At 72.3% G+C, this 113,540-nt stretch carries 104 protein-coding genes, 1 tRNA gene and 2 pseudogenes (2 of these 107 only partly in view); 31 read left to right on the top strand and 76 right to left on the bottom strand.

What is annotated here, in order from left to right:
• The 7 genes from KK483_RS13845 to rsmI all read right to left on the bottom strand — a co-directional run.
• Positions 1-346 carry the 5' end (the start) of an acyltransferase gene (locus tag KK483_RS13845; protein ID WP_262005532.1) on the bottom strand. Its footprint begins 1,052 nt before the window's first position, so the window shows 346 of its 1,398 coding nt (coding positions 1-346); its start codon is at positions 344-346; the stop codon falls past the left edge of the window.
• 183 nt (positions 347-529) lie between these two features.
• Positions 530-1,423 carry a 4-(cytidine 5'-diphospho)-2-C-methyl-D-erythritol kinase gene (locus KK483_RS13850; protein ID WP_262005533.1) on the bottom strand — a complete coding sequence of 298 codons (894 nt, stop codon included), beginning with the start codon at positions 1,421-1,423 and terminating at the stop codon, positions 530-532.
• The gene (gene rsmA / locus KK483_RS13855) at positions 1,420-2,334 is read right to left on the bottom strand and encodes a 16S rRNA (adenine(1518)-N(6)/adenine(1519)-N(6))-dimethyltransferase RsmA (RefSeq protein ID WP_399014049.1); all 915 of its coding nucleotides are present in this window, start codon (positions 2,332-2,334) and stop codon (positions 1,420-1,422) included. The genes KK483_RS13850 and rsmA overlap by 4 nt, the downstream gene beginning before the upstream one ends.
• Complete coding sequence (locus KK483_RS13860) at positions 2,331-3,722, bottom strand: resuscitation-promoting factor (protein ID WP_262009477.1); 1,392 nt, start codon at positions 3,720-3,722, stop codon at positions 2,331-2,333. Before KK483_RS13860 ends, rsmA begins: the two co-directional genes overlap by 4 nt.
• 173 nt (positions 3,723-3,895) lie before the next feature.
• A complete protein-coding gene (locus KK483_RS13865; RefSeq protein WP_262005534.1) occupies positions 3,896-4,774 on the bottom strand; it encodes a TatD family hydrolase in 879 nt (292 codons plus the stop codon).
• 123 nt (positions 4,775-4,897) lie between these two features.
• Positions 4,898-5,395, bottom strand: coding sequence for a hypothetical protein (locus KK483_RS13870; protein ID WP_262005535.1), 498 nt, complete (start codon positions 5,393-5,395; stop codon positions 4,898-4,900).
• 139 nt (positions 5,396-5,534) lie between these two features.
• Positions 5,535-6,413, bottom strand: coding sequence for a 16S rRNA (cytidine(1402)-2'-O)-methyltransferase (gene rsmI / locus KK483_RS13875; RefSeq protein WP_262005536.1), 879 nt, complete (start codon positions 6,411-6,413; stop codon positions 5,535-5,537).
• 74 nt (positions 6,414-6,487) lie between these two features.
• Here rsmI and KK483_RS13880 point away from each other — a divergent pair, with 74 nt between their 5' ends.
• Positions 6,488-8,209, top strand: coding sequence for a dolichyl-phosphate-mannose--protein mannosyltransferase (locus KK483_RS13880; RefSeq protein WP_262005537.1), 1,722 nt, complete (start codon positions 6,488-6,490; stop codon positions 8,207-8,209).
• Positions 8,210-8,757: 548 nt separating this feature from the next.
• Positions 8,758-9,279, top strand: a complete 522-nt coding sequence (locus tag KK483_RS13885; protein WP_262005538.1) for a calcium-binding protein — start codon at positions 8,758-8,760, stop codon at positions 9,277-9,279.
• 17 nt (positions 9,280-9,296) lie between these two features.
• Here the strand turns inward: KK483_RS13885 and KK483_RS13890 are convergent, their stop codons facing one another.
• Entirely contained in the window at positions 9,297-9,809 is a 513-nt protein-coding gene (locus tag KK483_RS13890; protein ID WP_262005539.1) for a DUF6790 family protein, read from the bottom strand.
• 217 nt (positions 9,810-10,026) lie between these two features.
• On the opposite strand from KK483_RS13890, the gene KK483_RS13895 reads away from it, so the two are divergent.
• The 7 genes from KK483_RS13895 (at position 10,027) to KK483_RS13925 (ending at position 17,150) form a co-directional block, all read left to right on the top strand.
• A complete protein-coding gene (locus tag KK483_RS13895) occupies positions 10,027-10,635 on the top strand; it encodes a GPP34 family phosphoprotein (protein ID WP_262005540.1) in 609 nt (202 codons plus the stop codon).
• Between the two features lie 222 nt (positions 10,636-10,857).
• Positions 10,858-12,003 carry an inorganic phosphate transporter gene (locus KK483_RS13900; RefSeq protein ID WP_313879024.1) on the top strand — a complete coding sequence of 382 codons (1,146 nt, stop codon included), beginning with the start codon at positions 10,858-10,860 and terminating at the stop codon, positions 12,001-12,003.
• 41 nt (positions 12,004-12,044) lie between these two features.
• Positions 12,045-12,260 carry a hypothetical protein gene (locus KK483_RS13905; RefSeq protein WP_262005541.1) on the top strand — a complete coding sequence of 72 codons (216 nt, stop codon included), beginning with the start codon at positions 12,045-12,047 and terminating at the stop codon, positions 12,258-12,260.
• Between the two features lie 155 nt (positions 12,261-12,415).
• Positions 12,416-14,026, top strand: a complete 1,611-nt coding sequence (locus KK483_RS13910; protein WP_262005542.1) for a serine/threonine-protein kinase — start codon at positions 12,416-12,418, stop codon at positions 14,024-14,026.
• Positions 14,027-14,127: 101 nt separating this feature from the next.
• Entirely contained in the window at positions 14,128-15,750 is a 1,623-nt protein-coding gene (locus KK483_RS13915; RefSeq protein ID WP_262005543.1) for a penicillin-binding transpeptidase domain-containing protein, read from the top strand.
• A gap of 66 nt (positions 15,751-15,816) precedes the next feature.
• Entirely contained in the window at positions 15,817-16,305 is a 489-nt protein-coding gene (locus KK483_RS13920; RefSeq protein ID WP_262005544.1) for a YbaK/EbsC family protein, read from the top strand.
• Positions 16,302-17,150 (top strand): EamA family transporter, encoded by an 849-nt coding sequence (locus KK483_RS13925; protein ID WP_262005545.1) that lies wholly within the window; start codon positions 16,302-16,304, stop codon positions 17,148-17,150. The genes KK483_RS13920 and KK483_RS13925 overlap by 4 nt, the downstream gene beginning before the upstream one ends.
• Before the next feature lies 1 nt (position 17,151).
• Here KK483_RS13925 and KK483_RS13930 read toward each other — a convergent pair whose 3' ends face one another.
• The 5 genes from KK483_RS13930 to KK483_RS13950 all read right to left on the bottom strand — a co-directional run bounded on the left by KK483_RS13930 (position 17,152) and on the right by KK483_RS13950 (position 21,873).
• Positions 17,152-17,919, bottom strand: coding sequence for an SDR family NAD(P)-dependent oxidoreductase (locus KK483_RS13930; protein ID WP_262009479.1), 768 nt, complete (start codon positions 17,917-17,919; stop codon positions 17,152-17,154).
• A gap of 11 nt (positions 17,920-17,930) precedes the next feature.
• Positions 17,931-19,127 (bottom strand): serine hydrolase domain-containing protein, encoded by a 1,197-nt coding sequence (locus KK483_RS13935; protein WP_262005546.1) that lies wholly within the window; start codon positions 19,125-19,127, stop codon positions 17,931-17,933.
• Positions 19,128-19,255: 128 nt separating this feature from the next.
• The gene (locus KK483_RS13940; protein WP_262005547.1) at positions 19,256-20,023 is read right to left on the bottom strand and encodes an energy-coupling factor ABC transporter ATP-binding protein; all 768 of its coding nucleotides are present in this window, start codon (positions 20,021-20,023) and stop codon (positions 19,256-19,258) included.
• The gene (cbiQ, locus tag KK483_RS13945; protein WP_262005548.1) at positions 20,020-20,781 is read right to left on the bottom strand and encodes a cobalt ECF transporter T component CbiQ; all 762 of its coding nucleotides are present in this window, start codon (positions 20,779-20,781) and stop codon (positions 20,020-20,022) included. Before cbiQ ends, KK483_RS13940 begins: the two co-directional genes overlap by 4 nt.
• A 3-nt stretch (positions 20,782-20,784) precedes the next feature.
• On the bottom strand, positions 20,785-21,873 hold the full coding sequence (locus KK483_RS13950; RefSeq protein WP_262005549.1) for an energy-coupling factor ABC transporter permease: 1,089 nt from the start codon (positions 21,871-21,873) through the stop codon (positions 20,785-20,787).
• Positions 21,874-22,054: 181 nt separating this feature from the next.
• Here KK483_RS13950 and KK483_RS13955 point away from each other — a divergent pair, with 181 nt between their 5' ends.
• Positions 22,055-22,474, top strand: coding sequence for an SsgA family sporulation/cell division regulator (locus KK483_RS13955; protein WP_262005550.1), 420 nt, complete (start codon positions 22,055-22,057; stop codon positions 22,472-22,474).
• Positions 22,475-22,478: 4 nt separating this feature from the next.
• On the opposite strand, the gene KK483_RS13960 is transcribed toward KK483_RS13955, so the two are convergent.
• Both KK483_RS13960 and KK483_RS13965 read right to left on the bottom strand, forming a co-directional pair.
• Positions 22,479-24,659, bottom strand: coding sequence for an MMPL family transporter (locus tag KK483_RS13960; RefSeq protein WP_262005551.1), 2,181 nt, complete (start codon positions 24,657-24,659; stop codon positions 22,479-22,481).
• 300 nt (positions 24,660-24,959) lie between these two features.
• A complete protein-coding gene (locus KK483_RS13965) occupies positions 24,960-25,535 on the bottom strand; it encodes a TetR/AcrR family transcriptional regulator (RefSeq protein WP_262005552.1) in 576 nt (191 codons plus the stop codon).
• 166 nt (positions 25,536-25,701) lie between these two features.
• Between KK483_RS13965 and KK483_RS13970 the strand changes: the two genes are divergently transcribed.
• On the top strand, positions 25,702-28,995 hold the full coding sequence (locus KK483_RS13970; RefSeq protein WP_262005553.1) for a S41 family peptidase: 3,294 nt from the start codon (positions 25,702-25,704) through the stop codon (positions 28,993-28,995).
• 216 nt (positions 28,996-29,211) lie between these two features.
• Here the strand turns inward: KK483_RS13970 and KK483_RS13975 are convergent, their stop codons facing one another.
• The 4 genes from KK483_RS13975 to KK483_RS13990 all read right to left on the bottom strand — a co-directional run bounded on the left by KK483_RS13975 (position 29,212) and on the right by KK483_RS13990 (position 32,904).
• Positions 29,212-29,466, bottom strand: coding sequence for a hypothetical protein (locus KK483_RS13975; protein ID WP_262005554.1), 255 nt, complete (start codon positions 29,464-29,466; stop codon positions 29,212-29,214).
• A gap of 98 nt (positions 29,467-29,564) precedes the next feature.
• The gene (locus tag KK483_RS13980; protein ID WP_262005555.1) at positions 29,565-30,455 is read right to left on the bottom strand and encodes an SDR family oxidoreductase; all 891 of its coding nucleotides are present in this window, start codon (positions 30,453-30,455) and stop codon (positions 29,565-29,567) included.
• Positions 30,452-31,378 (bottom strand): alpha/beta fold hydrolase, encoded by a 927-nt coding sequence (locus KK483_RS13985; RefSeq protein ID WP_262005556.1) that lies wholly within the window; start codon positions 31,376-31,378, stop codon positions 30,452-30,454. The genes KK483_RS13980 and KK483_RS13985 overlap by 4 nt, the downstream gene beginning before the upstream one ends.
• The gene (locus tag KK483_RS13990; RefSeq protein WP_262005557.1) at positions 31,375-32,904 is read right to left on the bottom strand and encodes an NAD(P)/FAD-dependent oxidoreductase; all 1,530 of its coding nucleotides are present in this window, start codon (positions 32,902-32,904) and stop codon (positions 31,375-31,377) included. Before KK483_RS13990 ends, KK483_RS13985 begins: the two co-directional genes overlap by 4 nt.
• A gap of 155 nt (positions 32,905-33,059) precedes the next feature.
• Between KK483_RS13990 and KK483_RS13995 the strand changes: the two genes are divergently transcribed.
• Positions 33,060-33,680, top strand: a complete 621-nt coding sequence (locus KK483_RS13995) for a MerR family transcriptional regulator (protein WP_262009480.1) — start codon at positions 33,060-33,062, stop codon at positions 33,678-33,680.
• 277 nt (positions 33,681-33,957) lie between these two features.
• On the opposite strand, the gene KK483_RS14000 is transcribed toward KK483_RS13995, so the two are convergent.
• Complete coding sequence (locus tag KK483_RS14000; protein WP_262005558.1) at positions 33,958-34,938, bottom strand: DUF6528 family protein; 981 nt, start codon at positions 34,936-34,938, stop codon at positions 33,958-33,960.
• A 7-nt stretch (positions 34,939-34,945) separates the two neighbouring features.
• A complete protein-coding gene (locus tag KK483_RS14005; protein WP_262005559.1) occupies positions 34,946-35,755 on the bottom strand; it encodes an exodeoxyribonuclease III in 810 nt (269 codons plus the stop codon).
• A gap of 51 nt (positions 35,756-35,806) precedes the next feature.
• Here KK483_RS14005 and KK483_RS14010 point away from each other — a divergent pair, with 51 nt between their 5' ends.
• The 4 genes from KK483_RS14010 to KK483_RS14025 all read left to right on the top strand — a co-directional run bounded on the left by KK483_RS14010 (position 35,807) and on the right by KK483_RS14025 (position 39,743).
• Entirely contained in the window at positions 35,807-36,286 is a 480-nt protein-coding gene (locus tag KK483_RS14010) for a GNAT family N-acetyltransferase (protein ID WP_262005560.1), read from the top strand.
• A 108-nt stretch (positions 36,287-36,394) separates the two neighbouring features.
• On the top strand, positions 36,395-37,399 hold the full coding sequence (locus KK483_RS14015) for a serine protease (RefSeq protein ID WP_262005561.1): 1,005 nt from the start codon (positions 36,395-36,397) through the stop codon (positions 37,397-37,399).
• 197 nt (positions 37,400-37,596) lie between these two features.
• Complete coding sequence (locus KK483_RS14020; RefSeq protein WP_262005562.1) at positions 37,597-38,772, top strand: lactate 2-monooxygenase; 1,176 nt, start codon at positions 37,597-37,599, stop codon at positions 38,770-38,772.
• Positions 38,769-39,743, top strand: a complete 975-nt coding sequence (locus KK483_RS14025; protein ID WP_262005563.1) for a 2-hydroxyacid dehydrogenase — start codon at positions 38,769-38,771, stop codon at positions 39,741-39,743. Before KK483_RS14020 ends, KK483_RS14025 begins: the two co-directional genes overlap by 4 nt.
• Positions 39,744-39,842: 99 nt before the next feature.
• Here KK483_RS14025 and KK483_RS14030 read toward each other — a convergent pair.
• The 7 genes from KK483_RS14030 to galU all read right to left on the bottom strand — a co-directional run bounded on the left by KK483_RS14030 (position 39,843) and on the right by galU (position 45,271).
• A tRNA-Ala gene (locus KK483_RS14030) sits at positions 39,843-39,916 on the bottom strand.
• A 110-nt stretch (positions 39,917-40,026) separates the two neighbouring features.
• Positions 40,027-41,058 (bottom strand): hypothetical protein, encoded by a 1,032-nt coding sequence (locus KK483_RS14035; RefSeq protein ID WP_262005564.1) that lies wholly within the window; start codon positions 41,056-41,058, stop codon positions 40,027-40,029.
• Positions 41,059-41,200: 142 nt separating this feature from the next.
• Positions 41,201-41,806, bottom strand: a complete 606-nt coding sequence (locus KK483_RS14040) for a GNAT family N-acetyltransferase (RefSeq protein ID WP_262005565.1) — start codon at positions 41,804-41,806, stop codon at positions 41,201-41,203.
• A 17-nt stretch (positions 41,807-41,823) separates the two neighbouring features.
• Positions 41,824-42,486, bottom strand: a complete 663-nt coding sequence (locus KK483_RS14045) for a molybdenum cofactor biosynthesis protein B (RefSeq protein ID WP_262005566.1) — start codon at positions 42,484-42,486, stop codon at positions 41,824-41,826.
• Positions 42,483-42,974 carry a cyclic pyranopterin monophosphate synthase MoaC gene (moaC, locus tag KK483_RS14050; protein ID WP_262005567.1) on the bottom strand — a complete coding sequence of 164 codons (492 nt, stop codon included), beginning with the start codon at positions 42,972-42,974 and terminating at the stop codon, positions 42,483-42,485. Before moaC ends, KK483_RS14045 begins: the two co-directional genes overlap by 4 nt.
• Positions 42,975-43,029: 55 nt before the next feature.
• Positions 43,030-44,364: a gephyrin-like molybdotransferase Glp gene (gene glp / locus KK483_RS14055; RefSeq protein WP_262005568.1), complete on the bottom strand. Its 1,335-nt coding sequence runs from the start codon at positions 44,362-44,364 to the stop codon at positions 43,030-43,032.
• Positions 44,365-44,368: 4 nt separating this feature from the next.
• On the bottom strand, positions 44,369-45,271 hold the full coding sequence (gene galU / locus KK483_RS14060; protein WP_262005569.1) for a UTP--glucose-1-phosphate uridylyltransferase GalU: 903 nt from the start codon (positions 45,269-45,271) through the stop codon (positions 44,369-44,371).
• A 117-nt stretch (positions 45,272-45,388) separates the two neighbouring features.
• Between galU and KK483_RS14065 the strand changes: the two genes are divergently transcribed.
• Complete coding sequence (locus KK483_RS14065) at positions 45,389-45,970, top strand: 5-formyltetrahydrofolate cyclo-ligase (RefSeq protein WP_262005570.1); 582 nt, start codon at positions 45,389-45,391, stop codon at positions 45,968-45,970.
• A 91-nt stretch (positions 45,971-46,061) separates the two neighbouring features.
• Here the strand turns inward: KK483_RS14065 and KK483_RS14070 are convergent, their stop codons facing one another.
• A complete protein-coding gene (locus tag KK483_RS14070; protein WP_262005571.1) occupies positions 46,062-48,950 on the bottom strand; it encodes a penicillin acylase family protein in 2,889 nt (962 codons plus the stop codon).
• Positions 48,951-49,204: 254 nt separating this feature from the next.
• Between KK483_RS14070 and KK483_RS14075 the strand changes: the two genes are divergently transcribed.
• From KK483_RS14075 to KK483_RS35510, 6 genes are all read left to right on the top strand, one after another.
• Positions 49,205-50,716 (top strand): potassium/proton antiporter, encoded by a 1,512-nt coding sequence (locus KK483_RS14075; protein WP_262009481.1) that lies wholly within the window; start codon positions 49,205-49,207, stop codon positions 50,714-50,716.
• A 410-nt stretch (positions 50,717-51,126) separates the two neighbouring features.
• Positions 51,127-52,437: an MFS transporter gene (locus KK483_RS14080; RefSeq protein ID WP_399014064.1), complete on the top strand. Its 1,311-nt coding sequence runs from the start codon at positions 51,127-51,129 to the stop codon at positions 52,435-52,437.
• Between the two features lie 68 nt (positions 52,438-52,505).
• Positions 52,506-52,847, top strand: a complete 342-nt coding sequence (locus tag KK483_RS14085; RefSeq protein WP_262005572.1) for an FmdB family zinc ribbon protein — start codon at positions 52,506-52,508, stop codon at positions 52,845-52,847.
• 126 nt (positions 52,848-52,973) lie between these two features.
• Positions 52,974-53,840 (top strand): S-methyl-5'-thioadenosine phosphorylase, encoded by an 867-nt coding sequence (locus KK483_RS14090; RefSeq protein ID WP_262005573.1) that lies wholly within the window; start codon positions 52,974-52,976, stop codon positions 53,838-53,840.
• A 434-nt stretch (positions 53,841-54,274) separates the two neighbouring features.
• Positions 54,275-54,568, top strand: coding sequence for a hypothetical protein (locus tag KK483_RS35505; protein WP_399014067.1), 294 nt, complete (start codon positions 54,275-54,277; stop codon positions 54,566-54,568).
• Entirely contained in the window at positions 54,565-54,768 is a 204-nt protein-coding gene (locus KK483_RS35510) for a hypothetical protein (RefSeq protein ID WP_399014068.1), read from the top strand. The genes KK483_RS35505 and KK483_RS35510 overlap by 4 nt, the downstream gene beginning before the upstream one ends.
• 14 nt (positions 54,769-54,782) lie before the next feature.
• Here the strand turns inward: KK483_RS35510 and KK483_RS14100 are convergent, their stop codons facing one another.
• Genes KK483_RS14100 through KK483_RS14125 form a run of 6 tightly spaced genes read right to left on the bottom strand, consistent with a single transcriptional unit; the run spans position 54,783 to position 60,100 of the window.
• Positions 54,783-54,989, bottom strand: a complete 207-nt coding sequence (locus tag KK483_RS14100) for a hypothetical protein (protein ID WP_242337628.1) — start codon at positions 54,987-54,989, stop codon at positions 54,783-54,785.
• A 30-nt stretch (positions 54,990-55,019) separates the two neighbouring features.
• Positions 55,020-55,514: a hypothetical protein gene (locus tag KK483_RS14105; protein ID WP_262005574.1), complete on the bottom strand. Its 495-nt coding sequence runs from the start codon at positions 55,512-55,514 to the stop codon at positions 55,020-55,022.
• A complete protein-coding gene (locus tag KK483_RS14110; protein WP_262005575.1) occupies positions 55,511-56,167 on the bottom strand; it encodes a ubiquinol-cytochrome c reductase iron-sulfur subunit in 657 nt (218 codons plus the stop codon). The genes KK483_RS14105 and KK483_RS14110 overlap by 4 nt, the downstream gene beginning before the upstream one ends.
• Positions 56,164-56,778: a 4Fe-4S dicluster domain-containing protein gene (locus tag KK483_RS14115; protein WP_262005576.1), complete on the bottom strand. Its 615-nt coding sequence runs from the start codon at positions 56,776-56,778 to the stop codon at positions 56,164-56,166. The genes KK483_RS14110 and KK483_RS14115 overlap by 4 nt, the downstream gene beginning before the upstream one ends.
• 8 nt (positions 56,779-56,786) lie before the next feature.
• Complete coding sequence (locus KK483_RS14120) at positions 56,787-59,087, bottom strand: molybdopterin oxidoreductase family protein (RefSeq protein ID WP_262005577.1); 2,301 nt, start codon at positions 59,085-59,087, stop codon at positions 56,787-56,789.
• Entirely contained in the window at positions 59,084-60,100 is a 1,017-nt protein-coding gene (locus KK483_RS14125) for an MFS transporter (protein ID WP_262009485.1), read from the bottom strand. The genes KK483_RS14120 and KK483_RS14125 overlap by 4 nt, the downstream gene beginning before the upstream one ends.
• Positions 60,101-60,377: 277 nt before the next feature.
• Between KK483_RS14125 and KK483_RS14130 the strand changes: the two genes are divergently transcribed.
• The 3 genes from KK483_RS14130 to KK483_RS14140 all read left to right on the top strand — a co-directional run bounded on the left by KK483_RS14130 (position 60,378) and on the right by KK483_RS14140 (position 63,677).
• Positions 60,378-61,589 (top strand): low temperature requirement protein A, encoded by a 1,212-nt coding sequence (locus KK483_RS14130; RefSeq protein WP_262005578.1) that lies wholly within the window; start codon positions 60,378-60,380, stop codon positions 61,587-61,589.
• A 12-nt stretch (positions 61,590-61,601) separates the two neighbouring features.
• On the top strand, positions 61,602-62,672 hold the full coding sequence (locus tag KK483_RS14135; RefSeq protein WP_262005579.1) for a P1 family peptidase: 1,071 nt from the start codon (positions 61,602-61,604) through the stop codon (positions 62,670-62,672).
• Positions 62,673-62,867: 195 nt separating this feature from the next.
• Complete coding sequence (locus tag KK483_RS14140) at positions 62,868-63,677, top strand: DUF6227 family protein (RefSeq protein WP_262005580.1); 810 nt, start codon at positions 62,868-62,870, stop codon at positions 63,675-63,677.
• A 28-nt stretch (positions 63,678-63,705) separates the two neighbouring features.
• On the opposite strand, the gene KK483_RS14145 is transcribed toward KK483_RS14140, so the two are convergent.
• The 4 genes from KK483_RS14145 to KK483_RS14160 all read right to left on the bottom strand — a co-directional run bounded on the left by KK483_RS14145 (position 63,706) and on the right by KK483_RS14160 (position 69,340).
• Positions 63,706-65,784, bottom strand: coding sequence for a fructose-specific PTS transporter subunit EIIC (locus KK483_RS14145; protein ID WP_262005581.1), 2,079 nt, complete (start codon positions 65,782-65,784; stop codon positions 63,706-63,708).
• Entirely contained in the window at positions 65,781-66,740 is a 960-nt protein-coding gene (pfkB, locus tag KK483_RS14150; protein WP_262005582.1) for a 1-phosphofructokinase, read from the bottom strand. Before pfkB ends, KK483_RS14145 begins: the two co-directional genes overlap by 4 nt.
• A complete protein-coding gene (locus KK483_RS14155) occupies positions 66,737-67,498 on the bottom strand; it encodes a DeoR/GlpR family DNA-binding transcription regulator (protein WP_262005583.1) in 762 nt (253 codons plus the stop codon). The genes pfkB and KK483_RS14155 overlap by 4 nt, the downstream gene beginning before the upstream one ends.
• Before the next feature lie 288 nt (positions 67,499-67,786).
• Entirely contained in the window at positions 67,787-69,340 is a 1,554-nt protein-coding gene (locus KK483_RS14160) for an MFS transporter (protein ID WP_262005584.1), read from the bottom strand.
• 63 nt (positions 69,341-69,403) lie between these two features.
• Between KK483_RS14160 and KK483_RS14165 the strand changes: the two genes are divergently transcribed.
• The gene (locus KK483_RS14165) at positions 69,404-70,366 is read left to right on the top strand and encodes a YafY family protein (protein WP_262005585.1); all 963 of its coding nucleotides are present in this window, start codon (positions 69,404-69,406) and stop codon (positions 70,364-70,366) included.
• A gap of 185 nt (positions 70,367-70,551) precedes the next feature.
• On the opposite strand, the gene KK483_RS14170 is transcribed toward KK483_RS14165, so the two are convergent.
• Together KK483_RS14170 and KK483_RS14175 are read right to left on the bottom strand one after the other, a co-directional pair.
• Positions 70,552-71,577 (bottom strand): RNA polymerase sigma factor RpoD/SigA, encoded by a 1,026-nt coding sequence (locus KK483_RS14170; protein WP_262005586.1) that lies wholly within the window; start codon positions 71,575-71,577, stop codon positions 70,552-70,554.
• Positions 71,578-71,888: 311 nt separating this feature from the next.
• Positions 71,889-72,650 (bottom strand): class III extradiol ring-cleavage dioxygenase, encoded by a 762-nt coding sequence (locus KK483_RS14175; RefSeq protein WP_262009486.1) that lies wholly within the window; start codon positions 72,648-72,650, stop codon positions 71,889-71,891.
• 216 nt (positions 72,651-72,866) lie between these two features.
• Between KK483_RS14175 and KK483_RS14180 the strand changes: the two genes are divergently transcribed.
• Entirely contained in the window at positions 72,867-73,394 is a 528-nt protein-coding gene (locus KK483_RS14180) for a MarR family winged helix-turn-helix transcriptional regulator (RefSeq protein WP_262005587.1), read from the top strand.
• Positions 73,395-73,485: 91 nt separating this feature from the next.
• Here the strand turns inward: KK483_RS14180 and KK483_RS14185 are convergent, their stop codons facing one another.
• Together KK483_RS14185 and KK483_RS14190 are read right to left on the bottom strand one after the other, a co-directional pair.
• Positions 73,486-75,045 (bottom strand): MFS transporter, encoded by a 1,560-nt coding sequence (locus KK483_RS14185; RefSeq protein ID WP_262005589.1) that lies wholly within the window; start codon positions 75,043-75,045, stop codon positions 73,486-73,488.
• Between the two features lie 89 nt (positions 75,046-75,134).
• On the bottom strand, positions 75,135-75,791 hold the full coding sequence (locus KK483_RS14190) for a TetR/AcrR family transcriptional regulator (RefSeq protein ID WP_262005590.1): 657 nt from the start codon (positions 75,789-75,791) through the stop codon (positions 75,135-75,137).
• 277 nt (positions 75,792-76,068) lie between these two features.
• On the opposite strand from KK483_RS14190, the gene KK483_RS14195 reads away from it, so the two are divergent.
• Complete coding sequence (locus tag KK483_RS14195) at positions 76,069-77,340, top strand: M6 family metalloprotease domain-containing protein (protein ID WP_262005591.1); 1,272 nt, start codon at positions 76,069-76,071, stop codon at positions 77,338-77,340.
• Here the strand turns inward: KK483_RS14195 and KK483_RS14200 are convergent.
• From KK483_RS14200 to KK483_RS14285, 18 genes and pseudogenes are all read right to left on the bottom strand, one after another.
• Positions 77,327-79,138 (bottom strand): class I adenylate-forming enzyme family protein, encoded by a 1,812-nt coding sequence (locus tag KK483_RS14200; protein ID WP_399014074.1) that lies wholly within the window; start codon positions 79,136-79,138, stop codon positions 77,327-77,329. The two genes, KK483_RS14195 and KK483_RS14200, sit on opposite strands and share 14 nt — an antisense overlap.
• 172 nt (positions 79,139-79,310) lie before the next feature.
• A complete protein-coding gene (locus KK483_RS14205) occupies positions 79,311-80,816 on the bottom strand; it encodes a peptide MFS transporter (RefSeq protein WP_262005593.1) in 1,506 nt (501 codons plus the stop codon).
• On the bottom strand, positions 80,813-81,619 hold the full coding sequence (locus tag KK483_RS14210; RefSeq protein WP_262005594.1) for an SAM-dependent methyltransferase: 807 nt from the start codon (positions 81,617-81,619) through the stop codon (positions 80,813-80,815). Before KK483_RS14210 ends, KK483_RS14205 begins: the two co-directional genes overlap by 4 nt.
• A 65-nt stretch (positions 81,620-81,684) precedes the next feature.
• Positions 81,685-82,938: a cytochrome P450 gene (locus KK483_RS14215; RefSeq protein WP_262005595.1), complete on the bottom strand. Its 1,254-nt coding sequence runs from the start codon at positions 82,936-82,938 to the stop codon at positions 81,685-81,687.
• Between the two features lie 2 nt (positions 82,939-82,940).
• The gene (locus KK483_RS14220; RefSeq protein WP_262005596.1) at positions 82,941-83,372 is read right to left on the bottom strand and encodes an antibiotic biosynthesis monooxygenase; all 432 of its coding nucleotides are present in this window, start codon (positions 83,370-83,372) and stop codon (positions 82,941-82,943) included.
• Positions 83,369-83,710 carry an antibiotic biosynthesis monooxygenase gene (locus tag KK483_RS14225; protein ID WP_262005597.1) on the bottom strand — a complete coding sequence of 114 codons (342 nt, stop codon included), beginning with the start codon at positions 83,708-83,710 and terminating at the stop codon, positions 83,369-83,371. Before KK483_RS14225 ends, KK483_RS14220 begins: the two co-directional genes overlap by 4 nt.
• Position 83,711: 1 nt before the next feature.
• Complete coding sequence (locus tag KK483_RS14230) at positions 83,712-84,461, bottom strand: SDR family NAD(P)-dependent oxidoreductase (RefSeq protein ID WP_262005598.1); 750 nt, start codon at positions 84,459-84,461, stop codon at positions 83,712-83,714.
• A gap of 31 nt (positions 84,462-84,492) precedes the next feature.
• Positions 84,493-85,260 carry an SDR family NAD(P)-dependent oxidoreductase gene (locus KK483_RS14235; RefSeq protein WP_262009487.1) on the bottom strand — a complete coding sequence of 256 codons (768 nt, stop codon included), beginning with the start codon at positions 85,258-85,260 and terminating at the stop codon, positions 84,493-84,495.
• A pseudogene (locus tag KK483_RS14240) lies at positions 85,240-85,689 on the bottom strand (SRPBCC family protein); the annotation flags it as partial. The gene KK483_RS14235 and the pseudogene KK483_RS14240, both read right to left, overlap by 21 nt.
• Positions 85,689-85,949, bottom strand: a complete 261-nt coding sequence (locus KK483_RS14245) for an acyl carrier protein (protein ID WP_262005599.1) — start codon at positions 85,947-85,949, stop codon at positions 85,689-85,691. The pseudogene KK483_RS14240 and the gene KK483_RS14245, both read right to left, overlap by 1 nt.
• A 36-nt stretch (positions 85,950-85,985) precedes the next feature.
• Entirely contained in the window at positions 85,986-87,284 is a 1,299-nt protein-coding gene (locus KK483_RS14250) for a ketosynthase chain-length factor (RefSeq protein WP_262005600.1), read from the bottom strand.
• Positions 87,281-88,555 (bottom strand): beta-ketoacyl synthase, encoded by a 1,275-nt coding sequence (locus KK483_RS14255; RefSeq protein ID WP_262005601.1) that lies wholly within the window; start codon positions 88,553-88,555, stop codon positions 87,281-87,283. Before KK483_RS14255 ends, KK483_RS14250 begins: the two co-directional genes overlap by 4 nt.
• Complete coding sequence (locus KK483_RS14260) at positions 88,552-88,980, bottom strand: cupin domain-containing protein (protein ID WP_262005602.1); 429 nt, start codon at positions 88,978-88,980, stop codon at positions 88,552-88,554. The genes KK483_RS14255 and KK483_RS14260 overlap by 4 nt, the downstream gene beginning before the upstream one ends.
• Positions 88,977-89,351, bottom strand: coding sequence for a TcmI family type II polyketide cyclase (locus KK483_RS14265; protein ID WP_262005603.1), 375 nt, complete (start codon positions 89,349-89,351; stop codon positions 88,977-88,979). The genes KK483_RS14260 and KK483_RS14265 overlap by 4 nt, the downstream gene beginning before the upstream one ends.
• A gap of 213 nt (positions 89,352-89,564) precedes the next feature.
• On the bottom strand, positions 89,565-91,580 hold the full coding sequence (locus KK483_RS14270; protein ID WP_313879513.1) for a BTAD domain-containing putative transcriptional regulator: 2,016 nt from the start codon (positions 91,578-91,580) through the stop codon (positions 89,565-89,567).
• Positions 91,581-92,126: 546 nt separating this feature from the next.
• Positions 92,127-93,998 carry an asparagine synthase (glutamine-hydrolyzing) gene (asnB, locus tag KK483_RS14275; RefSeq protein WP_262005604.1) on the bottom strand — a complete coding sequence of 624 codons (1,872 nt, stop codon included), beginning with the start codon at positions 93,996-93,998 and terminating at the stop codon, positions 92,127-92,129.
• Positions 93,995-94,531: a hypothetical protein gene (locus KK483_RS14280; RefSeq protein WP_262005605.1), complete on the bottom strand. Its 537-nt coding sequence runs from the start codon at positions 94,529-94,531 to the stop codon at positions 93,995-93,997. Before KK483_RS14280 ends, asnB begins: the two co-directional genes overlap by 4 nt.
• On the bottom strand, positions 94,528-94,977 hold the full coding sequence (locus tag KK483_RS14285) for a DUF1772 domain-containing protein (protein ID WP_262005606.1): 450 nt from the start codon (positions 94,975-94,977) through the stop codon (positions 94,528-94,530). Before KK483_RS14285 ends, KK483_RS14280 begins: the two co-directional genes overlap by 4 nt.
• Before the next feature lie 190 nt (positions 94,978-95,167).
• Here KK483_RS14285 and KK483_RS14290 point away from each other — a divergent pair, with 190 nt between their 5' ends.
• Positions 95,168-96,760 (top strand): FAD-dependent monooxygenase, encoded by a 1,593-nt coding sequence (locus KK483_RS14290; RefSeq protein WP_262005607.1) that lies wholly within the window; start codon positions 95,168-95,170, stop codon positions 96,758-96,760.
• A 78-nt stretch (positions 96,761-96,838) separates the two neighbouring features.
• Here KK483_RS14290 and KK483_RS14295 read toward each other — a convergent pair whose 3' ends face one another.
• From KK483_RS14295 to KK483_RS14315, 5 genes are all read right to left on the bottom strand, one after another.
• A complete protein-coding gene (locus KK483_RS14295) occupies positions 96,839-98,446 on the bottom strand; it encodes an FAD-dependent oxidoreductase (protein WP_262005609.1) in 1,608 nt (535 codons plus the stop codon).
• An 11-nt stretch (positions 98,447-98,457) separates the two neighbouring features.
• Entirely contained in the window at positions 98,458-99,489 is a 1,032-nt protein-coding gene (locus KK483_RS14300; RefSeq protein WP_262005610.1) for an acetylserotonin O-methyltransferase, read from the bottom strand.
• A gap of 194 nt (positions 99,490-99,683) precedes the next feature.
• Positions 99,684-101,309 carry an MDR family MFS transporter gene (locus KK483_RS14305; RefSeq protein ID WP_262005611.1) on the bottom strand — a complete coding sequence of 542 codons (1,626 nt, stop codon included), beginning with the start codon at positions 101,307-101,309 and terminating at the stop codon, positions 99,684-99,686.
• A gap of 261 nt (positions 101,310-101,570) precedes the next feature.
• Positions 101,571-102,548 carry an NADPH:quinone oxidoreductase family protein gene (locus KK483_RS14310; protein ID WP_262005612.1) on the bottom strand — a complete coding sequence of 326 codons (978 nt, stop codon included), beginning with the start codon at positions 102,546-102,548 and terminating at the stop codon, positions 101,571-101,573.
• Positions 102,549-102,757: 209 nt separating this feature from the next.
• Entirely contained in the window at positions 102,758-104,302 is a 1,545-nt protein-coding gene (locus tag KK483_RS14315; RefSeq protein ID WP_262005613.1) for an FAD-dependent monooxygenase, read from the bottom strand.
• 124 nt (positions 104,303-104,426) lie between these two features.
• Here KK483_RS14315 and KK483_RS14320 point away from each other — a divergent pair, with 124 nt between their 5' ends.
• Positions 104,427-104,915, top strand: coding sequence for a MarR family winged helix-turn-helix transcriptional regulator (locus KK483_RS14320; protein WP_262005614.1), 489 nt, complete (start codon positions 104,427-104,429; stop codon positions 104,913-104,915).
• A 322-nt stretch (positions 104,916-105,237) separates the two neighbouring features.
• Here the strand turns inward: KK483_RS14320 and KK483_RS14325 are convergent, their stop codons facing one another.
• From KK483_RS14325 to KK483_RS14370, 10 genes and pseudogenes are all read right to left on the bottom strand, one after another.
• Positions 105,238-106,932 carry an FAD-dependent monooxygenase gene (locus KK483_RS14325; RefSeq protein ID WP_262005615.1) on the bottom strand — a complete coding sequence of 565 codons (1,695 nt, stop codon included), beginning with the start codon at positions 106,930-106,932 and terminating at the stop codon, positions 105,238-105,240.
• Between the two features lie 37 nt (positions 106,933-106,969).
• Positions 106,970-107,842: an ester cyclase family protein gene (locus tag KK483_RS14330; RefSeq protein WP_262005616.1), complete on the bottom strand. Its 873-nt coding sequence runs from the start codon at positions 107,840-107,842 to the stop codon at positions 106,970-106,972.
• Positions 107,843-107,945: 103 nt separating this feature from the next.
• Entirely contained in the window at positions 107,946-108,908 is a 963-nt protein-coding gene (locus KK483_RS14335) for a GNAT family N-acetyltransferase (RefSeq protein ID WP_262005617.1), read from the bottom strand.
• Positions 108,909-108,995: 87 nt separating this feature from the next.
• The gene (locus KK483_RS14340; protein ID WP_262005618.1) at positions 108,996-109,769 is read right to left on the bottom strand and encodes an SDR family NAD(P)-dependent oxidoreductase; all 774 of its coding nucleotides are present in this window, start codon (positions 109,767-109,769) and stop codon (positions 108,996-108,998) included.
• Positions 109,766-111,235: an FAD-binding oxidoreductase gene (locus tag KK483_RS14345; protein WP_262005619.1), complete on the bottom strand. Its 1,470-nt coding sequence runs from the start codon at positions 111,233-111,235 to the stop codon at positions 109,766-109,768. Before KK483_RS14345 ends, KK483_RS14340 begins: the two co-directional genes overlap by 4 nt.
• Complete coding sequence (locus KK483_RS14350; protein ID WP_262005620.1) at positions 111,235-111,603, bottom strand: hypothetical protein; 369 nt, start codon at positions 111,601-111,603, stop codon at positions 111,235-111,237. The genes KK483_RS14345 and KK483_RS14350 overlap by 1 nt, the downstream gene beginning before the upstream one ends.
• On the bottom strand, positions 111,600-111,833 hold the full coding sequence (locus KK483_RS14355) for a hypothetical protein (RefSeq protein ID WP_262005621.1): 234 nt from the start codon (positions 111,831-111,833) through the stop codon (positions 111,600-111,602). The genes KK483_RS14350 and KK483_RS14355 overlap by 4 nt, the downstream gene beginning before the upstream one ends.
• 112 nt (positions 111,834-111,945) lie before the next feature.
• A complete protein-coding gene (locus tag KK483_RS14360; protein ID WP_262005622.1) occupies positions 111,946-113,016 on the bottom strand; it encodes a PfkB family carbohydrate kinase in 1,071 nt (356 codons plus the stop codon).
• 43 nt (positions 113,017-113,059) lie between these two features.
• Positions 113,060-113,416, bottom strand: a pseudogene (locus KK483_RS14365) (S-adenosylmethionine synthetase N-terminal domain-containing protein); the annotation flags it as partial.
• Between the two features lie 65 nt (positions 113,417-113,481).
• A protein-coding gene (locus KK483_RS14370) for a hypothetical protein (protein ID WP_262005623.1) crosses the window boundary here: on the bottom strand, positions 113,482-113,540 show its end. Its footprint extends 385 nt past the window's final position; only the last 59 of its 444 coding nucleotides appear in the window; the start codon falls outside the window, past its right edge; its stop codon occupies positions 113,482-113,484.

Consider the following 113,540-nt stretch of genomic DNA (forward strand, 5'->3'; position numbering starts at 1 on the left):
ATACGAGGACGAACGCCATGGTCGGACGCAGCAGCCTGCGCAGCCGCCCCCGCAGGAACGCCGCGTAGACCGGGCCCTCGGGATGCCCGCGCCGCAGCGAGCGGTACGAGAGCGCGTGCGAGAAGCCGCCGACAAAGAAGAACACCGGCATGATCTGCAGGGCCCAGGTGAGGAGTTGGAGCTCCGGTACCACGGCGAGGAGATTGCCGACGCCGTCGGCGGTGACGGCGGCCATGAGCCAGTGACCGAGCACGACGGTGCCGAGCGAGGCGACCCGGAGCAGGTCGACGTACCGGTCCCGGGTGTCGGGCGTGGCTTCGGCGAGGGCGCGGACGCGTGTGGACATGGGGGTACGGTCGCGCGGCCCGGGCCGCGGACGTCAGCGCTCAGGTACTCAACCCGGCGTGAGTACGCGGGCGCGGAGGGGCCGGCCCTGTCCGCGGGGGCGCCCGGCTCCCGGCTCCCGGTTCCCGGCTCCCGGCTCCCGGCTCCCGGCTCCCGGCTCCCGGCTCCCGGCTCCCGGCTCCCGCTACAGGATCGTCGCGCCCTGCGCCGGGGCCGCGGCGACCCGGGCCGAGCGGCAGGTGCCCGAGGCCAGCAGCGCCTCGGCGATACCCGCCGCCGCGTCCGCGTCCTTCGCGAGGAAGGCCGTCGTCGGGCCGGACCCGGAGACGAGGGCGGCGAGAGCGCCCGCTTCCGTACCCGCGGTGAGCGTGTCGGCGAGGGACGGCCGCAGGGACAGCGCGGCGGGCTGGAGGTCGTTCACGAGCGCGTACGCCAGGGCCGTCGCGTCACCCGTGCCCAGGGCGTCGAGCAGCACCGGGGACGCCACCGGCGCGGGAACGTCCACCGCCTCGTTCAGGCGGTCGAACTCGCGGTACACGGCGGGGGTCGACAGACCTCCGTCGGCCACCGCGAAGACCCAGTGGAACATGCCGCCGACCGGCAGGACCGTGAGCCGTTCCCCGCGCCCGGTACCGAGCGCCGCACCGCCGACCAGACTGAACGGCACGTCGCTGCCGAGTTCGGCGCAGATGTCGAGGAGTTCGTCCCGCGACGCCCCTGTGGACCACAGCGCGTCGCAGGCCAGCAGCGCGCCCGCGCCGTCGGCGCTGCCGCCCGCCATGCCGCCGGCGACGGGGATGTCCTTGGCGATGTGGATGTGGACGGCCGGGTCGATGCCGTGGCGGGCGGCGAGCAGTTCCGCGGCGCGGGCGGCGAGGTTCGTACGGTCGAGGGGGACCTGGTCCGCGCCGGGGCCCGAGCAGGTGACGGTCAGCGTCTCGGCCGGCGCCACCGTGACCTCGTCGTACAGGCCGACGGCGAGGAAGACGTTGGCGAGGTCGTGGTATCCGTCCTCGCGGACGCCGCCCACGGCCAGCTGGACGTTGACCTTGGCCGGTACCCGTACGGTGACGCTCACTTGCCTGCCTCCCGGTTCTCCGCGATACGCGCGAATTCTTCCACCGTCAGGGCCTCGCCCCGTGCCTGCGGCGACACCCCGGCCGCGACGAGCGCCGCCTCGGCGGCCGCCGGGGAGCCCGCCCAGCCGGCGAGCGCGGCGCGCAGGGTCTTGCGGCGCTGGGCGAAGGCGGCGTCGACGACGGCGAAGACCTCCTCCTTGGACGCCGTGGTCTTCAGCGGCTCGGCACGCCGGACGAGGGAGACGAGCCCGGAGTCGACGTTCGGCGCGGGCCAGAAGACGTTGCGGCCGATCGCTCCGGCGCGCTTGACCTCCGCGTACCAGTTGGCCTTGACGGACGGGACGCCGTAGACCTTGTTGCCGGGCCGGGCGGCGAGCCGGTCGGCGACCTCGGACTGGACCATGACCAGCGTCCGCTCGATGGTCGGGAAGCGTTCGAGCATGTGCAGCAGGACGGGCACCGCGACGTTGTACGGCAGGTTGGCGACGAGCGCGGTGGGCGGCGGGCCCGGCAGCTCCCGGACCTTCATCGCGTCGGAGTGGACGAGGGCGAAACGGTCCTTCCGCTCCGGCATCCGCGCGGCGATCGTGGTGGGCAGCGCGGTCGCGAGGACGTCGTCGATCTCGACGGCGGTCACCCGGTCCGCGGCCTCCAGCAGCGCGAGGGTGAGCGAGCCGAGCCCGGGTCCGACCTCCACCACGACGTCGTCGGGGCGCACCTCGGCGGTGCGGACGATCCGGCGGACCGTGTTGGCGTCGATGACGAAGTTCTGGCCGCGCTGCTTGGTCGGGCGTACGCCGAGCGCTGCGGCCAGTTCGCGGATGTCGGCGGGGCCGAGCAGGGCGTCGGGTCCGCCGGTGCCGTCAGGGCCGTCGGTGCCGTCAGGGCCGTCGGGATCAGTGGTGCTCACCGGTACAGCCTACGGCCGCAGTGCGGCCACGGACTCGCCCCCCGCTGCACGTAGAGCTTCTTCGCGCGGTACGTCTGCTCGGCGGCGGGCGCGTCCTGCGGGCGGCCCTTGCCGCCCAGCGCGTGCCAGGTGCTGGTGTCGAACTGGTACAGCCCGCCGTACGTCCCCGAGGGGTCGACCGCGTCCGGCCGTCCGCCCGACTCGCACTGGGCGAGCGCCTTCCAGTTGAGCCCGTCGGCGCCCGCGACGGAGTCCGGCAGCGGCTTCGTGCCGACGAGGACCCGCTGGGTGACCGGCTCACGGACGGTCTCCTGGGAGACCCTCGACGGCTTCTGGCGGACGCCGTTGACGGTGCGGAGGGAGTAGGTGACGCGGCGGGAGCCGGACCGCCCCTGCCGTTCGACGACCTCGGTGCCGGAGTGCAGGGACGGGTCCTGGATCCGGACGGTGCCGTACGGGACGGGCTCTTCGCGGACCTGCCGGGTGCGGGTGATCCGCATGACGGTGACGGTCTGGCCGTCGCGCGGGAAGCTGCCGGGCGGCACGGAGGTGGTGTCCTGGCCCTGCAGGGTGATCCCGGCCTGCTCGACGGCTTCCCGCACGGTCGCCGCGTTCGTACGGATCGTGCGCTCCCGGCCGTCGGCCATGACGGTGACCGTCCGCTCGGTGCGGACGTCGAGGGTGAGGCCCTTGCGGCCGATCGGCAGGGAGCGGGAGGCGGACAGGAACGCGCCCTCCGCCCGCACCCCGAGCTGGCGCAGCGCGTCGTCGACGGTGCGGGCGGTGGTCCACACCTGGCGGCGGTGGCCGTCGATGGTGAGCGTGACGGGACGGCCGTAGCGGACGACGACCTCGTCGCCGCTGACGAGGGGTGCGCCGGGCGCCGGGGCGACGATGTCGTGCTCGCCGACGGCCAGGCCCTCGTCGGCGAGCAGCTCGCCCACGTCGTCGGCGAAGGTGTGCAGGCTGCGGGGCACCCCGTCGACGCTGAGGCGGACGGCCTTGTCGGCGGCGACGAAGGCGGTGGTGCCGCCGGCGAGGAAGGCGACGACGAGGGCCTGCGGGACGATCCGGCGCAGGTTGTCGACGGCGCCGCCGCCCAGCCCCGTTCTGCGGCGGCGGGCGGCCCGGCGGGCTTCGGCGCGGCCACCGGTGCCTGCTGCGGCGGGGGCGGCGGGGCCGGAGCCGGGGCCGGGGGCGGCGCCGTACGGGGGCGCCGTGAGCGCCGTGACGGTCGGCGCGAACGGGGAGACCGCGGGGGGCACCGTGACGGCCCTGCGGCCCGGGGCCGCCACGGGGGCCGGCGGCGGGGGCGGCGGCGGGGGCGCCGTGAGCCCGGCGGTGCGGCGCCCGGCGCGTACGACGACGCGACGGCCGGACTGCGGCATCCGCTGCGTCGTCCCTTGGGGAGTGTCCTGCCGGCCGGCCTGCGGAGTGCCCTGCCGACTGCCTTGCTGACTGCCCTGCGAAGTACTCACGAGGCCGGGACCCTAGCCGAGCCGCGATCACTCTCCAAAGCGACTCGACTACCCACCGTCGTGGGACATTTGGACGTTATCGGTCAGTAACCAAACGCGCGTGCGGTGTTCGAGGCGATCGCCTCGGCCATCGCGTCCTCGTCGATCCCGCGCACCCCGGCCATCGCCCGGACCGTGACCGGAACGAGATAGGGCGCGTTGGGACGTCCGCGGTACGGCGCGGGTGTCAGAAAAGGCGCGTCGGTCTCCACGAGGACGAGTTCCAGCGGGGCGGCGGCGAGCGCGTCGCGCAGCGGCTGGGCGTTCTTGAAGGTCACGTTGCCGGCAAAGGACATGAAGTAGCCGGCGCCGGCGCAGATCCGGGCCATGTCGGCGTCGCCGGAATAGCAGTGGAACACGGTCCGCTCGGGTGCGCCTTCTTCTTCGAGAATGCGCAGGACGTCCGCGTGCGCGTCCCGGTCGTGAATGACGAGGGCCTTTCCGTGCCGTTTCGCGATCTCGATATGGGCGCGGAAAGAGGTCTCCTGGGCGGCGATGCCCTCGGGGCCCGTACGGAAGAAGTCGAGACCCGTCTCGCCGACGGCCAGCACCTGCTCCAGGGCCGCGAGCCGGTCGATCTCGGCGAGCGCGTCGTCGAGCGCGTCGGCGCCCCCGGCCTCCCTGGCCCCCTGCCGCGACCAGCCGTCGGGGTCCCCGTGGACGATGCGCGGGGCCTCGTTCGGATGCAGCGCGACCGCCGCGTGCACGCTCTCGTGCGCGGCGGCCGTCTCCGCGGCCCAGCGGGAGCCCTTGATGTCGCAGCCCACCTGGACCACCGTCGTGACGCCGACGGACGCGGCCTTCGCGAGAGCTTCCTCGACGGTGCCGCTCTGCATGTCCAGGTGGGTGTGCGAATCGGCGACCGGCACGCTCAGCGGTGCGGGCAGCGGCGGAGGGGTGGCGTCGTCGGACTTGGGGCTCATGCACGCGATCCTACGAGCCCCTTCCACGGGGCTGTTGCTCGCCGGCCTCCGCTGCCGCCGGTGCTGCGCCGGCGCTGTCGTTGCTGCGTCTTCACTGCCGGTGCTGCCGGTGCTGCCGCCGGTCTACGGCTGTCGTCGGCGGGAGGAGCGGAACAGGTCGGACAGGCGCCTGCGGCGCACCGGCCCGGTGCCCGCGCCCGCGGGCGCGGCGGGCTGCCCGGCGGCCGGCTCGGCCGCTTCCCCCGGCGCCACCGGGGCGGCCGGAACGACAGGAGCCTTCTTGGAAGCAGAGGACTTCCTGGAAGGTGAGTACGTCGCCGGGACGGGTCCCGCGATTCCGGGCGCGACGGGATAGTGGTAAAGCGCGTCCAGCGTGTTCGTCACCGACGAGACCTGGCCCGCCCGCATGATGCGCACCTTGTGCTCACCGCAGTTCAGGCACGTGGGCTGGGTGAGCGGCGAGGGCACGCGCGTCCCATCGGCCTTGTAGATGACGAAGTCGTGGCCCTGTGCGTCCGTGTGGTGCTCTATCTCGTACGCCTGCTCCCAGCCGTATCCGCAGCGCATGCACGCGAAGGCATAGGCCTCGTGCTCGATGCGGATACCTGCGATCTCGCTCATGTGAGCTCCTCTCCACTGGTCCAGTGGACGCCTTTTCCGGCGGGAGCGCATCAGTGGCTGCCGATTGATGGACGGGAATTTGGCCGTACCATGCCTTCCCATGCCCGAAAGGCCCGTCACACGGTCTGTGCTTTGCCTTTCAGGTTAGTCCTTTACCGTTCTCGGGCCCTTGTCTGTCCGCATTCTTTGCCGCCACCACGGCATCGAACACCTCGCGCTTGGGAACGCCCGCCTCCGCGGCGACGGCGGCGATCGCCTCCTTGCGCCGCTCGCCCGCCTCCTCGCGCACGCGCACCCTGTGCACCAGCTCGTCCGCGTCCAGCTCGGCGGGCCCGGCGGCCGGGGCGCCCTCGACCACGACCGTGATCTCGCCGCGTACGCCCTCGGCCGCCCACTGCGCCAGCTCGCCGAGCCCGCCGCGCTTGACCTCCTCGTACGTCTTCGTCAGCTCGCGGCAGACGGCGGCCCTGCGGTCCTTGCCGAACACCTCGGCCATGGCGGCCAGGGTGTCGTCGAGCCGGTGCGGCGCCTCGAAGTAGACGAGCGTGCGGCGCTCGGCCGCGACCTCGCGCAGCCGGCCGAGCCGCTCGCCCGCCTTGCGCGGCAGGAAGCCCTCGAAGCAGAAGCGGTCCACGGGCAGCCCGGAGAGCGCGAGCGCGGTGAGCACGGCGGACGGGCCGGGCACGGCGGTGACCCTGATGTCCTTCTCGACGGCCGCGGCGACCAGGCGGTAGCCGGGGTCGGAGACGGAAGGCATACCCGCGTCGGTGACGAGCAGCACCCGGGACCCGCCTTCCAGCGCCTCGACCAGCTCGGGCGTACGGGCCGACTCGTTCCCCTCGAAGTACGACACGACCCGGCCGCGGGTCTGCACCCCGAGCGCCTGGGTGAGCCGGCGCAGCCGCCGGGTGTCCTCCGCCGCGACCACGTCGGCGGTCTCCAGCTCCGCCGCCAGCCGCGGCGGCGCGTCCGCCACATCACCGATGGGCGTGCCTGCCAGTACGAGGGTTCCAGTCACCGATCCAGTCACATCAGCCATCCTCGCAGGGCCGGACGCACCCCATGCACAGACGCGTTCCCTACGATGGCGCGGTGACCAGTACTGCCCCGCGGGCCCTGCACGGGACGGAAGCCGCGGAACAGCCCCCCTCCTGGCAGCAGCGCCTGCGCAGATTCAGCCATGTGCCGCGACCCGTGCCGGGGCTGCGAGAACGGCTCGTACCGCCGTACACGCGCCCCTCCCCGCGCACCTGGTCGGTGCTCGGCGTGGGCCCGTCGGCGACGCGGACCGCCGAGCGCGCGCTGGCGTGGGGCGGGCCGCTGCTCGTGGCGCTGGTGGCCGGAGTCCTGCGGTTCTGGCAGCTCGGCAGCCCCAAGGCGGTGATATTCGACGAGACGTACTACGCGAAGGACGCCTGGGCACTGATCAACCAGGGGTACGAGGGGTCCTGGCCTAAGGACGTCGACAAATCGATCCTGGCGAACCCGGACGCCGTCCCCGTGCCCACGGACCCCGGCTATGTCGTCCACCCGCCGGTCGGGAAGTGGATCATCGGGCTCGGCGAGCAGCTGTTCGGCTTCACCCCCTTCGGCTGGCGCTTCATGGTGGCCTTGCTCGGCACGCTGTCCGTGCTGATGCTGTGCCGCATCGGGCGGCGGCTGTTCCGCTCGACGTTCCTCGGCTGCCTGGCGGGCGCGCTGCTCGCCGTCGACGGCCTGCACTTCGTGATGAGCCGCACGGCCCTGCTCGACCTGGTGCTGATGTTCTTCGTGCTGGCCGCCTTCGGCTGTCTGCTCGTCCACCGGGACCGGGCGCGCGAACGGCTCGCCGGCGCACTGCCGGTGGACGCGGAGGGCGTACTGCGCCCCGACACACGGATCGCCGAGGAGCTGCGCCTCGGCCTGCGCCCATGGCGCATCGCGGCCGGCCTGATGCTCGGCCTGGCCTTCGCGACCAAGTGGAACGGGCTCTACATCCTGGCCGCCTTCGGCCTGCTGACGGTCCTCTGGGACGTCGGGGCCCGGCGCACGGCGGGCGCGGTCCAGCCGTACCTGGCAGTCCTGCGGCGTGACCTCGTGCCGGCGTTCCTCGCGACGGTGCCGGTCGCGATCGTCACGTACGTCGCTTCGTGGACGGGCTGGATCGTCACGGACAAGGGCTACTTCCGCGACTGGGCCGAGAAGGACGGCAGCGGCGGTGTCTGGAGCTGGCTGCCCGACTGGCTGCGGAGCCTCTGGCACTACGAGACCGAGGTCTTCGAGTTCCACGTCAACCTGACCTCGGGCCACACCTACCAGTCCAACCCCTGGAGCTGGATCGTCCTCGGCCGCCCCGTCTCCTACTTCTACGAGGACCCGGCCGCCGGCGAGGACGGCTGCCCGGCGTCGACGGCGGGCAAGTGCGCCCGCGAGGTCCTTGCGCTCGGCACCCCGCTGCTGTGGTGGGCGGCGTGCTTCGCCCTCGCGTACGTCCTGTGGCGCTGGCTCTTCCGCCGCGACTGGCGCGCGGGCGCGATCGCCTGCGGGGTGGCCGCGGGCTGGGTCCCCTGGTTCCTCTACCAGGAGCGCACGATCTTCCTCTTCTACGCGGTCGTCTTCGTGCCGTTCCTCTGCCTCGCGGTCACGATGATGATCGGCGCGATCATCGGCCCGCCAGGCTCGGACGAACGGCGCAGGACGATCGGCGCGGTGGGCGCGGGCGTGCTCGTGCTCCTGATCATCTGGAACTTCATCTACTTCTGGCCGATCTACACGGGTACCCCGATCCCCCTGGACGACTGGCGGGGCAGGATGTGGGTCGACACCTGGGTCTAGCCGGGCGACGGTTTTCTCCGGCGGGGTCCGTGCGGGTGGCGGCCGAAGGAGTGCTTGGGTGGCGCGGCCTGTCGGCCGTGACCTGCGGAAACGTCCTGAGGGCGCATATGGCCCCGCTGGGCGCCGAAGCGGACCGGTCGAGAGTGTGACTTTCTGTGAGGGACAGCTGCGCGCCTCACCCGGGAGACAGCCGAGCCATGTTCGAGTTCCGCCGCCTTGACGACAACCGGCCGAAGACGGCTCCGACTGGGTGCTGGGGCCGGCGCCGGGCCAGTGCCCGGTCGCTGCCCGCGCTCATCGTTCTCGTCGTCGGAGGGCTGTTCGTCTTTTCCACCTCCACAACGGCCGCCGCTCCCGGAACGCCGAGGCGCGCCGTGGAATCGACCACGTCCGCAGCCACCTCGAGCACCGGCTCGCCCACCGCCTCGACCCGCTCGGCCGGCTCGCACGACCCAGACGACTCACACGGCTCGCACGATTCGCGTCGCGGCTCGCACGATTCGCACGACTCACACGACTCGTTGTGCAAGGACGCCACCCCCACCAGAGTGGGTACCGAGAAGAACGACGTCATCGTCGGCACCCCCGGCAACGACGTGATCTTCGCGCTCGGCGGCAATGACACGGTCTACGCCCTCGCGGGGAACGACCTCGTCTGCGGCGGCAAGGGCAACGACACGCTCAACGGCGACAGGGACAACGACCAGCTCTCCGGCGGCCCGGGCGACGACCAGCTCTTCGGCGGCTTCGGCAACGACGACCTTCGCGGTGATTCGGGCAACGACGAGCTCCGCGGTGAGCTCGGCAGCGACGAGCTTGCCGGTGGCCCGGGCAACGACCGGCTCTCCGGTTTCCTGGGCAGCGACATCCTCTTCGGCGGAAAGGGCAACGACCGCCTCCGCGGTGGAAGGGACAACGACCAGCTCTTCGGCAACGCGGGCAACGACCAGCTCTTCGGGGACGCCGACGACGACGCCCTGGACGGCGGATCGGGCACGAACTCCAACGACGGCGGACGCGGCATCAACACCTGCGTCGACCCGAGCGACGGCCCCGGCTGCAACGACTGACGCCTCGTGCCGCGAAGTCAGCTGCCGGCGGGCCGCTCGGGGGCCGGGCTGCGGCCGCCGCCGTGGCGCCGGTAGGCGATGAGCAGGAGCACGGCGATCAGGGGTTGAAGGATGTCGGTGTAGATCGGCTGGACGTTGTTCGGGGCGGTGTTTTCGTGGGCGACGAGCTGCATGATGTGGCCCGCGGCGTCGCCCCAGTAGAGGATGGCCAGCGCGATGACCGCGGCCGTCATGAACGAGTCCCGGCGCCAGATGGACATGAAGCCGATGGTGCCGACCGCGATGTCGGCCCAGCCGACTTCCCACTGGAACGGGCTGTGGGCGAATCCGATGCCGTCGGCGATGGTGGGCGCGTCGGGGCCGATGTGCCCGAGGCCGGTCAGCACGGACAGTGCACCGCTGGCGCCGACGAACCAGAGCAGCCAGATCTCGATGGTGCGAAGGCGCGTCCGGCGATTGGGTCTGCGGTCGACGAACGTGTGGATGAGGGGAAAGACCACGAGCACCACAAAGTAGGCAATAAGGAACATGGGCGGAGCATAGGCTCGCCGCGCACATCGACCCCCCTCCAGCGGGTGCAACGGTGTGCCGCACGGGGAACCCGGGGTTCCTCGGGGCACACAAGGCACACAAGGCGAAGCGGCCGCGACGCCCGCGGGGATGCGAGGGATACTGGGCGGGTCGGGCGGGTCCGCCCGATGCCGCCCGATACCGGACCGCCTGATGCCGGCCGACGTGGAGTCGTCGATGACCACACCGCGGGACCTGTTGATCGTCGCCATGGACACGGACACCGGTCGGTCCCCGGAGCGCGGCGATCTGGCGCTCGCGCTCGCGGGGGGCGAGCTGATCGACCTCCTCAGCGCCCAGGCCGTCACCCTGGACGGTGATCGCCTCGTACCCAGCCCCCCGCCGGCCGTGACGGACCACCTGCTGGAGACGGCCGCGTCGACGGTTGCCGCGGAGGCGCCGTACGAGTCAGTCGGCGACTGGCTGTGGCGGCGGGGCCGGGGGCTGACCGAGACCTACCTCGCCGCCTTCGATGCGGAGGGGCTGCTCACCCGGCAGCGGCGCCACCGCTGGATGCCGTTCTCGGCCGGCCAGACGGTGCTGGCCGACTCCCCCGCCCGCCGCTCGGCGGCGGACCGCTACTCCTCGCGGGAGCCCGTACTCACCGCCCTGGCGGCAGCCGTCGGGCTCGACGACGAGCCGGGGCAGGACGCCCCGGACGTGGAGGACGACGCGGTGGCCACGGTCCTCGCAGCGGTCCACGACGCCCTGCGGGAACTGGACGCCGAACGGCAGCGGCGGGCCGTGGAGGAAGCGGCCGCGGACAACATCCGACGAGGCCAATGACGTTCTCGGCGACTGGGCACACCCCCGGGCGGCGTCTGCGGCAGACCGCACGAACAAAGCGGACAAACTTCTCTTCTGTAGCGTGTGCCACAGTTTGTTCACAAGAGACACAAATGCCTTCATAGTGGTCTCACGGCGCCGGAATCCCGATCGATCCTCCGGTCATGGAGAGTCCTCGGTGCGCCACGCCCCCGTCCCTCCCCCACATCAGAGACCTGAGGCATGGAACACATCCCGCTCCTGATCGGAATCGTCGTCGTCACGGCCCTCGTGTTCGACTTCACCAACGGATTCCACGACACGGCCAACGCCATGGCCACCACCATCTCCACCGGGGCCATGAAGCCCAGGGCCGCCGTGGCGATGTCCGCGGTGCTCAACCTCGCCGGTGCCTTCCTCTCCGTGGAGGTGGCCAAGACCATCTCCGGCGGCATCATCGACGAGGCGTCCGGCATCCGGCCCGAGGTGATCTTCGCCGGGCTCGTCGGTGCCATCGTCTGGAACCTGGTCACCTGGCTGAAGGGGCTGCCGTCCAGCTCCTCGCACGCGCTCTTCGGCGGTCTGATCGGCGCCACGATCGTCTCCGTCGGCCCGGACGCCGTGAACGGCTCCGCCGTCGCGATGAAGGTCCTCATCCCCGCCGTCGCCGCCCCGATCGTGGCCGGTCTGGCCTCGATGGCCGCGACCCGTCTGACCTACCGCATCGCCCGCAACTCCGACGAGGCCGCCACCACCAAGGGCTACCGCGCCGGCCAGATCGGCTCCGCCGCCCTGGTCTCCCTCGCGCACGGCACCAACGACGCCCAGAAGACCATGGGCGTGATCACCCTCGCGCTGATCGCCGGCGGCGTCCTCGCCCCCGGCGCCAACCCGCCCACCTGGGTCATCGTCTCGGCCGGCCTGGCCATCGCGCTCGGCACCTACCTGGGCGGCTGGCGCATCATCCGCACCATGGGCAAGGGCCTGACCGACATCCGGCCCGCCCAGGGCTTCTCCGCCCAGACCGGTGCCGCCGCGGTCATCCTGTCCGCGTCCAACCTCGGCTTCGCCCTGTCCACCACGCAGGTCTGCTCCGGTTCGGTCATGGGCTCCGGCCTGGGCCGCAAGGGCGGCACCGTGCGCTGGTCCACCGCCGGCCGGATGGCCGTCGCCTGGGTGCTGACCCTGCCGGCCGCCGCTCTGGTCGCCGCCGCCGCCGCTCTCCTCGCCGTCCAGGGCACGTGGGGCATCGCCGTGGTCGCGGTCCTCGGCATCGCCGCCGCCACCGCCATCCGGATCGCCTCGCGCCGCAAGCCCGTGGACCACAGCAACGTCAACGACTTCGAGCACGTCCCCGCCGTCAAGACCGCCATGACCACCGCCGCCTGACCGGACCGGCAAGGCAGAGAAGAGAGAAGAGAAGAAGCACGATGAACATCGACTGGGCAGCACTCGGCCAGGTCTTCGGCGTCAGCCTCGCGGTGACGGTCGCGATCGTGGGCCTGTTCACCCTCGGCATCGTCGGCACCTCCCGGCCGGGCCGCGGCGCGGGTTCCGTGGCCGTCGCCCGCACCGCCGGCGGGTACGTCTGCTACGCGCTCTGCGCGGCGGCCGTGGCCTTCGGCATCCACCTGATCGCCTTCTGACTGCGACGGGAAACCGCACACCCTGACGGGGTGCGGGGCGCACCGGCGCCCCGCACCCCGTCTTCCTGCCGTCCGGCGACGCGTGTCAGGATGAGCCGGCCCGAACAGCCCTGGGGGACGCAGTGCAGCCCTTGTCACCACACGATCCACGCGAGGTGGGCGCCTACCGTCTGCTGTGCCGGCTCGGCGAGGGCGGCATGGGGCGCGTCTTTCTCGCCAGGTCCTCCGGCGGGCGGGCGGTGGCGCTCAAGACGGTGCACGCGGGCATGTCGGACACCCCGGGCTTCCGCGCGCGCTTCGCCCGCGAGGTGAGGGCCTGCCAGGCGGTGTCCGGCCCGGGCACGGCACCGGTGGTGGCGGCCGACCCGCACGCGGCGGTGCCCTGGCTGGCCACCGCGTACGTACCGGGCCCCTCGCTGTCCGAAGCGGTCCACGAGTACGGGCCGCTGGAGGAGCCCGCGCTCTGGCGGCTGCTCGGCGGTCTCGGCGAGGCGCTCACCACCGTGCACGAGGCGGGCCTGGTGCACCGCGACCTCAAGCCGTCCAATGTGCTGCTCGCGCTCGACGGCCCCCGCCTCATCGACTTCGGCATCGCCCGTGCCGCCGACGACGCCGCACTGACCGGCACCGGCCTGGTCGTCGGCTCGCCCGGCTTCATGTCCCCGGAGCAGATCACCGGGCAGGAGGTGGACGAGCGCGGTGACATCTTCGCGCTGGGCGTGCTCCTCGCGTACGCGGGCACGGGCCGCGGCCCCTTCGGCTCCGGCTCGGGCCCCGAGCTGGGCTACCGCGTGGTGCACCACGAGCCGGATCTCTCCCGTCTGCCCGAGGACTTCGCGGTGGCGATCCGGGGCTGCCTGGCCAAGGACCCGGCGCAGCGGCCGTCGCTCGCCGACCTCGTCGCGCAGGCGCGGGAGCGCGCCTGCGCGGACGGCGACTGGCTGCCGGCACCGCTGACCTCCGCGATCGCGCGCCGCGCCGCGTGGGCGCTGGACCTGGAGAGCCGCCAGGAGTTCGGGCCCCCGCCGGTGCCGTTCGGAACGCCGCCGACGCTGATCGGGCCGCCACCGCTGCCGGGTGGACCCTCGTCCACCCCGTCCGGGCCGCGGGCTCCCTTCCCACCGCACGTTCCGGCCGGGCCCGTGCCCAGCCCCACCCCCACGCAGTCCGGGCCCGCGCCCGTGCCGTGGCGACCGCCCGGCCGCGCGCGCCTCGTCGGGGCCGCTTGGGCGACCCGGGGGCTGCTCGGCCGGCCGCTGCTCGGGCTCTTCGCACTGATACCCCTGCTCGTCGCGGCGGGCGGCAGGGAGACGATCGAGGCCCAGCTCCACCGCCCCGACGCCCAGTTGACGCCGGCGAGTCCCGGCTGGGAGTCGTACCAGTGGGCGCTCGACACGACCTGGCACTTCGCTCTCATCGGACCGCTGCTCGTCTCCGCCGTCGTGCTGAGCGTGCTGCGCCGCGGGCTGCCGTACCGGTCGGCGACCGCGGTGCGCGGCTGGGCCGTCGCGTCGCTGGTCCACTGGCTGGTGCTGGCCGTCACCGTGCTGGTGTCGGCCCACTGGCTCCGCTCCGCCCTATGGGCCGTGGACCCCGGCCGCACGTCGCCGGAGCTCGGACTGGCCCTGGGTGTCGGCCTGCTGCCGATGGTCGTGCTCGTGCCCGGCGCCCTGGTGGTCCTCGTCCTGGCGGCCGTGCGGGCCTTCCGCGTCCGGAGCCGGATCCCTATCCCGCCTGCCGCACCGGTCTACACCACAGTCCTATAACGACGGTCACTCCTGTCACTCGGAACCCGTAGAGTGCGGAGGTGTCGAATCCTTGAACGTGTTCAAGGATGCTGGTGGTCACTGGGGAGGGGACTGCAGCGATGCGTAGTGGAGCCAAGGTCGCCGTCATCGGCGGCGTATTCATCGTCTTCGCCGGAGGGGCCGCCTACGGCGCGTACAACGTCCTGCTCGGCGGGGGCTCGGGCGGTACGTCCCAGGCCGCGCCCAAGAGGACCGGGCCGCCGAGCGCCGAGGAGATCCGGACCACCGCGAAGGACTTCCTCGCGGCGTGGGCGGGCGGGGACGCGGGGACGGCGGCGCAGCTGACCAACAACGCGGTCGAGGCGGAGCCGGTGCTGGCCGGGTACGCCGAGGACGCGCACATCAGCGAGGCGAAGCTGACGCCGGGACAGCCGGTCGGCGCGAAGGTGCCGTTCACGGTCAGCGCCGTGGTCTCGTACGAGGGGCAGCGCAAGCCCCTCTCGTACCGCTCCGAGCTGACCGTGGTGCGCGGGCTGACGACCGGACGGCCGCTGGTCGACTGGCAGCCGACGGTGATCCACCCCGAGCTCGGCAAGGGCGAGACCCTGAAGACCGCCCAGGCCGCCGTTCCGCCCATCGAGGCGGTCGACCGCAACGGCAAGAAGCTGACGGAGGAGAAGTACCCGTCGCTCGGGCCCGTCCTCGACGAGCTGCGCAAGCGGTACGGCGACAAGGCGGGCGGCAAGGCGGGCGTCGAGCTCGTCATCGACAGCGGCCTCGCCGAAGGGACGGACCGGACGCTGCTCACGCTGACCGAGGGCGAGCCGGGCGAGCTTCGCACCACGCTGGACGCGAAGGTGCAGGCCGCCGCCGAGAAGACGGTGATGACGTACGACGAGTCGTCGGTCGTCGCGATCCAGCCGAGCACGGGCGAGGTCAGGGCGGTCGCCAACAACCGCAAGGGGCGGTGGAACGCGGCGTTCCTGGGCAAGCAGGCGCCCGGCTCGACGATGAAGATCGTGACGGCGGCGCTGCTGCTGGAGAAGGGTCTGGTGGCGGCGGACCGTACGGCCGAGTGCCCCAAGGACGTCATGTACCAGGGCGCCACCTTCCACAATCTCGACAACTTCTCGATCGAGGGCGCGCCCTTCTCGACCAGCTTCGCCCGCTCGTGCAACACCGCCTTCATCAAGCTGATCGACGACACGAAGGACGAAGCCGCGCTGTCCAAGGAGGCCCAGGACGTCTTCGGCATCGGCCTCGACTGGCAGACCGGCATCCCGTCCGTGGACGGAAGCGTGCCCCAGGAGACGGGCGGCGAGGCGGCCGCGCAGTACATCGGCCAGGGCACCATCCAGATGAACGCGCTCAACATGGCGTCCATCACCGCCACCGCGAAGAGCGGCACGTTCAAGCAGCCGGTCATCGTGCCGCTGTCGCTGGACGACCGTCAGCCGGCCACGGCGTCACGGAGCCTGCCGGGCTCCGTGGCGAAGCAGCTGCGGAACCTGATGCGCCTCACGGCGACGGCGGCCTACGGGACCGGTACGCAGGCGATGGCCACGGTCGGCGGGGACAAGGGTGCGAAGACCGGCTCCGCGGAGGTCGACGGGAACGCCACGTCCAACAGCTGGTTCACCGGCTTCTCCGACGATCTGGCGGCCGCCGCGGTCGTGGACTCGGGCGGGCACGGCAGCGATGCGGCGGGACCGCTCGTGGCCGCAGTGCTCAACGCGGGCTGATCGCCGGGGACCTGATGGGCGTGACGATGTCGCATGGCCCGTACAACCACCGCTAGCGTGCGGGCCATGAGTTCATCCGACACCCACGCCCACCCCCGCTTCGCCGAAGCCCTGCGCGAGCTGGGCCTCCACGTCGAAGTGCGCCGCTTCCCCGACGCCACCCGGACCGCCGCCGAGGCGGCGGCCGCCATCGGCTGCGATGTCGGCGAGATCGTCAAGTCGCTGGTCTTCGAGGCGGACGGGGTGCCGGTGCTGGTCCTGATGGACGGCGCCTCGCGGGTCGACGTGGAGCTGGTGCGGCGGGAGCTGGACGCCTCGGCGGTCCGGCGGGCCGACGCGGACCTGGTCCGGGAAACCACCGGGTACGCGATCGGCGGCGTGCCGCCCTTCGGCCACCGTACGAGGACCCGGGTGCTGGCCGACCGGGGACTGCTGGACCACGCCGTGGTGTGGGCGGCGGCGGGCACCCCGCACACGGTCTTCCCGCTCGACCCCAAGTCCGTGATCGCCCATGCCGGTGCGGCCCTGGTGGACGTGCGCGAGCGCACCGCGTGAGCGTCCTCGTCGCGGCCGCGGTCCTCATGGCCGCGGTCACGCACGCGAGCTGGAACGCGATCGCGCACCACATCAAGGACCAGCTCATCGGCTTCACGCTGATTCTGGGCGGCGCGGCGTCGATCGGCGCGGTGATGGCCTGCTTCGCGCCGCTGCCCGCCGCCGCCGCGTGGCCCTATCTGATCGCGTCGGCGGCGCTGCACATCGGCTACCACTTCCTGCTGATGCGGTCGTTCGCACTCGGCGACTTCGGCCAGATGTACCCGATCGCCCGCGGCACGGCGCCGCTCGTCGTGACCGTGCTGGCCACCGTCCTCGTCGGCGAGAGCCTGAGCCCCTGGCAGCTGGCCGGGGTGGCGGTCGCCTGCGCGGGCCTGGTCGGCCTCGCGCTGTGGGGCATCAGGGACGCGGGCACCCGCCCGCAGTGGGCGGCGCTGCTGGCCGCGCTCGCGACGGGCCTGTCGATCGCCGCGTACACGGTCGTGGACGGCATCGGCGTCCGCGCGTCCGGCACGGCGATCGGCTACATCGCCTGGCTGATGGTGCTCGAAGGCGTCCTCGTCCCCCTCTACGCCTACCGGGTCCACCGCGGCCGGCTCCTCGCCGAACTCCGCCCCCACGCCGCCCGTGGGCTTCTCGGCGCGGTGCTCGCGCTCCTCGCCTACGGCCTGGTCCTGTGGGCCCAGACCCGCGCGCCGCTCGCCCCGATCGCGGCCCTGCGCGAATCGAGCATCATCGTGGGCGCGGCGATAGGCGCCCTTTTCTTCAAGGAACGCTTCGGCGCTCCGCGCGTCGCGGCGGCGGGCCTGATGGTGGTGGGCATCGGGATGATGCTGGCGTCCTAGCTCATCGGGGGAGCACCTGCTGGAAGCTCGTGTTCACCGCCAGCAGGCCGCCGTCCACCCGGAGCGTGGTGCCCGTGATCCAGGCGGCGTCCGAGGAGGCGAGGAAGGCGACCGCCGCCGCGATGTCTTCGGCGGTGCCGACACGGCCCAGGGGGTAGACGGGAGCCAGGGCGGCGAGGTGGTGTTCGCGGTCGGACCAGGCGGGGGTGCGGATCGTGCCGGGGTTGATCTGGTTGACGCGCACGCCGCGCTGGGCCGCGTCGCCCGCGAGGGTGCGGGTGAGGGAGGCGAGGCCCGCCTTGGCCGCGCTGTAGGCGTGGTTGCCGAAGTCCTGTTCGGCGTTGACGGAGCCGATGTTGACGATCGCGCCGCGGCCGCCCGCCTTCGCCAGGTGCGGGAGGGCGGCACGGGAGCAGCGGAAGGCGCCGGTGAGGACGGTGTCGAGGTCCCGCTGCCAGGTGTCGTCGGGCTGGTCCTCGAAGAGCGGGGTGTCGAAGGAGCAGGAGTAGGCGTTGTTGACGAGGACGTCGAGCGCGCCGAACTCGTCGACGGCGCGGGCGACCGCCGCCTCGACCGCGGCGCGGTCGGTCACGTCGCACGGGCACGAGGCGGCGCCCGGGATCGTCTCCGCGGTGGCCGCGGCGAGCTCGCCGTCGATGTCCGTGACCAGGACCCTGGCCCCTTCGGAGGCGAGTCTGCGGGCGGTGGCCTCGCCGACGCCCCGCCCGGCTCCGGTGATCAGTACTCCGTATCCCTCGAATCGCTGCATCATGCGACCGATCATGTCGCCGAGCGGACCGCCCTGACCAGAGCCTGGGCGCGCGGATCGGCCGTGACGCCCTTGCGCATACCGTTGGTGACGTATCCGAGCGCGATGCCCGCATCGGGGTCGGCGAGGCCGAGCGAGCCGCCGCGGCCCGGGTGGCCGAAGGACCCGGGGCCCAGCAGCGGGGACGCGGGGCCGTGGAGCATGTAGCCGAGGCCGAAGCGGGTGCCGACGACGAGGACGCGGTCCGGGCCCGCCGACTCCTCGGTGCGGGCGAGGGTGACGGTGGCGGGCGCGAAGAGCCGGTGCCCGTCGACCCGGCCGATGGTGGCGGCGTAGAAACGGGCCAGCGCGCGGGCCGTGGAGATGCCGTTGGACGCTGGGAGCTCCGCGGCGCGGTACAGCGGGTCGTTCTCGTCCGGCAGCGGGTCGATCGCGCCGAAGGCGCGGCGGGTCAGCGACTCCGGGTCGCGGTACGCCTCGGCCACCGACCGCTTGGGCCGCACCTTCAGCCCGCCGCCCGCGGCGGCCGGCGGCTCGTCGACCTTGCCGATCCGGCCCACCCGGTACGCCTCTTCGGCGGGGAGCCCGATCCAGAGGTCCAGGCCCAGCGGGCGGGTGATCTCCTCGGCGACCCAGCGGCCGATGGTGCGCCCGGTGACCCGCCGGACGAGTTCGGACAGCAGCCAGCTGTAGGTCTGCGCGTGGTAGCCGTGGTCGGTGCCCGGCTCCCAGGCCGGCGTCTGCGCGGCGACCGCGCGTGCCCCGGACGAGCCGTCGGCGGCCTCCGCCACGGTGAGGGGCCGGTCGAGGGCGGGCACCCCGGCCCGGTGCGACAGCAGATGCCGTACGAGCACCCGCTCCTTGCCGGCCGCCTTGAACTCCGGCCAGTACGTCCCGACCGGCGCGTCCAGGTCGAGCTGCCCGCGCTGGTGCAGCAGCAGCGGTACGGCGGCGGCGACGCCCTTGGTCGCCGAGCGGACGATCTGCGCGGTGTCCACGGCCCACGGAGCGGCACCACCGGAGCCGGAGTCCGCCTGGGTGCCGGCGTCGGATTCGGCGTCCCGGACGCCGGCCCACAGGTCGACGACCTTCACGCCGTCCCGGTAGACGGCGACGGCCGCACCGCGCTCCCCGCGCTGCTCGAAGTTGCGTATGAACGCGTCCCGGACGGGCTCGAAGCCCTCCGCCACCGTCCCCTGGACGTCCACGTCCTCACGCTCCCTGCTGTTCCCCGCTGTACCGGTCCGTTCGCTCACCCCATGGTGCAACGTGCCGGGACAAGCCCCGATTCCGGGTGGGTCACGGACTCGGCTCAGGACGGTGGAAGCGTGCGCGCTCAGGCGCCCGTCGTCACAGCCCGCGGGTCGAAGCCGAACGGCAGCTCCAGCCGGTGCGCCCGCATCAGATCGGCGTCTCCGAGCAGCTCCTGGGTGGGGCCGTCGGCCACGATCACGCCCTCGCTGAGGATCACCGAGCGCGGGCACAGCTCCAGCGCGTACGGCAGGTCGTGCGTGACCATGAGGACCGTGACGTCCAACGACCGCAGGATGTCGGCGAGTTCGCGGCGGGAGGCCGGGTCGAGATTGGACGAGGGCTCGTCGAGGACCAGGATCTCCGGCTCCATGGCGAGGACGGTCGCGACGGCGACCCGGCGGCGCTGGCCGAAGGAGAGGTGGTGCGGAGGACGTTCGAGGTACTCCCCCATGCCGACCCGGTCGAGCGCGGTGCGTACGCGCTCCTCCAGCTCCGCGCCGCGCAGCCCGGCGGCGGCAGGACCGAAGGCGACGTCCTCCCGGACGGTCGGCATGAAGAGCTGGTCGTCGGGGTCCTGGAAGACGATGCCGACCTTGCGGCGGATCTCGGCCATGTGCTGCTTGCCGACCGGCAGTCCTGCGACGGTGACCGTGCCCGCACCGGCGGTGAGGATGCCGTTGAGATGGAGGACGAGGGTGGTCTTGCCGGCCCCGTTCGGGCCGAGCAGGGCGACCCGCTCGCCGCGCCCGATGGACAGATCGACGCCGAAGAGGGCCTGGTGGCCGTCGGGGTAGGCATACGCGAGCCCGCGTACGTCGAGGGAGTGGGGCGGGGACGGGGACGGGGTCATAGGGTCCAGCCAAGCAGACAGACGGCGAGTGCCGAGAACGGGAGCGCGGCGGCGTACGCCCACTGGGCACGGCCGGCGGTCACCTCGTCGATGACCGGCATGGTGCCCGCGTACCCCCGGCTGACCATGGCCAGGTGCACCCGCTCACCGCGCTCGTAGGAGCGGATGAACAGCGCGCCCGCGGACTTGGCGAGCACGCCCCAGTGGCGTACGCCGCGCGCCTCGAAGCCGCGCGAGCGACGGGCGATGGACATCCGCCGCATCTCGTCGGTGACGACATCGCCGTAGCGGATCATGAACGACGCGATCTGCACCATCAGCGGCGGCAGTCTGAGCCGCTGGAGTCCGAGCAGCAGCGCGCGCAGTTCGGTGGTCGATGCGAGCAGGACGGAGGTGGCGACGCCCAGGGTCCCCTTGGCGAGGATGTTCCAGGCACCCCACAGTCCGGGGACGGAGAGGGAGATCCCGAGCAGCTCGGTCCGCTGGCCCGGCACGACGAAGGGCATGAGCAGCGCGAAGGCGACGAACGGGAGCTCGATCAGCAGCCGGCGCAGCAGAAGGCCCGCGGGGATGCGGGCCACGGCGGCGACCGCGCCGAGCAGCACGGCGTACAGGCCGAAGGCCCACACCGCCTCGCGCGGCGTGGCGACCACGATCAGCACGAAGCACAGCGCCGCGGCGATCTTGCAGTGCGGGGGCAGCGCGTGGATGGGCGAGTGCCCGTGCCGGTAGAGCTTGTGTGTGTGGCCCGCGCCCATGGCTCAGACGGTTTCCGTCGGGACGCGGGTGGCGGCGGGGTCCTTGCTCGCGCCCTGACGGCGTCGCACCACGACGAAGAGCCCGGTGCCCGCCGCGACCGTGGCGCCGACCCCGATCACCCCGGCCAGACCGCCGGAGACCCGGACGTTGTCGACGTCCTTGACGCCGTAGTCGGCGAGGGGCGAGTCGGCGGCCGCGTGGTCCTCGACCTTCTTGTCGATGCCCTTGTCGGCCGCGACCTTCTCCAGGCCGTCGGGGTTGGCTGAGGCGTAGAAGGAGACGAATCCGGCCAGCACGAGGGAGGTCACGATGCCCGCGATCCACACCGGGCGGGCGGAGGCGCCGGGCGCGGGCACGGTGGACGACGGCGCGGCGTCCACCAGCTCGCCGCCGACACGCAGCTTGAGCGGTGCGGACAGCCCGCGCGCCCCGTACACGAGGTCGGGGCGCACGGCGACGACGGCGCCGACGGTCAGCATCGTGATGACGGCCTCGCCGATGCCGATCAGGACGTGGACGCCGACCATGGCGCTGAGCACGGTGCCGATCGGGACGTCGGTGGTGCCGCCGATCGCGTAGATCAGCGTGAAGGCAGCGGCGGCCGCGGGGACCGAGACGAGCGCGGCGGCGAACGAGGCCACCGTGATGGAGCTGCGCTTCCTCGGCAGCACGTGCACCAGACCGCGGAAGAGCGCGTAGGCGACGACGACCGTGACGACGCCCATCACCGTGATGTTGACGCCCAGCGCCGTGAGGCCGCCGTCCGCGAAGAGGATGCCCTGGAGCAGCAGGACGACGGCGATACAGAGGACGCCCGTGTACGGCCCGACGAGGATCGCCGCCAGGGCTCCGCCCAGCAGATGTCCGCTCGTGCCGGCCGCGACCGGGAAGTTCAGCATCTGCACGGCGAAGATGAAGGCGGCGACGAGACCGGCCAGCGGCGCGGTCCTCTCTCCCCCGTAGCCTCCGGCATGGGAGGTGCCCCCGAGCTCCCGGCGGGCGCCGCGCAGGCTGACCGCGAGGGCACCGGCGGCGACGGCAGCGGCCGCACCGGAGACGGGCAGATCGATGAATCCGTCTGGGACATGCATGAGGGGCTCCGCTTCCGGGACAGGCCGACGGGCCTGGCTGGGCACCCCTCCGATGATGGGGCCTGTTGCGAACGTCTTGCAAGAGCGTCTCACATACGAATTGCAAGTAACCCGCCTGGGGCATTCGACGGAAATATGCGACATTAGAGGGCAAACAGCACCAAAGGTGAGGAGCCGGCCGATGTCCCCCGCTGTCGAGCGCCCCTCCGTGGAAGAGCATGCCGGCACTGTCGCCGTGGAAGTGCATGCCAAGGCCCGGATCGTCAACGACGCCCCTCACTACCGGTCGGTGCCGGTGGCCCTGCGCTACGCGCCGGGGGACGATCCCGGCATCGTCCGCTTCGCCTTCCCCACCGGCATCGTCTGGACCTTCCCGCGCGAGCTGCTGGAGACGGGGCTGCGCGCGCCCGCCCGCCGCGGCGACGTCGCGATCTGGCCCTGCGGCCGCGCCCAGGTGGTGGTGGAGTTCCACTCGCCGGAGGGGGTGGCGGTGGTCCAGTTCGACTCCCGCCCCCTGCTGCGCTTCCTGCGCCGCACACACGCGGAGGCGGCCGCGGCCGCCACGGAGGTCGTGACGGACGCGGCCACCCCGGCCGGCTGAACGGTCAGACGCGTACGAGCTCGCGCTCCGCGTCCGGGTCCGGGTCGGCGGCCGGACCGCCGGCCGCGTCGTCATCGGTCCGCAGCCCGTCGCCCTCCACGTCCACCTTCGGCAGCGCCCGGTCCAGCCATCGCGGCAGCCACCAGGCCCGGTGGCCGAGGAGCGCCAGCACCGCGGGCACGATCGCCATCCGCACGACGAAGGCGTCGAAGAAGACCGCGATGGCGAGGCCGAAGCCGATCATCTTCACCATCTGCTCGCTCGACCCGATGAAGCCGGCGAACACCGCGATCATGATCACGGCCGCGGCGGTGACCACGCGGGCCCCGTGCCGGAAGCCGGTCACGATGGCCTGCCCCGGCCGCTCCCCGTGGACGTACGCCTCACGCATCCGCGTGACCAGGAAGACCTCGTAGTCCATGGCGAGCCCGAAGACGACACCCACCATGAAGATCGGCATCATCGACATGATGGGGCCGGTCTGCTCGACCCCGAAGAGGGAGCCGAGCCAGCCCCACTGGAAGACCGCGACGACCGCGCCGAGCGCCGCGACCACCGAGAGCAGGAAGCCGAGCGCCGCCTTCAGCGGGACCAGAACGGACCGGAAGACCACCGTCAGGAGCAGGAAGGCGAGGCCGACGACGAGCCCGAGATACGGGAGCAGCGCGTCGTTCATCCGCTGCGAGAAGTCGATGTTCATCGCGGTGCTGCCGGTGACGTAGACGTCGTCACCGCTGGTGTCCCGGATGGAGTGGACGAGCTGCTCGGTCTGCGTGGAGCTGGGCCGGTCCTTCGGGATGACGGTGATCATCGCCGCGTCGCCGGCCTTGTTGTACGTGGCCGGGGTGACGGCCGCGACGCCGTCGAGGCCGGAGATCTCCTCGGCGGTGCTGTCGGCCGCGGCCTTGTCGCCGTCGACGACCACGAGCAGCGGCCCGTTGAAGCCGGGGCCGAAACCGTCCGAGAGCAGGTCGTACGCCCGCCGCTGAGTGGTGCTGGTGGGCTGGGAGCCGTCGTCGGGCAGCCCCATCTCCAGCGACGCGGCGGGTACGGCGATGGCGCCGAGGCCGACGACGCCCGCGAGCAGGACGGCGACCGGGTGGCGCAGCACGAGGCGGGCCCAGCGCGTGCCCATGTTGGGCTTGTCGCTCGCCGGGGCCTGCCGGCGGGCCTTGCGGCCCAGCACCCGGTTACCCGCGAAGCCGAGCAGCGCCGGGATCAGGGTGAGCGCGATGAGGACGGCGATCGCGACCGTACCGGCGGCGGCGAAGCCCATCTTGCTGAGCATCGGGATGTTGACGACGGCGAGGCCGACCAGCGCGATGACGACGGTCAGTCCGGCGAAGACGACGGCGGAGCCGGCGGTGCCGACGGCCCGTCCGGCGGCCTCTTCGCGCTCGCGGCCCTCGGCCAGCTCGGCGCGGTAGCGGGAGACGATGAAGAGCGCGTAGTCGATGCCGACGGCGAGGCCGATCATGGTGGCGAGGGTGGCGGTGGTGGACCCCAGGTCCAGAACGCCGGCCAGCGCGGTGATGCCGGATACGCCGATGCCGACGCCGATGATCGCGGTGAGCAGCGGCAGTCCGGCGGCGACCAGCGAGCCGAAGGTGATCAGGAGCACGACCGCGGCGACGGCGACGCCGATGATCTCGGAGGCGCCGGTCTCGGGCGCGGCCTGGAGGGCGTCACCGCCGATCTCGACGGTCAGCCCGGACTCCCTCGCCTGCTCGCCCGCCTCGGTGAGGGCTTCCCGGTCCTTGTCTGCCAGCTCCATGCCGCTGACCTTGTACGAGACCTGGGTGTAGGCGACCGTGCCGTCCTTGCTGACGGCCTTGGCCCGGTACGGGTCGACGACCGAGGCGACCTGGTCCGAGCCGGACCTGAGCTCGGCGACGGTCTTCTGGACCTCGGCCTTGTTGGCCGGGTCGGTCATCTTCTCGCCCGCGGGCGCCTTGAAGACGACGCGCGCGGTGGCACCGTCGGCGCTGGCGCCGGGAAAGCGCTCCTCCAGGAGGTCGAAGGCGCGCTGGGCCTCGGTCCCCGGGATCGAGAAGGAGCTGGACGTGGCGGCGGGCGCGGAGGCGGCGCCGATGCCGGCGAGCGCGAGCAGGGCGACCCAGATCAGTGCGACGAGGCGTCGTCGCCGGAAGGCGGACCTGCCGAGCTTGTAGAGGAACGTGGCCACGGGTGCGTACTCCCTGGTGTGAGTGGGACAGAGCATGGGGAGCCGGCCCGACGGCGCGAGCGGTACGCGTCAGGTGCGGTGAGAGGGTTGGGCGGGGGTCAGAGGCCGGGGGCGGGGAGACCCACGGCGTCGAGGCCCACGGCGTCGAGACTGTGCCGACCCGAGGGACACCCCCCGGACCCCCGGCCGGAGAGCCTCGCCGAGGTCACCGCACACCCAGTGCGGGAAGGACCACGGCGTCGAGACTGTGCCGACCCGAGGGACACCCCCCGGACCCCCGGCCGGAGAGCCTCGCCGAGGTCACCGCACACCCAGTGCGGGAAGGACCACGGCGTCGAGGTAGTCCGACAGGAACGCCTGGTCGACGTTTCTGTCCTCGATGAGCTGCCGGGCGACGAAGGCGCCGACCAGCATGTGCGAGACGTAGGTCAGCGCGGGGTTGTCCGCACTGACCTCGCCCCGGTCGACGGCCCGCCGGAGCACCGTGTCGAGACCGATGACCTCGGGCTCGATCAGCAGCTCGCGCAGGGCCGCGTGGAGTTCGGGATTCTCGTGGACGGCATGGGCGAGGGCCCGCATCAGCGCGGAGTCCTTCTCCATCTGGCAGTCGTCGGTGCGCTCGACGATCGCGTGGAAGTCGCCGCGCAGCGACCCCGTGTCGATGGCCGAGATGTCCACGGGCTTGTCGTGCCGCAGGGCCCTGGCGACCAGCTCGGGCTTGCTCCCCCACTGGCGGTAGAGGGTGGCCTTGCTGGAGCGGGTCCTGGCGGCGACGGCGTCCATGGTGAGGGCGTCGTAACCGACTTCGCGCAACAGGTCGAGCACGGCCTCGTACAGCTCGGCCTCGCGCTCGGGCGTGATCCTGCTGCGTGCCATGTCCGACCCTCCCACGGGAACGAAACGGTTTCGTACAGTACGAAGATACCCCGGAGCCCTGCGAAACGAAACCGTTTCGTACGTGTCCTGGGCCACAGCGCCCGGAGGGGGAAGAAGTCGCGTCCCACAAGTTGCCGGGCCCCCCTCACGCGGAAAGCATTGTGGAGTGAGTGAAGACGTCGCGTATCTCCGCTTCCCCCATCTGCACGACGACTTGCTGTGCTTCGCGGCCGAGGACGACCTCTGGATCGCCCCCCTCGTCCCCGAAGGCAGCACCCCGGGCCGCGCCTGGCGGGTCACCGTCGACCGGACCCGGATCGGTCACCCCCGCTTCTCCCCGGACGGGCGCCACATCGCGTACACGACCTGGCGCAGCCTGGACCCGGAGATCCATCTGGCGCCGGTCGACGGCGGACCGGCGCGGCGGCTCGGCTACTGGGGCTCGACCGACACCCGGGTGTGCGGCTGGGACCCGGACGGCAACATCCTCGCCGTCTCCTCTCACGGCCAGCCGTTCTCGTACTTCTCCTGGGCCTACAAGGTGTCCGCGGACGGCGGCCCCGGCAAGCGCCTCCCCTGGGGCCCGGTCTCCGACATCGCGGTCGCCGACATCGACGGCTGCCATCGCACGCTGCTGCTCACCGGAAAGCCCCCGCACGAGCCCGCCGCCTGGAAGCGTTACCGGGGCGGGGCGATGGGGCGGCTCTATCTGCACGGGGAGCGGCTGCTGGCGGACATCGGCGGACATCTGGACTGCCCGATGTTCGTGGACGGGAGGATCGCGTTCCTCTCCGACCACGAGGGCGTCGGCAACCTCTACTCCTGCCTGCCCGACGGCACCGGTCTGCGCCGGCACACCGACCACGACGCCTTCTACGCCCGGCACGCCTCCAGCGACGGCAGCAGGGTCGTCTACCAGTGCGCGGGCGATCTGTGGATCGTCGAGGACCTGGGGCCCGCGGCCGAGCCGCGCAAGCTCGACGTACGGCTCGGGGGCCAGCGCGCCGGGCGGCGGATGTACCAGGTCCCGGCCGCCAGCCACGTCGACGGCCTGTCGGTCGACACGACGGGCCGGGCCAGCGCCGTCTCCGTGCGCGGCAGCCTCTACTGGCTGACCCACCGCGACGGCCCGGCCAGGACCATCGCCGACACTCCGGGCGCCCGGGTGCGCCTGCCCGAGATGCTGGGCAGCAGCAACCAGGTCGCGTACATCACCGACGCCGAGGGCGAGGACGCGATCGAGATCGCGTATCTGCCGAGGGCGAGCGGCGAGCCCCGGCCGCGGCGGCTGGCCGCGGGAGAGCTCGGGCGGGTGCTGGAGATGGAGTCGGACCCGGCGGGCGAGCGGCTCGCGATCGCCTCGCACGACGGACGGCTGCTGCTGATCACGGTCGCCGACGAGGAGGCGGTGCCCGAGGGGGCCGAGCCGCCCGAGGAACCCAGCGGCAAGGTCACCGAGCTGGTCCGCTCCGACAACGGTCCGGTCCGCGATCTCGCCTTCTCACCCGACGGTGCCTGGCTGACCTGGTCGCACCCGGGGATCGGGCGCTCGCTGCGGCTGATCAAGATGGCGCGGATCTCCGGGCCGGGGCCCCGCACGGTCGTCGACGTCACCAACGGCCGCTTCGAGGACGAGAACCCGGTCTTCACCCGCGACGGCCGCTATCTGGCCTTCCTGTCCTGGCGCGGCTTCGACCCGGTGTACGACGTGCACACCGGGGACCTGTCGTTCCCGCTGGGCTGCCGCCCCTATCTCGTACCGCTCTCGTCCGCGACCCCGTCGCCGTTCGCGCTGCTGCCCGACGGGCGGCCGGCGGCCGGGGGGCTCGATCCGGCGGAGGTCCGCACCGGCGAGGGCGCGGCGGCGGTCGAGGTGGAGGGGCTGGAGAGCCGGGTCACGCCGTTCCCGGTCTCCGCGTCCAAGTACTCGGCGCTGTATCCCGTCAGCGGCGGCGGGCTCGTCTGGCTGCGCTGGCCGATCTCGGGCGCGCTGGGCGAGACGTTCGCCAACCCCGCGGATCCCTCGCCCCGGCCGACGCTCGAGTACTTCGACATCACCAAGGCCCGCAAGACCGAACTCGTCGGCCACCTCGACTCGTTCGCGGTGAGCGGCGACGGCAGCCGGCTGGTGGTCGTGGACGACGGCGATCTGCGGGCGGTCCCGGCGACCGAGACGGGGGACGGCGACTCGACCGTCTACATCGATCTGCGCCGGATCCTGCACGAGGTGGACCCGCCGGCGGAGTGGCGGCAGGCGTACGAGGAGGCGGGGCGGCTCATCCGCGCCTACTTCTGGGACCCGGGGATGTCGGGCATCGACTGGGACGGGGTGCTGGAGCAGTACCGTCCGCTGGTCGAACGGGTCGCGTCGCCCGACGAGTTCGCCGATCTGCTCCGCGAAGTCCTGGGCGAGCTGGGCACCTCGCACGCGTACGTCACACCGGCCCGGCGCAACGAGGGCCCGCCGCACTACCAGCGGGCGATGGGCCTCCTCGGCGCCAACCTCGCGCGCCGGGAAGAGGGCTGGGTGGTCAGGCGGATCCTGCCCGGCGACTCGTCCGACTCCAAGGCCCGCTCCCCGCTGGCCGGCACGGGCATCCGCGAGGGGGCCGTCGTCACCCATGTCGACGGGCGGCCGGTGGACCCGGTGGCCGGCCCCTATCCGCTGCTGTCGGCGGCGGGCGGCACGACCGTCGAGCTGACCTTCCGCCCGCCGGACGCCGAAGGTCCGGCCCGGCGGGTCGCGATCGTGCCGCTGATCGACGAGCGGCCGCTGCGCTACCAGGACTGGGTGGCCAAGCGCCGTGACGTCGTACGGGAGATCAGCGGCGGCACGTGCGGGTACCTGCACATCCCGGACATGGGCGGCTCCGGCTGGGCGCAGTTCAACCGCGATCTGCGGGCGGAGATGTCCCTTCCCGCGCTGATCGTGGACGTACGCGGCAACGCGGGCGGGCACATCAGCGAGCTGGTCGTCGAGAAGCTGACCCGTACGATCCTCGGCTGGGACCTGACGCGCAACGCCCAGCCCGTCTCCTACGCCTCGAACGCGCCGCGCGGCCCGATCGTCGCGCTCGCCGACGAGGCGACGTCGTCGGACGGGGACATGATCACGGCGGCTTTCCGGCTGCTGGGGCTCGGGCCGGTGGTGGGCCAGCGCACCTGGGGCGGCGTCGTCGGGATGACGGGGCGGCACCGGCTCGGGGACGGCACGGTGATCACCGTGCCGATGAACGCGGCGTGGTTCGACGTGTACGGCTGGTCGGTCGAGAACCACGGCGTGGACCCGGACATCTTCGCGGAGCGCCCCCCGCTCGACTGGGCCGAGGGCAAGCGCACCGACCTCGAAACGGCGGTCCAGGTCGCCCTCGACCGCCTCGCCCAGCACCCCGCGGCGACACCTCCGGGCTACGACAAGGTCCCGGACCGCCGCCGCCCGAAGCTCCCGCCGCGGACGTAGCCGCGGGTCCCGCCGCCGACGCAGCCGCCGGCGTGGCCGAGCACCGCGCGCCCCCGGCACCCACACCCCCGCACCCACGGGGGTTCGGGCCCACGAGAGTTCGGGGCGGCGGCCCCGCAGACGAGAGCGGCCCCGCAGACGAGAGCGGCCCCGCAGACGAGAGGGGCGCACCCCGTGCACAGGGTGCGCCCCTTCGTCAGCCGGGAGCTTCGGACGTCAGGCGTCGTGGTCCCGGTCGAAGCGGTCCTCGGACTCCTGCTTCAGCCGCGACGTGTCGTCGTTCATCTCCCGCTGCGACCGGCCGCGCTCCTGCTGGGAGCGCTGCTGCTGCGGACGCTGCTGGTGCTGCTGACCCTGCTGGCGCTGCTGCTGGGAGCGCTGCGAGGCTTCTTCCTTCGCCCTGCCCGCCTTCTGCTTGCCCTGCTCCTCGAGCTGCTGCGCCTTGTTCTTGAACTGGTCCTGGATACCCATCTGGTTCACTCCTAGAAGGGTGTGAGAGGTGGGGGGCCTTTTGCCGGCCCCCCGGGCCTCGACCAGCCTGGCACGCACCGACATACCTCGCATTTCGATCAATGACGCTGCGTATGCCCGGTGCGTTCCCGCTGGTCAGCCGCGCCGCCCGCGCCCACAAGACCTGTGGCGACACCGCTGAGCCGAGGCCCGAACCGGCGCATCTCACGCTGCCCGACGGCCGCGATGGCCCCCGGCAGGGCGCCCCGCACCGACTGCATCCCGCCCAGCCACCACTGCGCGTACACATGGGCCTTGCGCCGCTCGATCCCGGCGACGATCCGGTCCACGGCGGGACCCAGCGGATATGTGCGGTTCGCCGGCCACGGCAGCCGCTGCCGCAGCTCGCGCATCACCTCGTCCTCGTCGGCTCCGCGGACCATGTCCGTGTCCGTCCAGGAGAGATAGCCGACGCCCACCTTGACGCCCTTGTACGCCACCTCCGCCCGCAGCGCGTGGGCGAACGCCTCCACACCCGACTTGGACGCGCAGTACGCCGTCATCATCGGCGCCGGGGTGATCGCGGCGAGCGAGGCGATCTGCAGGAAGTAGCCGCGGCTCGCCGTCAGCGCCGGCAGGAAGGCCCGGCAGGTGACCGCGCTGCCCACGAGGTTGACCTCGATGACCCGCCGCCACGCCCCCGGGTCGGAGTCGGCGAACGGCCCGCCGGACGCGACGCCCGCGTTGGCGACCACGATGTCGACCTTGCCGAACCGCTCCTTCACCTCCTGCGCGACCCGCGCCATCGCCTCGTGGTCGGTCACGTCCGCGTGCCAGTGGTCGCAGTCGGTGTGCAGCCGGCCCGCGACGGCCTTCAGCTCCTCGGGCTCCAGACCGACGAGCGCGATCTTCGCGCCGCGCGCGGACAGCTTGCGGGCGAGCAGCTCCCCGACCCCGCGGGCCGCTCCCGTGACGACGGCGACCTGCCCCTCCAGACTCACCTTGCTCATAGGGCCCTCTCCTCCTGCGTCAGATAGGCGTTCACGAGCGCCCGGATCCGGCCGCTGACCGCCTCGGGCGCCTCCACCGGCGTCATGTGCCCCATGCCGGTGAGCTCGTCGAGGCCCACGCACTCGGGCAGCGCCTCGGCCAGCGCGCGGGCGTGTGCGATCGGGGTGAGCCGGTCGGCGGTGCCCGCGACGACGGCGGTGGGCACCCGCAACTCCCGTACGCCCGCGTCGAGATCGAGCTCGGCGAGCACCCGCGCCCAGGCCACCCGGGCGGGCCGCGGGCAGGCGTGCACGATCCGGGCGCACTCGGCGACCTTCTCCGGCGCCGAGCCCGGCCCCATCGTCCCGTACCGCAGGATCCGCTTGGAGAGCGGAGTGACCGGGCCGAGCGGGGCAGGCGAGCCGAGGATCGAGCGGGTGATCCGGGTCCGTAGCGGCCCCGGGCGCATCGGCACCACCAGCGACTCGGCGACGAGCCGTGAACTGCCCGTGCTGCACAGCAGCGCGGCCGCGGCGTGCTCCGCGAACCCAGGCCGCGCCGCGGCCGCCATGAGCGTCATCCCGCCCATGGAGTGCCCGGCCAGCACGGCCTTCGTGCCGGGTTCGAGCGCGGTGGCGAGCACCGCCTCCAGATCGTCGGCGAGCGTCTCGGTGCTGTGCCCCGTCTTCGCGGCGGCGGGCGTACGGCCGTGGCCGCGCTGGTCGTACGCGATCACACGGTGATCGGCGGCCAGGTCCCGTATCTGGGCGGCCCAGAAGTGGGTGGAGCAGGTCCAGCCGTGGGCGAGCACGACGGCGGGCGCACCGTCGGGGCCGTGCAGCTCCACGTGGATGCGCGAGCCGTCGGCCGACACGGCGGTCAGTTCGCGGGCGGCGACGGGCGGGGCGGCCGCGCCGGCGGACCGCTTCATGAGCCGGCTCACTTGGCCTCCTCCGCGACGAGCTGCGAGGCGTCCTTGCCGGTACGGGAGGACCGGGGCGGGCGGACCACCTCGTACTCGGCGAGGTCCACATGCCGGGTCTCGCGCCGGAACTCCCCCGTCGTACCTGGCCAGATGGTGGTGTTGCGGCCGCTCGCGTCCAGGTACCAGCTGGTGCAGCCGCCCGTGTTCCACACGGTCCGCTTCATCCGCTCCTGGACCCGCCGGTTCCAGGCGCCGACGGCCGAGGGGCGGGCGCCGAGCGCGACCCGGCCTCCGAGGACGTCCAGCTGGCGCAGGTAGTCGGCCATGTAGTTCAGCTGGGACTCGATCATCAGGATCATCGAGCTGTTCCCGAGGCCCGTGTTGGGGCCGATGATCGTCATCCAGTTGGGGAATCCGGCGGCGGTCGCGCCGCGCAGCGACTCCATGCCGTCCTTCCACGCCTCGGCGAGCGTGTGCCCGTCCGCGCCCACGACCCGCTCGGCGATGGGCATGTCGGTGACGTGGAAGCCGGTGCCGAAGACGATCGCGTCCACCTCGGCCTCGGTCCCGTCGGCGGCGACGAGCGTCGAGCCCCGTATCTCCGCCAGCCCCGAGGCGACGACGTCCACATTGGGCCGCGCGAGCGCCGGGTAGTAGTCGCTGGACAGCAGGATGCGCTTGCAGCCGATGCGGTACGAGGGCGTCAGCTTCGCCCGAAGCGCAGGGTCCTTGATCGCCTTGTTCATATTGGCCCTGGCGAGCGACTCGACGAGCCCGAGCTCCTTCGGCCGCTTGGTGAAAGCACTGACCTGCAACTCCCTGATGCCCCAGAGCAGTCCGCGGCGCGCGGCCCCGGTGAACGGCAGCTGCCGGTGCAGCCAGCGCTCGGCTCCGCTGATCCGCCGGTCCATCCGCGGCATCACCCACGGCGGGGTCCGCTGGAACAGCGTCAGCCGCTCCGCCTCGGGCTGGACGGCGGGCACGATCTGGATCGCGGACGCACCGGTCCCGACCATCGCGACGCGCTTTCCGCGCAGGTCGTAGTCGTGGTCCCAGCGGGAGGAGTGGAAGACCTTGCCGGGGAAGCCGGCGAGCCCGGGGATCTCGGGGATCTTCGGGTCGGAGAGCGGCCCGGTGGCCGAGACGACGACATCGGCGGTGAGCCGGCCCTGTGAGGTCTCGATCTCCCAGCGCAGCTCGTCCGCGTCCCAGCGCATCATCGTCACTTCATGGTCGAAGCGGATGTGCGGGTGGAGCCGGAAGGTGTCGGCGACGTGCTCCAGATACGCGCGGATGTGCTCCTGGCCGGAGAAGGTGCGCGGCCAGTCGGGGTTGGGCGCGAACGAGAACGAGTAGAGGTGGGAGGGCACGTCGCAGGCGCACCCCGGATAGCTGTTGTCGCGCCACGTCCCGCCGACCGATCCGGCCCGCTCCAGGACGACGAAGTCGGTGATCCCCTCGCGGCGCAGCCGGACGGCGGCCCCGAGGCCGCCGAATCCGGATCCGATCACCGCCACTCGTACGTGCTCGTGCTGCCGGCCCATGCCGCCGCCTCCCGCCGAACGACCAATCACGCCAGCATTCACTGGCACGGTTGGCAGAGTAGGGCCTCGGCTTTGCGGGCGGTAGAGGTCGGACCCAACAAGTTACCCGCGGTACAACATAGGCTTCAGCTGTGGCAGAAGGACGCGAGTACCGCATGGAGGAGCTGGCCGAGGAGGCCGGCATCACGGTGCGCACCCTGCGCTTCTACCGCGAGCGCGGCCTGATCCCGCCACCGCGCAGGGAGGGCCGTATCGCCTGGTACGACGCCCACCACCTGGCCCGGCTGCGCACCATCGCCGCACTCCTTGAGCGCGGCCACACACTGAGTGGCATCGCCGACCTCGCCGCCGCGTTCGACAGCGGGCGGGACGTCGGCGAGGTGCTCGGCCTCGGCGAACCCACCGAGGAGACCCCGGTCCGCCTCACCCCCGAGGAACTCGCCGACTACTTCGAGGGCGAGGTCACCCCCGAGAACCTCGCCGCCGCGCTCGACCTCGGCTACCTCGCCACCGACGGCGACGAGATCGTCCACATCAGCCGCCGCCTGCTCGACGTCTCCTCCGCCCTCGTCAAGGAGGGCGTCCCCCTCGCCGCCGTCCTCGCCGCGGGCCGCGAGGTCCGCACCCACGCGGACGCCCTCGCACGGCTCTTCACCGACCTCCTCCGCGAACACGCCTCCGACGAGGAGGACATCGCCCGGCTGCGCCCGCTGGCGAAGAGTGTGGTGGACGCGGAACTGTCGATGGCGCTGGACCGCCGCCTCCGCGAACGCTAGGGAGGGTCTTCACCGTGGCGTCGTCCGCCCGCAGGGCGGGCCCGGCGACGTCTGGCGCGTGCGATCGCAAGGCGGAAGAGGGAGTCCATGCGGTGGGGGCACCTCCCGTGCCCGAAGGGCTACGGGGGCGGGAACACCTCCCAGGCGCGAGCTCAGGGGAAGGAGCGTGCCAGACGCCGCCGGGCCGACGGGACGAAGACACGGCCCAGGGCGGTTCGCCCTCGATGCGGCCCGGCGGCCCGGTGAGCGGTTCGCCCGCGGGGCGGCCGGTGAGGCGTCACCAGCCGGCCGGCAGCCACCACCGGGCCTTGTACAGGCCCCCGTTCACCAACCGGTACGCCCCGGCCGGCCGGTGCACCGTCACCTCCCGCGTCCACCATGTCTCCCCCAAGCCGCCCTCCGGCACCGTCGACGCCACCCGCCCGCCCACCGGCTCGTCACCGACCGACTTCACCCGCGCCCGGCTGATCCCCTCCGCGCCCGCGAAGTCCCGCAGGAACGCGTTGCGGCCCGGCGCGTACTGGTACACCGCCGACCCCGTGGTCACCCACAGCCGGTCCGCCCGCCCCGCGACCCGCGCCAGATCGTGCCCGTGCGGGCTCGGCAGCGGCGTCTCGAAGACCGCGGACAGAGTCGGCCGGGCCCTCGTACTGCCCGCTCTCAGCGCCACCAGCCGGTCCCCGCCGAGCGCCCACAGCACCCCGCGCCGCTCGTCCCACTGGAGCCCGTGCGCGTCGTCCAGCCGGTACGAGGCGAAGGGCCCGCCCACCGGTCCCTGCTCGGCGGCGTAGAGCCTGACCACGTCGCCGGTGCTGCCGGCCACGGCCACACGGCCGTCGGGCAGCAGCTCGATGCTGTGCGGATTGACCTCGATGCCGCCGGGCGCGAGCGCGTCGCCCCAATGGCGTCTGCCGGACGGGTACTCGACGACCGCCGCGAAGCCGAACGACGCCGTCACGAGCACATACACCCGCCCCCGGTACACGCGCACCTTCGCCTCGTCGGGGTACACCCAGCTCCTGGCCGGCTCCAGATCGGCGTAGCGCGCGTCCCCGACCGGTGAGAACGCCCACTTCACGACCGCCGGATCGGCCTCCGGGTCCCAGACCCCCCGCGCCCCGTCGAGCAGCAGGACCCGCCTGGACGCCTGGTCGGTGACGAGCAGGTCGGGCCCGCCGGGGGCAGGGGGGCCGGCGGGCGGCGGCGCCGCGCCCACGGCCAGCAGGCAGAGCGCCAGCGCCCCGACGAGCGTCCGCATGCGCGCGCTACTGCTCGAAGACCGCCGTCACCGGCGCGTGGTCGCTCCACCGCTCACCATGGCTCGCCGCCCGCTCCACGAACGCCTTCACGCACTTGCCTGCGAGCCGGGGCGTCGCCACGAGCAGGTCGATGCGCCAGCCGGTGTCGTTGTCGAAGGCGCGCCCCCGGTACGACCACCACGAGTACGGCCCCTCCTGCTCGGGATGCATCGCCCGGACGACGTCCACGTAGCCGGCGCCGGCCTCGCCGTCCTGGTACACGCGGCCGAGCCAGGCGCGCTCCTCCGGCAGGAAGCCGGAGTTCTTCCTGTTGCCCTTCCAGTTCCTGAGGTCGGACTCCTGGTGGGCGATGTTCCAGTCACCGCAGACGAGGACGTCGCGCCCGTCGGCCGCCGCCCGCGCCCTGCGGTCCTTGAGGTACGGCAGGAACGCGTCCATGAAGCGGTACTTCTCGTCCTGCCGCTCCGTCCCGACCTCGCCCGAGGGGAGGTAGAGGCTGCCCACCGTGACACCGGGCAGGTCGATCTCGACGTACCGGCCGCTCCCGTCGAACTCCGCGCTGCCGAATCCGGTCCGCACCGCGTCCGGCTCGCGCCGCGAGTAGACGGAGACGCCCGCGCGCCCCTTGGCCGCCGCGGGGACGTGGACCACGTGCCAGCCCTCGGGGTCGCGCACCTCCTCGGGCAGCTGGTGCGCCTCGGCCCGCACTTCCTGCAGGCAGACGACGTCGGCGGAGGTCTGCGCCAGCCACTCGACGAAGCCCTTCCTGGCGGCGGCACGCAGACCGTTGACATTCACGGAGGTCACAGTGAGCATCCCGGCAGAGTATCCGAGGGGCTGCCCCCGCACGCATATACGATGGTTCGCATGGATTTCCGCCCCATGCCCTTCGACCATCCCGACGCCGTCAAGCTCAACGACGAGGTGCAGCTCGAATACGCCGAGCGCTACGGCGACGAGGGTGACGCCACCCCGCTCGACCCGTCCATGTTCGTCCCGCCGCTCGGGCTCTATCTGCTCGCGTACGACCCGCTGGGCCGCCCCGTCGCCACCGGCGGCTGGCGCACCCAGGACGAGAACGACGAGGGGTACGCGAACGGCGACGCCGAGCTCAAGCGGATGTACGTCGTACCGGAGGCGCGCGGCCTCGGCCTGGCCCGGCGGATCCTGGCGGCCCTGGAGGAGGACGCCCGCGCGGCCGGCCGCACCCGGATGGTGCTGGAGACGGGCACGGCACAGCCCGAGGCGATCGCGCTGTACGCGTCGAGCGGCTACGAGCCGTGCGTGAAGTTCGGCTACTACCGGCACTACGAGACCAGCCGCTGCTTCGCGAAGCCGCTGACGTGACCGTGAAGCGCTCCTGACAAACCCCGTCGCCCGTGGCACGCTGCCTCACGCAAGCCGATCCGCACCGTTCTCGTCCCCCCACCCCTGCCCCGGCAGAAGGAGACATGCGTGAGACGCCATCGCACAGCCACAGCCGTTCTGTTAGCCGTCGGAGCTCTGCTCACCGGCGGCCTGAGCACCGCCGCCGCGGCCGTTCCCGCGCCGGTTCCGACCCACAGCGTCCCGGCCGCCGGACAGCACAAGGCGGCCGCCTTCTGGACCGCGGAGCGGATGCGCGGCGCCGTTCCGCTCGATCTGCACCTCGGCGCCGGTGAGTTGACGACCCTGAAGGCCCCGGAGCGCGGCCCGGCGACGACCACCGTCGCCCCGACCGCCCTCGCCCCGGCAGCCTCCCCGGCCACACTCTCCCCGGCCACCGTCACCCCCGCCGCCTTCCCGCAGGCGGGCGGGCCCTGGACCGGCGGCGGAGCGGTCGTGAAGACCTCGGGCCGGGTGTTCTTCACCTTCCAGGGCCGCACGGCATCCTGCTCCGGAAACGCTGTGACCAGCCAGAACGCCAGCACGGTCATCACCGCCGGGCACTGCGTCAAGTACCAGGGCAGCTGGCACACCGACTGGGTCTTCGTGCCCGCTTACGACAACGGCCAGGCCCCGTACGGCCAGTGGACCGCCTCCAAGACCCTCACCACCCCGCAGTGGGAGGCGAGCGAGGACATCAACTACGACGTCGGCGCGGCGGTCGTCGCCCCGCTGAACGGCCAGAAGCTGACGTCGGTCACCGGCGCGCAGGGCATCCAGTTCAACGGCGGCTACAACAAGCAGATGTACGCCTTCGGCTTCCCCGCCGCGTCGCCGTACGACGGCACGAAGCTGATCCACTGCAGCGGGAACAGCTCGCGGGACTTCCTGCTCTCGAACGACCACAGCCTGGGCTGCAACATGACGGGCGGCTCCAGCGGCGGACCCTGGTTCACCGGCTTCAGCGAGTCGGCCGGCACCGGTCTGCAGGTCTCGGTGAACAGCTTCGGCTACACCTTCCTGCCGAACCGGATGTTCGGCCCGTACTTCGGCGATGAGGCGAAGGCCCTGTACGACACGGCTCAGGTGTCCTGACAGCGTCCGGCGCCGTGGGCGTACGCCCCACGGCGCCGGCGCGGCACCGACAGGCCGGCGGCGCGACCGCCGGCCCGGGCGCCGACCACCGGGCAGACCCATGGGCGGTCCGGCCGATGCGCGGGCCGGTCCATGCGCGGTCCGGCGGTGGCGCACGCCCATGGACGCCGCGCGTCCGGCTCCGTGAAGATGCTCGGATGGCGACGACGCAGCACTGGGCGGACTTCCAGTACGAGATCTACCTCAACGGCATGACGGGCGCCGTGCCCCGGCTGCCCACCGATCTGACCAGGCTGGAGGAGTTGGCCGAACACCGGCTCGGGCCCGGCCCGTTCGGCTATGTCGCGGGCAGCGCGGGCAGCGGCAGCACCGCGCGCGCCAACCGCGCCGCCCTCGACCGCTGGCGGATCGTGCCGCGCATGCTGCGCGATGTGCACGAGCGCGATCTGTCGGTGGAGGTACTGGGGCGGACGATCCCCGCGCCGCTCGCCCTCGCGCCCGTCGGCGTGCTGTCGATCATGCATCCGGACGCCGAACCGGCCGCAGCGCGGGCCGCCGCGGCGCGCGGAGTGCCGTACATCCTCTCCTCGGCGTCGAGCACCCCGATGGAGCAGGTCGCCGAGGCGATGGGCGAAGGCGAGCGGTGGTTCCAGCTGTACTGGGCAAAGGACCGCGACGTCACCGAGTCCTTCCTGAACCGGGCCGAGGCGGCCGGCTACACGGCGCTGTTCGTCACCCTGGACACCCCGCTGCTGGCCTGGCGGCCCCGCGATCTCGACCAGGCGTACCTGCCCTTCCTGCACGGGGTCGGCACGGCCAACTACTTCTCCGACCCGGCCTTCCGGGCGGGCCTCGCCAAGCCCGTCCACGAGGATCCGAACGCGGCCGTGATGCACTTCGTCGGCATGTTCTCCGACCCGGCCAAGACCTGGCCGGACCTGGACTTCCTGCGCGAGCGCTGGGACGGACCGATCGTGCTCAAGGGCGTCCTGCACCCGGACGACGCCCGCCGCGCCGCCGACGCGGGCATGGACGGCGTCGTGGTCTCCAACCACGGCGGCCGCCAGGTGGCCGGTTCCGTGGCCGCGGCCGACGCGCTGCCACAGGTCGTCGAGGCCGTCGGCGACCGGCTGACCGTGCTCTTCGACAGCGGGGTGCGCACCGGCGACGACATCGTCAAGGCCCTCGCGCTCGGCGCCCGCGCGGTGCTCCTGGGCCGCCCGTACGCCTACGGCCTCGGCCTCGACGGCCAGGCGGGCGTGGACCACGTCCTACGCTGTCTGCTCGCCGAACTCGACCTGACGCTGGCGCTCTCGGGCCACGCGGGCCCGGGCTCGCTGACCGCCGACGACCTGCTGAGGAGCCCCGCATGAGCAGCCCCACCCGGAACGTCCTGGCGGTCATCTCCCCCCACGTCGGCGGCCGTTCCGCCGGAGCCGCGCTGGCGGGCCTGATCCCCGGCGCCCGGGTGACCGTCGTCGAGACGACGGACGAGGACCCGGCGGCCCTGCGCGACGCGCACGTCGTCATCACCGGCCTCGGCCCGGTGACCGCGGACCACATCGCGGCCGCCCCGGCCCTGGAGCTGATCCAGTGCGCGAGCCACGGCTACGACTACATCGACCTGGACGCGGCCCGCGCCCGCTCCGTCCCCGTCTGCACCATCGGCTCCAGCGGCGCGGAGAAGCAGAACGTCGCCGAGCAGACCTTCGCCCTCATGCTCGCCCTCGCCAAACAGCTCGTCCCGGCCCATACCGCCCTCATCGACGCCGACTGGGCGCTGCCGCGCCTCCAGCGGTCGATCACCGAACTCTCCGGCAAGACCCTCGGCGTCGTCGGCCTCGGCCACATCGGCGGGGAAGTCGCCCGCCGCGCCGTCGCGTTCGACATGACCGTCCTCTACGCGGCCCCGCGCCGCGCCCCGGAGGAGACCGAGTCCCGCCTCGGCGCCCGCCACGTCCCCCTCGACGAACTCCTGCGCACCTCCGACTACATCACCCTCCACGCCCCGCTCACCGCCTCGACCCGCCACCTCGTCGACGCCGACCGCCTCGCCCTCCTCAAGCCCACGGCCTTCCTCGTCAACACCGCCCGCGGCGCCCTCGTCGACCAGGAAGCCCTCGCCGACGCCCTCACCGCCGGCACCCTGGCCGGCGCCGGCATCGACGTCTTCGACCCCGAGCCCCCGCCCCCCACCCTGCGCCTGCTCACCGCCCCGAACGTGGTCCTGTCCCCCCACGTCGCGGGCGTCACCCGCGAGACCCTGGTCCGCATCGCACTCGCGGCGGTCCAGAACGTCACCGAGTACCTGGAGGGCAAGCCGCTGCGGGACGTCGTTCCGTAGGAACGCCCCGAGACACCCCTGGACGCGGGCAGTTCATCCAGCACCCACGGCACGACAAAGCCCCTGCCGGATTTCCCCGGCAGGGGCTTTGACCTGTTGTGGACCTGAGGGGATTTGAACCCCTGACCCCCTCGATGCGAACGAGGTGCGCTACCAGTCTGCGCCACAGGCCCTTGCAACGAGTGAAACCTTAGCATCCCGATCGGGGTGCTTGGAAATCCGTTCTCCGCTGGTCAGCGGAGGCGGGGTTTCGCAGGTCGCACCCGTCGGACCGCCCGTCGTCTCACTCGTTGGCCGCCCGGGGGCGGTCGTCGTCCGCGTACTGGTCGAAGAGCGGGGTGCGGCCGTGGTCCCGGGTGGTGCGGCGGGGCGGGGTGGTGCGCTGGCGCGGGGGTGCGGCGGGCGGGGTGGGTTCGGCCGGGGAGGAGCGGGCCGAGCTCCAGGTCTCCGGGTCCGTGACGTCGATGCCGCTGGTGGCGCGCGGGGCGACCGGGGCCGTGACGTACGTGGGGAGCGGGACCGGGACCGGGTCCCAGCTGTCGCCGCGGGCCGGGCCCGGGTCGCGCTGCTGGTCGACCCACTCCGCGTGGTCCGTCTGCTCGACCAGGGCGCGGCGGCCCGCCTCCTGCGGGGAGACCGAGGGGGCGGGCTCGGGCTCGGGGCGGGACGGCTCCGGCTCCTCGTCCTGCTTCGCGGCGGGCGCGGGCGGCCGGCGGCGCTCGCGGAGGCGCTTCGCCGCTGCCTCCGCGCGGCGCCGGTCCATGACGTACACGAAGCGGCGGCGCTCCTGCGCGCGTAGATGCGCGATGTAGACGGTCAGCAGGACCGCCGGGGCCGCGGGCGCCCAGAGCAAGCCGAGCCCGCCGACTGCGGCGACGATCGCGCCGAGTGTGAAGGCGAGGAAGAGGATCACCGTGGTGCGCCGGCGGCGCGCGAGGACCTTCGAGCGCTGGGCCCGCGCGGCGGCGGAGCCCGCCGGGCCGCTCGGGCGCGGGGCTCGCGCCGCGGGCCGGATACGGGCTTCCGTACGGGCCGGAGGCGCGGCGAAGGCCCGGACGTCGACGGAACTCAATCGGTCCGTCTCGGCATCCGGCTCGGCGTCGGCGGGCTGTTCCTCCTCGGCGGCGCGCTCCCGCAGCTCCTTGGCGTACCGGCGCTCCATTCCCGCCCGTCCGGACAGCAGCCGGATGGCGGTGCTGAAGCGTTCCGTCGGACGGGCTTCGTTGAGCTCGTCCTGCCTGCGGAGCCACATCGGCACCAAGTAGGCGGCCCAGGCCCCGACGATGACTGCATAGATGAGGCCGCTGCTGCTCACGCTTCACACCGTAGAGGGGTTCGCGCGAGGGCATCGGCCAATTGGCCCGGTGTGTCGCACGATCTGGCTGATATCACTGACTTTTTTTGTGATTCTTCGGATCGCCGGGCGATCGAGTCCCGATCAAATTCGAACAGTTATTTTATTTCTCATGTCGCGCGGGTCGTGCCTGGTGCCAGCGGCGGAGCAACCCGTCCGGGACCTCCTCGGCGGTCAGCGCGAAGACCAGATGGTCCCGCCACGCACCGTCGATGTGGAGATAGCGGGGGCGGAGTCCCTCTTCCCGGAATCCGAGTTTCTCGACGACCCTGCGGCTCGGCCCGTTCTCCGGGCGAATACAGACCTCGATGCGGTGCAGTCCGACCGTGCGGAAGCAGTGGTCGACGGCGAGGGCGACCGCCGTCGGCATCACACCGCGGCCCGCGACATCGCGGTCGACCCAGTAGCCGACATGGCCCGAGCACATCGACCCCCAGGTGATCCCGGCGACGGTGAGCTGGCCGACGAGCTCGCCCTTGAACTCGATCACGAACGGCAGCATCCGGCCGGCGTTGGCCTCGGCCCGCAGATGGCGGACCATCTGGCGGTACGTGGGGCGCTGGGCGAGCGGGCCGCCGGGCGGGGGCGGCGGGATGGTCGCCTCCCAGGGGCGCAGCCAGTCCCGGTTGCGCCGGTTCACCTCGCGCCAGATCCGCTGGTCGCGCAGCCTTATCGGGCGGAGGGTGACCTCACCGTCCGTCAGCACCACGGGCCAGGAGGGGGCGTTCAGCGCCGGCTCCCCGAGTGCCCATCCGCGCCGGCTGCACCGGCCGGTCCGTCCGAGCCGTCCGGTGCGCCCGCGCCGTCCGGTGCGCCCGCGCTTGCCGGTCCTGCCGGTCTGGGGTGGTCGCTGCCGTGGATCTGGTCGACCGCGTGCGGCAGGATCCGGCCGAGGACGACGAGCCCGTCCCGTACCCCGCCCGTGGAGCCCGGCAGGTTGACGATCAGGGTGCGGCCGCCGGCGACGCCTGCCAGCCCCCGGGAGAGCGCGGCTGTCGGGACCTTCGCCAGTCCGTGCGCCCGGATCGCCTCCGGGATGCCCGCGATCTCGTAGTCGAGGACCCGCCGGGTGGCGTCGGGGGTGCGGTCGGTGGGCGAGATGCCGGTGCCGCCGGTGGTGAGGATGACGTCGTACGCCGCGGCGACGCCCTCGCGCAGCGCCGCCTCGACCGGGTCGCCGTCGGGGACGACGCGGGGGCCGTCGACCTCGAAGCCCATGGCCGCGAGACCCTCGGCGAGCAGCGGCCCGCCCTTGTCCTCGTAGACCCCGGCCGAGGCGCGGTTGGAGGCGGTCACGACCAGAGCGCGGCGCGCCGGCCGGGCGGCGTCCGGGGCGCGGGACGCGTCGGCGTGCGCGTGGCTGTGGACCTCGCCGCCGCGCGGGGTCATCGTGCGGCTCCCTCGCGCGTCCAGTCGCCCGATTTGCCGCCCGTCTTCTCCTCGACCCGTACGTCCGTGATGACCGCGGCCTTGTCGACCGCCTTGATCATGTCGACGACGGTCAGCGCGGCCACGGAGACCGCGGTCAGGGCCTCCATCTCGACGCCGGTACGGTCCGTCGTCCTCACCGTCGCGGTGATCTCGACGGCGTCGTCGGCGAGGGACAGGTCCAGCTTCACGCCCGAGACGGAGAGGGGGTGGCAGAGGGGGATCAGGTCGGGGGTCCGCTTGGCGCCCATGATCCCGGCGATCCGGGCGGTGGCGAGGGCGTCTCCCTTGGGGACCCCTTCGCCCCGCAGCAGCTCGACGACGCGCGGCGAGACGAGGACCCGGCCGCTCGCGCGGGCGGTGCGCGCGGTGACGCTCTTCTCCGAGACGTCGACCATACGGGCCGCGCCCGCCTCGTCGATGTGGGTGAGTCCTTGCTGCGCGCTCATTGCTGTGGCTCCCGGTCACTGTGTGGTCAGACACCGTACCGCCACGGCCGGGGGGTCAGCCGAGCAGGACCACCTCCGTCCGGGTGCCCGGCTCCAGCGACGTGACGTCCTCGGGGACCACGATCAGCGAGTCGGCCCGGGCGAGGGCCGCGATCAGGTGGGACCCGCTGCCGCCGACGGGGGTGACGGTGCCCTCCTCCGCATCGTAGGCACCACGCAGGAACTGGCGCTTCCCGGCGGGCGAGGGCAGCGCCTTGTCGGTGCGCAGCTCGGCGCTCACACGCGACCGGTGCACGTCCTTCAGCCCCATCAGGGCGCGGATGGCGGGGCGCACGAACAGCTCGAAGGAGACGTACGACGACACGGGGTTGCCGGGGAGGGCGAGCAGCGGGGTGCGGTCGGGGCCGATCGAGCCGAAGCCCTGCGGCTTGCCCGGCTGCATGGCGAGCGTGCGGAAGTCGATCCCGCTGCCGGGCTCGTCCTCGTCGCCGGCCGAGGACAGCGCCTCCTTGACGACGTCGTACGCCCCGACGCTGACACCGCCCGTGGTGACAAGCAGGTCGGCGCGGATGAGCTGGTCCTCGATGGTCGCGCGCAGCTCGTCGGCGTCGTCGGTGACGGCGCCGACCCGATAGGCGATGGCCCCGGCGTCCCGGGCGGCGGCGGTGAGCGCGTAGCTGTTCGAGTCGTAGATCTTGCCCTCGCTCAGCTCCTCGCCCGGCTGGACCAGTTCGCTGCCGGTGGAGAGGACGACGACGCGCGGGCGGGGGCGCACGCGCACGCTGCCGCGGCCGATCGCGGCGAGCAGGCCGATCTGCGGCGGGCCGAGGACCGTGCCCTCGGCCAGGGCGAGATCGCCGGCCTGGACGTCGCTGCCGCGGGCACGGACGTGGGCCCGCAGCTCCGCGGGCCGGTGGACGCGGACCTCGCCGGTCGCGCCCTCGGGCGCGGCACCGGCCGGGCGCATGGCCGTCGCCGCTCCGGAGCCCGTGCCGCCGTCGGTCCACTCGACGGGGACGACGGCCTCGGCGCCGGGTGGCAGCGGGGCGCCGGTCATGATGCGGACGGCCTGTCCGGGGCCGACGGCGGGCGGCTCGCCGCTGCCCGCCGCGACATCGCCGACGACGGTGAGGACCGCGGGGAACTCCTCGCTCGCGCCCGCGACATCGGCGACCCGGACCGCGTATCCGTCCATCGAGCTGTTGTCGAAGGGCGGCAGGGCGACCGGGACGGTGATGTCCTCGACGAGGACACAGCCCTGGGCGTCGGAGAGCTGCATCTCGATGGGGTCGAGGGGGCGGACCGCGCCGAGGATGTCCTCCAGGTGCTCGTCCACGGACCACAGGGAGGACGGGCCTGAGCCCGTCCCCGGTGTTGCGGTACTGCTCAAAGTGCTACATCTCCTCGGTGACGTAACGGCGAAGCCAGGTCCGGAAGTCCGGGCCCAGGTCTTCACGTTCGCACGCGAGTCTGACAATGGCACGCAGATAGTCGCCTCGGTCGCCGGTGTCGTAGCGGCGGCCCTTGAACACGACGCCGTGGACCGGGCCGCCGAGCTTCTCGTCGGCGGCGAGCTTCTGCAGGGCGTCGGTGAGCTGGATCTCGCCGCCGCGGCCCGGCTCGGTCTCGCGGAGTATGTCGAAGACGGCGGGGTCGAGGACGTAGCGCCCGATGATCGCGTAGTTGCTCGGCGCCTCGGCCGGATCGGGCTTCTCGACCAGGGCGGTCACCCTGACGACGTCGTCCTCGCCGGTGGCCTCGACGGCGGCGCAGCCGTAGAGGTGGATCTGGGAGGGCTCGACCTCCATGAGGGCGATGACGCTGCCGCCCTCGCGCTCCTGGATCTCGACCATGCGGGAGAGCAGCGGGTCGCGCGGGTCGATCAGGTCGTCGCCGAGGAGGACGGCGAAGGGCTGGTCGCCCACGTGCGGGGCAGCGCAGAGGACGGCGTGACCGAGGCCCTTGGGGTCGCCCTGGCGCACGTAGTGCATAGTGGCGAGGTCACTGGACTCCTGGACCTTGGCGAGACGGGCGGCGTCGCCCTTGCGTGTCAGGGCGGATTCCAGCTCGTAGTTGCGGTCGAAGTGGTCCTCCAGGGGCCGCTTGTTCCGGCCGGTGACCATGAGAACATCCGAGAGACCGGCGCCCACCGCTTCCTCGACGACGTACTGGATGGCGGGCTTGTCGACGACAGGCAGCATCTCCTTCGGAGTGGCTTTCGTTGCGGGCAGGAACCGGGTTCCAAGTCCCGCGGCGGGGATGACAGCCTTGCTGATCCTGGGGTGCGACTCAGTCATGCGGAGCACCATATCCGCTGGAAATGGGCTGGAAGATTAGCTTCCGGTTAACTTTCTCCCCATAAAAGCCTATTAGCCGTGGAATGTGAGTTTGCTATGGGTGCCAACTTGTTTGGAATGTCCGGAAAGAGCGCTGTACGGCGTGAACTGCTGGACGCACGGCGCCTGCTGTCACCCGAAGACGTCCGCGAGGCCTCCCTGGTTCTCGCGCGGCATGCGCTCGACCTGCCGGAAATCGCCTCCGTCCGTACGGTAGCCGCCTATGTGTCCGTGGGGCGCGAGCCGGGTACCCGTGCGCTGCTCGACGCGCTGCGCGAGCGGGGCGTGCGCGTACTCCTCCCGGTGCTCCTGGACGACAACGATCTCGACTGGGCCGCGTACGCCGGCGCGGACCACCTCGTGCAGGCGCGGCGCGGTCTGATGGAGCCCGACGGGCCGCGGCTCGGGCACAAGGCGGTGCTGGAGGCCGAGACGGTGCTGCTGCCGGGGCTCGCGGTGGACGAGCGCGGGATGCGGCTCGGCCGCGGCGGCGGTTCGTACGACCGCGTGCTCGCCCGCCTCGGAGCGGCGTCGGCGCGACCGGCCCTCGTCGTACTCCTGTACGCGAACGAGGTGGTCCCGCGGATCCCGGAGGAACCGCACGACCACCCCGTGCACGCCGTGGTGACGCCCGAGGGCGTCCGCAGATTCGCCGGCTGAGGCGGCGCTCTCCGGCCCTGGACTCAGCGGTCGGCCCCTGACAACGGTCCGGCTCAGCAGGCGGTCCCGGACTCCGCGGCCGGCCCCTGCCTCAGCTCTGCGGCGGCTTCAGCACCAGCGTGTCCTCCGTCGCCGCCTGCACCGCCTGCTCTTCGTAAGCCCAGTCCAGCAGTTCGCCCTTGGCCCACTTGTCGGTCTGGTCCGTGTAGTGCTCGCTGTACGCGTGCCCGGAGGCGCCGGTCAGGTTGATCCAGCGGGACTTGTCCCAGTCGCCGACGTTGACGACCATGCGCATCGACGGCACCCAGATCACGTCGTAACCGGCCGCCGCGTTCCAGCCGGTGGCGTTCACCGCGGCCTCACCGCCGCCCAGGTTCCACGGGCCGCGGTTGAGCACCCACTGGAGGGCGCCGGGCCCCTCGGTGCCGAGCGTCTGGTTCTTCAGCGTCAGCTGGTGCAGCCGGCCCCAGCTCCACGTGGAGACGTCCTTGCCGAGCTTGGCCGTGAGCTCCCAGCGGGCGTCCACCATGGCGCGCTTGAGCAGCTCGTCACGGGTGGTAGTGCCCTCCTCGTTGCGGCTGGGCGGGGACTGCCACCACTCGTTGCTCTCGTCCTTCAGCAGCCGGCGGATCACCTCGTACCAGCGGTCACCGCCGTCCGGCTGGGCGGTCTCGGAGTCCCGCAGCCCGCACTCACGTACGAGCTGGTGCAGATCGTCGACCGGCCCCGTGCTGTCGGCGGGACGGACGTTGAGGCACTCGCCCTTGACGCGCAGTTCCTTGGGCAGCTTGTCGCCGAAGGAGAGCTTGAGGACGTTGCGCCAGACCGCGTTGAAGTAGGCGGCGGCACCGGAGTCCGGCTCCTGCGTGTAGTCCCAGCTCTCCAGGAGCTTCTGCGCCTCACGGACGTACGGGTCCGAGATGTCGATCTTCAGCAGAAGCGGCGTCAGCAGCGTGGCGACCTCACTGCGGTTGTCCATCTGCATGGTCCGCATGTCGTCCGTGGAGACCTTCCCGCCGTCCTTGATCTTCGACTCGACGAGGTCGTTGATCCGCTGGCTGCGGGAGCCGTAGCCGTAGTCCTTCGTGATCAGGTGCGGGTACTCCCCGGCGTCCACGACGGCCTGGTTGGCGGTCACGATGTAGCCGCGCTTCGGGTTGTACTCGTACGGCAGTTCGTCGAAGGGGATCGGGTCCTTCTTCCAGTCCGACGTCGGGTCCCAGCCGGGCGTCGGCAGCGAGCCGTCGTAGCCCTTGGCGCGGACCGGGATCTTCCCGGGGGCCTGGTAGCCGATGTTGCCCTTGACGTCGGCGTAGATGAGGTTCTGGGACGGGACCTCGAAGTCCTTCGCCGCGGTGCGGAAGGTCTGGAAGTCCTTGGCCCGGTTGAGCTTGAAGACGGCGTCCATGGACTTGCCCGGGTCGAGCGCGGTCCACTTCAGGGCCACCCCGTAGCCCTCGCCGCGGTCCGGGGCCTTGGTCTCGACGGGTGCGCGCTTGCCGACGGCCGTCAGCTCGTCGCTGCGGTCGGAGAGCAGCGGGCCGTGCTCGGTCTCCCGGACGAGGATGGTGCGGCTGCCGCCGCCCGCGATCTTGATCGTCTCCTCGCGGGTCGTGAACGGCTTGGTCCTGCTGCCGGAGAGGTAGCCGGCGTCGGAGATCTTCTCCAGGTAGAGGTCGGTGACGTCGGCACCGAGGTTGGTGAAGCCCCAGGCGATGTTCCGGTTGTGGCCGATGATCACGCCGGGCATGCCGGAGAAGGTGTATCCGGCGACGTCGAACGAGCACGCGGCGGAGATCTCGCGGCAGTGGAGACCCATCTGGGACCAGAGGGACGGCAGCTGCGGGGCGAGGTGCGGGTCGTTGGCGAGGAGCGGCTTCCCGGTGGTCGTGTACTTGCCCGAGACGACCCAGGAGTTGGAGCCGATGCCGTCACCGTTGGGGCCGAGCAGCGCCGGGATCCCGTCGAGGGAGTCGGAGAGCGCGGAGAGCTCACCGAGCTGGGACTCGAAGCCCTGGCCCGTCGCGTCCTGGCCCGTCGCGTCCTGGCCCGTCGCGTCCTGGCCCGTCGCGTCCTGGCCCGTCGTGTCCTGCCCCGCTGCGCCCAGGCCGTCGGCGTCGGAGGCGCTGCCCGCCGCCCCGGTGGACGCGTCGGAGCCGGTGTCGGAGGAGGACTCGGAGGACGAGTCGGACGGCTCGGCGTCCGGGTCCCACTTCTCGCTGACGGGGTCGACGGCACCGTCCCGCACGACCGGCTGGTGCAGCTCGTACGGGTAGTCCGGGTACAGGTCCTTGATCTGCTGCGCGCTCAGCCTGCTGGTCATGAGCGAACGGTCGATCTCGTCCTGCATGTTGCCGCGCAGATCCCAGGCCATGGCCTTGAGCCAGGCCACCGAGTCGACCGGCGTCCACTTCTCGGGCTTGTAGTCGGTGGTGAGGCCGAGGGCGGCGTACTCGACGGAGATGTCCTTGTTGCCCCGGCCCGCCAGATAGGCGTTGACGCCGTCCGCGTAAGCCTGGAGGAACTTCTTCGTCTCGGCGGAGAGCACCGTGTCGTACTCCTGCTGCGCCACCTTGCGCCAGCCGAGCGTGCGCAGGAAGGCGTCCGTCTCGACCGACCCCGCGCCGAACATCTCGGAGAGCCGGCCCGCGGTCACGTGGCGCCGTATGTCCATCTCCCAGAAGCGGTCCTGGGCGTGGACGAACCCCTGGGCCTTGAACAGGTCCTCGTCGGTGTCCGCGTAGATCTGCGGAATGCCGTTGGCGTCACGCTTGACGTCGACCGGCTTCGCCAGCCCCTTGAACTCGATCGTTCCGGTGGTCTGCGGGAAGGAGGCACGTACCGTGCTCACGCTCCAGTACGAACCGAAGCCGACGCCCCCGACCAGCGCCAGCACCAGGGCGATCACGATCAGACGGGCACGTCGCCCCTTCCTCTTGGCGGGCTTGTCGGCCACGGGGGCAGTGGTGTTGGCGGGCATCGCTGTCCTTCGAGGGGCCAAGTGGTCCAGGGGTGGTCCAGGGGAGTGCTGGAGCAACCATAGGCGCAGCGCGAAACGCGCCCGGACGCGGTATCAGTAACGCCATATCCATATCGCCATCAGACCGATATCGATCGAACTGGCGATCGAGCAACCAGTCGGCGCGTCAAGAAAGCGTTAAAGATTAGGTAAGGTAACGAAGTGTTGCCCGGAGGAACGATCCGGCATGCAAGCGCGAGGGGAAGGATCGGCCGCTGACTGTCCACGACCTCAATGAACTCCTGCTCATCTGCTCGCTCGTCCTGCTGATCGCCGTCGCGGCGGTGCGGGTCTCGTCCCGGAGCGGGCTGCCCAGCCTGCTCCTGTACATGGGCATCGGGATCGCCATCGGGCAGGACGGCATTTTCGACGTCAAGTTCGACAACGCCGAGCTGACGCAGGTGATCGGCTATGCCGCACTTGTGGTGATCCTTGCCGAGGGCGGCCTGAGCACCACGTGGAAGGAAGTCAAACCGGCGCTGCCCGCAGCGGTCGTCATGTCGACCGTCGGCGTCGCCGTGAGCGTGGGCGTGACGGCTGCGGGTGCGCACTATCTGGTCGGACTGGAGTGGCGCCAGGCGCTCATCATCGGTGCGGTCGTCTCCTCGACCGACGCCGCCGCGGTCTTCTCGGTCCTCCGCAAGGTGCCGCTGCCCTCCCGTGTCACCGGCATCCTGGAGGCGGAGTCGGGCTTCAACGACGCCCCCGTCGTCATCCTCGTCATCGCCTTCTCGACCGCCGGCCCCGTGGACGACTGGTACGTGCTCATCGGGAAGATCGCCCTCGAACTGGCGATCGGCGCGGCCATCGGTCTCGCGGTGGGCTTCGTCGGCGCCTACGGGCTGCGCCATGTGGCCCTGCCCGCCTCGGGCCTGTACCCGATCGCCGTCATGGCGATCGCGGTGACGGCGTACGCGGAGGGCGCCATCGCCCACGGCAGCGGCTTCCTCGCCGTCTACCTCGCCGCCATGGTCCTCGGGAACTCCAGACTGCCGCACTGGCCTGCGACCCGGGGCTTCGCGGACGGCCTCGGCTGGATCGCCCAGATCGGCATGTTCGTCCTGCTCGGTCTGCTGGTGACCCCGCACGAGCTGCTGCAGGACTTCTGGAAGGCGGTCGTCATCGGGCTGGTGCTGACGATGGTCGCCCGGCCGCTGTCGGTCGTCGTCGGGCTGCTGCCGTTCCGCATGGGCTGGCAGGAGAAGGCGCTCATGTCGTGGGCGGGCCTGCGCGGCGCCGTCCCCATCATCCTGGCGACCATCCCCATGGTGTACGACGTCGAGGGCAGCAAGCGGGTCTTCAACATCGTCTTCGTCCTCGTGGTCGTCTACACGCTCGTCCAGGGGCCGACGCTCCCCTGGCTGGCGAAGGCGCTGCGGCTGGGAGACTCCGCCGAGGCGGCCGACCTCGGCATCGAGTCGGCGCCGCTCGAACGCCTGCGCGGGCATCTGCTGTCGGTGGCCATCCCCGCGGGATCCCGGATGCACGGTGTCGAGGTGGCGGAGCTGCGGCTGCCGGGCGGGTCCGCGGTCACCCTCGTCGTCCGGGAGGGCAAGAGCTTCGTACCACTGCCGACGACCGTGCTGCGGCGCGGGGACGAGCTGCTGGTGGTGGCGACGGACCCGGTGCGGGACGCGGCGGAGGCGCGACTCCGGGCGGTCGGGCAGGGCGGCAAGCTGGCGGGCTGGCTCGGGACGACGGGGAGAGGAGCGCCCGGACGACGGTGACCGGAGGCGGGACCGCCCGGAGACGGGATCGGCCGGAGACGGGATCGGCCGCCCGGGGACGGGCGAACCGGAGGAGGGCCGACCGGAAGGGGGCCGACCGGGAGAGGGCGGCCCCCGAAGCCGAACGGATCGGAAGCCGGGCGGACCGGAAGAGGAACGTCCGGTTAAACCCAGGCGAGGGTCGCGGAAGGTCGGCAATTTCACAGGCCACGACACGTGTTGCCCTGTATGATGAAGGCACATTGATCGACCAACTCTGCCTGACGCAGAGCTGGCGCGACCGTATGGCGGCCGAGTCTCCCCCCGCAGTGGGCACCGGTATCTACCGCAGTTCCGCGCAAGAGGACAGCTCTCGGCGGCTCCCGGCATCCCCGGGAGAGCGGCCACCAGGCGGCAGAAAGGCAAGGGCCGTGGCATCCACGGTCGCTTCTGACACGTCCGACCCGACTTCCGCGTCCGCCGCGTCCGGCCGGCGTCCCGGCTACGGACAGCTGCTCCGCACCCCTGGGGCCCTGACGTTCCTGCTCCCCGGCTTCGCCGCCCGGCAGCCCTTCGCGATGCTCACCATCGGTATCGTCCTGCTCGTCCAGCACACCACCGGCTCGTACGGCAGTGCCGGTGCCGTCGCCGCCGTCACCGGTGTCTCCATGGCGCTCTTCGCGCCCCAGAGCGGCAAATTCGCCGACCGCTTCGGCCAGCGCGCGGTCCTGGTACCCGGCGTGGTCGTGCACTCCGTGTCCGTCGCCGTGCTGACCGCGCTCGCGCTCGCGGACGCCCCTCTGTGGGCCCTCTTCGCCGCCGCCGTGCCGACCGGTGCCTCCATCCCGCAGGTCGGGCCGATGGTGCGGGCCCGCTGGGCGGCCGCCGTGGGCGGTACCCCCTTGATGCCGACAGCCGCGGCGTTCGAATCGGTGACCGACGAGTTCACGTTCGTCGTCGGGCCGGTCCTGGCCACCGCCCTGTGCACCGGTGTCCACCCGGCCGCCGGCCTGATCGCCGAGGCCGCCCTCACGCTGGCCGGCGGTCTGCTGTTCGCCGCGCAGCGCCGTACGCAGCCGGCCTTCGGCCGTCCCGGCGGGGCGCACGCGGGCACGAAACGCACGTCCGCGCTGTCCGTGCCGGGCGTACGCGTCCTGGCCGTGGCCTTCCTCGGCATCGGTTCGGTCTTCGGCGGTATGCAGGTCTCGCTGACCGCGTTCACCGAGGAGATCGGCGAGCCGGGCATGAACGGCCTGCTGTACGGGCTCTTCGCGGCCGGAAACATGCTGGCGGGCATCGCCGTCGGCGCCATCGCCTGGAAGACCGGGCCGCGGCGCCGCATGGTGCTCGGCTACGTGGGCCTGACCGTCGCCGCGTCCCTGCTGTGGACGGCGCACTCGGTCGTGCTGCTCGGCGCGCTCGGCCTGGTCGTCGGCCTGTGCATCGCCCCCGCGCTGATCACCGGCTACACGCTGGTCGAGCCCCTGGTGGCGGCGTCGTCCCGGACGGAGGCGTTCACCTGGCTGACCGGCGCGGTCGCGCTGGGCCAGGCGGGAGCCGTCACGGTCGCGGGCCGGCTGGCGGACGCACACGGTGCGAGCGCCGGATTCCTGGTCCCGCTGGCGGGCACGGCGCTGGCCCTGATCACTCTCCTGGCACTGCGGTCGCGGCTCGTACCGCAGGCGCACAGCCGTACGGTCGCACGTGGGATCGGTCACCGAGTGCCGGTGACGGTGGACTGATCCGGCGGAATACGTCACTATGGACCGTCGTTAGCACTCATCGAGTGAGAGTGCCAGGAGGAAGACCAGTGCCGACCTACCAGTACCAGTGCACCGCTTGCGGCGAGGGCCTCGAGGCGGTGCAGAAGTTCACCGACGACGCTCTGACCGAGTGCCCCAGCTGCCAGGGACGTCTCAAGAAGGTGTTCTCGGCCGTCGGCATTGTCTTCAAGGGCTCCGGCTTCTACCGGAACGACAGCCGTGGTTCGTCGTCGAGCAGCTCTGCGGCGTCCTCGTCCGCCTCGTCGTCGTCCTCGCCCGCGCCGGGCGCGAAGTCCTCGTCGGACTCGAAGCCGGCGGCGTCGAGCTCTTCCAGCGGCTCCAGCGGCTCCGGCAGCTCGAGCTCGTCGAGCAGCACGACGGCTGCGTAGGGCACCGACAGGCACACACGGGCATAAACGGCCTGAGCAGGACTTTTCACCAAGGGCCCCACCGTTCTCGAATCTTCTCGAACGGTGGGGCCCTTGGTGTATCGGGGCGCGGCTACTGTGATCGCCATGGCCAACGCAGAGAGCGCACAGCAGGCGGTTACGGAGCACGCTGAGATCGGAGTGATCGGCGGCTCGGGTTTCTACTCGTTCCTGGAGAACGTCACCGAGGTCGAGGTGGTCACCCCGTACGGCGACCCCAGCGATTCCCTGTTCTTCGGAGAGATCGCCGGCCGCCGCGTCGCGTTCCTCCCCCGGCACGGCCGCAGCCACCACCTGCCGCCCCACCGCATCAACTACCGCGCCAATCTGTGGGCCCTGCGGTCCGTGGGGGTGCGCCAGGTGCTGGCACCGTGCGCGGTGGGCGGGCTGCGGCCGGAGTACGGGCCCGGGACGCTGGTCGTCCCGGACCAGTTGGTGGACCGCACGAAGTCGCGTGCGGACACGTACTACGACGGTGAGCCGCTGCCCGGAGGAGCGGTGCCGAACGTGGTTCATGTGTCGCTCGCCGACCCGTACTGCCCGTCCGGACGTTCCGCCGCGCTGGCCGCGGCGCGCGGACGCGACTGGGAGCCGGTCGACGGCGGGACGCTCGTCGTGATCGAGGGGCCGCGGTTCGGGACCCGCGCCGAATCGCGCTGGCATGCCGCGATGGGCTGGTCGGTGGTGGGGATGACCGGGCACCCGGAGGCGGCGCTCGCCCGCGAACTGGAGCTCTGCTACACGTCGATGACCCTCGTGACGGACCTCGACGCCGGGGCCGCGGCGGGCGAGGGCGTCTCCCACGAGGAGGTACTGAAGGTCTTCGCCGCGAACGTGGACCGGCTGCGGGGCGTGCTCTTCGACGCGGTGGCCGGGCTGCGGGCGAACGAGGACCGCGACTGCCTGTGCACGAAGGCGCTGGCAGGGCTGGAGACGGGGATCGAACTGCCGTAACCACCCGTCGGGGTGAGCGAGTTGTCCACAGTCCGGCGCCTGTCCACAGGCTCCGGCGGGGCGGCGGGAAAGCGTGGATCGTGGAGTCCGTGCCGATCGGACGGAACGGCACTGCATCTCGATGCACATGACCACGACCGACGACCCACGACTGCTCAGCACTCATGACCCCACGACCCATGGCCCATGAACCGTGAACCGTGCTTGATGGCTCATGGCTCAGGGCTCAGGGCTGCTGGCTCATGGCTCACCTCTCACGAACGGCGGTTACGGCGATGTCGCTGCTCTCTCCCCGCGGACAGGAAACTTCCTGCGCACATGGTTCTGCGTACGGGCGCGGTGCTCCTTCCGAGCTCGGTTCCGCGTACGGGCCCCCGGGCCGGAATGGGGCGGCCGGGGCCCTGCCGCCCAGCCCCGCGCCGGAGCCGCTCGGCGTGCCGGCTTTCGCGCCGCTGCGGGTGCGGGGCGGATGGCCGTGGCTGAGGCTGCGGCGGGCGATGCGGCGCAGGCGGCGCGCGCTGGCCGCCGGGCTGGCGGTGACGGCCGCAGCGCTGGCGGCGTGGGTGCCGCGTGCGCCGGGCGCCGAGCCGCCCGGAGAGCCGGTGGCGCTGCGGCAGGGAGCGCGCGGCGAGCATCGGCCGCCGCCTGTGGACATGGTCTCCGCGCCGGTGCGGATCGCGGACGCCGAGACGGTCCGGCTGTACGGCCCGGGGACGAGGTCGATGTGATCGCTGCGGCCGACTCCCCGGCCGGCGGGGCGTCCGACGCCCGTGTGGTCGCGACGGGCGCCCGGGTGGCCGGAGTGCCCCGGACTCATGACGGCTTCCCGGATGGCGGGGCGCTGGTCGTCCTGACCGTCCCTCGTCCCGTTGCGGCGCAGCTGGCGGGCGCAAGCACGACGTCCCGGCTGGCGGTGACGCTGTGCTGACGGCGGAGTCAGGGTCAGAGGTGGTGCGGGGGCTTCTCGTCGAGGAAGCGCGCGAGATCGGCGGCGCTGTCGCCGCTCGTCGGAGGCCGCTCGCCCCACCCACGGTCCGTGTCGTCCGAGGACTGCTGATCCAGCGGATCGTCGAAGACGAGCCTCGGCTTCGGGGACTGCTGCCGCGGCTGCTTCGCATCGCGCGGTCCGGGGGCGGGGGCGGTGCTCATGCAGCAAGGGTACGCCGCGGGGCCGAACGGTCAGCGGTCCTCCGGGTCCAGCAGCCACAGCCCGAGGACCACGAGGAAGGACAGCACCAGGAAGCCGGCGCCCCACCACGCGGTGGCCGTGTCTCCCTTCATCCACTCGTCGACGATGACGGTCAGGCCCCAGAGCTGGCCGACGAGAACGGTGAGCGCGACGGCCAGGCGGGCGGTGAGCTTGGAGGAGCGCTCGGGCTCCTGCTCGCTGCCGGCGCCCGGGCCGGGGCCGGTGTGCCGGATCCTGGGGTCGCCGTAGCCGCTGGTGGGGCGGAGCTGCGGATAGCGCTCGCGGACGGGCCGGTTGAGCCGGGGCTGGGCACTGCCCGGCCGATACGTCGGCCGCGGTGGCAACGCGGCCCCGCCTCCGTCACCGACGCTGCCGGCACCGGCACCGGACCCGGCGTCGTCGCCGGGAGGCGGCGGAGATGCCGGAGGGGGTCCGTCGCCGGGAGGCGGCGGGGAGTTACCGGGCGGCGGGTCGGATGCGCTCATGAGCCCATTCCTCTCTCCACCGTCCAGGGTGTGTCGCCGGGGCAGCCGAGCCTGGCGGCGAGTTCGGGCCGGTCGTCGCCGAGCTGCCGGCAGAGCGCTTCCTGGACGCCCTCGCCGGAGCGGGTCGCGCCGATGGCCCAGACGCTGCCGTCCATCTCCTCGATGAGGAGCACCTTGGGCAGTGGCCGGGGCGGTGGCCCGGCGGTCACCTCACCGGTGCGCGGGTCGAAGACCCCTTCGTGGCACGGGCAGTACAGCTCTCCCTCGCTGCCCCGGTCCTCACGCCAGAGGACCGCGCAGGCGAGATGGGTGCAGACCGCCGAGTATCCGACGAGGGTGCCGTCCGCGAGGCGCACGGCCACGGCCCGGTCCTGCTCGCCCGGGTAGCGGAAGGCGATCGACTCTCCCGGGACCAGCAGGTCGGCGATCTTCTTCGGCTTGGGGGTGCCCTCGCTGTCGCCGTGTCGGTGGAGCACGCCTGCGGCGACGCCGATGCCGCCGGCGGCGAGCCCGCCGGAGACGGTGGCGACGATGCGGAGGTAGTCGCGGCGGGTGGTGAGCGAGTCCGCGGCGATCCGGTCGTGGAGCGCTTCCTGGGCGGCGTCCGGGTGCCCGTGACCGCCGACGGGCGGCTGCTGTTCGGTGACGCTCATCGCACGTCCGCTCCGTTCACCTCGACCAGCGGCAGCTGGGATCCGGGAAGCCCGCCCGGGACCGGCCACTGGACCTTGTCCGCGGGGACGACCATGGCGACCCCGGTGGTCACGGTCGAGGTGCCGAAGGTGAACGAGTCGGCGACCTGCACGCCGGGGCGTTCGGCCTGGAGCTCCTCGACGGTGCCGTAGAAGAGGGCGCCGGTGGGGCAGACCGTGGCGCACATGGGGGCGAGTCCGTAGGCGGTGCGGTCGTAGCAGAGGTTGCACTTCATCTGCAGCTTCGCCTGGAGGTCGATCTTCGGGACGCCGAAGGGGCAGGCGTTGACGCAGTTGGCGCAGCCGATGCAGCGGGTGGTGTCGGCCTGCTGCACCACACCGTCGGCGGTGACCAGGATCGCGTCGGCGGGGCAGACCTCGGCGCAGGGGGCGACCGGGTCCTCGCAGTGCATGCAGACGGTGGGAAGGGAGGCGACGGAGTGCCCCTCGTCGGGGTAGTCGAGATGGATCATGGACTTGCCGCGGTGCGAGTCGCACTCGCGGCAGGCGGAGACACAGGCCTGACAGCCGATGCAGCGCCCCGGGTCGATGAAGATCGTTCTGCCCATCATGGCTCTCGTCAGCTCCTCTCCGCGGTGCCGCGGCCCTGCGGGGCCGTGGGTGGCAGGGGGTCGGTGCGGGAGACCTGGGTCTCCGGGTACGCCTGCCGGCCGGGGGCGGTCGGGGGTTCGGGGACCTCGTCGATGTGTTCGGCGCGCTCGATACGGCAGGCGCAGACCTTGTACTCGGGGATCTTGGAACGGGGGTCGAGGGCGTCGATGGTGAGGGCGTTGGCCGCGGTGGGGATCGGCCAGTGGTACGGGACGAAGACGGTGTCGGGGCGGATGGCCTCGGTGACCAGGGCGGGGAAGACCTCGCTGCCGCGGCGGGTGACGACGCGGACCGGTTCTCCGGAGCGGAAGCCGTGGGAGGGGTGGACCTCGACCCAGGGGCGCGGGGTCTGTTCGACGAGGGCGCCGAGCCTGCGGGTCTGGTTGCCGGAGAGGAAGTGGGCGACGGTGCGTCCGGTGGTGAGCGTCATGGGGTGCTCGTCGTCGTACGGGTCCATCGGCGGGTGCCAGTCGACGACCTGCATATGGATCTTCCCGTCGGGGTGGTAGGTCCTGCCGTCCTCGAAGAGCCGGGGCGTGCCGGGGTGGTCCGTGGAGGGGCACGGCCAGGCGATGCCGCCCGTCTCCTCCAGGCGTTCGTAGGTGATGCCGTAGTAGTCGTTGACCGCTCCGGCGGAGGCGACGCGCAGCTCCTCGAAGATCTCGCGGGACCCGGCGAAGGCGAACTTGTCGCCGGCGCCGAGGCGCTCGGCGAGCCGGCAGATGACCCAGGTGTCGGTCCGTACGCCGGGAGGCGCTTCCTGGGCCTTGTTGTGCTTGACGACGCGGGCCTCGGCGTTGGCCATGACGCCCTCGTCCTCGGCCCAGGTGGTGACGGGGAAGACGACGTGCGCGTTGGCGGCGGTCTCGGAAAGGAAGAAGTCGAATTGGGCGTGGAAATCCAGAGTGTCGTACCCCTCCTTGACCACCCGGTAGTTGGGGAGGGAGACGAAGGGGTTGTTGCAGATGCCGATCAGTCCGCGGATCTCGCGGCGCTGCATCTGCCAGATCATCTCCATCATCGAAGTGCCGGCGGGCGGGAGTTCGGACTCGTCGATGCCCCAGATCTCGCAGATCTGGCGCCGGTGCTCGTCGTTCATGATCGAGCGGCCGCCGGGGAGGAGGTCGGACTTCTGGCCGTGTTCACGGCCTCCCTGGCCGTTGCCCTGTCCGGTGATGGTGCCGTATCCGGCGCCGGGCTTGCCGATGTTGCCGGTGGCGACGCAGAGGTTGATGACCGCGAGGCAGTTCTCGACGCCCTGGGAGTGGTGCTCGATGCCTCGGGCGTGCCACGCCATGGCCTTGGGAGCGCCGGCGAAGGCGCGGGCGACCTGCACGATCTGCTGTGCCGGGATGCCGCAGATCTCGGCCGCCCGTTCGGGGGGATACTCGGCGGCCTTCTCCCGCACCTCCTGCCAGCCGGTGGCGTGGCCGGTGATGAAGCCCTCGTCGTCGAGTTCCTCACGGATGACGACATGGAGTACGGAGTTGAAGAAGGCCGCGTCGGTACCGGGCTTGAGGGCGACGTGGATGTCGGCGGTGCGGGCGATCGCGGTCTCGCGCGGGTCGATGACGATCAGCGTGGCGCCGCGGTCCCGGGCCCCCCACATGTACTGGGTCATGACGGGGAAGCATTCGCCGACGTTGGAGCCCGCGATGAGGAGGCAGTCCGTCTGGAGGATGTCCGCGAAGGGGTTGCCGGCCCGGTCGATCCCGAAGGCGAGCTTGTTGGCTCCGGCGGCGCTGACCATGCACAGCCGGCCGTTGTAGTCGAGATGCCGGGTCTTGAGCGCGACCCGGGCGAACTTGCCGACGAGATAGGTCTTCTCGGTGAAGAGGCTGGCGCCGCCGAGCACCCCGAAGGCGTCCTTGCCGTACGCGGCCTGGATGCGCTGGATCTCGGAGACGGTGAAGTCCAGGGCCTCCTCCCAGGAGGCCTCCCTGAAGGGCTCGTCACGGGAGCGGCGCAGCAGCGGGGCGGTGAGCCGGTCCGGGTGGTTGACCTGCTGATAGGCGTTGATGCCCTTGGGACAGAGCCGCATCCGGTTGATGTCGTGGTTGCGGGGCTCGACGCCGAAGACCTTGCCCCCCTTGTCGACCCGGAGGTACATGCCGCACTGGACGCCGCAGAAGCAGCAGTGGGTCGGGACGAGCGTCTCGCCCTCCTGGTCGGCGTGCCACTGGTCGGCGGGGATGCCGCCCGCGTCGCGGAACTGGCGGGTGCCCGGCGGCGCGAGGGAGGGGTCCAGCGGGATGGGCTGCTGCGTCACTTGAAGCCCTTCTTGACGTGGGTGAGGTAGGCGCTGCCCCGCAGCACCCGCTTGCAGCGCGGGCAGTACTCGGCCCACTCGTCGAAGTCGAGCTTCAGATCCCGCATGGTGCCCTTGAGGTTCTCGACGTAGGGGGCGGTGTCGATGGGCTCGCCGCAGCGACGGCAGGTGAAGACCTGGTCGGACTGTCGCGCCGTGTACTTGAACAGCTGCATGCCGACGGCGGCCGGGCGCTGGACGATGTGGAAGAACTTCCCGAACGGCAGATAGATGAGCGTGAAGACCACGGACACCATGTGCAGGATCGCCAGGAACTCGTAGCCGCCGCCGTGCAGGAAGACGGCCGAGAAGGTGAGGAGAAGTCCGGTCACCGAGATGACGACCAGGGCGATCAGCGGGACCAGGTCGTAGCCGAACCGCTGGCCGGTGATCGCCCCGCGGTCCTTCATCCGCCGCCAGAGGAAGTACGAGACCCCGGCGATGACGAGCACGGCGGCGAGGTCGAGGGCGTGGAACAAGGCCCAGCCGAAGAAGCTGAGCGAGTCGAAGCCGAGGACCTTGAAACCCCAGATCCGCATCTCGTAGCCGGGCCCTGAGCCGGTGGAGGAGGTGAAGGTGAACCAGCCCCAGGTGAGCGGGAAGGTGATCAGCGCGGCGAGGACACAGCCCCAGAAGATCAGCTGGTGGGCGGCCCAGCGGGAACGGGAGCGGGCGCCGAGGAACTTCTGGAAGCCGAGATAGGTGGCGATCATCCGCGGCAGGGCGGTGGGGGCCTTGCGGAAGTTCTCGGCCGAGAAGAAGCTGCGCCATCCCTGCCGGAAGAGCCGGCGGGCGCCGGGCGAGGAGATCCAGACCATGTAGCGGTAGGTCACGCCGAAGGCGAGGAACACGGTGGCGACGGCGTAGGGAAGGAGGGCGGAGTCGAAGTCCCGGAGGAGCCGGCTGCCGAGGACGATGGCGATGATCAGCAGCGCGGAGACGACGGCCGCCCCCAGCGAGGCACGGCGGCGCACGGCGCCGGGGGTCGTCCGCCGGTCGGGCGGGCCCGGCGGCGCACCCGGCGCCGCTGGGGGCAGGGGCGGCACGGTACCGGGCGGGATGGGCTGTCCTTCCGGACGCCGGGGCGGTTCGGTCACGTCGCCACGCTAGGCGCTTTGTACCACTTGGGCGCGTTTTGAGGATGGATGGAGTGAGAGGGGGTCGCCCGTATGGCGTTCGGATCACACGGAAGGGGAGCCGGGAAGCGCCCCTCCTGCTGCCCGGCCGTGGCCGCTCTGCTGTGCTGGAGCCATGACGTCTCCCTCCGCCTCGCCGTCCGCGTCCACCGGGAGCAGCCGCTCCGGGCCGGTGCGCCCCATGCACGCCCGCCGCCCCGACGAGGCCCACCGCGCCGCCACACCCCTCGAACTCTTCTTCGACCTCTGCTTCGTCGTCGCCGTCTCACAGGCGGGGGTGCAGCTGGTCCATGCCGTGGCCGAGGGTCATGCCGCCGAGGGCGTGCTCAACTACGCGATGGTGTTCTTCGCGATCTGGTGGGCGTGGATGAACTTCACCTGGTTCGCCTCCGCGTACGACACGGACGACGTCCCGTACCGGGTGGTGACGCTCATCCAGATCGCGGGTGTGCTGATCCTCGCCGCCGGGGTGTCCCGGGCCTTCGTCCAGCAGGACTACATCTTCGTCTACATCGGCTATGTGGTGATGCGGCTGGCGCTCCTCACGCAGTGGCTGAGGGCCGCGGCATCGTCACAGGGCGCGGAGCGGCGGACGGCGCTGCGCTACGTGATCGGGATCGCCCTCTGTCAGGTCGGCTGGGCGGCACTGGTCTTCGCGCCGCAGGGACTGCGGCCCTGGGTGTTCCTGGTGATGGCGATCGCCGAGATGGCCGTTCCGCCGATCGCCGAGCGCACCATGGCGACGAGCTGGCACGCGCACCACATCGCGGAGCGCTACGGCCTGTTCACGATCATCGTGCTCGGCGAGACGATCCTCGCCGCGATGGTGGGGGTGCGTTCGGCGCTCGACGTGAGCCCCGAGCTGCGGGATCTGCTGCCGATCGCCTTGGGCGGGCTGCTGATCGTGTTCGCGGCCTGGTGGATCTACTTCGCGGTGCCCGCCCACTCCCGGCTGACCTCCAACAGGGAGGCGTTCCTCTGGGGCTACGGCCACTACGTGATCTTCGCGTCCGCCGCGGCCATCGGCGCGGGGCTGGAGGTGGCGATCGAGACGGCGATCCACAAGTCCCATATCTCGACGACCGCGGCGGCGGCCTCGGTGACCCTGCCCACGGCGGCGTTCCTGCTGACGGTGTGGCTCCTGCACGCCCGGCACTTCAAGCGCGGCGCGCTGCAGCAGCTGACCCTGCCCGTCTCGGCGCTGGCGATCCTGGCCTGTACCTTCGCGGGCGAGTGGGCGGTGCTCGCCGCGGGTCTGGTGGCGACGGCGACGGTGGCCGTGGGCGAGACGCTGAGCCATCACCGCCCGGCGCACCGCACGGCGTGATACGCAAGGTCCATGACAAACATGTCATCCCCTCAGGTGTCGGGCGACGCACGCAAGGACGCGCTGACCGACGTGGCCGGTCTGCGGGTCGGGCATGCGCGCCTGGCCCGACCCGGCGCGCTCAGCGGCACCACGGTCGTCCTCGCCCCCGAGGGCGGGGTGATCGCCGCGGTGGACGTCCGCGGCGGAGGGCCCGGCACCCGCGAGACCGACGCTCTCGACCCGCGCAATCTGGTGCAGCGCGTGGAGGCGATCGTCCTGACCGGCGGCAGCGCCTTCGGGCTCGACTCGGCGTCCGGCGTGATGGCCTGGCTGGAGGAGCAGGGCCGGGGCGTCCCCGCGGGACGCGAGCCGGGCCAGGTCGTGCCCGTCGTGCCGGCAGCCTGCGTCTTCGACCTCGGCCGCGGCGGCGACTGGGGAGCCCGCCCGGACTCCGCGACCGGACGCGCGGCCGTCGAGGCGGCGGCGCGCACGGAGCCGGGGGCGCCGGTGGAGGAGGGATGCGTCGGCGCGGGCACGGGCGCGGTGGTCGGGCGTGTCAAGGGCGGGGTCGGCACGGCGAGCACCGTTCTGCCCGGCGGTGCGACGGTCGCGGCCCTGGTCGTGGCGAACGCCGCGGGCTCGGCGGTCGATCCGGACACGGGCGTGCTCTACGGGCAGTACTTCACCGGCGGGCGCCCCGTGTTCCCCTCCCCCGAGGTGCACGCCGCGGCCCTGCACCGCCTCGCCGAGGCGTCCGACAGGAACGGCGCGCCCCCGCTGAACACAACGCTCGCCGTGGTCGCCACCGACGCCGAACTGACCCGCGCCCAGGCACAGAAGCTCGCCGGCACGGCGCACGACGGCATCGCGCGCGCCGTGCGCCCCGTCCATCTCCTCAACGACGGCGACACGGTCTTCGCCCTCGCGACCGGCGTGCGCCCGCTCGGGGACCACCCGCTCGCCCTCAACGCCGTTCTCGCGGCGGGCGCGGACGTCGTGACGCGGGCGATCGTGCGCGCCGTGCTGGCGGCCCGCAGTGTGACGGGTCCCGGCGGGGACTTCCCCTCGTACCAGGAGCTGTACGGCTGGGTCGAGGGCTGACCCGACCCAGTCCCCGCAGGGCCCGACGGCCTTGTCCTGCAAAGGAGTTGAGGGGGGCGCGCGAAGGTGCGCGGAAACTTTGCGCGCGCCCCGTTCGTTTTTCCGAACCCGGGACGAGATGTCAGACCCAGGGGCTACGTTAAGCAGTCATCGAGTGACGTGTGGCAACAGGGCCTGGAGATCCGGAGATCGACCGTGAACGATCCGTACGAGACAACCGAGAGCCACCTCGACCGGCTCCTGGGCCGGGCACTCAACTCCTTCGACCTTCCCGACACGACGGTCGACCGGCTCGGGACCGCGCTCACGCACGCCAGTTCGCTGCACTCCTCGCACCACAGTGCGGCTCTGCACCGGACCACCTACCGGCACACGTATCTGCTGGCCGACGGTTCCTCCGTCACGCTCTGGGAGCTCGTGCACGACAGCGGCCGGGACGGCGCCGAGTGCCACGAGCTGTACGCGGAGGAGGCCGAGGCGCGGCTCGCCGCGTCCCGGCTGCGGGGCAGCCGCCCCGAGCGGCTCGGCACCGTTCTCGCTCCCGGTCTCGCTGCCGGCACCGGCCCCGACACCGGCTTCGACGCCGGCTTCGACGCCGACCTGGACGACGAGCTCGACGCCGGGCTGGAGCTGGCCGGCAGGCTGCTGGCCACTCCCCCGGTCGCCCCCGCGCGGGCATACGTCCCCGACGACTCCGCGGACCACGCCCGCAGACTGCTGCGCCGCGCCGAGAACCCCGACCGTCCGGGCGAGGAGACGGCGCGCCGGCTGCGCTCGGCGTTCGCCCACCACATCAGCCAGGCGCTCGGCCGCCCGTGCCCCGGCGATGGCCGGGATGCGGGCTTCACTCTCTACGAGCACGCGTTCCTGCTCCTGGACGGCACCGAGCTGAGCCTCTGGGAGGTGGAGCACACGGCGACACCCGACGGCCGGCACATGTGCGAGGTGTACGCGGACGAGCGCACCGCGCGCGGAGCCATGGAGCTCCGCGCGCGGGTGCGCTGACACGGACCCGGCGGGCGTCGCCGGGTCGTCAGACCGCGGCGACCACCGGGGGCTTCTCGGCCGCGGCGGGGACCGCGGGGATGGCCGTGGAGGTCTTCCGCATGCCCTTGAGGAGGATGACCAGACCCGCGCTGACGGCGGTGCCGGCGAGGATGGCGACCAGGTAGAGGACCGGGTTGCCGATCAGCGGGACCACGAAGATGCCGCCGTGCGGGGCGCGCAGGGTGCACCCGAAGGCCATCGACAGCGCTCCGGTGACCGCGCCGCCCGCCATCACCGACGGGATCACCCGCAGCGGATCGGCCGCGGCGAACGGGATCGCGCCCTCGGTGATGAACGAGGCGCCCAGCACCCACGCCGCCTTGCCGTTCTCCCGCTCGGCCTTCGTGAACAGCTTGCCGCGCACCGTCGTCGCCAGCGCCAGGGCCAGCGGCGGCACCATGCCCGCGGCCATCACGGCCGCCATCACCTTGAGGGAGCCGTCGTTGGGGTTGGCGAGGCCGCCGACGGCGAAGGTGTACGCGACCTTGTTGAGCGGGCCGCCGAGGTCGAAGCACATCATCAGGCCGAGGACGATGCCGAGGATGACGGCGTTGGCTCCGCTGAGGCCGTTCAGCCAGTCGGTGAGGGCCTGCTGGAGCCTGGCGAGCGGTTCCCCGATCACGAGGAACATCAGGAAGCCGACGATCACCGAGGAGACCAGTGGGATCACGACGACGGGCATGATGCCGCGCAGCACGGCGGGCACCCTGACCCTCTGGATCGCGAGGACGACGGCTCCGGCGAGGAGCCCGGCGACCAGGCCGCCGAGGAAGCCCGCCTTGATCGCGATCGCGCCGCCGACGAAGCCCGGGACGAGACCGGGGCGGTCGGCCATTCCGTACGCGATGTACCCGGCGAGTACGGGGATCAGGAAGCTGAACGCGAGTCCGCCGATCTGGAAGAGCAGCGCCGCCCAGCTCGTGTGGTCGCCCCAGGCGAAGACCTCGGCGACGGACTTGGCCCCGGCGATCTCGTATCCGCCGATGGCGAAGCCGAGGGCGATGAGGAGGCCGCCGGCGGCGACGAACGGGATCATGTAACTGACGCCGGACATCAGCCACTTGCGGAGCTTGGTGCCGTACCCCTCCTCGGGTCGGCCGCCCCGCTCGACGGGCGTGGGCCGGTCGGCGGCGTCGGTCACCTCGCCGCGGGCGGCCTTCTCCCGTACTTCGGCGATGAGTTCGGCGGCCCGGTTGATCCCGGCCTTCACGCCGACGTCGACGGTGGGCTTCCCGGCGAACCGCTCCTTGTCCCGTACGGGAACGTCGTGCGCGAAGACGACGCCGTCGGCGGCCTCGACGACCGCCGGGTCGAGCCGGGTGAACCCGGCGGATCCCTGCGTCTCGACGACGACCTCGACGCCCGTGGCGCGACTTGCCTTCTCCAGGGACTCCGCGGCCATATAGGTGTGGGCGATGCCGGTGGGGCACGAGGTGACGGCGACGATACGGAACGGTCCCGGCGCGGCCGGAACCTCGGCCGGTACCGGAACCGAAACTGCTGCCTCCGACAGGACCTCGGCCTCGGCACCGGCCGGAACCTCGGGCTCGGCCCCAGCCGGACTCTCGGTCTCAGCCCCGGCCGGGACCTCGGGCTCGGCCTCGGCCGCCGCCTCCGACGGTTCGATGTCGCCGCCGACCAGCGCGGCGGCCGTCGTCGCCGACGGTGTCGCGCGCAGGGCCGCGGTGAAGTCCGGGTCCATCAGCCGGCGGGCCAGCGCGGAGAGGATCGTCAGATGGGCGTCGTCCGCGCCCGCCGGGGCCGCTATCAGGAAGATCAGGTCGGCCGGGCCGTCCGGCGCCCCGAAGTCGATGCCGGAGGCGGAGCGGCCGAAGGCCAGGGTGGGTTCGCGGACCTGGGCGCTGCGGCAGTGCGGGATGCCGATGCCGCCGTCGAGGCCCGTCGGCATCTGGGCCTCGCGCGCGGCCACGTCGGCGAGGAAGCCGTCGAGGTCGGTGACGCGGCCGCGTGCCACCATCCGCTCGGCCAAGGAGCGGGCCGCCTCTTCCTTCGTTGCGGCGGCCAGGTCGAGGTCGACCAGGTCCGCGGTGATCATGTCGCTCATCGCGGGCTCCCTTGCTCCGTGAGTGCGCGGTCCAGGGGGACGTCCGCCGTCACCAGGACCGCGGCGGGTTCGAGGTCGGACGGGGTGGGCATCACGCTGCCCGGGAGTCGGACGGCGGCCGCGCCATGGGCCACCGCGGCGGCCAGGGCGTCCGGCCCCTCGCCACCCGCCGTCAGGAATCCGGCGAGGGACGCGTCACCCGCACCGACGTTGCTGCGGATCCGCTCGGCCGCGACGGCGGCGGAGCCGAACCAGGTCCCGGCCGGCGAGACGACCAGCTGCCCGTCCGCCCCGAGGCTCGCCAGCACCGCTCCGGCCCCGAGCGAGCGCAGCTCCTCCGCCGCCTTCACCGCGTCACCGACGGTCGACAGCGGCCGCCCGACCGCCTCGGCGAGTTCGTCCGTGTTCGGCTTGACGACGTCGGGGCGGCCGGAGAGCGCCGACAGCAGGGACGGCCCGGAGGTGTCCAGGGCGATCCGGGCGCCCGACTCATGGGCCTGGGCCACCAACTCCCCGTACCAGGAGGGCGTGAGGCCCCGCGGCAGGCTGCCGCAGCAGGCGATCCAGGACGCGGAAGGCGAGTGGGCGGCGACGGCCGCCAGCAGGGACCCGGACTCCGGTGCCGTCAGACAAGGCCCCGGTGCGTTGATCTTCGTCAGAGTGCCGTCGGGCTCCGCCAGCGCGATGTTCGACCGCGTCGCGCCCGCCACCGGCACCGGCGCCACCTCGATCCCCTCCCCCGCGAGCAGTTCGGCGACCAGTACGCCCGGCGCACCGCCGAGCGGCATCACCGCGACCGTGGGGTGCCCGGCCGCCGCGACCGCCCGTGAGACGTTGACGCCCTTGCCGCCGGGGTCGACGCGCTCGCCGGTGGCCCGCAGCACTTCGCCGCGGTCCAGGTCCGGGATCTCGTACGTCCGGTCCAGCGACGGGTTCGGGGTGACGGTGAGAATCATGTGCGTACTACTTCCGTGCCCGCAGCCTCGATGGCCGCGGCGTCCTCGGGGCTGAGCCCGCTGTCCGTGATGAGCAGGTCGACATCGGTGAGGTCGGCGAAGCGCGCGAAGTGCTCCGCGCCGTGCTTGGCCGAGTCGGCCAGCAGAACCACCCGCCGCGCCGCCGCCACGAGGGCGCGCTTCACCGCGGCCTCGGCCAGATCGGGCGTGGTCAGACCGGCGGCGGCCGAGAAGCCGTTGGCCCCGAGGAAGACGACATCGGCGCGGATCTCCCCGTACGCCCGCAGCGCCCAGGCGTCGACGGCTGCGCGTGTGCGCTGCCGGACCCGGCCGCCGACCAGATGCAGGTCGATGCCCGGGTGGTCGGCGAGCCGAGCAGCGGCGGGCAGGGCGTGCGTGACGACCGTGAGCGAGCACTCCAGGGGGAAGGCCGCGGCCAGCCGGGCCACCGTGGAGCCGGCGTCGAGGATGACGCTGCCGTCCTCGGGCAGCTCGGCGAGCGCGGCCCGCGCGATGCGGTCCTTCTCGTCCGCGGCGGTGGACTCGCGCTCGGCGAGGTCGGGCTCGAAGTCGAGCCGCCCGGCCGGGATGGCGCCGCCGTGCACCCGGCGCACGAGCCCGGCCCGGTCCAGGGCCTTCAGATCGCGCCTGATGGTCTCGGCGGTGACCTGGAACTCGTCGGCGAGGGACAGCACGTCCACCCGTCCGCCCTCGCGGGCGAGGCGGAGGATCTGCTGCTGGCGCTCGGGAGCGTACATGTGGTTTTACGTCCGTTCCATGCCCGAACCTGTGGTTTCAGCGTCACGCTACGCCCCGGTTCCCACAAAGTAAACAGACTCGGGCAAGGAACGGGCATGAACGGACAGCGGCCCGGCGCCGGGGGATGTCCCCGGTGCCGGGCCGCTGTGAGTCAGGGTCGTGAGTCCGTGCGTGAGTCGATGGCGCGGTCAGCGCCGGGTCGGTGCCGCGTCCGTGCCGTGCGGGCAGAGCGTCGGTGCCGCGTCGGCGCAGCGTCACTGCCGTGTCGGCGCAGCGGCAGTGCCGCGTCAGTGCGCGAGCACCGGCTCCCGCGGCGCCTCCTCCTCGGTCACCGCACCGGGCTCCCCGGCGCCGCCCTCCAGATGCTGCTTCGGCCGTGCCGGCAGCGCGAACATCACCGCGAAGATCACCGCAAGCACCGCGACGACCCACCAGAGCGATCCCTGGAAGGCGTCCGCGAACGCAGGGCCCACGGCGGCCGGGGCGAGCGGCTCGTCGATCGTCCCGAAGAAGACCACCGAGACCAGCCCGAGCCCCAGCGCATTGCCCATCTGCGCGGTGGTGTTGATCAGCCCGGACGCCGACCCCGCGTGCTCGCGCGGCACTTCGGACAGCACCGCGTCCGTCAGCGGGGCCACGATCAGCCCCATGCCGAGGCCCATCACGACCAGCGGCGGAATCATCTGCCAGGAGTGGATCTCCGTCCCGTACCGCCCGGCCTCCCAGATGTAGAGCAGTAGTCCGGCCGCCATCGTCAGCGCACCCGCCTGGAGCACCTTGCGGCCGAAGCGGGGCACCAGCTTCTGCACGGACATCCCGGCCGCGACCGACACCGCGATGGAGAACGGCACCCCGGTGAGGCCCGCCTTCAGCGCGCTCCAGCCCAGGCCGATCTGCATGTACAGCGTCCAGACCAGGAAGAAGATGCCGAGGACCACGCCGAAGGTCAGCTGCACGGCGATACCGGCGGCGAAGCTCTTCACGCGGAAGAGCGACAGCTCGACGAGCGGCGAACCGTCCTTGCGCGTCTTGCGCTTCTCGTACGCCACGAACACCGCGAACATCAGCGGGCTCGCCGCCATGCACAGATGGCCCCACAGCGGCCAGTCCAGCTCGCGGCCGCGCGTGAGCGGGTAGATCAGCATCAGCAGGGCGGCCGTGACCAGCGCGACGCCCACGAGGTCGAGCCGGAGCGCCTTCTCGGCGCGGGACTCGGTGATGAACCTGCGGCCGAGGATGACTCCGGCGACGCCGACGGGCAGGTTGATCAGGAAGATCGGCCGCCACTCCAGACCGAACAGGTTCCACTGCGTGAGCAGCGCGCCGAGCAGCGGCCCCGACACGGCGCCGAGGCCGACGACCGCGCCGAACATGCCGAAGACCTTGCCGCGCTCGTGCGCCGGGAAGGTCACATGGATGATCGCAAGCACCTGCGGCACCATCATCGCCGCCATGGCGCCCTGCAGCAGCCGCGCCGCGACCAGCATCTCCGCGCCCGACGCGAAGCCGCACAGCGCGGAGGCGAGCGTGAAGCCGGTGATACCGAGCAGGAACAGCCGCCTGCGGCCGAAGATGTCACCGAGCCGCCCACCGGTGATCAGACCGGCGGCGAAGGCCAGCGCATAACCCGCGGTGATCCACTGGATCGCGCCGAACGAGGCGCCGAGATCGCGCTCGATCGACGGGATCGCGATATTGACGATCGTGACGTCGACCAGGTCCATGAAGGCCGCCGTCATGACGATGGCAAGGGCTATCCAGCGGCGCCGGCCCGCGGCGGAGGCGGGCTGGGGACCCGCGGAGTCGTTGGCCGTATCCCGTACGGCGTCGGAGGAGGTCATGCGGAGGAAGTTAGTGGGGATATAGGTCAGCTCATGTCCTAGAGGGCTGGCAGCCTGGGATGCATGACAGACACCCCGGCACGGCTGCTGAATCTGCTGTCGCTCCTCCAGACGCCCCGCGAGTGGCCGGGCAGCGAGCTCGCCGAGCGTCTCGGCGTCAGCCCGCGCACGATCCGTCGGGACATCGACCGGCTGCGTGACCTGGGCTATCCGGTCGAGGCGACGCGGGGCGCGGTCGGCGGGTACCGGCTGGTCGCGGGCGCCGCGATGCCGCCGCTGCTGCTCGACGACGAGGAGGCCGTCGCGATCGCGGTGGGTCTGCGGGCGGGGGCGGGCCATGCCATCGAGGGCGTGGACGAGGCGTCCGTACGGGCCCTGGCGAAGCTGGAGCAGGTGCTGCCTTCGCGGCTGCGGCACCGGGTCTCGACGCTCCAGAACGCGACGATCCCGCTGACCCGCGGCGACGGCGCGACCGTCGACCCGCACACCCTCACCGCCATCGCGGCAACGGTCACCGGCCGGGAGCGGCTGCGCTTCGGCTACCGCTCCGGCGACGGCACGGAGAGCAGACGACAGGTCGAGCCCTACCGGCTGGTGTCGACCGGGCGGCGGTGGTACCTCGTGGCGTACGACCTCGGGCGGGAGGACTGGCGTACGTTCCGCGTCGACCGGGTCAGCGACCCGTTCCCGACCGGGGTCCGCTTTCCCCCGCGCGAGCTGCCCGCGGGCGGGGACGCGGCGCGGTTCTTCTCGCACGCGATGTCCCGGAACCAGCCGGAGCTCGCGCTGGACGTGAGCTTCGCGGCGCCTGCGGAGTTCGTCGCCGCCCGTCTTCCGGGCTACCTCGGAGCGCCCGAGCCGACGGGCCGGGACAGCTGCCGTCTGCGGACGCGGTCGCAGGACTCCCTGGAGTGGATCGCCGTGCGGCTGGCCCTGGTCGACTGCGGCTTCACGGTCCACGGCCCGGCCCCGCTGGCGGAGTACGTCGCCGAGCTGGGAGCCCGGCTGACCCGCGCGGCGGGCTGAAGCGGGCCTCGGCCTCTCGGCCCCTCGCACCCTCGCCCTCTCTGCCCCTCGGGCCCCTCGCACCCTCGGCCCCCTGAGATCCCCGGCCCTCCGCACGGAACGGGAACGCGAAGGACCCCGACACCGGGGGGGGAGGGTGCCGGGGTCCGCTCTGGGGGCCGAGGGGGGCGAACCCCCGGCCGCGACTACGCCGCCGCGTCGAAGCCCGTGTCCCGGGCCATCCGCTTGAGCTCCAGCAGCGCGTGCTTCTCGATCTGGCGGATGCGCTCGCGCGTCAGCCCGTGCTCCTTGCCGACCTCGGTCAGCGTCCGCTCGCGGCCGTCCTCGATGCCGTACCGCATCCGGATGATCGAGGCCGTCCGGTGGTCGAGCCTGTCGATCAGGTCGTCGAGCTCCTCGCTGCGCAGCAGCGTCAGCACGGACTGCTCGGGCGACACCGCGGAGGTGTCCTCCAGGAGATCGCCGAACTGCGTCTCGCCCTCGTCGTCCACCGACATGTTCAGCGAGACCGGGTCGCGCGCCCAGTCCAGCACGTCGATGATCCGCTCCGGCGTCGAGCCCAGCTCGGCGGCCACCTCGGCCGGCTCGGGCTCGCGTCCGTGCTCACGGTTGAACTCGCGCTGGACCCGCCGGATCCGGCCCAGCTCCTCCACCAGGTGGACGGGCAGGCGGATGGTGCGGGACTGGTCGGCTATGGAGCGGGTGATGGCCTGGCGGATCCACCACGTCGCGTACGTCGAGAACTTGAAGCCCTTCGCGTAGTCGAACTTCTCCACGGCGCGGACCAGGCCGGCGTTGCCCTCCTGGATCAGGTCCAGCAGGGGAAGCCCGCTGCGCGGATAGCGCCGGGCGACGGCCACGACCAGCCGCAGGTTGGACTTGATGAAGACGTCCTTGGCGCGCTCCCCCTCGGCGGCGAGCGCCTCCAGCTCCTCGCGCGTGGCACCGGCGGCGTCACCCGGACCCGGCGTGGCGACGGCTGATGTCACAGCGCCGTCGAGGATCTGCCGGGCATACACTCCGGCCTCGATGGTCTGGGACAGCTCGACCTCCTTGGCGGCATCGAGCAGGGGCGTGCGCGCGATCTCGTCGAGATACATGCCGACCAGGTCGCGGTCGGCGATCTCCCCGCCCACGGCGCGAACGCGGCTTGCCCCATCGGTCCCGGTCCCCTTGGCGGACTGACGACGGGCGACGGCACGGGTTGCCATGCGTGCTCCCTTGCTGAGTAGGTCGCGACACCCTTCAGAGTCTTCCGGGTGCCCTGCATCCGAGGGAAACAACGACTGGAAACGGGACAGAATTCCCGGGCGATGGAGGTTTTTTGTGATCTTGCAGTATCCTGCGCCGCCGCAGCAGCGGGGATGCTCGGACGCCGGTCAGCACGCCTGCCGTGACCGCGCCCCGACCCTGAGGACGGCACACCTCGCCTCGAGGTTGCTCGCACTGTCCGTTCTGATGGAATTTTTTCCCTATGTCCGGCTGGGTTGCGATGCCCGGCCGGGTTGCACGCGAAACCGGCTCAGCCGAACTGGACCGAGCGCTTCGCCAGCCCCATCCAGAAGCCGTCGATGACACTGCGACCGCCCACCGGATCGCCCTCCGCGGCGCCCAGCGCCACGAAGAGCGGCGCGAAGTGCTCCGTGCGCGGATGGGCCAGCTTCCCGTCGGGCGCCTTGTGCTCGAAGTCCAGCAGGGCGTCCACATCGGCGGCGGCCAGCGCCCTCTGCCCCCAGTCGTCGAACTCCGCCGACCAGCCGGGCACGCCGCCGCCCGCATGCCGCAGCGCAGCGAGATTGTGCGTGAAGAAGCCGCTGCCGACGATCAGCACGCCCTCGTCGCGCAGCGGCGCGAGCCTGCGCCCGATCTCCAGCAGGCACTGCGGGTCGAGCGTGGGCATGGACACCTGGAGGACGGGGATGCCGGCATCCGGGAACATCTCGACGAGCGGCACGTACGCACCGTGATCGAGGCCGCGGTCCGGGATGTCCTGTACGGGCATACCGGGGGCGCGCAGCAGCTTCCGCACGGACTCGGCGAGCGCGGGCGCGCCCGGGGCCTCGTACCGCACCTGGTAGTAGCGCTCGGGGAAGCCCCAGAAGTCGTACACGAGCGGGACGGTCTCGGTCGCCCCGAGCGCGAGGGGGGCCTCCTCCCAGTGGGCGGAGATCATCAGGATGGCGCGGGGCCGCGGCAGAGCGGCCGACCAGGCGGCGAGCTGCCCGGGCCAGACCGGGTCGTCGGCGAGCGGCGGGGCACCGTGGGACAGATAGAGGGCGGGCATCCGCTCCCCGTCGACGGCCCACCCCCGGCCGACGGCCCGCTCCTCGACCTCCTCGCTGACGGCCGGAACGTTCACAGCATCCATGACAGCCTCCCCGGGCGCGCACGCTTGGGTCCAGGACCCGACCCACGCGAACTTGAACTTTCAAGTTCATGCTCCCGCAAAGGCTAGGGCAAAATTGTTCAACTTTCAAGAATGGGCTCGTACAGTGGCCCCATGACGACGGCATCCAACGCGGGCGGACCCGGACCGGGCGGCCCCGAACCCCGCTGGCTCAGCGACGAGGAACAGCGCGTGTGGCGTTCCTACCTCCACGCCACCACCCTCCTCGAGGACAGCCTCGACCGCCAGCTCCAGCGCGATGCCGGCATGCCGCACATCTACTACGGCCTCCTGGTCCAGCTCGCGGAGGCCCCGCGCCGCCGCCGGCGCATGACCGAGCTGGCCAGGGATGCCAAGATCACCCGATCCCGGCTCTCGCACGCGATCGCCCGCCTGGAGAAGAACGGCTGGGTGCGCCGCGAGGAGTGCCCCTCCGACAAGCGGGGACAGAACGCCTACCTCACCGACGAGGGGTACGAGATCCTGCGGAAGGCGGCGCCGGGGCACGTCGCCGCCGTGCGGCAGGCGGTCTTCGACCGGCTCTCGCCGGAACAGGTGCGCCAGCTCGGCGAGATCACCCGCATCATGACCGAGAGCCTGGAGCCGGACGGCACCGGCGCGGACCTTCCCTGGCTGCGCTGACACGCCGGCACGGCCGTACACGCACGGGTCCCCCGCCCGGATCCGACGACCCGGGCGGGGGACCCGCTCACCTCAGACGGCCGGTATGGCCTCAGTGCGCGACGACCGGGACCTTCACCTCGTCCGCGACGCCTTCACCGCCGGCCTCGCCGTCGGCCGAGGACGCGATGACCGTCGCGCCCGGACGCCCGGCGTTGATGAAGGTGAACGCGATGGCCGCGGCGGCCGCCAGGATGCCCACGGCCCACCAGATGGCGCTGGCGTAGCCGTGCACCATGGCCTGGAGCTGGAGCAGCTGCTGCGCCCCGGGCCCGGTGGCACCCGCCGCGTGCGAGGCGATGTACGACGTGGTGGCGGACGCGGCGATCGTGTTCAGGAGCGCCGTGCCGATCGCGCCGCCGACCTGCTGCGAGGTGTTCACCATCGCGGAGGCGACACCCGCGTCCCGGGCCTCGACGCCGTGCGTGGCCAGCGACATGGCGGGCATGAACGCCGTACCCATACCGAGGCCGAGCAGCAGCTGCGCGGGCAGGATCAGGCTGGCGTACGAGGTTCCGACCTCCAGCTGTGTCAGCAGCAGCATGCCCGTCGCGGCGACCAGGAAGCCGGGGCCCATCAGCGCCCGCGCCGGCACCCGGGTCATCAGCCGGGCGCCGATCTGGGTGGAGCCCGTGATCATGCCGGCGATCATCGGCAGGAAGGCGAAGCCGGTCCTGACCGGTGAGTACCCCTTCACGACCTGCAGGTAGTAGGTGAGGAAGAGGAAGAGGCCGAACATCGCGATGATGGCGAGGCCCAGCGAGAGATAGACGCCACCGCGGTTGCGCTCGGTCAGCACGCGCAGCGGCAGCAGCGGCGAGCGGACCCGGGACTCGGTGAGCACGAAGGCCGCGAGCAGCACCGCGGAGGCGACGAAGAGACCGATCGTCGTGGTGTCCGACCAGCCGTCGGACTCGGCCCGCGTGAAGCCGTAGACGAGCGCCACGAGGCCGAGGGTGGAGAGGATCACGCCGGGGATGTCGAGCGCGGAGCGGTTGCGGCCGCCGGCCGGCTCGCGGATCACGAAGTACGCGCCCGCCGCCGCGACGACGGCGAAGGGGACGTTGACGTAGAACGTCCAGCGCCAGTCCAGGTACTCGGTCAGGAAGCCGCCGAGGATCAGACCGACGGCGCCGCCACCGCCGGCGATCGCACCGTAGATGCCGAACGCCTTCGCCCGCTCCCTGGCGTCGGTGAACATCACGGCGAGCAGTGAGAGCGCGGCCGGCGCGAGCAGCGCGCCGAAGGCGCCCTGGAGCGCGCGCGAGCCGAGCAGCATGGCCTCGCCGGTCGCGGCGCCGCCGAGCGCTGACGCGGCGGCGAAGCCGAGCAGACCGACGACGAAGGTCCGCTTGCGGCCCCACAGGTCGGCGATGCGTCCGCCGAAGAGCAGCAGACCGCCGAAGGCGAGGGCGTACGCGGTGATCACCCACTGGCGGTTGCCGTCCGAGATCCCGAGGTCCTGCTGGGCGGAGGGCAGGGCGATGTTCACGATCGTCGCGTCGAGCACGACCATCAGCTGGGCGAGGGCGATGAAGACCAGCGCTTTCCAGCGGCTGGGATCCGGGGCTGCGGCGCCCTGGAGCTGGGTCGTGTCGGCTGTTTTTGACATGGAGGTAGCCACCTAGGGGTTCGTCAAGGCAAAAGGGGTCGTCAGGGGTGGTGCGCCGGGGCGCGCTTGTCAGTGCTGGTTGCAACGGGTCACGGCCGGTGCCGCAGGTCCTCCAGGGTCACGGCCGTGCCCGGGAGTCCGGAGCGCGCGGGCGCCTCCAGCCCGTCCAGCAGCAGCTGGAGATGGCGGTGGATGAACCGGTCGAAGTCCAGGCACCCGGTGCCCGGAAGCGGCCGGGTGAGCTGGGAGAGAGCGACCATCAGGTCTCCGACGGCGATGTCGGTGCGGACCCGGCCCGCCGCCTGAGCACGGTCGATCAGGCCCCGGACGGCCTGTTCGAGCCGGTCGCGCTCGGCGAGCAGATCGGGGTGGTCGTGGTCGAAGGTGCCGGAGAGCATCGGGCACAGTGCGCCGATCCGCTCGTCCGCCGCCTCGTGCGTGAATCGGCTCAGCGCGGCGAAGGTGTCCGGCTCGGTGGCGGCCGCCGCCTCCGCGCGCTCCGTCGTCCGCCGCATGACGGAGAGGACGACCTCGTGGACGAGGGCGGTCCGCTCCGGGAAGTTCCGGTAGAGGGTGGCGTTGCCGACGCCCGCGCGGCGGGCGATCTCGTCGAGCGGGACATCGGGTCCGAGCTCGACGAACATCTCGCGGGCCGCCGCGACGATCCGCTCCCGGTTGCGCAGGGCGTCGGCCCGCGGCCGGGGCGCGCGGCGCAGTGAGGTGGCGGCGTCGGTGGCGGGGCTCACGGCTCCCCTCCCTCTCTCGAAGTACGTCTGCGTCTCGCCTCCCCAACCGGGGAGAAGCTCCCCGGTTCCAGACGGACACCGGTGCAAACGGGGAAGCGGTCCCCGGTTATTTCGCGCCACCGGGGGAACTTCGTGTGACCTGTCGCACAACTCCTCGCTCCCCGCCGGATCCCACGATCGGCCCACCCGGCGCGCGCCCTCCCGCCACCCGACCCAGGCTGATCGAACGGAGCGCAGTCGAGGACCGGCCGGCTGCCGCCGGACCGAAGGCGACCGCATGCAGCACACCCGCCGCCGGATACGGAGATCCGGCACGCTCGGCGCCGCAGCCGTCATCGCGTTCGCTGCCCTGACCTCGGCGAGTTCGACCCTCCCGGACACCTCGCGCGCCTCGGCGGGACCGCGGGCGGCCGTCGGCGAGTCGGCGCTCGGCCCGTGCCGTATCGCCCCCACCGCGGGCGTGCAGATGTCGGAGGGCGTACCCACGCCGACCGGCTACGCGCGCTCGACGGGCGAGATCCGTGCCCTCAACGTCATGATCGACTTCCCGGACGCCCAGGGCGAAGGACCGGCGCTCGACCGGTACGCCGAGTTCTTCCCGCAGACCCAGAACTGGTTCGCCACCAGCTCCTACGGGCGCCTCAGCTACCGCCCCGAGGCCCCGCTCCCGGAGTGGCTGCGGATGCCGCTGCCGTTCGCCGCGTACGGGATAGAGCGTGGCGCGCCCTACGAGCCGGGCTACCGGCAGCTGGTCCAGGACATCGTGACCGCTGCCGACCACCGGATCGACTTCAGCGCGTACGACCTGGTCAACATCCTGGTCACGCCGAACGCCGGCCCGTCGGCGCTCGACACCGTGCTGTCCGTGACCTTCTCCGGGAACCACGACGCGCCGTTCGCCGACGGTGTGCCGCTCGCCAACACCTCGTTCGTCTACAGCCGCCAGGACGACGGCTCCGGTTCGTACGACGAGACGGGCTTCCGGGTGCTCCCGCACGAGAACGGCCATGTCTTCGGCCTGCCCGACCTCTACACGTCGGAGGGCGGCGGCGCGGTCGGCCACTGGGACATCATGTCCGAGGACTGGGGGGCCAACAACGATCTGCTCGGCTGGCACAAGTGGAAGCTCGGCTGGCTCGACAACGACCAGGTCTCCTGCGCGGCCGCCGCCTCCGGCACGTCGGAGTACGGCCTGACGCCGCTGGCCGTCGAGGGCGGCCCCAAGCTGGTCTTCGTGCCCATCGCCGCGGACGCCGGCTACGCCGTGGAGGTCCGCACCCGGGACGGCAACGACGAGGCCGTCTGCGAGCCGGGCGTCCTCATCTACCACGTGGAGACGGGCGTCGACACCGGCCAGGGCCCGGTGCGCGTCGCCGACAGCGACGAGGACAGCGGCGGCTGCACCCGGCGGCCCAACGTCCACGCCGAGCTGTCGGACGCCCCCTACCGCCCGGGCGAGTCCTTCGCGGACCGGCGGAACAAGATCCAGATCACCGTGGTCTCGGAGAGCGACGACGGGACCTACCGGGTGCGCGTCACGCGCTCCTGAGGCGGACCGCCTCCTGGACCGGCCCCCTGAGCTCCCGCTTGAGGAGCTTCCCGGTGGGATTGCGCGGCAGCGGCTCCTCCCGTACGACGACGTGTGCCGGCACCTTGAAGGCGGCGAGGCTCCTGCCCGCATGGGCGCGCAGCTCCTCGGCGGTGACGGCGGCGCCGGGCCGCACCTGGACGACGGCCGCGACCTCCTCGCCGAGGACGGGGTGCGGGACGCCGAGGACGGCCGCGTCGACGACGTCCGGGTGGTCGTGCAGAACGGCCTCGACCTCGACGCAGTACACGTTCTCGCCGCCGCGGATCACCAGGTCCTTGATCCGGTCGACGATCGTGATCCGATCGCCGTCCCGTACGGTCGCGAGGTCGCCTGTCCTGAACCAGCCGTCCGCCGTGAACGCCGCGGCGGTGGCCTCGGGGTCGCGCCAGTACCCGCGCACCAGCGACTGCCCGCGCAGCCACAGCTCCCCGGCCTCGCCCTCCGGCAGCGCCCGCCCGGACGGCCCGGCGATCCGCACCTCGGTGGCCGGGGTCGGCCGCCCGACGCTGTCGGGGAAGTCCCGGTACTCGGCGCCGAAGTTCGCGGTCACACCCCCGCTGGTCTCGGTCAGCCCGTAGCCGTTGCGGGGTTCGATCCGTGTGCCGTAGGCGGCGGTGAGCCGCGCGACGAGGTCCGGCGGGGCGGCGGCGCCCCCGGTGTTGAGATGCGTCAGGGTGTCCAGCCGTGCCCCGTGGCGTTCGGCGGCGTCGAGCAGCTGGAGCGCGGTGGTGGGCACGCCGGAGTAGTGGGTCACGCCGTGCTTCTCGATGAGGGCGAGCGCCTTGTCCGCGTCCCACTTGCGCATCAGCACGAGCGTCCCGCCGACGGCCATCACCGAGTACAGCGTGGTGAAGGCCGCCACGTGGAAGAACGGGAACGTCATCAGGCTGACGGGCGCAGGCCCCCGCCCCGGGACCACCCCGCGTGCGAGCGCCGAGGCCGCGGCCGTGTAGCGCGGGTTCATCGCCGCCCCGGCCTGCGCGAGCTGTGTGGCGACCGCCCCCTTGGGCCGGCCGGTCGTGCCCGACGTGTAGATGATCGTGGCGTCGTCCTCGGGCCGTACATGGACGTCGGGCGGCGCGGTGGCCGGGTCCGGGCGGGCCTCGGCCAGGTCCTGGTACCGCACGGTCCCCTCGCCCACGGGCCCCTCGTGATGGAACACGATCACCGGAACGGACCTCGACCGGGCCCAGGCGGCGACCCTGGGCAGCCGCTCCCCGTCGACGAGCAGCACCCGCGGCTCGCAGTCGTCGAGCGCGTACGCGAACTCCTCCGCCGTCCACCAGGCGTTCAGCGGCACCGCGACCAGCCCGGCGAGCTGCGCCGCCCAGAACGCGATCTGCCACTCCGGGTGATTGCGCATCCCGACGACGGCCCGGTCCCCCGGCCGCAGCCCGTACCTCTCGACGAAGCGCCGCGCGAGCGCGGAGGCGGCCGCGAAGAACTCCCCGTACGTGTAGGCCCCGCTCTCCGCCACGAGAAACGGCTGCTCCCCGAACACCCACGTCGCCTCGACGAACTCGCGCAGGGTGCGCGGCCCGGACACGTACGCCCCTTCCTCGACGGCGAAGGGGGCGCCGGGGGCGGTGAGGGAACCTCGGACATCGGCTGAGTGCGGCACGGGCGCCCTTCTCTCGAAGCTGGGCCAGGGCCCCTCGTCTGGCTGGGGAGTGTCTTCACAGTGGCGTCGTCCGCCCGCAGGGCGGGCCCGGCGGCGTCTGGTGCGTGCGATCGCAAGGCGGAGGAGGGAGTCCATGCGGTGGGGGCACCTCCCGTGCCCGAAGGGCCACGGGGGCCATAGGCGACCGACGACAACGCAGCGAGCGTGCGTGCCAGGCGTCACCGGGCAGACGGGACTGTGAAGACACGACCCAGGGCCTGGTCACCCGCTCGGCTGCGGGCGACGCTATGCGCCGCTCCTGGCACCGTCAAGCTCCCGCCCGCGCCGTCGCCCCGGCCGCCGCCACCGCCCCCGACCTCCGCAGCCGGTCCGCGCCCAGGCCGACGGCAGCGCCCACCGCCAGCACCACGACGCCGAGCAGCAGGAAGTACAGCGGCAGGGGGAGGACGGCCGTGAGCCGGAACAGCTGTCCTCCGACGACCACCCCGACGGCACCGAAGAGGCCGTTCACCGCGAGGAACCGGCCGGTCCAGCCGGGCGGCGCGACGGAGGCGGCGAGCGCAAGACCGGCCGGGGCGAGCGCGATCTCCCCGCAGGAGAAGAGCAGGTAGACCAGCAACAGCCAGTACGGGCCGACCGGGCCCCGCTGCGCCAGCAGCGCCGCCACGGCCATCAGCAGAAAACTGGTCCCGGCGGCGGCGAGCGCCCCTGAGAACTTCACGGGCACGTCGGCCCGCGCCCCCGCCCGTCGCCACAGCCGGGTGGTCAGCGGTGCGACCAGCAGCACGAAGAGCGGATGGGCGGACTGGAACCAGCCGGCCGGGACCTCGAAGCCGAACACATCGCGGTCCGTGTGGCGTTCGGCGAAGAGCCCGAGCACCGAACCGCTCTGCGCGAAGATCATCCAGAAGGCTGAGGAGGCCGCCATCAGCGCGGTGAATCCGCCGAGCCCGCCGCGCACCTTCCGCAGGGATCGCAGATAGGCGAAGGGCAGGGCGATCGTGACCAGGCCCAGACAGGCCAGCACTCCGTTGATGCCGAGCACCCCTGCCGTGGCGGCGGCGGTGGCGGCGACGGCCCCGGCGGCGAGCACCGCCGCCGTGCGGCGCACGGCACGCAGGGCCTCCTCGCGGCCGAGCGGCCGGGCCGGGTGCCGCCCCACCTCACCGAAGCTGCGCAGCCCGAGGGAGAACTGGACGAGCCCGGCCGCCATACCGAACGCGGCCGCGGCGAAGCCGAGATGCCAGGCGACCTTCTCCGCGAGCAGGCCGGTCACCAGCGGCGCGATCAGCGCACTGACCTGGATGCACAGATAGAAGAGGGAGAACGCGGCCTCCCTGCCGCCCCGCCCCGGGCCCTCCCGCTCGTCGCTGACCGCGGCCACCATCGCGGCGAGGGACGGCTTGGCCAGACCGGTACCGGCCACGATCAGCAGCAGCCCGCCGTAGAGCGCGGCCGTCGCCGGCAGGGTGAGCACCGCGTGCCCGGAGGCGATGAGCACGCCGCCGGCCATGACCGCGCGCCGCGCGCCCAGCAGCCGGTCGGCGAGCCAGCCACCGGGCAGTCCGGCCATGAAGTTCAGTGACATGTAGCCCGCGAAGACCGCGGTGGCGGTCTGGGGCGCCATGCCCAGACCGCCGCGCTCCGGCGACGCCGTCAGATACAGCACGAGGATCGCGGCCATGCCGAAGAAGCTGAACCGCTCCCACAGGTCCACCGCGAGGAGCGTGCCGAACCCCCGGCGCCGGCCGCCTCCGGGACGGGTGCCGCCGGGGGCGGCCGGCGCCAGGAGCGAGGAGTCCACCGTCGTCACCGGGCCGGTGCCTTGACCGCCACACCGGCCAGCATGGCGAGCTCCGGGTCGGGCTGTTCACCGGGCTCGGGGCGCCACGCCGGCGCACGGACCACACCGGGTGCGAGCAGTGAGTGCCCCGCGAAGAGCGCGGTCAGCTCCGCGGTGTCGCGCCAGATGACCTCGCTGACGGCGCCCCGGTAGCGCTCGGCCGCCTCGGGCGCGGTCCGCGGCACGGTCTCGGCGCCCGCGTGCGAGATCACCAGATGGCTGCCGGGCACGAGCCGGTCGGTGTACTGCTCCACCAGGGCGCGCGGATCGTCGCCGTCGGGCACGAAGTGCAGTACGGCGGCGAGGATCAGCGCGACCGGGCGGTCGAAGTCGATCAGCCTCCGGGTGTCCCGCGCGTCCAGGATCTCCCGCGGCTTGTGGAGGTCGCCCTGGAAGACGGCGGCGCGCGGCTCGTCGGCGAGGATCGCCCTGCCGTGGGCGACGGCCACCGGGTCGATGTCGACGTAGACGACCGTGCTGTCCGGGTGGGCGGCGAGGGCCACGTCGTGCACATTGCCCTCGGCGGGGATGCCGGAGCCGATGTCCAGGAACTGCCGTATGCCGAGGGCCGACAGCTCCCGCACGGCGCGGCGCAGGAAGGCCCGATTGGCGCGCAGGGTACGGGCGAGGACGGGGTTGGCGTCGGAGACCCTGGCCGCGAGCGCGCGGTCCACCGGGAAGTTGTGGGTTCCGCCGATCCAGTAGTCGTACACCCTCGCGATGCTGGGGGTGTCGATGTCCACCTCGGCCGGTGCCCAGCTGGGGCGTTCCATCTGCGTCTCCTTCGGTGCGTTCGGGGGGCTCGGTGAGCCGAGGGGGCCGGGTGGGCTCTGCGGGCTCATGCCGTGAGCACCGGCAGTTCTTCGAGGCCGCGCATCATCAGGCTGCTGCGCCAGCGCAGTTCACCGGCGTCCACGGCGAGCCGCAGCCCGGGCAGCCGAGCGAAGAGCCGGCTCAGGACGATCCGGCCCTCCAGCCGGGCGAGCGGGGCGCCCAGGCAGTGGTGGATGCCGTGGCCGAAGGCCAGTCCGGCGGCGTTGCCGCGGGTGACGTCCAGCCTGTCGGGGTCCTCGTAGCGCCGGGGGTCGCGGCCTGCGGCACCGAGCGAGATGGTCACGAACTCGCCCTCGGGGATGACCACGTCGCCGACGGGCACGGGCTCGGTGGTGAAGCGCCAGGTGGCGTTGGTGACCGGGCCGTCGTAGCGCAGGAACTCCTCGACGGCCGCGGGCCACAGCGACGCGTCCCGCGCCAACTGCTCGCGCACCGCGGGGTGGCGGAGCAGCGCGAGGGCGCCGTTGCCGATGAGGTTGACCGTGGTCTCGTGGCCCGCGACCAGCAGCAGGAACGCCATCGCGATGAGCTCGTCCGACGACAGCCGCTCGCCCTCGTCGGTGGCGATGACCAGATCGGAGAGCATGTCGTCCTCCGGAGCCGCGCGCTTGCCGGCGATCAGCGCGCGCAGATACGCGATCATGTCGGCGCTCGCGTCGCGCACCTCCTCGGTGCCGGCGCCGGAGACGAGCAGATTGGACCAGCGGCGGAACTCCGCCCGGTCGTGCGGCGGTACGCCGAGCAGCCAGCAGATCACCGTGAACGGGAGCGGGAACGCCAGCCCCTCCATCAGGTCGGTGCGCTCGTGCCGGGCGACGCCGTCGAGGAGTTCGTCGGTGAGCGCGGTGATGCGCGGGCCCAGCGACTCCACACGGCGGGCGGTGAAGGCACGGCCCACCAGCTTGCGCAGCCGGGTGTGGTCGGGCGGATCGCTGTCCAGCATGTGCACGCTCAGGACATGCGGGAACTGGCTGCGCTCGCCCGCCTCCTTCAGGAACTCCGCCTGTTTGCGCGGGTCGGCGAAGTTGCGCGGGACGAGGTCCTTGCCGACCCGCATGTCCTTGCTGAGCCGGGGGTCGGCGAGCAGTGCCCTGGCGTCCTCGTAACCGGTGACCAGCCAGGTGCGCAGCCCGTTGGGGGTCATCACCGGGAGGGCGGGGGCGGTGTCCCGCAGCTCGGCCAGCGCGGCGTGCGGCCGCTGGAAGAAGGCGGGGGTGAACAGGTCGAGCGGCGGGGACGGGGTGTCCGTGCCTGGCATGCTCAGGCTCCTCTCGTGGCGGACGCGGAACGCGCGGCGGGTGCGGAACGCGAGCCGGGTGCGGATCCCGCGGCAGGCGCAGATCCCGCGGCGGGTGCGGATCCCGCGGCGGGTGCGAAACGGCCGGCGTGATAGCTGGCGAGCTCCCGGTAGATCTCGAACGGCCGGTCCCGCGAGGTGTCGCGGAACGGGCGCAGCGGAGCCGTCTGTTCCTTGTGCCCGGCCCCTCCCTCCCAGGCGGTGAAGGATTCCCAGTCCGACCAGCGGCTCACCACGACGAAGCTGCGCGGATCGCCGACGCAGTGCAGGAGTTCGTTCCCGAGCAGTCCCGGTGTGCCGGCCATGCGCCGGCTGGCCTTGTGGTACGCGGCGGTCACCGGGCCGGGGTCGTCGCAGAGGTGGTACAGCACCACCTCCACCGCGCCCGCGGTCATGCCGCGGCGCCGGCTGCCCCGGCCAGTGCCGCGACCACGTGCATGGTCGTCATCGACCCGCCGCTGCGGTACGGGTGCAGCTTCTTGCGGTGCTCCAGATGCCGCTCGCTCGTCTCGAACTGCCGGAAGAGCGGCTCGTCGACCCAGTCGCTGACGATGTAGTAGACGCCGTCCTCCTCGGCGCTGCGGGAGAGCCACTGGCCGAGGTTGGCGGGGTGCTCGGTGACCGAGCCTCCTACCTCCTGCCACACCCGCTCGAAGTCGCCCTCCATACCGGGCTTGATCTCCATCCGGAGCATCACCCGGAAGTTCCGGCCCGGCGTCGCCGATCCAGCCATCTCAGATACCTCCGTCGACGTTGACCGTCTCACCGGTGACATAGGCGGACAGGTCGCTGAGCAGGAAGAGGACGGGGCCGGCCAGCTCCTCGACCGTGCCCAGCCGGGCGAGCGCGGTCTTCTGCGCATACGTGGCCCGCAGTCCGGCGGCCCGCTCCGCGGGCATGGCGTCGAACGCCTCGGTCTCGATGACACCGGGTGCGACGACGTTGACCCGGATGCCGCGCGGGCCGAGCTCCTTGGCGAGCGAGCGGGTCAGACCGATCATGGCGGCCTTGGCCGCGGTGTAGTGGGCGCGCAGCGGGATGCCCGCCGCGGCGCCGCGCGAGCCGATGTTGATGACCGACGAGCCCTCGCCGAGCAGCGGCAGCGCCTGGTGTATCACGCGGTAGGCGGCGGTGAGATTGGTGTCGAGGACCCTCGACCACTCCTCGGCGGGAAGTTCCCCGAACGGGATGTGGCTGATCACACCGGCGTTGTTGACCACTCCGTCGAGCCGCCCGAAGCGGTCCTTCGCCTCGCCCACGAGCCGGTCGACCTCGGCGGTCCCGCCGAGGTCGGCCCGTATCACGTGATGGTCGCCGTCGGTCTCCTTCAGCGCCTGGAGGAGGCTTTCGACGGCTTCGCCGTCCTGCCGGTGGCAGGTGAGCACATCGGCGCCGGCCCGTGCCGCGGCGAGCACGATGCCGCGGCCGATGCCGCGCGTGCCGCCGGTGACGAGCACCTTCTTGCCGTACAGAGCGAGTTCCACTGGGTGTTTCCCTCCTGTGGGCGGCGGCGGTTCAGACGCCGCCGTCGACGTGGATGTTCTGGCCGGTGATGTAGGCGGCCCGGTCTCCGGTGAGGAAGAGCACGACCTGGGCGAGCTCGTCGACCGTGCCGAAGCGGCCGAGCGCGGTGAACGAGGAGACGAGCCCGCGCTGCCGCTCGGCGGCCTCGGCGGGCATCTCGTCCAGCGCCTCGGTGGCGATACGGCCGGGCGAGACCGTGTTGACACGGATGCCCTGCGGGCCGAACTCCCGGGCGAGCGACCGGGTCATGCCCACGAGCGCCGCCTTCACGGCGGTGTAGTGGACCCCGCCCGCCATGCCGATGAAGGCGACGGTGGAGCCGATGTGGACGATCGACGCCCCGGGCCCGAGCAGCGGCGCGGCCCTGCGCGTGACGAGGTGGGCGGCGTTGAGGTTGCCCTGGAGGGTGGCCGCCCACTCGGTGTCGTCGAGCTCCAGATAGGGCTTGGGCCGGTAGTCGCCCGCGTTGTTGACGACGGCGTCGAGCCCGCCGAGACTCGCCTCGCACTCGGCGAGCAGCCGGTCGACGTCGTCGGCGTCGCCCGCGTCGGCGCGGACCACCAGATGCTTGCCGGGCGTCCCGGCGAGCTCCTGCTCCAGCGTGGTGACCGCGTCGCCGGGGGTGCGGTAGCAGGTGGCGACGTCGGCCCCGGCGCGGGCGGCGGCGAGCACGATGCCGCGGCCGATGCCGCGGGTCCCGCCGGTCACCAGGATCCTGTGGCCCGCGAGCTGCCGGCCGGCCCGGGCGGCGGCCTCCACCTTGCGTTTGATCAGCCGCATCTGGACGAGGGTGTTGCGGTTGAGCCGGTCGGTCATGCCCGCGTCGTCCAGCGGCGCGGCGGGCTTCATCGCGAAGTCCTGGACCCAGCGCATGCGTACGCCGTCGGGCTGCTGGGCGTACTCCCAGCGGATGTCCATATGGGCGAAGGGCCCGGTCTCCACCCGGTGGGCCGTGACGGTGCGGGTCGCCTCGTCCGCGGTCCGCTCGGAGACCCAGCTCCACACCGTGCCGTTCTCGTCGGGGTGCAGGGCGAGCCGGAAGGTGACCGTGGCGCCGTCGCGGTCCAGGATCTCCGCCGAGGCGTACTCGCTGAACAGGCGCGGCCAGGAGGCCACGTCGTTGGTCATCGACCACACGAGGTCCATCGGCGCGTCGATGGTGATCTGGTTGTCGGTGTGGCCCGCCATCAGACCTGCACCTCCGCGAGCCGGGCGTTCACGTAGGCCACGGCCTCGCGCGGTGTCTGCCGGTGCTCCAGGTCGCCGTCGGGGATCTGGATGCCGTACTCGCGCTCGATGCGGGTCGCGGTCTCCAGCAGCGCCAGCGAGTCGTAGCCCAGGTCCGCGAGCCGGGTGTCGGCGATGTCGCCGTCCAGGTCGGTCTGTTCGTCGACGCCGGCGCCCGCGCGCAGGATGCGTTTCAGGTCGTCCAGGGTGAACTCGGCCATCTCCAGCCGCCTTTCGTCCGGTGTGGGAGGTACGGATCACGTGGTGCGGTCGGTGAGATCGGTGAGATCGGTGAGATCGGCGAGATCGGTGCGGTCGCCGGCGCCCAGGAGGAGCGCGGAGGTGAACCCGCCGTGCCCGCGGGCGAGTACGAGAGCGGTGCGCGGCGCGGTCTGCCGCGGCCGGTCCAGCACGAGGTCGATCTCGCAGCCGGGCGCCGGCCTGCCGAGCCCGGCGGTGTGCGGGACCACGCCGCCGCTCAGGGCGAGCAGCGCGGTGACCGCGTCGAGGGCGGCGCCACCCGCGTAGAGGCGGCCGGTGAGGGTCTTGGGCGCGGTGACCGGCACCGCGCCCGCGCCGAAGACCTCGGTGATGGCCCGCGCCTCGGCGAGGTCCTGCGCCGGCACGCCGGAGGCGTCGGCGAAGACGACGTCGACCTCCGATGCCCCGGCCCCTGCGTCGGCGAGGGCCCGGCGGATCACCGCGGCGAGCACCGGCGGGCGGCCGGAACCGGGTGCCGGGTCGAACCCGGAGGCGTAGCCGAGCAGCCGGCCGTAGGAGGGTGCGCCGCGCTCGCGCGCCGAGTCGGCGCTCTCCACCACCAGCAACGCCCCGCCCTCGCCCGGCACATAGCCGGAGGCGGCCGCGTCGAACGGCAGATAGGCGCGGGCCGGGTCGTCCACGGTGGAGAGACCGCCGGACGACAACTGCGCCACCAGCCCGTACGGGCACAGGGAGGCGTCCGTGCCGCCGCTGAGCACCAGCCGGGAGCCGGTGTTCAGCAGCCGGCGTGCCTGGCCGAGCGCGTCGAGCCCGCCGGCCTGCTCGCAGCAGAGCACTCCGCACGGGCCGCGCATGCCGTGCCGGATGGACACCTGCCCGGTCGTCGCCGCGTAGAACCAGGCGATGGACTGGTACGCGCCGACCCAGGACGGCCCTTTCCGGTAGAGCCGTTCCATCTCGTGCTGGCCGAACTCGGTGCCGCCGGAGGAGCTCGCGGTCACCACGGCCATCTCGTACTCGGGCAGCGTCGCCGGGTCGGCGCGCGCGTCCCCGAGCGCCGCTTCGGCCGCCGCCAGCGCGAAGTGCGTGAACCGGTCGGTCTGCGGGACGAGGCGTCCGGGCACCTCCTCCCCGGCATCGAATCCGGGCACCTCGCCGGCCACCTGCACGGGGTAGCCGGAGGGGTCGAACCGGGTGATCCGACCGAGACCGCTCTTGCCCGCGAGTACCGAATCCCAGTGCCGGCCCGCACCGATGCCGGTCGGCGCGACCACGCCGACCCCGGTGACCACGGCCGCGGCGCGACGGTCCGCGCGGATGCCCGTGGCGCTCATGCCGCCTCCCGGACGGTCCGGGGGCGGCCGAGCACCATGGCGCTCTGGAAACCGCCGAATCCGCTGCCGACGCTGAGCACCCGCTCCATGGGGTGTTCCCGCGCCGTCACCGGCACGTAGTCCAGATCGCACTCGGGATCGGGCACCGACAGATTGGCGGTCGGCGGGACGACCTGGTGGCGCAGGGCCAGGGCACAGGCCGCGATCTCCAGGGAGCCGATGGCACCGAGCGAGTGCCCGATCATCGACTTGATCGAGCTGATCGGGACCTCATGGGCGCGCTGTCCGAGACTGCGCTTGAACGCGGCGGTCTCGTGGCGGTCGTTCTGCTTGGTGCCCGAGCCATGGGCGTTGATGTAGTCGATGTCGTCCGGGTCGAGCCGGGCCCGGTCCATGGCGACGCGGATGGCCTCGGCCATCTCCCGTCCGTCCGGCTTGAGTCCGGTCATGTGGAAGGCGTTGCTGCGGCCGGCGAAGCCGAGAATCTCGGCGTAGACGGCCGACCCGCGGCGCCGGGCGGCCTCCGCCTCCTCGATCACCAGCACGGCCGCGCCCTCGCCGAGCACGAAGCCGTCCCGCCGTCCGTCGAAGGGCCGCGAGGCGTGCCCGGGGTCGTCCGTGTTGGGCGTCGTCGCCTTGATGGCGTCGAAACAGGCGGAAGTGATGGGGGACAGCGGGGCGTCGGTGGCTCCGGCGAGGACGATGTCGGCGCTGCCCTCCTCGATCAGCTGGACGCCGTGCCCGATCGCGTCGAGGCCCGAGGTGCAGCCGGTGGAGACCAGTGCCACCGGGCCCTCGGCGCCGGCCTGCCGGGCGACCTCCACGGCGAGGGTGCTGGGCACCATGTAGCCGTAGAGGTGCGGTACGCCGTAGCTGTGGTCGACGAGCCAGTCGCGGCCGCCGTCGGAGAGCACGGCGTACTCGTCCTCCAGGCCCATGGTGCACCCGACGGCGCTGCCGATGCTGACCCCGATCCGCCCGGGGTCGGCGCCGCCGAGGTCGATCCCGCTGTCCTCGGCCGCCTCGCGGGCCGCGACCACCGCGAACTGGGCGGCGCGGTCCATGCGGCGCACCTGCTGCGGGGTGAGCCCGGCGGCGAGCGGGTCGAAGTCGCATTCGGCGGCGACCCGGGAGCGGAAGGCGGAGGCGTCGAAGAGGGTGATCGCGCGCGTCGCGGTGCGGCCCGCGGCGAGCAGCTCCCAGTAGGCGTCACGGCCGACGCCGCCGGGGGCGACGGCGCCCACTCCGGTGATGACGGCGCGGCGGTTCACTGCGCCCCGCCGACGTCGGGGTTGCCCGCACCCGCGTTCAGGGGCTCCTCGGTGTCGACGTGGCCGAGTTCGGGGCGGGGCGCGAGCGGCGAGAGGTGGAAGACGGCCTCGGCGGGCACGGTGCCGGTGTTCACCAGGCGGTGGCGCACGCCGACCGGAACCAGCAGCGAGTCACCGGGGCCGAGGGCGACCGGGGCTCCGTCCAGGGTCATTTCGAGCCGGCCCTGGACGATGTGCAGGAACTCCTCGGAGTACGGGTGCAGATGCTCGGTGACGTACTCCCCCGGGGCCAGCCGCAGCACCCCGCCGAAGCCGGAGGTGCAGCCGACCGTCCTGGGGCTCAGCGTGACGCGGATGTCCCCGCCGCGCTTGGTGTTGGCGGCGACGGAGTCCACGGCGACCTTGGTGGTCGCGGGGGCGGTCACCGGGCACCACCGCCCAGGTTCGCGCCGGTCGGGGCCGTGATCAGGGGGCCCTCGGCGGGCGTCCAGGAGTAGAAGGGGACGGCCATGGCGTCCTTGGGCTCACGCCATTGGGGGTCGTAGGGGGAGATGTACCGGCCGAGCCTGGTGTTGATCTCGTCGTAGAGCGGGTGGCTGCGGGCCTTGTAGAGGTTCGGCGCGATGTCCTGATCCGCCTCCACGAGATGGAAGTAGAGGTCGTGGAAGGCGAACAGGGTCCGGCGCGAGACTCCGACCATGTGCGGCAGTTCGGTGCTGTCGGAGTCGGCGAAGACCGAGGCGACGCCCTCGGCGTCGGTGAGGTTCATCCTCGCCACGATCAGCGTTCGGTGCACGGTGTCCTCCCGGCTTGTCGGTGCTGCGTTCACACTGGTCGCCGGGGGTCGAGGGAGTGTCGAAGGAGTCTCGAAACGGGCTGGAGCCCAGGGTGGGACAGGGCTGGGACAGGACTGGACAGGGCGGGAGCGGCAGCCGGCCGTGGCACGACGAGGCGGCCCGTACGCACCGGTGGGGTGCGTACGGGCCGCCTGAGGTGTGGCCCCTACTCCCTAGAGCCGCATGGTGGTGCGCCGCTTGCGGCCGGGATGGGCGGACTTCACCAGGCTGACCGCTCCCTCGGCCGACTGCCTCGGTGCGCAGTCGTTCTCGCTCGCCGCGCCGGCGTGGAGCAGCAGCAGCGCCTGCCGGGTGAGGCCGGGCACGGTGTAGACCGGCTCGCTCCCGGCCACCCCGTCCGAGCCGGCCGGAGCGCCGCGGTCCGGGGCGAACTCCTCGTCCACCAGGTGGACGTCCACGAGGTATTCGAGCAGTGTCTCGGTGGCCCCGGCCGAGCGGGGCAGCAGCCGGGTGACCTCTTCGAGGTTCCAGTGCTCCCGGCAGTCCCGCGCCATCAGATGGAGCAGATGACGGTGCCGGTGGGAGAGATGGCGGTAGCTGGACTCCACCGTGCTCATGAGCGACTGGGTGCCCGCGGGGAGTCCCAGCAGCAGGCTCGGGTCGCCGCTCAGCCGGGCGGTGAGCCGGGCCGCCGACCATCCGGGCCGGGCCGCGATCCATCCGGCCACCGCCCGGATGGCCAGCGGCAGCCCTTCGCACCTGCGCATCAACTCCCGTACGGCTTCGGGCTCCTCGCGCCGGTGCCGCGCGTCGGCGATCCCGCTGTAGAGCGTGAGCGCCTCGTCGCGGGAGAGCGGGCGCAGCACGATCTTCCGGCCGGTGGCGAGGCTGTGCGCGCGGTAGCGGTTGGTGGCGATCACCGCACAGCCGGAGCCGCCCGGCATCAGCGCGCGCAGCTGGGATGCCGCGAGCACGTCGTCGACGACCACGAGGACCCGCCGGTCGGCGGTCCAGCTGCGGAAGAGCTGCCCGAGTTCGTCGAGTCCCGTGGGCAGTTTCTCGCGCCGCGTTCCGCAGGAGCTGAGGCTGGCGGCCAGCACGTCGGCGAGCTGGGCGGAGCCGTCACCCACCTCGGACAGCTCCATGAAGAGCTGTCCGTCGGGAAAGTGCGGGCGCAGCCGGTGGGCGGCGCGGACGGCGAAGGCCGTCTTGCCGACTCCCGGCGGGCCGTGCACCTCGACCAGGCGTACCCCGTACCCCTTGGTGCCGGCCGATCCCAGGTACGCCTCCAGTTCGTCGAGCTCTCCCGCCCTGCCGACGAAGTCGCCGATGTCTGCGGGGAGCTGGGCGGGCGGGAGCCGGTCCGCGGCGAGCTGCGCGGGGGGCGGGCCGGCCGGGGCGTGACCGCCCCGGTCCTGGGCCGCCCGGTCCTGCGCGGTCCCTTCCTGCCGGGGGACGAGTGGCCTGCCGACATGGCTCCGATCGGCGAGCACCTCCTGGTGGAGCCGCTGGAGCGGCGCCGAGGGTTCGAGTCCGAGTTCGTCGACGAGCCGGGCGCGCAGGGTGCGGAAGACGTCCAGCGCCTCCGGCCTGCGGCCGCTGCGGTGCAGGGCCCGCATCAGCTGCCCGGCGAAGGCTTCGTGGGTCGGGTAGGCACGGAACGCGGCGGAGATCTCGTCCGATACGGACTGGTGGCGGCCGATCTCCAGCTCTATGGCGAACCGCTGCTCCAGGACGCTCTTGCGCCGCTCCTCCAGCTGCGTGGCCCATGCGGACAGCCGCCGGCCGGCCGCCACGTCCACGAGTGCCTCTCCCTGCCAGATGCCGAGGGCTTCCTTGAGGGTGCGGGACGCTGCGTCCCCGTGTCCTCCGGAGTATTCGGTCTTCCCCTGCTCGGCCAGTTGCTCGAAGCGGTAGGCGTCGACCGCTTTCTTGTCGTCCAGGCGCAGTTCGTATCCGCCCACCCTGGTCAGGAGTGCCGGAAATTCCCTCGGCGGACGGGAACCGAATGGCGCCCCGGTCTGCCCGGTGGCCAGGCGGAGCTTCCTTCTCAGCTGGTAGATGTACGTTTGCAAGGTGGTCAGTGCGCTGAGCGGCGGATATTCGCCCCACAGCTCCCCGCACAGCTGGTCGACGCTGACCAGCGCATTGGCATTGAGTACCAGGAGGGTCAACACCTGGCGCAGTTTGGGTGCGGACGGCGTGACATCCACTCCGTCACGCCGCACCCGGAACGAACCCAGCAGACCGATTTCTATCAATGCACTCCCCCTAGGCGCGCGGCCTCGTGAGCCGACGGCCGTGTTTCGGACATTGTCCGTGCTCGGTAATGCCCAGCGCTTGCGTCCTTCCTACACCATCAACGTTGCTGCGGGCCATGCCGCTTGGACGCGGTGACCCGTACAGAAGAATCCGGTCTGTGGAGTTGGATCCGTGACTCTTTTACTTGTTCATTGATCCCGTGAAGGGAAATGGAGACAAGCTTCGACAAACCCCTGGGGGCGACTCATCCCGAATTCAGGGAACGGGAATCAGCCACCCCGGGGAGGGCGCCACCGGTGACGCACGATCGAGCACCGCACCGTCGGGGCCACTTTCGACACCGTCTTCAGCGCTCGAAACTATGTGCAGACTTGCATGCTATTGCGTGGCGTAAAACCATGTCAAGGAGCACTTAGTTGAACGGAGCAGGATCGGGGCTGGACCAGGGCAGGACCAGGGCAGGACCAGGGCAGGACCAGGGCAGGTCCGACGGAGGGCCTGGCAGGCGGGCTTCACAGCCGCAGCCGGACCTGGTACTCGGCCAGCCAGGAGTCCAGTTGGAGCACCATCTCCATGCTCGCCCGCTCCACCCAGGCGAAGGCACCGCTGGGCGCGCCGTTCCCGCCGAGCGCCGCGGCGGTGGCCTCCGCGTCCAGCAGCGGGGCCACCGGCGAACCCCGGTCGGCGGCCACAGCGGCGAAGCGGGCCCGCACGAACTCCCCGTACGCCGCCTCCTGGGTCGTCGGATAGGCGCTCTTGCGCCGCTGGAGCACCGGCTCCGGGAGCAGATCGGCGACGGCCGCCCGCAGCAGGCTCTTCTCCTGCCCGTTCTCCCGCTTCAGCGCCGCCGGCACGTTGTAGACGTACTCCACCAGCGCCCGGTCGCAGAACGGCGGCCGCAGCTGCACACCGTGCGCCATGCTCATCCGGTCCGCGCGGTCCAGATGCGTCGGCGCCCAGCGGGTGAGTGCGAGATACGTGACCTCCCGCGCCCTGCGTTCCTCGGCGCTCTCGCCGTCGGTGTGCGGCACTTCGGCCAGCGCGTCCCGGTAGTGCTGGTCGGCGTACTCCATGAAGTCCAGCTCCTTGCGGAGCCCGAGGTCGACCAGCGAACAGCCCAGTCCGCCCGCGGCGGCGTCGTGGCCCCGTTCGAAGGAGACCCAGGGGAAGGTCGTGGAGTTGCTGTGCCGGGGCTCGTACGCCCAGAAGTAGCCGTTGAAGACCTCGTCGGCGGTCTCCCCGGAGAGGACCGCGGTGATGCCCGCGCTGCGCAGCGCCTCGAAGAAGAGCAGCAGGGAGACGTCCATGTCGCCGAGCGGGGACGGGGCGTCCTGGCTCCGGAGCGCCGCCGTGTGCACTGCGGGGTCGGTCAGGACGGCGGTGTCGAGCAGGATCTCGGTGTGGTCGGTGCCGATGTGCCGCGCCGCCAGTTCCGCGAACGGGGCGTCGGGGGTGGCGCGCATCGTCGGGTGCGGCTCGAAGTTCTCCGCGTAGCCGGCGAAGTTGACCGAGAAGCTGCGCAGCGGGCCGGGGCCCGGCTGCCTCGCCGACAGCGCCGCCAGCGCGGTCAGTGCGCTGGAGTCGATACCGCCGGAGAGCATCGCGCCCACCGGCACGTCCGCCCGCAGATGCGAGGCGACCGCGTCGGACAGCAGCCGGCGCACCGTGGAGACGGTCGTCTCCGGACTGTCGGTGTGCGGGCGGGCGGGCAGCGACCAGTAGCGCCGGTGGCCGGTGCCCGGGCGGCGCACGACCAGGGCGTGACCCGGCAGCACCTCGCAGACACCGCGGAAGACACCGGTGCCGGGCTTGCGGCTGTGCGCGAACAGCTCGCGCAGCCCTTCGGCGTCGACCACCGGCTCCACCGCCGGATGCGCGAGCAGCGCCTTGGGTTCGGAGCCGAACAGCAGCCCCGACGGGGTGCGGTAGTAGCACAGCGGCTTGACGCCGAGTCGGTCGCGGGCGAGCAGCAGCTCCTGGCGGCGCTCGTCCCACACGGCGAGCGCGAACATGCCCTCGAGCCGGGTCACGAAGTCCCCGCCCCACTCCAGATAGGCGTGCAGCGCCACCTCGCCGTCGCCGTGCCCGGTGAACCGGTGGCCCTTGGCGGCCAGTTCGCGCCGCAGCTCGACATGGTTGGTGACCGCGCCGTCGAGGGTCAGCACGGCCACCGGGCCGCTGTCCGTGGCGTGGACGACGGGCTGGGCCCCGTGATCCACGTCGAGGAGCGCGAGCCTGCGGTGGGCCAGCGCGGCGTGCCCCTGGATCCAGTCGCCCTCCCCGTCGGGGCCGCGATGGGCCAGGGCGGCCGCCATCGCGCGCACGGTGGCGGCCTCCGGGGTCAGGTCCCGGTCGAAGTCCACCCAGCCGGCGATTCCGCTCATCGTGGAGTCCTCTCGTTCGCAGTGTCGGTGGCACCGTCGGTGCCTGCGGTACGGGGCGCGAGCTCGACCAGGGACAGTCCGCAGCGCTTCACGGCGTCGTCGAACTCCCTCAGTCCCGGGGCGAGTCCGGGCACGGGTGCGCCGGTGACGGCGATCCCCAGGCGGCGCTGCGCTGCCTCGCCGTAGCGCTCGTACAGCTCCAGGTAGCCGCGTGCCGTGCGCGCGCGGTCGGTCACCAGCGTGAAGCGGACCCGTGTCCGCTCCCCGCGCCAGGTCAGCTCGCCGTCGGCGCCGCCCGCGAAGTTGTGTCTCCAGGCGCTGCCGGTCGCCACGACCAGCCCGCCGCCGAGCCGGTGCACGCCCGCCGGCACGGTGTACGGGCGGCCGCTGCGCCGGCCGGTGAAATGGAGCAGCGCGAGACGCTCGCCGACCGGCCCCGGGGCGGGGCCGGAGAGCAGTTCACGCATCCGGGCGTCGGCCTGTGCGCGGTCCTCGCCGTCCGGCAGGGAGCGCTCGACGACGGGCCGGCTCACGACAGCACCACCGCCGCCGCGGACAGCGTGCAGCCGGCCATCGCGCAGCAGGTGCGGACCAGATGCCAGTCGCGCCACTGGATGCGCGGGTCCTGCCAGCCGGGCCCGAGGTCCTCCGGCGCGGTGCGCTTGACCCGGTTGTTGATCGGTACGTTCCTGGTCTGCGACACCACGGCGACCCCGGCCATGCACAGCGCCGCCGCCGCGAACAGGACGCGGACAGTGCCGGTCCCCCGGATCGCGAAGGCCACGTCGATCACCGTGGAGCCGGTGACGATGAACGGCATGATCCGGTCGTAGTGCCGGCCGAGCAGCTTGTGCGTGGACACATACCGGTCCGGGGGCATCGCGATCAGCGCGGGCATCACACTCACCGCGACCGCGAACAGCACCCCGGCCACCAGGCCGGTGCCCAACAGCACCAGCACACTCAGCGCCTCCACCACGGTTTCCCGCCTCCCGTCGTCCGTTGCGTTTCGCGGCCCGACGATGTCAGCGGCGACTCGCACACCGCTCGAGGACACCTGGGAGTGCTGTTGCCCGAGGGCCCGGCGCTCGGCCCGGGCCCCAGTCGCCTTCGAGCGGCCTGGTGTTGCCTTCGCCGGTACGGTCCCCACTCACCCGGAGGAGCCTTCGATGGCGGACGAGACGACCGACGTACTGATCGTGGGCGGCAGCATGGTGGGCCTCGCCGCGGCCCTGTTCCTCGCACAGCAGGGCGTGCGCCCGCTGCTGGTGGAGCGGCACTCCGAGATCTCCGCGCACCCCCGCGCCCAGGCCGCGAGCCCGCGCACCATGGAGCTGATGCGCGCGCTCGGGCTCGAAGCAGCGGTGCGCGCGCAGGAGAACCCGTATGCGCAGTACGGCGACATCCTTCAGGCCGAGTCGCTGGCGGGCGCCGAAATCGGCCGGTTCGCCGGCCCGTTCCGGCACGATCCGGACGAGGTCGCCGCCACCGGCTGGACGCTGATCGGACAGGACCGGTTCGAGCCGGTGCTGCGGGCGCGCGCCGAGGAGCTGGGCGCGGACCTCCGCTTCGCCACCGAGCTGGTGCGCTTCACGCAGGACGCCGACGGCGTCGACGCCGTGCTGCGCGACACCGGCAGCGGAACGGAGCGACGGGTGCGCGCCCGGTACCTGGTGGCCGCCGACGGGTTCCGGGCCCCCGTGCGTGAGAGCCTCGGCATCGGCCACCACGGACAGGGCGTCTTCGGGCGGCAGATGAACGTGGTCTTCCACGCGGACCTCGACCCGTATGTGGCCGACCGCAGGTTCTTCCTGTGCTTCGTCAGCAACCCGCGGGTCAAGGGCGTCCTCGGCAAGCTCGGCGGCGCCGGCTCCGACCGCTGGGTCCTCGCACCCAGCCTGCCGCCCGAGGACAGCCACCGCGAGTACGGCACCGAGGCGTGCGTCGAGCTGGTGCGCGCCGCCGTCGGGGTGCCGGACCTGCCGGTGGCGGTCGAGTCCTCGACGAGCTGGGAGATCGCCGCCTGGGTCGCCGACCGGTTCCGCTCCGGCCGGGTGCTGCTGGCCGGAGACTGCGCCCATGTGATGCCGCCCACCGGCGGGTTCGGCGGAAACATGGGCGTGCAGGACGCACACAACCTGGCGTGGAAGCTCGCCCTCGTGCTGCGCGGCCAGGCCGGTCCCGGCCTCCTGGACAGCTACGAGCAGGAGCGGGCTCCGGTCGCGGAGTTCACCGTCGAACAGGGCGTGATCCGCTACCTCCAGCGCAGCGGCCTGGACGAGGAGGCGGCCGGGCGCCACCGTCCCGAGACCACCGTCCTCTTCGGCCACGTCTACCGCTCGGACGTGGTGCTGGGCGAGGACGCCCCCGACGACGGTTCGCCGGTGGAGGACCCGACGCTCCCCTCGGGCCGCCCCGGCACCAGGGCCCCGCACCTGACCCTGCACCGGGGCGGCCGTGCCCAGCCCCTGCACGATCTCCTGGACGGCGGCTTCTGGCTGCTGGCGGGCCCCGGTGGTGCGGACTGGGAGCCGGCCGCGGCACGCGTGCGCGCCGCGGCCGGCGTCGGACTCGCCTTCCACCGCGTGGGCGGGGCCGAGCCGCCCGAGGTGGCGGAGCGGTTCCTCAAGACGTACGGCGTCGGCGTCTCGGGTGCGGTGCTGATCCGTCCCGACGGGTTCATCGCCTGGCGCGCCCAGGATCCGCCGGCGTCACCCGCGGACGAACTGTCGGCGGTCCTCGCCAGGCTGCTCCACCGCTGAGCCCGTACACACCGGTCGGCGCGCCCTCCCCTGGACGATCCGGGGAGGGCGCGCCGACCGGTACGTGCGGAAGACCGCTCAGTCGCGGGCCAGCACGTGGCGCAGCGCGAGCGCGACCTCGTTCCGCTCCTCTCCGGGGCGGCCGGTCGTGGAGCGCCAGCAGACGAACCCGTCGGGGCGCACCAGCACGGCACCGCCGGCCGCAAGCCCGTACCGCTGCCTGAACCGGCCGTCCTCGTCGGCCAGTCCTGCGCCCGGGCCGATGGCGTGCACGGTCAGCGTCAGGCCGAGTTCACGGGCGGCCCGGGCCGCGGTCTCGGCCCACCGTCCCCCGGCGGAGTCGGCGAGCAGCACGAATCCGTCCCCGAACAGATCGAGCGTGGACAGCGGGCCGCGCTCGCCCTTCAGGGGCACGTGCGGGGCGCGTGCGCCGGGCCGGCCGCTGGGGTGCTCCGGGTCCTCGATCAGTGCGTCCGGTGCACCGCTCTCGGCGACGACGGCACCGGCCGGGTAGCAGTAACCGAAGGTCATGGTGGTCTCGTCCAGGAGCTCGTCCGCGACGTCCCGGAACTGCTTGCCCTCGCGCACCGCGAAACGCAGCATCGCCTGCTTCACGGTCTCCTCGGCAACGGGCCGCCGCTCCGCCCCGTACGACTCCAGCAGCCCCGGCCCCGCCTTTCCCTCCAGCACCAGGGCGAGCTTCCAGGCGAGGTTGTACGCGTCCTGGATGCCGGTGCTGGCGCCGAAGGCGCCGGTGGGCGGCATGACGTGCGCGGCGTCGCCGGCGAAGAAGACCCGCCGGGTGGCGAACGCGTCCGCGACGCGCGCCGAGATGTCCCAGGCCGGCATCGCCACCGACTCGATCTTGAGCGGCAGGCCGGGGATGCCGACGGCCGCCCTGACCAGCTCGACGCACCGCTCCTCGGTGAAGTCGGCGGCGCTCTCGCCGCGTTCGGGGAAGAAGGAGACGTTGATGACCCAGCGGCGGTCGTTGTCGATCGGGATGATCGTGCCCCGGACCTCGGGGTTGTTGACGTAGGCGGCGATGATCTTCCGGCCGCGCAGCGCCGGTTCGAGGTCGGCCTCGAAGAAGAAGCTCACGAGATCGGTGATGGTGCCGCGGCCGTGGGCGCCGATGGACAGCATCTCGCGCACCGGGCTGCGGCTGCCGTCCGCCGCGATGACATAGGCGGCGCGCAGTTCGGTGCTCTTCCCGCTGCCGAGGTCGGTGGTGCGCAGCAGCACACCGCCGGTGTCCTCCTCGACCGCGTCGACGCGCGTGTGGAAGCGGACGTCGGCCCCCGCCTCGACCGCGCGTTCGCGCAGGATCGGCTCCAGCTGGTTCTGGTCGATCAGCGTCCACTGCGTGGGGCTGATCCGCCCGATGTCCTCCGGGGAGGCGTTGGGCATGCGTACGCGCTCCTCGCCCGCCAGTGTCTCCACGTGCACCAGGTCGGTGTTGCCGGAGATGGGCGAGCGGCCCGCCCGTACCCGCTCCTCCATGCCCACCGCGCGGTAGAGCTCCATGGTGCGCGGGTTGATGGCGCGGGCCTTGGGGTGCGTGGAGGTGTCCGGGTGGCGCTCCAGCAGCGTCGCGTGCACTCCGTGCGCGGCGAGGAACACGGCGGCCGACAGTCCGGTCAGCCCTCCGCCCACGATGGCGACCTGCGTCTTCTCCTGCTTCATGGTCCCTCTCCTCACTTGTGCGCCGTCACGAGCGTGTGGGTGCCGAGCAGCGGCTCCGCCGCACCGTCCGTGAAGCCCGCCTCGCGCAGCCAGGCACGGCAGTCCGCCACCCGGTACTCGGAGCCGTCGGGGCTGACCAGCCGCATGTGCAGGCTGCTGAGCAGCCGCTCCGGGTCGCTGCGGTCGTCGTCGATCATGCGGTCGTAGACGAGCACCGCGCCGCCGGGGCGGACCGCGTCGAAGACCCGCCGCAGCAGGGTGCGCCGCCGGTCGGTGTCGAAGCCGTGCAGGATGTGGCCGAGGACGATGACGTCGGCCGCGGGAACGGCGTCGGTGAAGAAGTCCCCTCCGGCGAAGGCGATCCGGTCGCCGAGACCGAGCCGGCCGACGTGCTCGGTGAACAGCGGCCGGGTGCGCTCCAGGTCGAAGCAGGTCGCCTGGAGGTGGGGGTGCGCCTGGACCAGTACGGCGGCGAGGTTGCCGCGGGCGCCACCCAGGTCGGTGAACGAGCCGTAGCGCGTCCAGTCGACGCGGTGGGCCAGTTCGGCGCCCATCCGGTCGCTGTAGGCGTCGAGCCCGGCGAGGAACCGCTTCATCCTGCCGGGGTCCTTGTGCCGGTCGCCGACGAACCCGCCCTTGTCGGGGTCGAGGTGCTGGGGTTCGCCGCTGCGCAGCGCCTCGGTGAGCCGGCCCCAGGTGTCGTACAGCGTCTCGTTGGTGAGCTCGACGAATCCGCCCAGGTAGGAGGAGGCGTCGGGCACCAGATAGGTCCCTGCGAGCACGGAGTTGCGGTAGCGGCCGTCCGTGCGCTCCAGAAGGCCGAGGCCGACGAGGGCGTCGAGGAAGTCCGCGGCCATCCGGTGGTGCAGCCCGGTGCGCGCCGCCGTGCGCGCGGCGTCGGCGGGGCCGTCGGCGAGCGCCCCGAAGACACCGAGCGCCACCGCGCTGTGCAGCACCTTCGCGGCGCAGTCCGCGATGGTCAGCTTGATCAGCGGACCGGGGTCGACCGCCGCGGCCTTCGTCGGGTCTTCGGTCGTGGTCACACGGGCCTCCAGGGCAGTCTCGGCGTCTGCTTGCGGTGCAGCCCCGACGATGGCCGGGGGGTGTCGAGCCGGGCTCGAAGAGCTCTGGAGCACACGTGGGGCCCGCGCCTGAGCGCGTGCGACGGCGCGAGGGCCGCTTCCCCCCGCACGGGGAAGCGGCCCTCCTGGTGATGGTTCGTGGTGCGTACGAGCGCTCAGTGCCGGTCGGCGGGCGCCTCCTTGCGCGCGTCCGCGGGCGCCTCCGTATGTGCGTCGGCGGGCGCCTCCTGGGCGCCCTCGGCGCCGCCGTGGTCCCAGGTGCGCAACGGCATGTTCTTCATCAGCAGGGCGATGCCCAGGCCGACGGCGAGCACCGGCACGGCGCCGAGGAAGACGGGGCTGAGCGCGGCGGCGTACGCGTTCTCGACCGCCTCCCGCACGGGGGCCGCGAGCTTGTCGAGGACCTCGTGCGAGGACAGTGCGTCGCGGTCGACGCCGCCGAGCGCGCCGGCGGGTACCCGCTCGGCCAGTTCCTCCGTGAGCCGGTTGTAGAAGATCGCGGCGAACACCGAGATGCCCAGGGTGCTGCCGAGCTGGCGGGTGAAGGCGACCGTCGCGTGGACCGCGCCGATGTCGTCACGCGGTGCGGTGTTCTGCGCGGCCATGGTCAGGACCTGCATGTTGAGGCCCGCGGCGATGCCGAACAGCAGCATGTACGCGATGACGACGCCCTGCGGGGTGCCGGTGTCCATGGTGGAGAAGAGCAGTGCGCCGGCGATCCCGGTGGCCATGCTGAGCACGGGGTACCACTTGTACCTGCCGGTCTGCGTGATGATCCTGCCGCTGACCACGGAGGCCGCGACGAGCCCGAACATCATCGGCAGCAGCACCACACCGGACATGGTGGGACTGGCGCCGGTGACGACCTGGATGTACAGCGCGAGGAAGTTGACGGCGCCGAGGAAGACGATGCCCGCGGCGAAGCTGACCAGCACGCTGACGCTGAAGGTGGAGTCACGGAACAGGTGCAGCGGGATGACCGGTTCGGCGGCGCGCCGCTCGGCGGCCACGAACAGGACGCCCATCACCAGGGCGACGGCACCGAGTCCGAGGATCTGCGGCGAGGTCCAGTCGTACTTCACCCCGCCCCAGCTCGCGAGGAGCGTGAGGGCGACGACCGCGGCGCTGAGGGTGCCGAAGCCTGCGTAGTCGATGTGTGCGCGCCTGGACTTGGGCGGCAGATGCAGACAGCTCGCGACCAGGGCGAAGACGATGACGCCGAGGGGCAGGTTGATCAGGAACACCCAGTGCCAGCTGAGCAGATCGGTGAGCACACCGCCGATCGCGGGTCCGGCGAGGGCGGCCCCGGCGAAGACCATGCCGAACATGTTGAAGTACTTGGCGCCTTCGCGGGGGCTGAACAGCTCGCCGATGATGGCGAGTACGGAGACGAACAGCCCGCCTGCCCCGATGCCCTGGAGGGTGCGGAAGAGGATGAGCTGCTCCATCGACTGTGCGAGCCCCGACACGGCGGAGCCGACGAGGAACAGGGCGATCGCGGCGAGGAAGACCTTCTTGCGTCCGAAGAGGTCGCCGAGCTTGCCGTAGACCGGGGTGGTGACGCTGCTGGCGATGATGTACGCGGTGGTCACCCAGGCGAACAGGTCGAGGTCGCCGAGGTCGCCGACGATGCGGGGCAGTGCGGTGGCGACGATCTGGGCGTCGAGCATCGCGAGGAAGATCGCCAGCATGCATGCGGCGATGACGGTCTTGATTCTGGGGTCCGGGGCCGGACTCGCGCCGGACTGCTGGGTGTTGGACCCGGTGGTCGGGGCTGACACGGAAGTGACCTTTCGGTAGTGGATCAGGGTGCCGCGTGCGGCTGCTGCCGCTGCGAGTGGTGTGCCGTCCCCGTCCCACCGGCCGCGGTCTGCGGGCGGCGTCATGAGCTGTCCGAAAAGGGGATCTTCACTTCGCTGTGCGTGCGGTGGTGCTGTACGTGCGGTGGTGCTGTACGTGCGGTGGTGCTTTTGCGTGCGGTGGTGGGTGGCCGGCCGCGAACGGGGGATGTCGCGGCCGGCCACGACTGCGGGGAGGGGCCGTCAGGGAACGAGGACGACCTTGCCGAGCTGGGCCCGGGCCTCCATCAGTTCATGCGCCTTGACGGCGTCCTCGAGAGGAAGCCGCTCGTGCACGACCGGCCGGACCTTGCCGGTGCCGATCATGTCGAGCAGGTCCCGCTGTCCCGCGGCGATGGCCTCGGGCTTGTTGTAGAGCATCGCGTAGAGCGCGAAGCCGGCCACGGTCTTCATGCGGCTGAGCATCAGCGGGTGGATGGGCTGGATGTCGCCGCTCGCCGAACCGTAGAAGACCAGGCGGCCGAACTGGGCCGTCAGGGCGACGCTCTTGGTGAGGATGTCGCCGCCGACGGTCTCCAGGACGACGTCGGCGCCGCGGCCTTCGGTGGCGGCCTTGACCTGGTCGTCCCAGTCCTCGTCGGTGTAGTTGACGGTCACATCGGCGCCCAGGTCGCGGACGAAGTCCAGCTTGGCCTGGGTGCTTGCGGTGGCGATGACCTTGCCCGCGCCCATCGCCTTGGCGATCTGGACGGCGAGGTGGCCGACGCCGCCGGACGCGGCGTCGATCAGGACGGTCTCACCGGGCGCCAGCTGACCGGACTCCTTGAGCGCGTGGTAGGCGGTCTGTGCGGGGCTGGGCAGCAGGGTCGCCTCGGCGGCGTCCATGCTGTCCGGGATCGGGATGGCCCACGCCGCGTCGGCGATCACGTGGTCGGCGTAGGCGCTGTGGTCGACGTCGACGACGATGCGGTCACCGACGCGGAGGCCGGTGACGCCCTCGCCGAGCGCTTCGACGGTGCCGGCGACATCGCCGCCGGGTGCGCCGGGGAGTGACGCGTGGCCGCCGATGGGGATGCCCTGGCGGCGCTGGACCTCGGCGAAGGTGACGCCGATGGCCTCGGAGCGGATCAGCACTTCGCCCGGACCGGGCTGCGGCTTCTCCGCCTCTTCGACACGCAGCACTGAGGGGGCTCCGTGCTCGTAGTGGCGGACGATTCGCATGGTGTTTCTCCCAACTAGGAGGTGCTTTCGAGCCGCGAGGGATGTGCGCGGCTCCGCCCAGGGATCCGGGTTACAAGTTACATGCCCTCATGCACGTGTTTGCGAGTCTACACATTAATGCGACTTGTGCAAGGTCTTGCCGCGGTCCGCCGACCGCCGACCGCCGACCGCCGACCGCCGACCGCCGACCGCCGACCGCCGACCGACCGTCAGACGGTGCCGAACCATGTGGCGAGGGCGGTGCCCAGCCCCTCGCGCAGCTCGGTCCCGGACGCGTCCCGGTCGGCCGCCCACGCGACGTAGCCGTCAGGTCGGACCAGCAGCCCCGCCAGCCCGGGCTCCTGGTCGCACTCGGCCCGGACGTGCTGGAGGCGTCCGGCCCAGCCGACGCCCGCGGCCCACTCGTCGTACACCGCGGCGGTCTCCGGCCGGGCGGCCAGATCGAGCAGCAGGCCGGTCCCCCGCTTCAGGTACTCGGGAAGGAGGGACTTGCCCTCGTCCGTGCGGAGTTCGAGGTCGCGGGCGAAGTCGCCGAGCAGCCGGTGCTCCGGGCCGGGGAGCGCGTAGCGGACGGTGACTCCGCTGAGCATCTCGGCGAGGTACAGGTTCACCTGGTCCTTGCGCATGAGGTCGGTGAACAGCTCGCGCAGCGGGGTGACATACGGATCCGGGTTCATCAGCGCGATCTGGGCCCTGGTGTTGGCGAGCACCTTGCGGGCGGGCGCCTGGCGCTCCTCGTCGTAGCTGTCGAGCAGCCCCTCGGGGGCCCAGCCGTGCACGGTGGCGGCGAGCTTCCAGCCCAGGTTGAACGCGTCCTGGAGACCGAGGTTGACGCCCTGGCCGCCGACGGGGAAGTGGGTGTGGGCGGCGTCGCCCGCGATCAGGATCCGGCCCTCGCGGTAGCGGTCGGCCTGACAGGCGGAGTCGGTGAAGACGGAGAGCCAGCGCGGCGAGTGCGCGCCGAGGTCGCCGCCCCAGATCTCACGCAGGCTGGCGGTGAGCTCCTCCAGGGTGAGCTCCTCGCCCGGCTCCCGGTCGGCATCGAAGTCGAAGGTGGAGACGCGGTGGTAGGTGTCGTCGAGCGGCACACAGAACAGCAGTCCGCGCTCGGTGCGCTCCATGCCCATCGGAGCGTTCTCCCGGTCGGCGAGGATCACGTCGCCCAGGCGGGCGGTCACCCGGCCGCCGGTGCCGGGAAAACCGATGCCGGCCGCCCTGCGGACGAGGCTGCGGCCGCCGTCGCAGCCCACGATGTACTTGGCGCGCAGCGTGTAGTCGCCGTCGGGGCCGGTCACATCGGCCTCGACGCCGTCGGCGTCCTGCCGCACCGCGGTGACCTCGTGGCCGCGCCGGATCTCGGTGCCGACGTCGACGGCGCGCTCCTCCAGCAGCCGCTCGGTCCTGGTCTGCTCGGAGAGCAGGGCGTACGCGTGCGTGCTGTCCAGCGCGGAGAAGTCGACCCACTCGTCGAGCCCCGCGAAGTGGCCGTTGCTCCAGGAGCGGGCGCCCTCGCGGAACCGCTTGAGCATCCCGCGCCGGTCCAGCGACTCCAGCGAGCGGGCGTGCAGCCCGAACGCCTTGGAGTGCGGGGTGCGCTCGGGGAGCCGCTCCAGCACGACCGCGCCGACACGGGCTATCCGCAGCTCCCTGGCGAGCAGCATGCCGACGGGTCCGCCGCCGACGACGATCACTTCGAGGTCGAGTTCGTACTCCGCGCTCTCGTTCTCGTCGTGGCCGGTCCTGTCTCCGGACATGGTGAGCCCTTTCGCTCGAAGGAGAGACATGTGATTGCTTGCAGTTATGTGCTTGAAAGCACACAGTGGATTGTGAGCATACAGATGCTCGCCTGCCGTAATCAACTCGCTTAGAATGCGCACCATGGAGACTTCGACTCAGAGCCCGCTGCGGGCAGCGGAACTGCTCGACGCCGTCGGCCCCGCCTTCTCGCGACTGCGGCGCACCGCGGCGCTGAGCGTCGAGAAGCAGGTGTCCCGCAAGGACATGACCAGGACTCTGGTGCTCAACATCGTTCAGGACGGCCCTGAGCACGAAGGCCAGGAGATCACCGTGGGCGTGGTCGGCGAGCGGCTCGCCGTCGACCCCTCGGTCGCGAGCCGCATGGTCTCCGACTGCATCTCCGCCGGCTATCTGATCCGGGCGGCGTCCCAGCGCGACGGGCGGCGCACGATTCTCCAGCTCACCGAAGAGGGCCACGACACGCTCGCCCGCTTCCGCAGCCACCAGCGGGCCGCTTTCGAGCGCATCACCGAGGACTGGCCCGTGGAGGAGCGGCTGGAGTTCGCCCGGCTGCTGATCAAGTACGTGGACTCCATCGGTGAGTTGCAGAGCGACGGCGGCACGGCGTAGGTCGCGTCTTCGAAGTCCCGTCCGCCCGGCGGCGCCTGGCACGCTCCCCCAGAGCTCGCGCCTGGGAGGTGCCCCCCACGCCGCGTTGTCGTCGGTCGCCAATGTCCCCCCGTAGCCCTTCGGGCACGGAAGGTGACCTGACCGCATGGACTCCCTCCTCCGCCTTGCGATCGCACGCACCAGACGCCGCCGGGCCCGCCCTTCGGGCGGACGACGCCCCTCTGAAGACACTCCCTAGTGCTGTGTCCGGGGCCCAGGGCCTGTCGGGGCGGGAGCCGGGCCGGGGCCCGCGGCGGGAGCGCCGCGGGCCCCGGCCCGTTCCTCATCCCCGTGCGAGGACCCTCCGCAGCACCGCCGTCAGCACCGCGGTCTCCTCGCCCGCCGGGACGGCGCCGTGCGACCGCCAGGCGACGACGCCGTCCGGCCGTACGAGCACGGCTCCCGCCGGCCCCACCCCGTAGGACTCGGACCAGCGGCCCGCCGCGCTGACGAGCGCCTCCGGGCCGTCGCCGGGCCCGGGCACCACGCGGTGGGCCGCCAGCTCGACCCCGAACTCCTCTGCCACGGCCGAGGCTGCGGCCGTCCAGGCCCCGCCCCGTTCCGCGGCCAGCAGGACGAAGGCGCGCCCGTACAGATCGAGCGCGGAGATCTCCGCACCGCCCCGCAGCAGCACCGTGTGCGGCGCCCGGGTGCCCGGTTCGCCGTGCAGCGCACGTGGATCGGACGCGGCCGGGAGCGGCTCCGCCCCCGGCTCGGGGACGACGGCGGTGGAGCGGTACGGCTGCCCCATCGTCACGGTCAGCGCGTCGGCCGCCGCGGCCTGCTGCTCCGGCGTCGCGCTTCCGGAGCGCACCGCGAGCTGCAGCGAACCCTGCTCCGCCGTGTACGCGCCGACCGGGCCGCGCTCGGCGTCGTACGTCTCCAGCAGCCCCGTTCCGGCGGCGCCACCGACGACCAGCGCGAGCTTCCAGGCCAGGTTGTGGGCGTCGGCGATACCGGTGTTGGCGCCATAGCCGCCGGTGGGCGGGATGACGTGGGCGGCGTCGCCTGCCAGCAGCACACGTCCGTGCACGAAGCCCTCGGCGACCTGCTCCGCCATGTCCCAGGGGAACCGGGAGCGGATGGTCACCTCGACGTCGGGCGAGCCGATCGCCGCGCCGACCAGCTCGGCGCAGCGGGCGTCGGTGAAGTCGTCCAGGCTCTCGCCGTCCTCGGGCCGGTAGCCGACGATCAGAGTGCCCTCGGTCAGGGTGTCGTCATGCACCAGAATCCCCATGACCTGTGGGTTCTTCACATGGACCACGCTGTACCGGCGTTCGCCGAGCACGCCGCTCAGATCGGCCCCGAAGGCGATGCTGACATGCCGGGAGAGCACGCCCCGCCCCTGCCGGGGCACCTTCAGGCTCTCGCGGACGGTGCTGCGCGGGCCGTCGCAGGCCACCAGATAGGCGCTGCGGAAGGTGCTGGTGCCGCCGGTGCCGTCGCCGAGGACGGCGGTGACCCCGTCCGGATCCTCCGCGAACGACAGCAGCTCGGTGCCGAACCGGAGGTCGGCGCCGAGCTCCTCGGCGCGGGCGCGCAGCAGTGGCTCGAGCCGGTCCTGCGGGAGGAGCAGCAGCCGGCAGGGGGTGAGACCGGCCAGATCGTCACTGCCCTCCAACTCCTCCTTGCTGAAGAGGACTTCACCGGAGAGGGAGGTCACCCCGGCACGGGTCCTGTGGGTCTCGAAGCCGGCGGCCGCGCGTTTGGCCGCGTCCTCGACACCTGCCTGGCGGAGCAGTTCGGCGGTGCGGGGGTAGTACCCGACCGCCCTTGGGTGTACGGAGGTGCCGGGGTGGCGCTCGACCAGGGTGCACCGCACCCCGTGGTGGGCGAGGAACACGGCGGCGGAGAGACCCACCAGGCTCCCGCCGACGATCAGCACGGGCGCGTCGCCCTGCCCCGGTACCTCGCCCTGCCCGGGTCCGTCGCCCTGCCCGGGTGCATCGCCCGGTGCGGCCGCGTCGCTGGTACTCATGTCGTCATCCCTCTCTCGGCTGTGGCGGAACGCGTGCTCATGGCGTGGGCAGCCCTGCCTGCCGGAGCGCCAGATAGTCGACGACCTCCCAGTGCTCCGCCACCTTCCCGTCCTCGATCCGGAACTGGTCGCAGGTGCGCATCCGGAGCGGCAGACCCGACGGACCACCGCCGCTCCACGCCCCGGTGAGACTGCCGGTCCAGGTCACGAAGACCATGACCCGGTCGTCGGCGGCGACGATGTGGTCGACGGTGGTGACCAGGTCGGGGAAGGCGGCGATGTTGTCGGCGAAGAACGCCTTGAACGCCTCCAGCCCGTCCGGCACCTGGTCCGTGCGCATGTTGTGGTGCCGATAGTCCTGGTGGTAATAGCGGTCGGCGAGATCGAGCCGGTGCTCGCTGAAGACCTCGCGGTACGCGCCGAGCACCAGCTCCGCGTTGGCCCGCTCGGTGTCGGTGTGCGGGCCGGCGAGACCGGGGGCGGACGGCTGGGTTCCGTCACCTTCCAGTCCCTTGACCCCGTGCTGGGCGAGGACGGACCGGTCGACCACGTTCCAGTGCTCGGCGATCCTGCCGTCCTCCGTGCGGTACAGCTCGGCCGTGTGCATCCGGAAGTCCTCCTCGCCTTCGCGGGCGCGCCCGGTCCAGGTCACGAAGACCATCACCCGGTCGTTGTCGGCGACCAGATGGTCGATGCCTGCGCTGAGCCCGGGAAAGTCGCCGGCCATCGTCCGGAAGCGGCGGACCGGCCCCACGATGCCCGGCGGTATCAGCGGGTCGTGGTCGGTGTACGTGCCGTGGAAGAGGCGTCCGGCCTCGTCGAAACGGTGCTCGCGGTAGAGCACGTCGTACAGCTTGCGGACCAGCTCGGCGTTGCGCGCGCGCTGCCCGGCGGGGGTCACGGTGGTCATGGGTTCCTCTCGGATCGGGCTCGGATCGGGCCCGGATCGGACTCGGACCGGGCCCGGCTGCTGGGTGCGGCTGCTGGGTGCGGCCCCGGGCCGCGGCGGCGGCTCAGGACGTGAGCGCGTACGTCGACCAGTGGGAGTCGGCCGTGAAGCCGAGCTTCCTGTTGAGCGCGACGACGGCCGCGTTGGCGGTGTCGTTGAACACCTGGACCAGCGCGAGGCGTTCGTTCTCCCGTGCGGCCCCGACCAGCAGGTCCGCCTTCAGCCAGGTGCCGAGGCCACGGCGGCGGTGCTCCGGCAGCACGAGCGTCTCGCCGGCGTCCGCCATCGGGCTGTCGCGCACGAAGAGCGTGCTGTAGGCGACGACTTCCCCGCCGTCCTCGGACAACGCGGCCACACCGTACGGGCGGTGTCCAGCGCGCACCGCCTCGTCCTCACGGGCCCGTACGTCACCGGCCGACGGGTTGCGCGGCCGGGCCCGGCCGTTGACCCGCTCGTCCAGCCGGCTCCAGGCGCGGGCGTAGGAGTCGACGAGTCCCTCGGGGCAGGGGCCGCTCCAGCGCACCAGCCGGTAGCCGGGCACGGGGCGGCCCGCGGCCGCCTCCAGCGCGCCGCGGGCGGGGCCCGCGAGCAGCAGCCGGTTCCGTACGGTCAGCGCGGTGTGCTGCGCACCGAGCACCTCGGCGAAGCGCTCCCCGGCCGCTCCCTGCGGGGCGTCCACCAGGAGCAGGTCCCGCCCGCGCTCCCGCAGGGCGGCCAGGCCCGCGGCGGCCAGCGCCCGGCCCGCGCCGCGCCGGCGGAAGCCGGGGAACACCCACAGCGAGCCGTGGCCCGGGCCGGCGGGATCGCCCAGGTCGAGGCCGAGTTTCAGTACGCCGGCCGGGGCGCCGCCGTCGAACGCGACCAGCACGATGCGGTCGGTGCCGTGCCGGCGCTGGAACAGCCGGGCCAGCAGCGCCCCGGTCACCGGCGGGTCCGCCGGCAGTTCGAGGCTCATGGTCTCCCGGAATCCGGGCAGCAGGGCGGCGATGGTCGCCGGTTCGTCTCCGTCGAGGCTGCGAATCTCCATGGCCGACACCCTGGCCGACCGCTCTCGAAGCACCGTCGAGGACAACTCGACACAACTCGATACCGGGGGCCCGCCGCGGCGGCCGGGTCAGGCGCCTCCGGTGACCCGCAGCGTCTCCCCGTTGGTGTTGCCATTGGCCGCGGAGCCCAGGAAGACGACGGCGTTGGCCACGTCCTCCGGCACGGACATCCGCCCGGAGGGCAGGCTCTTGCCCTTCTCCTCCAGGAACGGGGCGGGCACATGGGTCGTCACGGTCTCGGTGAGGGTCTGGCCCGGCACCACCATGTTGACCAGGATCCCCTCCGGCCCCAGCTCCCAGGCGAGGCTGCGGACCAGCCCGTACAGCGCGGACTTGCCCGCGCCGTACGCCCCCGCGCCCGGCTTGCCGCTGTCCGCGAGCCCCGCGCCGATCAGCACGACACGGCCCCACGGGCGCCCGCGCATCACCGGCAGCACCTGCTGAAGCGTGTGGAAGAGGGCGTCGACGGTGGTGCGCAGGACCTCCTGCCACTGCTTGGCCGGCACGTCCTCGAAGAGAGGCACCGGCTTTCCTGGCCGGGGGATCGCCTCGCCCCACACCACGGCGTTGCCCACCAGCACATCGATGCCGCCCCACTCCTCCGCGACCCGTCCCACCGCGTCCCGTACGGACTGCTCGTCGGCCAGGTCGTAGCGAACGACCAGCGGGGTGCCGCCCGCCTCGGTCACCAGCCGGGCCGTCTCCCGGGCCCCGGCCTCGTTGGTGTGGTACGTGATCGCGACCTGGGCACCCTCGGCGCCGTACGCCACGGCGGTGGCCCGGCCGATTCCCGAGGAGGCCCCGGTGACCAGCACCACCTTGCCCTGCAGATCGGTCTTCATGAGCCCGCTTTCGTCGTGTTCGCGGTCGGGGTGCGGCTGCCGATGCTCTGCGCGTGCCGGAAGAAGTCCTCGGGGTCATAGGTCCTCTTCACGCCATGCAGCCGTGGAACGTTCTCTCCGAAGTGGTCCGCCTCCCAGCCGTCGGCAACTCGCGAGCTGGGGAAGTTGATGTACGAGCCGCACGCGAGCGGTTCCAGGGCCGCGGCGCAGCGGTCGGCCCAGGCGGTCATCGACGCCGCGGTCGCTCCGGACGGCCGCGGGTCGCGGCAGGCGATCTGAGCGCCGAGCAGGAACCGTGCGTCACGGTGCACATAGGCGGTTTCGGTCCTGCCCACCCGGTTCGCGGCACCGCCGATGGCGATGCACAGCAGATACCGCTCCGGGACCGGCTCCGGCTCCCAGGCGTCGAGCAGCGCCGCCGCCTCGCCCCGGTCCACGGGCCGGGCGGTGAGCCGGTAGCTCTGCCGGGTGTACGGGTGCCGGTGGCCCTCCGCGCCGGGGCCGGTGCCGGTGCGATGGCACTGGGCCACGGTCCTGGACCCGCAGAGCGCCTCGTGCATCACATCGGCGTACACCCCGCGGGGCCCGACGGTCCGGGCGACCGGCTTGGCGCCCGCGCGCTCGGCGAGCTCGCCGAGGGACCGTTCCAGCGCGTCGCCCGCCCGGAGGTCGACGCCCCAGACCTTGACGACGGGCCGCCCTCCGGGGCCGAACATCCCGGGCAGCACGACCAGCGAGGAGCCGATCTCGTCCGGGCCCTGCGCGCACCAGTCCTGCCACGCCGCGAGGACCGCGACCGCGTCCTCGTACGCCCACAGGGTCTCGAAGCCGGTCATGAGCGGGGCGTCGACGGGCCGCACCTCGAACTCGGTGACGACGCCGAAGGTCCCGCCCCCGCCGCCGCGCAGCGCCCAGAACAGGTCGGGCTCCTCGGTGGCCGAGCAGCGCACGGTCCGGCCGTCGGCCAGTACCACCTTGGCGGAGACCATCCGGTCGCTGCCGGTCCCGAACCGCCTCGTCTGCCAGCCGATTCCGCCTCCCGTCAGAAAGCCGCCCGCGCTCACCGTGGGGAAGGTCCCCGTGACGATCTGGCGGCCCAGCGGCTTCAGCGCGTCCAGCGCGTCGAGCGACTGGGTGCCGGCGCCGAGCCGGACGGTGGGCGCGTCGGCGGGGCCGCCGACCGCGACCCGGTTGATCCGGGACACGTCGATGACGAGCCCCTCGCCGGTGGACCAGCCGTTGAAGCTGTGGCCGCCGCCGCGGACGTGCACCCGCAGTCCGGTCTCGCGGGCGTGCCGGACACAGGCGGCGACGTCCTCCGTCGTGGCGCAGTACGCGACGGCGCACGGGCGCACGGTGTCGTACTCGGTGTTCTGCAACTGCGTGGCGAGGGGATACCCCGGGTCCGACGGCAGGACCAGCTCGCCGCGGAGCCGCAGGCCCTTCAGGGCGCGCGGCGCCGACATCAGCCGTCGACGCCGAACTTCTCGGCCGTGACCTTGGAGCCGTCGTGGCCGCGCACCTTGGCGCCCTGCGGGTCATGGAAGTCGGCGCCCCCGGTGCCCTGCCAGGCGGTGTCGGAGACGAACTCGCCCTGTACGCGGACGCGGGCCTCGCCGACGTGCTTGCCCTCACCGTCGACGGCGAGGATGTGGAAGCCGTACTCGAAGGTGTCCGGGCCGGTGGCGCGCCAGCTGCCCAGACCGATGTTCCTGGTGTTCACCTGGGTGGAGACGACTCCCCCGTCGGCGCTGAAGCGGACCAGGCCGGGAACGGCCTTTCCGTCGTCGTCGAGCTGGGTGGTCCAGGTGCCGACAAGCCTCGCGTCAGTCATGACAACTCTCCTTGGAGGGTGGGGTGCTGTACGTACGGTGCAAGCACGATCTGGAGGGTTGCTCGAAAGGGGCTGTAGCTCTCGGTCCCGGCGGCCGCGCCGTCCGGTGTGCACTCGGCTGCGCCGGGATCGGGCGCGAGGTCGGGCTCCGGGCCGAGGCAGTCGAGCATCGCGCCGTAGAGGAAGTCGAGTTCGGCGACCCGGATCCGGCGGGCGCCGCCCGCCGTCACCGCTCCTCCGGCCCGAGTCCCGGGTGCCTCTGCGCACGCGGGTGGATCGCGCCGAGCGCCATCAGTGCCCGGCTCAGGGTCCGCTGCGCGCAGTGCAGTACGCCGTGCCGCTTCATCTCCGTACTCCTCTCTGCACTCCTGTTGCTGTTTCTGCTCCTGCTCCTGTTTCTGTTTCTGCTTCTGCTTCTGTGGTGGGTGTCCGGCGTGGGACGGCAAGTGCGTGGGCGATCTCGGCTGCCGCCCTGGGCCCGTACGCCACCTGGACCGCTGCGACGAGGCGCTCCGGATCGCACGCGTACTCCTGACCACCCGCGGCGCCCCGCGTGAACGAGGCCAGTGCGGAGCCCGTCTGCGCGCAGCGGACGGGTGCGAGCCCGGCGGCCAGCCCGGCGAGGAACCCGGCCCTGAAGGCGTCCCCCGCCCCCGTCGGATCGACGAGCCGCTGCGGCGGCACGGCGGCGATCCCCACGGGCGGCTCCCCCGCCCGTTCGAGCCGGCACCCATCGGCGCCCAGCGTGGTGATCCACGTACCGGTGCGGCGCAGCACCTCCGCGCGGCTCCAGCCGGTCCTGCGCAGCAGCAGCGCGCTCTCGCGGGCGTTGGTGAAGAGAAGCGCGGCCCCGTCCACCAGCCGGCGCACGGCGTCCCGCTCCAGCAGCGCCAACTGCCGGGAGGGACCGGCGGCGAAGGGGAGACCCGCCGCACGGCACTCCTCGGTGTGGCGGACCATCGCCCCGGGGTCGTCCGCGCCGACCAGGACGAGATCGAGTCCCCCGAGCCGCCGTGCGGTTTCCGCGAGTCCGATGCCGGCGGCCTCGCTCATCGCACCCGGGTGGAACGACGCGATCCGGTGCCTGTCCCCGTCCGTGGTGCACAGGTAGCGGGCGGTACGCCGGGTTGCCGAGACATGCACGGACCCGGTGTCGACACCGAGGGCCGCCAGCCTGTCGCCGTGCTCCCGGAAATCCGCCCCGACCGCACCCACGAGTGCGGGCCGGTACCGCAGGAGGGCCAGGCCGTACGCCGCATTGGCACCGGCTCCGCCCGGCCGGACGTCCAGCGAGTCGACGAGGAAGGACAGGGAGACGGCGGCGAGTCGGTCCGGTACCAGCTGCTCGGCGAACCGCCCGGGAAAGACCATCAGATGGTCCGTCGCGATGGACCCGGTGACGGCGATGCGCATCTCAGAGCCCTGCGGCGACGCGCAGCGCGTCGACGCGGTCGGTGCGCTCCAGCTCGTCGCCGTTCTTGCCGTCGGTGTCGATGCCGAGCGCGATGCCCGGGGACTGGGCGCCGATGGACACCGAGACACCGCGGGAAGCGCCGTCGAAGCCCTTCTTCGAGGAGTCGTAACCGATCTCGAGAATCTTGTTGCGCAGCAGCGTGGCGATGTCGGCGTATGCCTTCGTCGTCACCTCGCCGGCCACGTGCACCAGGCCGGTGGTGATCAACGTCTCGACGGCGACGCGCGAGGAGGGATCCTCCTGGAGCAGCGCGTCGAGGGCGGTGTCACTGATCTGGTCAGCGATCTTGTCGGGGTGGCCCTCGGTCACGGACTCCGAGGTGAACAGGCGACGGGACACAACGCTCCCTGGGGTCGGCGGGTGTACGGGAGGACCGCGGACGGGACGGCCCGGGCAGGACCAGGTCAGGCGCTGCGGACGGCCATCTCCAGCCCGCCGTCCGGCGCCAGGGGCTGTGAGACGT

The organism is Streptomyces sp. FIT100 (assembly GCF_024584805.1).
Taxonomy (GTDB): Bacteria; Actinomycetota; Actinomycetes; order Streptomycetales; family Streptomycetaceae; genus Streptomyces.

Bases quoted from the DNA above. Each gene is read 5' to 3' on its own strand.
- cbiQ (WP_262005548.1), bottom strand. From the start codon at position 20,781: ATGGGCGCGGGCCACACACACAAGCTCTACCGGCACGGGCACTCGCCC.
- KK483_RS14340 (WP_262005618.1), bottom strand. From the start codon at position 109,769: ATGAAGACCGATCTGCAGGGCAAGGTGGTGCTGGTCACCGGGGCCTCC.
- KK483_RS14185 (WP_262005589.1), bottom strand. From the start codon at position 75,045: ATGTCAAAAACAGCCGACACGACCCAGCTCCAGGGCGCCGCAGCCCCG.
- KK483_RS14070 (WP_262005571.1), bottom strand. From the start codon at position 48,950: ATGCCCGCCAACACCACTGCCCCCGTGGCCGACAAGCCCGCCAAGAGG.
- KK483_RS14290 (WP_262005607.1), top strand. From the start codon at position 95,168: ATGGCGGACGAGACGACCGACGTACTGATCGTGGGCGGCAGCATGGTG.
- KK483_RS14210 (WP_262005594.1), bottom strand. From the start codon at position 81,619: ATGGAACGCCCCAGCTGGGCACCGGCCGAGGTGGACATCGACACCCCC.
- KK483_RS14110 (WP_262005575.1), bottom strand. From the start codon at position 56,167: ATGAGCGTCACCGAACAGCAGCCGCCCGTCGGCGGTCACGGGCACCCG.
- KK483_RS13920 (WP_262005544.1), top strand. From the start codon at position 15,817: ATGAGTTCATCCGACACCCACGCCCACCCCCGCTTCGCCGAAGCCCTG.
- galU (WP_262005569.1), bottom strand. From the start codon at position 45,271: ATGACTGAGTCGCACCCCAGGATCAGCAAGGCTGTCATCCCCGCCGCG.
- KK483_RS13995 (WP_262009480.1), top strand. From the start codon at position 33,060: ATGGAGGAGCTGGCCGAGGAGGCCGGCATCACGGTGCGCACCCTGCGC.
- KK483_RS14160 (WP_262005584.1), bottom strand. From the start codon at position 69,340: ATGACCTCCTCCGACGCCGTACGGGATACGGCCAACGACTCCGCGGGT.
- KK483_RS14225 (WP_262005597.1), bottom strand. From the start codon at position 83,710: ATGGCTGGATCGGCGACGCCGGGCCGGAACTTCCGGGTGATGCTCCGG.
- asnB (WP_262005604.1), bottom strand. From the start codon at position 93,998: ATGAGCGGAATCGCCGGCTGGGTGGACTTCGACCGGGACCTGACCCCG.
- KK483_RS14295 (WP_262005609.1), bottom strand. From the start codon at position 98,446: ATGAAGCAGGAGAAGACGCAGGTCGCCATCGTGGGCGGAGGGCTGACC.
- KK483_RS13865 (WP_262005534.1), bottom strand. From the start codon at position 4,774: ATGAGCCCCAAGTCCGACGACGCCACCCCTCCGCCGCTGCCCGCACCG.
- KK483_RS13890 (WP_262005539.1), bottom strand. From the start codon at position 9,809: ATGTTCCTTATTGCCTACTTTGTGGTGCTCGTGGTCTTTCCCCTCATC.
- KK483_RS14310 (WP_262005612.1), bottom strand. From the start codon at position 102,548: ATGCGAATCGTCCGCCACTACGAGCACGGAGCCCCCTCAGTGCTGCGT.
- KK483_RS14200 (WP_399014074.1), bottom strand. From the start codon at position 79,138: ATGGACTCCCTCCTCCGCCTTGCGATCGCACGCACCAGACGCCGCCGG.
- KK483_RS13990 (WP_262005557.1), bottom strand. From the start codon at position 32,904: ATGGGCCGGCAGCACGAGCACGTACGAGTGGCGGTGATCGGATCCGGA.
- KK483_RS13870 (WP_262005535.1), bottom strand. From the start codon at position 5,395: ATGAGCGAGATCGCAGGTATCCGCATCGAGCACGAGGCCTATGCCTTC.
- KK483_RS14130 (WP_262005578.1), top strand. From the start codon at position 60,378: ATGACGTCTCCCTCCGCCTCGCCGTCCGCGTCCACCGGGAGCAGCCGC.
- KK483_RS14005 (WP_262005559.1), bottom strand. From the start codon at position 35,755: ATGCTCACTGTGACCTCCGTGAATGTCAACGGTCTGCGTGCCGCCGCC.
- KK483_RS14180 (WP_262005587.1), top strand. From the start codon at position 72,867: ATGACGACGGCATCCAACGCGGGCGGACCCGGACCGGGCGGCCCCGAA.
- KK483_RS14135 (WP_262005579.1), top strand. From the start codon at position 61,602: ATGACAAACATGTCATCCCCTCAGGTGTCGGGCGACGCACGCAAGGAC.
- KK483_RS14145 (WP_262005581.1), bottom strand. From the start codon at position 65,784: ATGAGCGACATGATCACCGCGGACCTGGTCGACCTCGACCTGGCCGCC.
- KK483_RS14000 (WP_262005558.1), bottom strand. From the start codon at position 34,938: ATGCGGACGCTCGTCGGGGCGCTGGCGCTCTGCCTGCTGGCCGTGGGC.
- KK483_RS14220 (WP_262005596.1), bottom strand. From the start codon at position 83,372: ATGACCGCGGGCGCGGTGGAGGTGGTGCTGTACCACCTCTGCGACGAC.
- KK483_RS14315 (WP_262005613.1), bottom strand. From the start codon at position 104,302: ATGTCCGGAGACAGGACCGGCCACGACGAGAACGAGAGCGCGGAGTAC.
- KK483_RS14350 (WP_262005620.1), bottom strand. From the start codon at position 111,603: ATGACTGACGCGAGGCTTGTCGGCACCTGGACCACCCAGCTCGACGAC.
- KK483_RS14105 (WP_262005574.1), bottom strand. From the start codon at position 55,514: ATGAGCGCATCCGACCCGCCGCCCGGTAACTCCCCGCCGCCTCCCGGC.
- KK483_RS14020 (WP_262005562.1), top strand. From the start codon at position 37,597: ATGGCGACGACGCAGCACTGGGCGGACTTCCAGTACGAGATCTACCTC.
- KK483_RS14090 (WP_262005573.1), top strand. From the start codon at position 52,974: ATGGCCAACGCAGAGAGCGCACAGCAGGCGGTTACGGAGCACGCTGAG.
- KK483_RS14250 (WP_262005600.1), bottom strand. From the start codon at position 87,284: ATGAGCGCCACGGGCATCCGCGCGGACCGTCGCGCCGCGGCCGTGGTC.
- KK483_RS14165 (WP_262005585.1), top strand. From the start codon at position 69,404: ATGACAGACACCCCGGCACGGCTGCTGAATCTGCTGTCGCTCCTCCAG.
- KK483_RS14155 (WP_262005583.1), bottom strand. From the start codon at position 67,498: ATGTACGCTCCCGAGCGCCAGCAGCAGATCCTCCGCCTCGCCCGCGAG.
- KK483_RS13915 (WP_262005543.1), top strand. From the start codon at position 14,128: ATGCGTAGTGGAGCCAAGGTCGCCGTCATCGGCGGCGTATTCATCGTC.
- KK483_RS13955 (WP_262005550.1), top strand. From the start codon at position 22,055: ATGTCCCCCGCTGTCGAGCGCCCCTCCGTGGAAGAGCATGCCGGCACT.
- KK483_RS13900 (WP_313879024.1), top strand. From the start codon at position 10,858: ATGGAACACATCCCGCTCCTGATCGGAATCGTCGTCGTCACGGCCCTC.
- KK483_RS13980 (WP_262005555.1), bottom strand. From the start codon at position 30,455: ATGAGCAAGGTGAGTCTGGAGGGGCAGGTCGCCGTCGTCACGGGAGCG.
- KK483_RS14335 (WP_262005617.1), bottom strand. From the start codon at position 108,908: ATGGAGATTCGCAGCCTCGACGGAGACGAACCGGCGACCATCGCCGCC.
- KK483_RS13965 (WP_262005552.1), bottom strand. From the start codon at position 25,535: ATGGCACGCAGCAGGATCACGCCCGAGCGCGAGGCCGAGCTGTACGAG.
- KK483_RS14345 (WP_262005619.1), bottom strand. From the start codon at position 111,235: ATGTCGGCGCCGCGCGCCCTGAAGGGCCTGCGGCTCCGCGGCGAGCTG.
- KK483_RS13975 (WP_262005554.1), bottom strand. From the start codon at position 29,466: ATGGGTATCCAGGACCAGTTCAAGAACAAGGCGCAGCAGCTCGAGGAG.
- KK483_RS14215 (WP_262005595.1), bottom strand. From the start codon at position 82,938: ATGCCAGGCACGGACACCCCGTCCCCGCCGCTCGACCTGTTCACCCCC.
- KK483_RS13860 (WP_262009477.1), bottom strand. From the start codon at position 3,722: ATGCCGCAGTCCGGCCGTCGCGTCGTCGTACGCGCCGGGCGCCGCACC.
- pfkB (WP_262005582.1), bottom strand. From the start codon at position 66,740: ATGATTCTCACCGTCACCCCGAACCCGTCGCTGGACCGGACGTACGAG.
- KK483_RS13905 (WP_262005541.1), top strand. From the start codon at position 12,045: ATGAACATCGACTGGGCAGCACTCGGCCAGGTCTTCGGCGTCAGCCTC.
- KK483_RS14330 (WP_262005616.1), bottom strand. From the start codon at position 107,842: ATGACCACCGTGACCCCCGCCGGGCAGCGCGCGCGCAACGCCGAGCTG.
- KK483_RS13950 (WP_262005549.1), bottom strand. From the start codon at position 21,873: ATGCATGTCCCAGACGGATTCATCGATCTGCCCGTCTCCGGTGCGGCC.
- moaC (WP_262005567.1), bottom strand. From the start codon at position 42,974: ATGAGCGCGCAGCAAGGACTCACCCACATCGACGAGGCGGGCGCGGCC.
- KK483_RS13940 (WP_262005547.1), bottom strand. From the start codon at position 20,023: ATGACCCCGTCCCCGTCCCCGCCCCACTCCCTCGACGTACGCGGGCTC.
- KK483_RS14100 (WP_242337628.1), bottom strand. From the start codon at position 54,989: ATGAGCACCGCCCCCGCCCCCGGACCGCGCGATGCGAAGCAGCCGCGG.
- KK483_RS13930 (WP_262009479.1), bottom strand. From the start codon at position 17,919: ATGCAGCGATTCGAGGGATACGGAGTACTGATCACCGGAGCCGGGCGG.
- KK483_RS14065 (WP_262005570.1), top strand. From the start codon at position 45,389: ATGTCCGGAAAGAGCGCTGTACGGCGTGAACTGCTGGACGCACGGCGC.
- KK483_RS14245 (WP_262005599.1), bottom strand. From the start codon at position 85,949: ATGGCCGAGTTCACCCTGGACGACCTGAAACGCATCCTGCGCGCGGGC.
- KK483_RS14175 (WP_262009486.1), bottom strand. From the start codon at position 72,650: ATGCCCGCCCTCTATCTGTCCCACGGTGCCCCGCCGCTCGCCGACGAC.
- KK483_RS14115 (WP_262005576.1), bottom strand. From the start codon at position 56,778: ATGATGGGCAGAACGATCTTCATCGACCCGGGGCGCTGCATCGGCTGT.
- KK483_RS14170 (WP_262005586.1), bottom strand. From the start codon at position 71,577: ATGGCAACCCGTGCCGTCGCCCGTCGTCAGTCCGCCAAGGGGACCGGG.
- KK483_RS14320 (WP_262005614.1), top strand. From the start codon at position 104,427: ATGGAGACTTCGACTCAGAGCCCGCTGCGGGCAGCGGAACTGCTCGAC.
- KK483_RS14325 (WP_262005615.1), bottom strand. From the start codon at position 106,932: ATGAGTACCAGCGACGCGGCCGCACCGGGCGATGCACCCGGGCAGGGC.
- KK483_RS14045 (WP_262005566.1), bottom strand. From the start codon at position 42,486: ATGACCCCGCGCGGCGGCGAGGTCCACAGCCACGCGCACGCCGACGCG.
- KK483_RS14025 (WP_262005563.1), top strand. From the start codon at position 38,769: ATGAGCAGCCCCACCCGGAACGTCCTGGCGGTCATCTCCCCCCACGTC.
- KK483_RS14195 (WP_262005591.1), top strand. From the start codon at position 76,069: ATGCAGCACACCCGCCGCCGGATACGGAGATCCGGCACGCTCGGCGCC.
- KK483_RS14010 (WP_262005560.1), top strand. From the start codon at position 35,807: ATGGATTTCCGCCCCATGCCCTTCGACCATCCCGACGCCGTCAAGCTC.
- KK483_RS14360 (WP_262005622.1), bottom strand. From the start codon at position 113,016: ATGCGCATCGCCGTCACCGGGTCCATCGCGACGGACCATCTGATGGTC.
- KK483_RS13895 (WP_262005540.1), top strand. From the start codon at position 10,027: ATGACCACACCGCGGGACCTGTTGATCGTCGCCATGGACACGGACACC.